Consider the following 113,605-nt stretch of genomic DNA (forward strand, 5'->3'; position numbering starts at 1 on the left):
GCCGATCGAGCGGCTTGCTGCAGTAAGGGGAAGGAAGTGAGAGTGGTCGGTTGCCGCCATAGTGGGAGGCGAATGGTGCAAGTTCCCAGTGTTGGCTTCCCCGGCGATGCGTGATCGAACGGTTGCAGGGGTGATTGCTGCGCTGGCAATGTCGGCCTGTTGCCTTGGCCTCCCCCCCCTTGCCACGAAGGCCCACGCCGCGGATCTCGCCACGGACGTGCAGCGCACCGCCCAGCAGCTGCGCCAGAGTTGGAGTGCCGATCCCGCCACTGCCTCCCTGCCTTTTCCAGGCATCGAACTGCTCCCGCCTGGTGTCGGACTCCAGACGGCCTGCGGCGGCACGGCCCAGGTGGAGGTCCCTGGTCGTGTCAGCGTCTGGTGCCAGGGAAGCAATCGTGTGGTTCTGGATCCCTCCCTGCTGGCCTTGCGGGTCAAGCCCCACGGCGACTGGGCCTTGGCCTACTGGATCGGCATGGGGCTTGCCGAAAGCGTCCTCAGCCGCCAGAACGGTGCTGTGGCCCTGTCTCCCGCCGCTGCCAATCTCCAGGCCAACTGTGTGGCGGGTGTGCTGATCGGGGCCGTTCCGGGGAGGAAGCCCCCGAGTCAGGAGCAGAAACCGCTCGGCCCCGCGCTGGTGGCCTATGGAGCCTCCCAGACGGCGCGCATGGGCACCCGACCCCAGCGGGCCTATGCGTTGCTTACCGGCTTCGGTGCCACGGGAGCCTCCTGCTCGGATAGCGACATGGCGGCGCTGGCCAACGGGACCGTTCCCGATCCCGCCACCCTGGCCCAGCTGGAGCAGCTCAGGGATGAGCGTGCCAGCAGCAGCCTGATGGCCGTGATCGGCAGCCGTTGCCGGCCCCGCGCCAACGCCCCGTGCCCCCGCAGGATCGGTGGCCTCAAAGCAGCCTCCCCAGGCATTCCGAAGCCCTCCAACCGTTCAAGATGACCTGATGCCGGGCCGTTCACAGGGATCCGATCCTGACAAATTGAACAGCGAAAGATCGTCGGGAGGACTACCCAGAGCAGGGACCAGCGGAAGATTCTTGCGGCTGCGACGCTGGATGCGTTCAGAGCAGACCCACGATTGGATTCGCTCTGGCGGCATTGTTGTGGCCTCCGTCTGGGGGATCTATACATTTTTGTGGCAGAGCGTCCTGGTTCCGTCCTGGGCCCCTGCCCACATCAATCTCGGTATCTCCTTAACGCCGGGCGAAGGTCATCGCAAGACCGACGGCAGTAGGGAGATGACCTTGAAACTCACGGCAACCAACTCCAGCAGCCGCAAGATCTATCTGCTGACAAATGCCTGGCAGCTGTTCGGAGTTGATCGAAGGCAAGGCCTACAGGATGCTTTTCTAGAAGATGCCAACGGCGTCCTGATTGGAAAGGCCCTTCTTCAATCGGAGAAGTATATCGTTGGCAGTGAATTCTCAACGCTCGCTGCTGGACGGATGTTCGATGACGATATCATCCATCCAGGCGAAACGATCGAGCGATCATTCCTTGTTCGCATTCCTGATGCCTACATGGCCGCAGAAGTAAGCTTGGTCGTGCCGGTGCTGACCCGCCCTCCCGATCGCCATCTGCTTGGTGGTAAACGCATGATGTGGCAGTTAAACAGTAACGAAGACCTTGTCCCGATCCTTTGTTCAACGGTCCAAGGGGCCAGCAAGACCGTTGTTGAATCAGAAGTTCAATGTGATGATCCAGATGTAATCACCTCTATTGAGCTGGATCGGCGATTGCGCGACTTCGACCCTTTAATGAGGGTTTTCTCCGATACTGATCAGATCAACCTTCCGGCCAAGTAAGGATCATCCTGTCGGCATGGCTGTGGCCTTGACAAGCTCTGCATTGATTCTTCATCGGCAGGCTTTGCGATTGGGGTTCATGGCTGCTTGACTTATCCCCTGCCTCTGAACCCATTCTGAGCTGGCTTTTCGCTGGAATTGATTTCCTTCTTTATCTCAGTGACATCGTTGAAGAGAATACACAAATTCTCGAGTAGCCATTTGTGCTCGCAATGGCCGCTGTGGTGGTGCCCTCACCCGGCAGCCATTGCTCCTGCAGAACTGGTCCCTCGGCACCCAGGCCACCAAAGCCACCCATCTGAGGGGAAGCGCTGCTGAGCTCTCGGGCATCAGCGCCTACACCGGGTCCACCACGGCCTTCTTTGGCGCGCATCTTCGCGTTCTCGGCTCCATGCCCGGCTTCGACGGCTGCGTGGCGGTGAGCCGGCGGCGGCGCTGGGGGTGAGGGGTCGGGGAGCACATCCTCAACGGCCTGCCGAAGGCGAGAATCCCGGCTATGCGAGGGGTTCCATGACGACGGACCTGCGGCCCGACCCGTCCGAGGGTGGTTCCCGACCCGATGAACGCCTCCTGCGTCGGGGCACCGGCCTCGCTGGAGCGCTGACCATCGGCCTGGGGTCGATCCTGGGGACCGGCGTGTTCGTCAGCCTGGCCCTGGCGGCCCAACCCGCCGGCGAGGCCCTCCCCCTGGCCATCCTGTTCGCGGCCCTGCTGGCGGGAGCCAACGGGCTCTCGGCCGCCCAGCTGGCGGCGTTGATGCCGGTGAGCGGCGGCAGCTACGAATACGGCCGCCGCCTGCTCTCGCCCATGGCCGGCTTCACCGCCGGCTGGCTGTTTCTCTGCGCCAAGACGGCGTCGGCCGCCGCCGCCGCCATCGGCCTGGCCGCCTATCTGGGGACCCTGCTGGGGGTGGATCCCCTCGCCGTGCGCTGGTGGCCGCCGCTGGCGGTGGGGCTGATCACCGCGGCCGCCCTGGCGGGACTGCGGCGCAGCCAGGCGCTCAACAGCCTGCTGGTGGGGAGCACCCTGCTGAGCCTCGTTCTGTTCGTGGCGGGGGCGGCCACCTTGCCTGCTCTGCCAGACGCCGCCATCGCCTCGGCCGCCGCACCAGCGGGCATCGCCCAGGCCACGGCGCTGGTGTTCGTCGCGTTCACGGGCTACGGCCGCATCGCGACGATGGGGGAGGAGGTGCTGCGGCCCGAGCGCACCATTCCCCGTGCTGTGCTGCTCACCCTGACGGTGGCCCTGCTGCTCTATCTGGCGGTGGCCTGGTCGGCCCTGCGCCTGGCCGGTCCGGTGGGGCTGGCCAGCAGCGTGGCGGCGGCCGGAGCCGCCTCGGCCGCCGGGCCGACACCGCCCCTGGCCCGGCTGCTGCTGGAGGCGGGCTGGCCCTGGGGCAGCTGGATCGTGGCGCTGGGGGCCAGCCTCGCCCTGGCAGGGGTGCTGCTCAACCTGATCCTGGGGCTCTCAAGGGTGTGGCTGGCGATGGGCCGACGCGGCGACATGCCGACAGGCCTGGCGGCCCTCGACGCGGCCGGCACCAGTCCCAGGACGGCTGTGCTGCTGAGCGGGGCCCTTGCTGCCCTGCTCAGCCTCAGCGGCCGGCTGGAGCTGACCTGGGGCTTCAGCGCCTTCACGGTGCTCGGCTATTACGCCATCACCAACCTCTGCGTCCTGCGGCTCGAGCCGCAGCAGCGACGCTTTCCGGTCGTTCTCGCCTGGCTGGGGCTGATCAGCTGCCTGCTGCTGGCCTTCCAGGTGCCGGCGGAGGCCTGGCGCAGCGGGCTGGCGGTGCTGGGCCTGGGTCTGCTCTGGCGCTGGGGTTACCACGGGTTCCGCCGTGGTCCAACCCCCTGAGGCCATGGCCCCTGCCAGGGGCTCCCCCGTCTTGCCGTGCTGTCACCGCAGGGGTTGTTGCCGGAACGTCGACTAGGGTGAGTCCATCGGGGCGTGGCGCAGCTTGGTAGCGCGGGTGCTTTGGGAGCACGAAATGAGCCAAGCGGATCCCTGTCACAGCAAGCCTTCCTGGCGATGGCATCGAATGTTGAGAGCTGCTGAGAGCTGACCTGATGGTCTGTCAGATGCAGCCATCCCTGGGCCGCATCCCACAAATAGCTATGGCTCATCGACAGGTGCCTGTCAGGCCCAAGTGGCAAGGCCACTCTGGGATGGATCCGATCCAGTCGTTGTGGCGATGACCACTGAGGGCTGTAGGGCGCCGTGGCCAGGGGCATCGCATCCATCAATGCCAGGGGTGCGGGGTTTTCATGGAGCGGACTCCCCGAGGCCGTTTGCCCGAAGGACGCGACCGAAGGTGGAGCCCACTGATGAAGCCTTCTTGCCGTCAATGGGCCGGCGGAAGCGTTCTCGGGGGTGTGACGTCCTTACGTTGGAACTGGAGCCTTAATCATCGTTCGCCGCATCCATTTCTCGACCCTGATCCATCCCTGTGCCTGACCATGAACAGCACCTACAACGAGCCCATCCGCCTTGACGATTGGATCGACCGGGTCGGCATCGGCGGTACCGCCGCACAGGAGCTGATGGAATGGCTCGGCATCGTTCCCGTTGCCGTCCAGCTTCCTGGCTCAGCTGATGTCGCTCACGTTCTGACGCCTGATCAGCGAGAGTCCTTGGATCGAGCCTTGGTGGAGGCCGTCAGCCAGCAGCCGCCTACCGAGGCCCAGCCCGTCGCCCCTCTCGATGGACTCACCGTCGCACGGTTTCTGATGGAGAGTTCCCGCGACGGCCTCCCTCTTCGCCATGAACTGCTGGCGGGCCTGCTGGGCGTCGACCCCGCCAATTCGGAGGCGATCCATACCGAGGCCCTGGCGTATGGCTTCCGGTTGCGGCGCCTTGGTCAGCGCGCCGGTAGGGCCAGTGACCCGGACCGCCCGACCGATCGTCGCCCATGGCTGGCAGTGATGCTACGGCCCTGAGCCGCGCACAGCCAAAGAAGGTCACCTCTGGAGGAGTCGGTCAGAAATAACGGCAAAGGTTGTAGTCATGGGCAGCCCTCTTGGGCCTGCATTCTCTGGGGATAGTCACCGCAAAACTCGTCACCAATGAGAAGGGCGCCCCGTATCGAGCGCCCTTGGGCCGGTTGCAGGGTCTGGGCTCGCGCTGCCCTGGTCGTGGCCTCTGATTCATTAATAGATCTGCCAGCCGTGGTTGTCAGTACGGCAAGCCGAAAGAGGCGTTGGGGCCTCAACTTCAAGAGAGCCAGATCACCACTGAGGGCTGCAGGGCCTCCAGCCCGCCTTGCGCTTCTCAGCCCAGAGCTTGAGGGCCTCAGCCCGGCTCAGTTCCCGGCGTGATTTCAGCAATGGGATCTCCTGATCCGGAAGCAGCTCTCCGGTAGTGATCTCCAGCCGTTGCACCTGGCGCTCCCAGCGGGTCGGGCGAAAGCGCAGGACCTGGCGGCCGTCGCTCAGCCATCCCTCCTGCGGGCTCAGGGGGACAGGCGGTGCTGGCCGGCTCATACCCTTCGGAGCCTGGCCTCGATCAACCGGCAACACTCTTCCACGTCGCTCGCACTCTCCACCCCCTTGCCGAGCGAGCAGAAGAAGTCCCGCCACACAGGCGGCACCGCCAGCAGGATCAGCGGTCTGCCCGCATTGATCGCATGGGCGGCTTCCGAGGCCGTGCCAGGGCCGCCGCCTCCGCAGATCACCACCACATCGGCGCTGAGCACGTTGATCACGTTGCGGGCCTTGCCCATGCCGGTGAATACGGCCAAATCCAGCACCGCCGTGCTCTGCCTCTCCTCTCCGTTCCCTTCATCGGGCAACACCCCCACCACCAGGTGACCTTCCACCCGGGCCGCGCCACGGCTGGCCGCCGCCATCACCCCCGCCGGGCGGCCACCGGTGAGCAGCACCCATCCCCTGGAGCTGATGCACTCCCCCAATTCCTCGGCCAGGGCCAAACCCTCAGCGGTGGCAGCTTCTCCGGCCCCCATCACCCCCACCACCGCGCGCCGTTTGCTCATGCCACTTCAGGTGCCCAGCCACGCTGTCGCGTCGTGTCTTCGGTCGAACCATGGCTGTGCCACGACAATCTGGTTGCGGGCCCGTCAACCTGATTGACACGGGACAGCCGTCTTTGAGAAGGGGCGCACGGATCTATGCGCGACATGCTCCTAGACCATAGACATATCACCAACAATGGCAATTCAGCTATGCCCTCGAAGAAGCAGATGCGAATAGCTGCAAGCTTGTGTTACTTTCTGCAGCGCGTCTGCGCCATATCTGCATCACATGCAAACAAATTGCCCATAGAATCGAACTGCAGATAATGATTTATCTGCCCCAAGCCATAGAGGTGGCTTCACGACATGCCAGAAAACGATCTTCAACTCTCGGACATTGTCCAAGTGGTTAATTTGAAAGAAGAGTCATTTGTCATTGCCAAGTTAAGTCAACAGGTACCTGACGGCACGACGATCAAGAAAATCGAAGTCGTCATCGACGGGCCAGGAGGGGGGAGTTGCGGGGTTCAGTTTAATTAGTTCTAAAAACCGCTTGAGCTGCCTAAGCGCAGCAACTTGGTGGCGCCTGCCATGACCATCATGGAGCGCCACCATTTATTAATAAAGCCTTGATCAAAAGAGGCATATTCCAATAATCGCATACTCAAGTGTAGATGCAGACAAAAGCAAAACAAATAAGTAGAGGTTATATCGCTCCTGGATAATGTCACAGGACTGCTGACTGGCAAATTGCAATTAGAGGCTTTCAAATGCTGCAACGTTCTCAGTTCAACTACTTTGTCAAACGTGAAGATGGAATATTAGGCTACAATGCGCGAACCGGTATTTTTGCATTACTTTCGGATCATATTGCAGGAACCCTACAGAGCAGTGACCCGATTAAAAGCGTCAAGAGTGAGAAAGAACTTACAAACATGGGATTTCTTCATAATGGAGACGAGATTGACCAGATTATTTCCATATTTGAGGATGAAAGACACCAAGCAAGTCGTGTCAGCTTGACAATACTGCCAACCCTTGCCTGTAACTTTTCATGTGACTACTGCTTTCAAGGAGACCATAGTCATGGCCAGTTTATGTCTCCTAACACGCAGGAAGCATCCCTTCGCTATGTTCGGAGTCTGCTCGAAGAAGAAGGCCGAAGTACGTTTGATTGTACATGGTTCGGAGGCGAGCCTCTGCTAGCAAAAGAAACTGTTATTAATATGTCTCGTCAACTAAATGCATTAGCTGAAAATCTTGGACTCCCGTGCCCAGACATGAAGATAATCACTAATGGGACGTTACTCACCCCTAGCACTTCCAAAGATCTTTCAGAAGTAGGTGTTAGCTTTGCGCAGATCTCATTCGACTCACTGGTTTTCAAGGGTAAACACAAACGAGGTGTGATGGATGTCAATGGAGATCCTTCGATAATCTTAAAAAATATCATAGACGCAAACAAGTACCTAACCATACGTGTACGCATCAACGTCTCAACTGAAAACTTAAGTGAGGTGCCTGAGATAATCAGCTATCTCGGCAAATATGGTATCGAGAATATCTACGCAGAGAGAGTATTTGCGCATGAAAATGAGTTTGCCTCGAACGATGACTCAGGCTGTACAGTCGGGTCCTGCGGAGACTGCAGATCTGAAGATGTTTCGAGAATCAAAGAGTCTTCAAGTCTAAGTCGCGCAGATTACGCAAGTTTTGAAAAAGAACACTTTCTTGAAAACATCTCAGACAATCCAGTGAAGTTCAAGGATTTAGTAAAGAAACTTGTACCAAAGAAACATTTTTGTGGTGCTACACTGGGTAACATGCATGTAATCGACCCAGCAGGCTTCATAAGCCGGTGCTGGCATAGTGCTGGTTCACCAGCAGAAGCGATGGCAAATGTGCATAAGCTACATTTGTCAGATAATGCTTCCGATATTGCACGCCGTTGGCGAGAGTTCACGCCTTTCGCCTATCCAGCTTGTCATGATTGCAAAGTGTTGCCATTATGCATGGGAGGATGCTCTCATCCGAGAGTATTTATGAACGCTGCTGAACCACCCTGCGACTCTATCAAGCATCATATCCAGTTCTGTGTTGATCAAGTTGGTAGTGCCATTGATCTTCGATTGCAGAATTCGGCAAATACATCAGAAAAAGCCACAGGCGCCAAATAACAATGAGCATAAAAGACGAGAAAGTACAGCCAATTCAATTCTTTCATCAAGAGAAGTTTAATTATTGCGGCCCCACTTGTGGGCAGATGTACATTTCATTTTTTGGACCCGTCAGTGTTGACCAGAGCACTGCATTTCAGAAGATACGCGAGCTAAACACCGAAACGAACCCAGAGGCATTCTATTCAAGTCCTGAAGGCCTTTGCGGTTTTTTAAGTACCGTTACTCCAAACCAACCGTTGATTGCCTACTCATCGGTTACATTGGATGAACATTTGAAGAACATCTATCATGCCCTTCATGTGGATGGCATTCCCTGCGTCTGCCTAGTCAACAGTGGTGCTCATTGGACAGTAATTGATGGCATTAGGTTTAACCAAGTAGCGGGAGAACCTATAGAGGTTACGGCAATTCACTATCTTGATCCATCAGACAAGAACCCCAGCGAAGGGTATAAGTTCATGGCTGCACTTAGTCAGCAATACTTTATGCCAAATACGTATGGCCTAAAATGGAAGGATAAGTTAGTAGCTTTATCTAAGCCGCAAATACCTAATTTGTTCCAGCCATTAAATGTAAACTCTAAGATTTTATCCATCCCGGGAGGTGGTGCTGGAAGTATAGTTGACTCCGCCCTTGCAAACCTAGATGTTTATGGATTCTCTGGGGCCACTAGAATTGCAGGTGGTGGCGCACCCGTAGTAGATCCTATTCTAGTTACCGGCATAGATGGCGCCCCCAGCTATACTATCGTTCCTCTTGACGGATCATTAACAAATGAGTTTCGAGACCTCGTATATGTAGCAATTGAATATGAGACGAATAATCTTCTCGAAATCGCCAGTTTTACTAACGTTTTGCAAATTTATAATGACCAAGAAGCAGAACTAGTATTGAAGGAGAAATATCCAGGACAACTTCTTGACATTATCCCCGGATGCTTTTGGAAGCCTTGCTTTGAACTAAGAAGTTTTTTCAGCGTTGCACGCCGATTCAGGTTGGAAGGTAGAGAGATGTATCTGCTACCGGGCGGCGTTACTGCAGATTCATTCTCCATTTCTACTGTAGGGGGAGCATAAGTGAATGAAGAACCATGCCAGTTTTTAACATATGAATTCAATTAATACAGCCATAGACATGATGACCAAGTTGGGTTTCAACGGAATTAAGGCTATCGACACTTCCATTAGACCGTCCATCCCCAATCATATCTTAACTCCAATTTTGGTTACGGGCTTAAATGGCGCATCCAACTTTTCTGTATATCCACTTGATGCTACATCAGCGCCTGAATTCAATGACTTGATATATGTATCAATTGAGGACGAAACCAGCAATATGCTTGAAGCCGCGTGTATATCGAAGGCTCCTCAAATATACGACGACCTTGCAATGACAATCGTCCTGAGGGACAAGTTTCCGGGACAGTCTTTCGTAATTAAGCCTGGGTACTTTTGGGAGCCTTGCCATGAACTAAGAAGTTATCTGAGCGTCGTACGGCGATTCACGCTAGAAGATAAAGAGAGATTTTTGCTTCCTAATGGCATGGTGGTCAATCAATTGTCTAAGTCGAACATAGGAGGCGCGTAAGCAGTGCATGTCGGAATGTGAAAGCGTTGATCCACTGGATGCCTGCGGCGCCTACCAAAAGTCACCAGAGTTATTCAGCATTCTGCCCGAAGTGAGGAGAAGACCTCTATGCCTCTATTTAGAAAGACTATGGGAACCTCCGTATCATTGGAGCATTAAAGATTGCTAATTAGAAAGAGCAGGGTTAAATATTAATTCTGGCCAATGTTCTGCCATATCGCACGCTCCATACACTGCATCCTCTCCGCTAGGTGTGTAGTCCCACCAGGTTGTTCAGCTGACGATTGTGTGTGAGGTCTCCAGGGTCGGGGTGTCACCGCCCGTCCCAAGACCTCACCACCCATGCATAGCCACCCACTTGCCCGTCTGACGCCGATCAGTCGGGAACGCCTCCTCCGTCGGCATCTTGATGAGGGTGTACCGCTCAAGGCATTTGCTGCGAAAGCGGGCATCAGTCTGCGCACGGCCACAAGTGGCTGGCGCTTGGCGGTGGCGGTCTTGCGGTACCTGGGCAGCACTGCTGATAACGGAAGTTGGTCGCCCTCGGGGATGGGGCAGCTCCACCTATCGACGAATGCGCTCGGCAACCCCACTGAGCTGGACCACCCGGACACCCCGGACGAGGCTCTGCCCCCCTCTCCTGATTGTCTGCTCCACAAGAGGGGGGATATCTCTCATTTATCTGATAATGGTGTGTCCGGCCTGTCCGGCCTGTCCGGCCTGTCCGGCCTGTCCGGCCTGTCCGGCCAGTCCGGAGTGAGCTGGGGACTGGGGAGAGGGTGATGCTGCTGCTCTGTCCGGACCCTGGTGACTCCCAGTCCGCCCTGTCCGGGTCAGCCGGCGATCAACGTCCCCGGCTGCTGGGTCAACGGGATTGAGTGCTCGGGGGGGATCTGAGTCACGGGCGCTGCGACCAGGTGGCCAATGAAGGCGTGGGTTCAACGTCAGTGGTTAACCACCTTCGCGTGTCCCCCGAGGACGATACGGTGTTGACTCAACTGCCTGCTTCTTCCCCTGACTCACCTGGATCGCGTTCACCGCGCGGTCGGCGGCGATCTCCTGGAGGGGAAGGACGACGCTGCTGCAAGCAATTGAGGTAACGGTGCTACGGCCTCGGGGTGAGTCCGGCACCATTGGTTAACCACTGAGGTCGGTTCAGTCCCTTCCAGATCCCCCACTCAGCACCCCCCTCCACTCCCCCGAGCACGTCTAAGGCGTACCGAGGGTGACCATCGCCATCCCTCAAACCCTCCAGCTCAACCCCGAGCGCTCGGTCCAGCCAAGTGATGCCAGGCTCTGCATGGCAAGGCACTGAGGCGTGTCACACCCCGTTGCTCTTCGTTCTCGGGGGGATGAGGCCGAATCCCCGACCAGCCGGCTGCCACTTGCTCACGCCATGACCGCCCCGGGAACGCTGGAGAGGCCCTCCGGCCTCAGCGGATGACCGGAGCTCATTCGGGCCATAGGTAACGCGTTGTATAGCCTGGGGAAACTAATGCGGTCGCCATGAAAAGACTCTCGTTATTCCTGGCTGCTTTGAGCTTGACGTTGATGCCAATTTCAGCCCTTGCGGTGCCTTCCGTGGGGACGTTCAAATTCGAGGACACAGGAATCATGGGCTGCAGTGGTGCTGCCTCCCGTCGTGGCAGCAAAGGCTGGGAAGGACCGTTGTATGCCGCTTGGGACTACAACGGCACGATGGTGCTGAAGCTGAACGGCCAGATGCGCTCGATCGCCTTCACACGCTCCGATCCGGCCAAGGGTGCGCCGGCTAGCACTCCGAGCGTCTACAGCGGCAGGGAGGGCAACTATCAGGTGGACTTGACTTTCACCAGCAAGCGAACTGGCTATGAAACCTTCGGAGGGAATGGGGCTCTCCGGATTTATTCCGGTCAGCCAGGCGATTCGGTGAGCATCCCGGTCTATGTGGCACAGGGTTGCTGATGGCACCGCTCCGAAACAGGAAACAAAAGCGCCGAGATCGATATGCCTCGGAGAATGCATTGCCGAGCGGTACTTCTTTCGTGCTCGGGGCAGTGAGCCGAAGGCGATGGGTGATCTATGAAGGCCTGGGCAGGGGTGGGGCCGGCGTAAGTGGTTAACCACCGATGCTGGTCCTCCCGAGGCCGTTACACAGCTGCCTCAATGGCATGCGACTATTTCCTCTACGCGGAAGCTCACTGCCGCACTCCAGCAGCTGCTTCTTCCACTGGCCCACCTGGATCAGGCGCTCCACATGGCCGGCGGCGATCTCCTGGAGCGTCTTGCGGCCACTGATCGCCTCCATAGCGTCCCTGGCATTGAACTCGGTGCACCGGGTGCGGCGTTTCCTCATGGGTGGGCGCACCTTCTCAGGGGTGGTGCCGAGACTCAGAGGTTAACGATGGCGGCTGTCCAGAAAACCCAGACCACCTCACACCTCACTTCAGAATCACAAGGTCAGAGCGCTCCCAATCCCGCTTTCAGTCCTTCGGTGACGGCGGCAAGAAAGGGCAGATCGAGGGTGTCGATGGTGTCGCTCATCTGGTGGTAGTGCGGGTTACGCATGAATGACGTGTCGGTCACCATCACCGCGTCGTAGCCCGCATCCCAGAAGGGGCTGTGGTCGCTCAGTCGCACATCGGGAATCGAGCGGCCGGCATCCGGCACCGGCAGCAGCTTGGTGATCACATGCTGTCCCATCCGGTGCGCCAGGCCGGGGAGCATCGCTGAGGCGCCAAGGTTGCCCACCACGGCGATGAAATCGCCCCGATCGCCGTAAAGCGCCCGCATCGCCGGATGGGGGTAGTTCTGGGTTTCACTGGTGTACGCGAGCATCTCCAGACTCACCATCAGCTTGAGCTTCTGGCCGCTGGCCTTGAGCTCCCGGGCCAGGGCGCTGCTCCCGAGCATGCCCCATTCCTCCTGATCAAAGGCCACGATCCACACCGGTCGCTTGGGCGGGTGGGACGTCCAATGCACTGCCAGCTCGATCAGGGCCGCCAGCCCGGAGGCGTTGTCGTCGGCACCGATCGAATGCAGCGGGCCGTCGTAGTGGGCCGCTACCAGCAGGGGATCGAGCTGCGGCTGCTGGCCGGGGAGCTTGAGGATCAGGTTCGTGCCCGCATCGATCCCCTCACAAAAGCGGTGCTCTTCCACGGGACCCAAGGCACCAAGCTGTTCGCCCAGATAGGCACGCACCGCCATCAGGCCGATGGGATCCCAGCGGGCGTGGCGTGGCCGGGCCAGGTGCTGCAGATGCTCCAGCAGCTGGGTGTGGTCGGGAGCGTGTTGGGCGGCGGAGTGGTCGATGGCGATTTGACAGCGATACCCACAGCCTAATCGCTTGACACCTGCACTGCAAGTGTGGATAATTGAGAGATGGTCAAGGTCTCCACCCCTGCTGATGCGCTCTACGGCCTTGAGGATCTCCTCGTTGCCGCCGGCAAGCTGCTGGGTGAGGAGATCTCGCCGCGGACCGTGCGTCTCTATGCCACCCAGGGGCTGATTGATCGCCCCGGCAAGGAGGGGCGCAGTGCGGTTTACTGCCATCGCCATCTCCTGCAGCTGGTGCTGGTGCGCGCCCTGGCCCGGCGCGGCCTCAGCCTCTCCGCGATTGCTCCTTTCTGCGTTTTGGCCGACGCCGATCTGGAGCAGCAGCTTGAGCAGCTCGATGGGGAGGGGGCGGCGGCCACCGCTCCTTCCGACTCCGCGGCCAATGAGGCCCTGCAGTACCTGCGGGATCTGCCCTCCAGGGCTGAAGACACCGAGGCTCCGGCCGAGGGGTCACTGTCTTTCGCACGAAAGGCCGCCGCGATGGGCTCCGTCCTCGGGATGCTCAACAAACCACTGTCCTCCCGCTCCCGTTCCGACCACACCCCCACCGGATCCCGCTCCAGCGACAACGGCAGCCGCTGGCTGCGTTTCACCCTCGCCCCCGGCATCGAAGTGCACGTCCGCGACTCCGTTTTTCCTCCTCCTGCCGGCCCCCGGCGCCAGCAATGGCTCCAGCACCTCCTGGACCGCCTCAACGTCCTGCTCGATGACGCCTCCCGCTGAACCGTTCCCCCCGTCCCACCACTTCCCAAGACCATGACCCAACCCAACCTGCGTTTCCGGCCCCTGCGGCCGGCGGTGGCTTCCGATCGCCCCAGCCGCCTGGAGTTGCTGCTCACGATCACCGCTCCTGAAGCTGCCCCTGAAGCTGATGGCCGCCAGCGGCCGCCCCTGAACCTGGCCCTGGTGATCGACCGCTCCGGCTCGATGGGCGGCATCAAGCTCAGCTTTGCCCGTAAAGCAGCCCGCTTCCTGGCCGGGGAGCTCACCGTCCGCGATCGCCTGGCCATCGTCACCTTTGACGACGAGGTGAGGGTGGTGGTGCCCTCGACACCCGTAGCCGATCCCCAGCCGTTCATCGCTGCGATCAACACGATCCACAGCGGCGGCAGCACGGCGCTCTTCGATGGCTGGCGGGCTGGGGCCACCCAGGTGGCGGAGCACCTCGATCCCGGGGCGATGAACCGGGTACTGCTGCTCTCCGATGGCCAAGCCAATCAGGGCCTCACCGATCAGGGGACGATCGCCACCAAGGTGGCAGGCCTCACCCATCGCGGCATCAGCACCAGCGCCTTCGGGCTGGGGGACGACTTCGATGAAGACCTGATGGGGGCGATGGCCGCAGCGGGTGACGGCACCCTGGCCCACATCGAATCCCCCAGCCAGCTGGCCGATCTCTATGCCTCCGAACTCCAGGGACTGGCCAGCACCTTCGGGCGGCGGGTGAGCCTCGGGGTGCGCGGCAAGCACGGCGGCCGGGTGGTGGAGTTGCTCAACGATCTCAAGTCCACCACGGCCGGCAACCACCAGATGCCCAACCTGCGCGCCGGCCAGGAGCTCAACGTGGGCCTGGAGCTGGAGCTGCCCGCCTGGCTCCCCAACCAGGAGATCCTCAGCGTGCGCCTGGCCTGGGAGGCCCCCGGAGGCAGCGAACGCCAGAGCCTGATTGAGCACCTTCAGCTGCCGGTGATGGCCAGCGACGAGATCAAGCAACTGGAGCCTGATGACGCGGTGGCTGAACAGCTTGCGCTGCTCAAGGCCAATCGGGAGCGCAAGCGCGTGATCGCCGAGCTCGACCGTGGTGATATCGGCAGCGCCAGCGCCAGCCTGGGGACGCTGTACAGCGAGCTGTTGGCCATGCCCTCCAGCCCGAAACTGGCGCGGGAACTGGATTTGCTAAGCGAAAAGTTGGCGCTGCTCAAGAGCGATCCCAAGCGCGGCCGCAAGCGCCTGAGCAACGAATCGCATCGCTCCAGCCTGAACGTCTGGCAGAAAGACGATGACCACACCTGATGTGGTGGCGATCGGGGATGTGCACGGCTGCGCCTCCCTGCTGGAGCAGGAACTCAGGCCGCACCTGGGGTCAGGTGCGGAGCTGATCTTCCTGGGGGATCTGATTGATCGGGCCCCCGAAGCCGATGGCGACCGGCGGGTGCTGGAGCGGGTGTGGCAGTTGCAGGAGAACCCCGGCGCCTACGGGCTGGCGGCGGTGACGGTACTGCGGGGCAACCATGAGCAGATGCTGCTGAAGGCGATGGGGCCGAGAGCGCCGGATGAGGACGTGGAGTTGTGGCTTTGCAACGGCGCCAACCCCGACCTCCTGCCCCTGGCCCGCGGGCGCCAGGCCTGGTTCGAGCAGCTGCCGTACACGGCGATCCGCGGCCGCTATCTGTTTGTCCATGCGGGCGTGCGCCCCCAAATCCGCCTTGAGCACCAAGCCACAGACGATCTGATCTGGATCCGGCGGCCGTTTCTGAGCCGGCCCCATGGGTTGCCGTACACGGTGGTGCATGGGCATACCTTTCGGCAAGACTTCAAGGTGACGCGGCTGCCGCATCGGATTGGGATTGATACGGGGGCGTATGAGAGCGGAGTCCTGACGGCACTGCGGCTGGAGATTCCATCCTTTGCAACGGTGGAGGCAGGACCATGAAACGACAAGTGATCAGCCGACAAGATCGGCTTACCTACCTCGGCCTCTTTCGTGAGGCCCTCGATCTGGCCATCGACAGCCCCTTCCATTACCTCCTGTTTGATGAGGCCCTATCGCCTGTCCTGCAGGCGCTCACCCTCGATGAGATTCTCAGCCTGCATCCCACCGATGCACCCTTTCAGCAGCGCGTCTGGATTTGCGAAGACGTGGTGAATCTGGTCGTCCGCAAACGCAACCTCTGGCAGCCGACGGGACCTCTGCCCCAGCTCTATAGGCGTACTGGGACAATGATGCTGGTGGTGCCTCCTCTCGACCAGTACAACTCGCGTGGCCCTGGATCCTGGGAGACCGTCTACAGAACCGGGAAGGAGTGATGCCTATATCTCTAGCCTGCCAGGCAGTAGTCAAATCCGGCTGGAAAGATTAGTGGACTTAAGAAGTTCGAAGAGTGGCAATCTCGCGTGGAGATCTCATCAGCACATCGAGCTTACATGCACCTTATTGCAGAAGCTGCTACCATGATCAAGCCTCTCATTACCAACAAGCACGTTTATTGATGCACAGGAAAAAGCGTCGCAACAACAAGAACGATCAGACAAGAAAACGCAACTGATGACTGACTCCTCAAGGCAAGGAAACAATCCTGAAACGGCAGACATTCTCAGAAAGTACAGCGATCTTGTCAATGATGTCGCTTTTGACAAAGTTGAACATGGACTAAAGGAGGCAAACATATTTGCCATTCTTGGTATCCAGCACTTTGAGATTCGTCATTCTAATTTCTTGGCATGGATGTTCGACCCAAAGGGAAGTCACGGCATGGGCAATGCCTTCCTTCGTCGCTTTCTTCGGGACATCAGCTTGGAAAACCAAAAACATGGAGTTAATTCCCTCAGCCCAACCGACACTTCGCCCATAACAGCCGAAATCAGAAGAGAGTGGAATAACATTGATATACTTGTTATCCTGGATAGACATGTTGTCTGCATTGAGAATAAGGTTTACAGCTCCGACCATGAGAACCAGCTATCAAGCTACAGGAATGTGGTTGAAAGTCAGTTCCCAAAACCAAGATATGATGCAGTATTTGTGTATTTAACACCTGATGGGAGGTCGCCCAATGACGAAGATCAGCGCCAGCACTATGTTAACTATTCGTACGATAAAATTGTCGTACATGCAGAAAGGCTGCTACTGCTCCACGATCGAACACTTCCCTCAAATATAAAAACATATATTAAAGACTACACTCTCAACATTCGACGCAATCTCATGCAACAGGATCACCTCAACGAGCTGGCTCAACAGCTGTATGCGAACCACAAAGAAGCTCTTGACTTTATCTTTGCAAACAAACCTGATGCAGTCAGTCAAGTGAAAGACTATCTTTTCAGCAAGATTAATATTGAGGGATATGTAGAAGGGTCAAGAAGCAAGAGATTTTTGCGGTTTACCACGAGAGAACTTGATAACTTGCTGCTTAGAAAAGGAGATGGCTTTGGTGGCTGGGACAGGAGGGAGCAGTTTTTATTTGAATTTGAATTTTCTGTTCAATCAAGCAATCAACTTATTGTGATTTTCAGGACTAGCATCCACCCTAGGGGAGATCAGGATATACGAAGAATATTGATTGAGGCCATAGGATCACTGGACATGCAAAGCAGCTCAAAATTCTCAGTCAAAACCATAAAGAGATTTGATGTAAAAGACATAACTGAAAGAATTAACGATAACTCAATGAATGATCTTTTTGACACGGAGTGGCCCGGGGTTGTAGAAAGCGTCAGCGATGTGAGTCGTACCATCTTGAACCGCAGTGAAGAAATCAAGGCCATTTATAGTGCATTCCCCCTGGCTGATATTGAGTCTGTGAATTAGAGGAATGCGCCTGATCACCCCCAGCCAGCTCTCCCTGTTCAGCCGCAGTCCGCGGATCGGAGCATGGTGGGAGGAACTCAAGGCCAGCGGGCATTTCAGCGGTGTGCAGCCGCCGCCTTCGGGCCTTGATGAACAGCTGTTCGCCGATGGCCTGCGCCTTGAGCAGGTGTTGCTCAACCAATTGGAAGCCGAGGGCTATCGCATCGCCCGCCTCTCCGGCCAGCAGCGTGAGGCCGACTACGCCGCCACCAGGGCCGCCATGGCAGATGGCTTCGACTTCATCCACCAGGCGTCACTGAACAACGGCGAGATCCGTGGTTCTGCCGACGTCTTGCGCAGGATTGACAGACCCTCAGCCCTCGGGGATTGGAGCTACATCCCGATCGAATGCAAGCTGGCCAGCAAGCCCCGCACCACCTTTCTTGTCCAGGCCTGTGCTTACTGCGAGCTGCTCAGTCCCCTGCTTTGGCAACGGCCCGATCGCTTCGAGCTGTTTCTCGGTGGTGGCCGCTTCCAGGCCTATGACACCGATCGTTTCTGGGCCTGGTACCAACAGCTCCGCAACCGCTACCGCGATTTCTGTGCTTCCTTTGATTCCGCCTCGCCGCCGGAGGATGAACCCGGTGATCACGGCAGCTGGAGCGCCTTCATTGAGGAGCGCCTTATCGTCGAGCGGGATCTGGTGTTGGTGGCCAACATGCGCCAGAACCAGCGCCTAAAGCTCAAGGCCGCCGGCATCCACACAATCGAGCAGCTGGCCGAACTGCCTCCCTGCTCCAGCATTGCTGGCCTGGCCGCCGAGGCCCTCTTTGAGCTGCGGCAGCAGGCTCAGCTACAGCTCACGCCCCATGGGGCCGATGGCAAGCCCGCCTTCCTGGTGCGCCCCCTGCAGCAAGGCAAGGGACTTGCCGCCCTGCCCGCCGCCGATGCCGGGGACATCTGGTTCGACATGGAGGGCATCCAGGATGCGGTTGCTGCCAAGAAGCTCGAATACCTCTTTGGGGCCTGCTACAGGGAGGCTCCGGCTCAGCCGGCAGCCTTCATCGCCTGGTGGGGTCATAGCCCCCTGGGAGAAAAGCGGGCCTTCGAGGGGTTTGTAGATTGGGTGGAGGAACGGCGGCGCCGTCATCCAGGCCTGCACGTCTACCACTACGCCAGCTATGAGAAGTCGGCGATGCGCCGCCTCTCCCAGCAACACCAGACCCGAGAAGCAGTGATCGACGATTGGTTGCGCAGCGATCTTCTCTGCGACCTGCTGCCGATCGTCACCCGCTCGATCGTCCTAGGTGAGGGCAGCTACTCGATCAAGAAGGTGGAGGGGCTCTACATGGGTCCCCGTGACGCCGATGTCACCAACGCCGGTGATTCCGTCGTCGCCTACCTGCACTGGCAGTCCTCCTGTGAGCCTTCCGTGCCGGGCACAGCTCCCCTTGGCAGCCCCAGGCTTCAGGCCATTGAGGACTACAACCGCGACGACTGCATCTCCACCGTGCTGCTGCACGACTGGTTGCTGGATCTGCGCTGCGCCCAGGGCCTGCCCGAGCAGCCCCTCGAACATCCGGAGGAGGAACGCCCTGAGGCGGAACCCTGGCCCCTGGAAGCCCTCAGCGCCCGATTGATCGCTGAGTTGCCCGAGCCGCTCCAGAGCGAACCAGCCGCCAATGCCCCAGAAGTTGAACGGCTCGCACAGGAGCAGCCGGGTCCGCGGGGCCTGAGCTGGCGGGTGCAGCGCCTTCTGGCCCAGCTGCTGCCGTTTCATCACCGTGAGGCCAAGGTGGCCTGGTGGGCCTACTTCGATCGCAGGGGTAAGGCTCTGCAGAGCCCGGAGGAACTCGATGCCGATGGCGAGGCGATCAACGGAGCTGTCTTGCAAGGCTCCGAGAGTGTGCAAAGTGCCCGCACCGGGGCCGATCTGCACACCTTCTGCTTCGACCCGAGCCAGACCCTCAAGCTCCATGTCGCCGAGGGAGATGGGCCCATCAGGCTGGAGATCCCCGAGACCGGCCAGAAGCTCCCGGCTGTAGTGATCGACGGCGAGAGGGGCATCCTCACGCTCAAGTACGCCTGGAGCGCCAGAGACAAGCGGCAGGCCGAAGGCCTTGACGTTGAGCTCCCCAAAGTCCCCCTGGCTCTGATCCAGGTACCCGAGGACATCAGCAAAGCCCTGCGGGAGAGCCTGCTGGCCCAGGCCGAGAGCTGGGTGGATGGTGGCAAGCCCATCCCTACCGCAATCGTTCACCTGCTGGAGCGACGTGCCATCGAGCCACTGGTCCCGCTCAATGCCGCCCTCGCGGCCGATCCGAGCGCGTTACCGATCCAGTTGGCGGCGTTTCTGGCCACTCATAGCGATCTGACCCTGGCGCTGCAGGGCCCCCCGGGCACTGGCAAGACCACCGTCACCGCTGAGGTGATCGCCGAGTTGGTGGAGCGCGGTCTGCGGGTGGCGATCAGCTCGAACAGCCACGCCGCCATCAACAACCTGTTGCTCAAGGCCCACAGCACCTGCGCCGCGCGTGGCCTTAGCCAGCAGGTGGTCAAGTGCAGCACCGCCAAGGACGACAAAGGCCTGGTCGGCCAGCCCGTGGCGCTCTGCAAACCCGATGCCCTCACAGGCTCGATGGCTGTAGTGGGCGGCACGGCCTGGATGTTCGCGCGCCCCTTGATGGAGGGGGCCTTCGACTGGCTGGTGGTGGATGAGGCGGGGCAGATGTCCCTGGCCAATCTGCTGGTGATGGCCCGCTGCGCCCGAGGGATCCTGCTGGTGGGCGACCAGCAGCAACTGGCCCAGCCCAGCCAGGCCGATCACCCGGGGGAGAGCGGCAGCTCCTGCCTGGAGTACCTGATGCAGGAGAAGGCTGTGGTGCCGGCCGATCGGGGCGTGTTCCTGGCCACCAGCTGGCGGATGGAACCCTCGCTCACCGCGATGGTGTCGGCGCTCTTCTACGACGGCCGCCTCCAGGCCAGCCCCGCCAATGCCATCAACCGTATCGGGTGGCGGGAGCCCTTCATCGGCAGTACGGGCCAGATCCTCCCCACCCAGGGGCTGGTGTTTGAAGCGGTGGAGCACGTCGGTCGCAGCGTCTGCTCGGAAGAGGAGATCGAGCGCATCGCCCTGCTGGTGGAAGCCCTGCTGGGGTCCACCTACCGCCATGCCAGCGGCGACGGCGAGCGCAGCGGGGTGCTCACCCCCGACGGCATCCTGGTGACGGCCCCTTACAACGTTCAGGTGAACCGGCTGCAGCAACGGCTAGGCAACCGGGCGCGGGTGGGAACGGTGGACCGATTCCAGGGCCAGGAAGCCCCCGTAGCCATCCACTCCCTCACGGCCAGCGATGGCGATGCCGCCCCCAGAGGTCTGGGATTCCTGCTGCAGTCCAACCGGCTCAACGTGGCCATCAGCCGTGCCCGTTGCCTCTCGATCGTGGTGGGTTCTCCTGGCCTGGCGACCGGCATCGCCAGCACGGTGGCGGAAGCGGAGCAGATCAATCGCTTGTGCCGGATCACGCAGGAAAGCCTTCGTGATAGCGGCATGTGGATTGGTAGCGAATCCGCTGATTCATCGCGTCCATTCTGATGTCAAACAGTTCAACGTCGTTGATGTCGATGAACTCCTGCTAAGCGAGCAGAAGAAGTCCCGCCACACCTGCGGCACCGCCAGCAAGATCAGCGGTCTGCCCGCATTGAGCGCATGGGCGGCCCCCGAGGCCGTGCCTGGCCCACCGCCCCCGCAGACCACCACCGCGCGCCGCTTGCTCATGCCACCTCAGGACACCAGCCCCGCTGGCGCGTCATGTCATCGGTCCAACCCTGGCAGCGGCGCGTGAGGTGCTCCCCATGGGCGAGCAGACCTTGGTGCAGCTGGCAGGTGAGCACCGGGATGCAGTTCACCCCGGCGTGGTGGCGAAACCAATGGCAGGTCATGCAGACCATGCGGCTGCGGCTGCTCTGCAGGACCTCCTGACCCAGATAAGGCCACTCCTCGATGGGCTGCTCCAGGGAGCACCGGCTCCCGAGGTGGAACGGCGCAGGTGGCACCCCATGGCAGCTCTCGGCAAGTACGCCTGTACTAGCATGGGAGTTCCATCTCTGCTGCTCCACTGGATCCCTCCGGAAGTGCTGGCTGGAGTGCCTCGATTCGGCTCGCGAGCTCCTCGTAGCGGAGGCCATCCCCATAGGTCCGAATCAGGGGCTGGAGCCCGATCGAACGACGCTCGCCATGGAGCTTGGCTGTGGGCACCACCCAGAAGAGCCACTGACTCACCTCCAGAGCGTCAACCAGGTCGGGGTCCTCCTCTGCCAGCAGACAGAAGACGTAGCCGGTGGCCACGCGCTGCTCAATCGGGAAGCTGATCGTGCTCGGGCGCGCATGCTGCCAGGACTGCACGAAGGCCGCCGACTTCACCTCCAAGGTGATGGAGCCAAACGTCACATCCACCTCGGCCCACTCGACACGGTGCTGCCCAGGATCGAGGCCAAGAGCCCGATGTACGAGCCACTCGGCATAGGCACCACGGGTGCGATTCTCCAGAAGGTGGCCAGAGTTCCAGCGGAGGAATTCGTCTAGGTCTGTCATGAGGGGTTCGAACTCAGTGCAATGGGTTCGGCGTTTGCTCAATGGTGGGAGCCCCTTTCCGGGGTGGTACCCCAGCTCGGGGGGTAACGATGGGCTCTGTCCAGAAAACCCAGACCACCACAAACTGAGCTTGTCACATTACTTCCTTATAAGATGAATAGGCGTTAGCCCACGCGTAGCAGGGGGTAGAAGTCTCCTTCATCTGTGTTGGGCGTGCCATTGCTTGAATGCTGCCAGCCAACGTTTCAGGGAAAATTGCCTTTAGATGATGTGCGTGGTGAAATGGAATGTTTTGGAATAGCCCCCACCCTGAATCATGCTTCAAGAGCGCATAGACAGAGCCTCCATTGCTGTTGTAAGCCAGCCCCATGTCTAACCCACAGTTGATTCCTAAAGATGCTTTAGTGATTTCTCGATCAAGGATCGTACCTGCGCTATGCGTGATGGTATTTGCAACAGACTGAAACTCAAATGGCGCGGAATTCAGGGAAGGCCTCAACTCAATGGATTCATTAATCAGATCATTTATTCGCCAAGCCGTCATGACGTCAGTGTCATTGGCAAGCCTGAAGATAGATGCGATCTCGACAAGGTAGTCTTTCTTTGCTATTGCTTCTGCAAATTCATCAGAATGAGGCAGAGGACCCAAAAGTTTCTCACGCAAGAACTTTCTTAACCCATGCTGTTTTCTTGCAATCGCCACCTGGGGAAGTGACGAGGAAAGGGCTTTAAACATATTTAGAAGTTGGTTTTCTGGGTTGCAGTCAATCTCCTTGGTGATTTTCAATGTCTCGCTAAAAAGAATTCTGTCGTTCCGCGTTGCAGAGTAGACTAGAATTGAATAGTCCTCAGTCTCCTTGTTCGTTATAGGGAGCTTGATTTCTAGAGTTGTTGCTCTACCGAGATACTTTTGGTTGCTCCCGCAAGACGAATCAACTCGCGCGAACGTCTCTAAAGTCCCCTCTGGAAAGTTAGAAACTCTGATGATGTCATCTGAATCTATGAACTCAACTGTAAGTTTATCGAGGTGGAATATGTTATGCATCCCGTCCTGAGCCTTGGCCTTATTGGTGCAAAAAGAAAAGCTCGTTGTCCCTTCAGGAATTCTATCTGGGGTAAGAATATGCTTGTCTTGAGCGGACTTCCATGCTTCTTGGAGCTTTGACTTCAAAAGCAATGGATCACTAAGAGATTCAATGAAGCCAATCATGCGAGAAGCTCCTCTTTCAGGCTTCGGAAGCAATCTATGCCAGCTGATTCTCTTGGAAACATCGTTAGCACACATTGTGATCCATGGGCTGCTTGCAAGTGCACCTATCTGATTGATTAAGGCTAGGTATCTTGGCGCAGTTTCTGGGATATAGTAAAGACATCTATCCTTAACACCGGACAGCTCTTCTGGCAGACAGTCTATCTTATCTTTGTTATATAGAAGAAGGTCGATAGCAATAAGATTTAGCAGGAAGTCAGGCATTGATCTATTCTCAGCAAGTCGATATCTACTAATGCACGCGTTCGCAATTTCTGCAAATGAAGCAAGTTCTTTCAGTGCTGAGAACTCTTCGCACTTTATCGCTTGAGAGACGGCCAAAACAAGTTGCATTTCATTCCACTGAATATCTTGACTAGGCGTGATACTGTGTAACGTTTTCACTAGGTTAATTGAACTATCAATGTCCGTCATTAGCCTGATGCATGCAAAGCCAAAGTTCGAAACCTCAAGGCCGCCATCATCCCCTAGAAGAACAAGACCTTCTTGAAGCAGGAAGCTTATGGTCTTTTCTATTTTATGTTCGATTTCACGGCTTTCTTGATCACAAAATGCTTGAAAAGTCTTCGAATACCAAGTCTTTGCTTCATTGCCGGACTGGATGTTTTGTAGTGCGATCTCCGCCAGTATAACTTCAACTAGCTTATTGCTCATCCCACTTTTTACTCTGCTACTCTTTTCAATGCCCTCGGACCACTTTTCCTTTTCATATTCTGGGCAAATAATGATGCCCCATCCTTCATTCCCCTCTCCCCTTCCAGCACGACCAAGCATCTGATTGGCTGTATTGATTCCTAGTGGTTCATTCCAGCCCAGCGTAGTCTCACTTATAATAACAGTTTTTGCTTTGGTATTAACACCCTGGGCAAGTCCAGTAGTTGAAAATAGAAAGTCAATTTTGGAGTCGTTAAACCTTTGTAGCGACTCAATGCTTTTGCTGTAGCCATTGAAGTGCATTCCAATTCTATTCCTTAAAAGAAGATCACTTGCTTCATTAGACGGAGGTTGTTTCGTGTCAACCCTGTCCAATAGATCTTCGACCTCGGTTAGATCTCGAAGGAGGGATATCGCCTGCTTGAAGCATTTTCTTTTCGATCTGCAGAAAACAAGCGTTGCGCCTTTCTTCTGGCTGTCATTATTGATGGATCTAAGTGTTTGAGTCAGTACTTGCTCTCTTCTTTTGTCTAATATCAAAAAGTTTTCACGTCTGTCGCCTTGGTAGCAAATGACTTCTTTGTTAAGGCTACTCGGCTTCCATGTGCTTTTTAGAACACGAGCGTTGAACCAGCCTGCAAATTCTTCTTCATTATCTAACGTAGCTGATAGGCCAATGATCCGTGGGTATGGGGCTTGATCTTTTATGCGTGCAATGATGGATTCGAGTAATGCCCCTCTCGTTCTGTCTGCCAAGAGATGTATTTCGTCGATGACTATCGTGTAAACCTGGGTCGTGATTCTGTTTGCGCTTTGCCTGCGCAATATGGATTCATACTTTTCTGTTGTGCAGATCCATAGATTGTGCTTTTCTAGGAGCTCATTATGGGCATCATCGCCTCCAAGCAGCTCTAAGGATTTGATTTTTGGGTGACTCAGGTTCTTGAGACTCTTTGTTATTTCCTTAGCTAAAGCTCTTGAAGGCACAAGCCAGACTGCCTTAGCATCTAGCCGAATCGAAGCACTGAGTAGCCCTAAAATGCCAACCAAGGTCTTACCAGCACCGGTGGGTGCGATCACTAGTAAGTTTTCTTCTCCATAAAGGGCGTGCCGTGTGCAAAGGCTTTGCAGAGGGTTGAGTCTGCTATAAGGAAGAGTCCTTTGAATAGCGATCTCTTCGACTAGATCTTTGACGTCAGTATGAAGCTCAGGTCCATCGAGTTGCTCAGAAACTGCGTGCTCTCTTTCTCGAAACTGATTGCTAAAGTCTTCGATTTTGTCTTGGTCTTTGCAGAACTCGGCAAAGTTAATGTTCCTAAGAGCATCCTTATTGAAGAAGTTGAGTGTTATATGGGCATGCTCTTGTTCGCTACATACCGCCTTACCATGTAGCTGTGGTAAGGCAGTGACGTGAACTCCACAATTTTTAAGAACCTCGATAGTACGCCTGTTCGAGTGATCTGGTCTGATTTGGACTCTCACGTCGATGCCGCGATGGGCTGTAGTTACTACTTCTTGTCTGATTCGTATACCTGTCTCATCGTCTGCCCACCAGGGCATCGCGATAAGCAGCTGTTGATTTGCCTCTTGGCAAATCCTTATAATCTCTTCAACATGATTGCTGCCTTCGTTCATGGGCTTGCTCGTTGGGCAGAGCTGTATGTCGATAATAGATTCTTTGGATGACTTCGGCCAACATGGTTTCCCTAGTGTTGTCCTCGGGCATGGTCGAGATCAAGGCCAGAGTTTACTTTGGCTATATGGACGATGGCGCCTGCCCACCTAGTTCATTCTTCGCGGGTTCTGGGAACCGCGAAACCGACCCCACTCCTTTACGAATACCATATCGGGCGTGTACAGGCTAGTGAGAGTCTGGAACCCCAAGTCGGCCCAAGCAACAGTGGAGACATGAGCACAGGTCAGGACTGGGGTGATGGCTGGCAAGCTAGTCAGCTTCACGGACTATGAGCTGACCACCTCCGAGAAAAGCACCGAAGTCGAGAAATTCCCTGCTGAGTTGGAGGCGCTAGTGCCCTGGCAGCCGCTCATTGAGTGATCGAGCTACCCAGCTCCAAAGAAGATCGCCCGGCCTCTCCGATGGCCATCATGCTGCGTATCAACCAGATGCAGCATTGGGATTCACTCACCGACCCAGCGATGGAGGTTACCCTGATCTTGGTGTCCACAATGCATTGATTCTCGGAGACCAAGGCTGGGCTTGGCATTGGAGCCAAAGGTGGCAGTAATGGGACGCTTTCGGGGATTGGATCTATCCACCTATCGGCTCAAGCCCGCTTGGGTACCTTCCCCCCTCCTGAGCCTGACACCCCGGACACGCCGGACAGGGCTCTGCCCCCTCTTCTCATTGTCTGCTCTACAAGAGGGAGGGGATCTCCTCTAATACCTGATGGTGGGGTGTCCGGCCTGTCCGGGCAGTCCGGAGTGAGGTGGGGACTGGGGAGAGGGTGGAAGAGCTGCCATGTCCGCACTCTGTCCGACCCCTATCCGAACCGGAGAGTGATTAAGTCCTCCCTGCTGTCGGGCTCTAGGGAATCTCGACAAGCCAGACCAACTAAAAATGCAGTGGGTTTCTCGCGTAGGCGGATGTATACAGCTTATGGGCGCCAATCCCATTCCAGTCAAGTGTGGAGAGACATATTGAAGATAGTACTTTGGTCAATTGTGTTGGTGCCAACAATCGCCGTTCTTGACCTAGATCTCAATATCATATAGGTTTCTGCTTGAAACCCACTTGCCAGCTTACAAGTCATGGAAGCAGAAGCTACTGGCTCTAAGGCAAAGCATGCTCTGATCTCAAAAGGGAGAGTCGTTGCCATCGTTAGACAAGCTTGTTCTAAAACAGTCTTTTGGCAGCATGAATATCTAACGCCCAGCAAGCCTAAAGAGCACCATGTTACCGCAGTCTCGGTGGCAATTGGCAAGGGAACTAATGTAACACGAAATTATGCACTTAACATCCATAGTGCGGCGCTTCAGGCCTGGCTTGACTATGATGAGATTGAGGAGTTGTTCGCTGGAATTAATGTCGTGAAAAGCTTTATGATAAACATGCAGGCTGCATCTCCTGAATCAAAGGATGTATATTTCTGCTCCCGTGATGGATTCCGCGTTGGATTTACTCAGAGGCCTAACAAGCCAGAGCAAGATTCTTATGTTCTAATCGATGGAATCACTTATGGCCTAAGCCCACGACTCCCCGACATATCTGAGACCACAGGACCCTCTGAACTGGAAGCAACGGCAAGTACGACATTAGCCCCGTTGGGCCAAGCTTCCGATTTTGACAACCTAGTCACGGCGCTAAGAGAGGGTCAGCTGCTTCTAGATGCATGGCAAAAGAAAGACGGTGCTCCTTAAGTACTCTATCATGACTATATAGATAGGGACTATCAGTATTGGGGGCTGAAGGGCATTCTAAGTGAGTAGTCACGCCATTTTTTACCAGCGGACAATTGGGTGTGAGGTGGTCAGTGGGGTACCATCCCTCGTCCCAAGGCATCACGTTATCCGTAGTAACAAAGTCGCCCTTCTAACGTCGATCAGTTGGAAAGTCCTCATCTGTCGGGATCTTAAAGAGGGCGTATCCCGAAGACTCGTGTGGAATAGCCGGGATCGTCCTGCAAAGTGCTTTACGCTAACTTACGCGCTTCCGTGATGGCTGTGTGGCGGCACTGGCAGATCGACGGAGCATTCGCCGCATCCAGTGGCGGGAACACGACCCGCACGCAGTGCCCCCAGCGTGTGGTGAATCTGTAGCAGCAGCGTTTTCACCTCTGCAAAGTCGCGCGACTGCTGACAACTCCAGTTTTAACTTCGCTCAAGCCCTCATTGCTCGACCTTGGGACGCGGCCACTTCATCAGCCAGCGTCACTTGAAGGTCGAAGAGCGCCCCCAACCCGCCTCCACTGGGCCGGCCCAGACACGCCGGACAGGGCACTCTGCTCCCTCTAAGTGTTCACTGCTCTGCAAGGAAGGGAGGGACCTTATCAAATGTCTGATGGGGGGTGTCAGTCCTGTCCGGGTAATCCGGGTTGAGCTGGGGACTGGGGAGAGGGAGGAGGTGCTGCCCTGTCCGTACCCTGTTCGAGCCCTGTTCGGGCCGAACGGTGAATGAGGCCCACCTGCCTGTCGGGGTCAATGGGATCGCGTGCTCGGGGGGGTCACTCCCTTTTTGGAAGGGAGCAGCAAGTCTGAGCGACACCTAGCTCTTCCTGTTGCCCTGCTTACGCTGTGCTCACGTTGAGTGAGCGGCATCGGCAGTGCGTAGCGCGACCTTCTCGCTGAGCAACCTGATCACCCTCTTGACCATCAAGGAAGTGCTGCACCCATGACCCTGCCAGCGCAACTGCACGCCACACCCGTGCTACGGCATCTACGCCAGCGGCACCTCCTCGCCGACTACCTCCTCGCCGGCGGGCTAGAGCCCGAGGCATTCCTTGCACAGCTGCGGAAGCTGTCGGCTTCTCCCGAGGGACTGCCATCCTCTGCCTTTTCCAGTGCTGTGTGCCGCCGTCTTGAGGAGCTGCATCTCCTCACACGGCAGTCGCCCCCTGCCTGGTGTCTCCCCCTGCCCTTCGGCTTCGTGCAGGCAGTGAACGTCGAACTCACCTATTCCTGCAACCTCGCTTGCAGCCATTGCCTGCAGGACGGCCTGCGCCCCGTCGGCCAGCCTAGTTGGCTCCCGAGCGAGCCCATCGTCCGTCTGTTGCGGGAAGCCCGCCTGCTCGGCCTTACCCGCACCGGCGTCAACGTCACCGGCGGGGAGATCTTCGCCACAGGCAGTCCGGTGCTTGAGCTGCTCGCCGCAGCCGCCGAGCAGGCCATCCCCAGCCGCGCCAACACCAATGCCTGGTGGGGCAACCGCGAGGGAATCACCATCGGGGATCACCACTTCCCCGACGATGCGGCCGTCGTCACTGCCCTGCGGCAGAGGAACCTGGGCCGTCTCGCCCTCAGCCTCGATCATCGCTACGAGCAGTACCCCGCCCTACTGGATCGCGTGATCCGTGTCGCCGTGCTCTGCGAGCAGGCCGAGCAGCCCTACGAGGTGATCGCCACAGAACCGGGCCGCAACCTGACCCAGCTGGCCAGCCGCGAGCTGCTTGACGTCCTCGGACGGAAACCTCGCCACCTCCATCTCACCCTGATGGAGACGGTGGACATCGGCGCGGCAGCCCACTCCAATCGCGACACTCTCGATCCAGGGCGAGTGGCCTCCCTTGTGCACTTGGCCCCCTGCGCCACCGCCGGCTTCCATCGCCCCTACTACCTGCATGTGGGACCCGACGGCGGCCTGCGCAGCTGCCTCTATGCCCCCGGCGCCGGCTGGCAGGGGAACGTGCTCAAGCAGCCTCTCGCCGCCTTGCTCAACGCCGCCGCCACCAATCCGATCGCGCTGCTGTTCGCCAGCGGTGGATTCGATGCTTTCATCGAGCGCGCCGTGACGCCCTGGCGCCATCTTTACGCCGATCCCCACCACGGCTGCGCCGCCTCCGCGTTGCTTGCCCGGATCGCCGAACTGGTGCACCAACTTGAATCCTCGGCCGGGCGGCCAGCCACCGCCGCTGAGCTGGAGAACCTGCACCGCCGCATCGCTAGGGAATATCGCCTCACCCCGGCAAGTCCAGCCGCACCAGTCCGGTCCTGATCGTTGCTCGCACCTACACACGCCTCTCTTTGGCCCGCCGACTTCGCCCTCACGTCCCGACAAAACACATCCCAATACGGGAACTCTCCCCAAGCCCCGATGAGTACCTCGATCTCCACCCACTCCCAATTGCAGAAGCACCTGGAGGCGGTAGCTAAGCCCCGCCATCTGCACTGGAACCGCTTCGGGCTGCTCTCCGTGCGCAACTACGTGGCTGGAGCCCTCGGGTCCCTCGGCTCGGTTGAGGAGCACAGCTTCAACGAGGGCCAAGGCAAGGGGATCAACCTGATCCTGCGGCTGGCCGGTCAGCAGCCGGATTTGCCACCCCTACTGGTGGGTGCACACTACGACGGGCCGCTGAACTCGATTGGCGCTGACGACAACGCCAGTGGTATCTCCGCCCTTCTCGTCCTGGCTGAGCGCTGGGCGGAGAACCCGCCCAGGCGTCCTGTATGGATTGTGGCCTTCGATCAGGAGGAGTGGGGCATGCTCGGCAGCACAGCTCTGGCCCGTGAGCTACGTCAGGCTGACCAGGAGATCCGGCTGATGGTGAGCCTGGAGATGCTCGCCTATACCGCTGAGAAGCAGAACTATCCCCATCCAGCGATGCGAGCCATCTATGGCGACAAGGGAGATTTCATCGCCGTTGTCGGCAACACCGGTACGGAGCCCATGCTGTCTGGCCTGGCCAGTCAAATGGGTCAGCATGTGAAAACCAAGGTGCTGCCGGTACCCAATGCCGGGCGAGATATTCCAGACGTTCGCCTCTCGGACCACAGCCCTTTCTGGGATGCGGGCTACGACGCCGTGATGGTGACTGATACCTCCTTCATGCGTAATCCGCACTATCACCGCATGACCGACACGATCGATACGCTCGATCTGCCCTTCCTGGAGGCCGTCACCGAGGGGATTTATCTAAGTTTAAGCATGGTCTGACAATACGCTTAATAGCTTCTCAATTGATTAATAGCTGCCAACATGGAAAGATGAGCATCTTGCACAAGGCTAACAACGTGCCTGAGTTGGCCAGGACATACTTGGCAACTAATAACCCGCCTGAATCATCGAATCGATTTTGGCAGATCAGCCATGGTAATCGTCCGCAGCTGGATCTCTGTCGGCAAGTCGAATGAATTGATTATTCGTACTGATTGTCGCTTGTTAATCTTATCCATCAGATTTCTGACCTCGCGCGCATTTCCGAATGAATCTGGGTTGGAGGATTTAAGATCTTGCAGAAGGACGGAACATTGATCAAGGATGTCATCGCCAGCCACCCACCCCCTCTTTTTCATGTCAATTCGCACAATCTCGGAAAGCTCCTTTTCGCTATACCCTGGAAAGTCAACAAGAGTAGTAAAGCGAGACTTGAGGCCAGGATTAGTTTTGAGAAGATTGTCAGTTTCCTTGGGGTAGCCAGCCAGAATGACGGAGATACGGCCTACATTGTCTTCGATAAACTTAATGATTTCACTTATCGCTTCTTTGCCAAAGCTGTCGGCATCATCCTTGCTTTGGCCGGCGAGTGCATAAGCCTCGTCAATGAACAGCACACCGTTCAAAGCCTCGTTGAGAACTTCTCTCGTCTTCAGAGCTGTTTGCCCAATATAGCCCGCAATAAGATCAGATGCGGTGGTTTCGGTGAAATGGCCACTTGATAGAGTTCCAATTGCCTTCATGGCTTCTCCCAGCAATCTAGCTACCGTTGTCTTGCCAGTTCCGGGTGGGCCAGTAAAAACAAAGTTCAATGATGAGTCAAGGGATGGAAGGCCCTCATTTGCTCGGAATGTGCCTGCAATCTGTACTGCAATAAGCTCGCGTACTACACTCTTGACATTGTCTAATCCAACGAGACTGCCTAAGGTGTCGTAAACCGATTGAAGACCACTAAAGCTCGAAGATAGGCGCCTATCTAGAATGGCTATTCCAAGTTCATCGCCCTGCTCAGCGGCCTTGTTAAACCACTTCAACGCTTCGGCGGAATCCTGCACCACCCTTTCACCTCTTGAATACATCGAACCAATAATGACTTGCGCTGTTGCATCGCCATTCTTGGCGGCCATTAAATATAACTCATCAGCCTTGGCTTTGTCCTGAGCCACGCCTTGGCCCTGAGAATACAACCCCCCGAGATAGAATTGCGCCGTTGCATCGCCCTGCTCCGCGGCTTCGCTTAGCCATCTAGCCGACTCGACAAAGTCCTGCGCGATACCTTGACCTTGGTAAAGCATCACGCCAAGCCTGGACTTCGCTTCTATATTTCCTTGCTCAGCAGCCTTACGACACCACTTCACCGCCTCAACATAGTCCTGTGCCACACCTAGACCTCCGCTGTACATCGCCCCGAGATTGACTTGCGCCTCTGCATGGCCTTGCTCAGCGGCCATAAGTAGCCACGTTGCCCCCTCAGCAAAATCCTGTGCCACACCCTGGCCTCCGACATACATCGCGCCAAGAATGAATCGTGCCAGTGCATCACCCTGCTCAGCGGCCTTTCGATACCACTTCACCGCAACGACATGATCCTGTGCCACCCCCTTGCCTTCGCTATACATCAAGCCGAGATTGACTTGCGCCTTTGGATGGCCCTGCTCAGCTGCCTCATTAAGCCATCTCGCCGACTCGGTGAAATCCTGCGTCACTCCTTGGCCAGAGCTAAACATCATTCCGAGGTTAACTTGTGCTTCTGATTCGCCCTGCTCAGCAGCTTTGATAAACCACTTCACTGCCTCAATAGCGTCCTGCGCTACACCTCGGCCAGAACTGAAAATAATGCCGAGGTTAGTTTGTGCCATTGCATCACCCTGCTCAGCGGCCTTTCGACACCACTTCATCGCCTCAATATCGTCCTGCGCTACTCCAGTACCGTAAGCATAATCTAAGCCGAGAAGACGCTGTCCAACTGCATCACCCTGTTCAGCCGCCTTGCGATACCATTTCGCCGCCTCGACATGGTTTTGTGCCTCACCTTGACCCCGTTCATACATCAACCCAAGATTGACTTGCGCCTCTGCATGGCCTTGCTCAGCGGCCATGCGGCACCATTTCATCGCCTCAACATCATTCTGGACAACTCCCATGCCCTGGTTGTAAAAAGCGCCGAGTCCAAACTGCGCCTCTGCGTGGCCCTGCTGAGCGGCTTTGCGAAACCACTTCACAGCCTCGGCATCATTCTGGACAACTCCCATGCCCTGGTTGTAAAAAGAGCCCAGTCTAAACTGCGCCTCTGGGTAGCCCTGCTCAGCGGCTTTGCGACACCACTTCACAGCCTCGGCATAGTCCTGTGCCACAAGCTTTCCCCCGAAATACATCATGCCGAGAAAGAGTTGAGCTTCTGCATAGCCCTGATCAGCGGCCTTGCGACACCATTTCATCGCCTCGACGTGATCCTGTTCCACACCTTGCCCCTCGCAATACATTGCGCCTAGATAAAGTTGTGCCATTGCATCACCCTGCTCAGCGCCCTTTCGATACCACTTCACTGCCTCGAATTGATCCTGTGCCACAGGTTGGCCATTGCTATACATCAACCCGAGAGTGACTTGGGCCTCTGCATGGCCCTGCTCAGCAGCCCTACGGCACCATTCCATTGCCTCAACATCATTCTGAATTACTCCAGTGCCTTGGGAATAGGCAGCGCCGAGTCTAAACTGCGCCTCTGCTTCGCCCTGTTCAGCCGCCTTGCGATACCATTTCGCCGCCTCAGCATGGTCTTGTGCCTCACCTTGACCCCGTTCATACATCAACCCAAGCTTGACTTGCGCCTTTGCATGGCCCTGTTCAGCGGCCATATGGAACCATTTCATCGCCTCAGCAATATTCTGGACAACTCCGATGCCCTTGTTGTAAAAAGCGCCAAGTCCAAACTGCGCCTCTGCGTGGCCCTGCTGAGCGGCTTTGCGAAACAACTGCACCGCCTCGGCAAAGTCCTGAGCGACACCCTGGCCTAAGGCATACATACGAGCAAGCTTTGATTGAGCCTTTGCCTCGCCTTGCTCGGCTGCCTTGCTATACCACTTGACCGCCTCAGCAAAGTCCTGCGCCACACCCTGGCCTTCGCAATACATATCGCCAAGTTCTGATTGAGCACCTGCTTCGCCCTGCTGAGCTGCTTTTCGATACCACTTGACAGCCTCAGCAAAGTCCTGTGCCAAACCCAAACCTTCGCTATATATAAACCCGAGATAGAATTGCCCCAAAGCAGCGCCCTGCTCAGCAGCCTTCTGATACCACATAGCTGCCTTGATATCGTCCTTCAACACCCCCCGGCCCATCCAATGCATCATGCCGAGACTGATTTGCGCTTCTGCATAGCCCTGATCAGCTGCTTTTCGATACCACTTAACCGCCTCAGCAAAGTCCTGTGCTACACCTTGGCCTTCAAAATACAGATCACCAAGCTTTGATTGAGCCTCGACGTCGCCCTGCTCAGCGGACTCGAGACACCGCTTTACCGTCTCGGCATCGTACTGCACTGGTCTGCTCCTCCGTTTTCATAGAGAGTAATCAGATTTCAGCATACCCCAGAACAAAGTCAGCAGATCAAAGTTCAATACGGGCTCTCGATGCAATTTAAGTAGTTAGGCTTCTCTAGCGAAACACATTCTGCTGCAGGACTTCAAGTCAGTAGAATCTAGCTGGTAAGTCTTGCGGTAAACCAGGCCACCATCCTGCACCGACTGTGTGACCCGCTGACCTCCGCCTAGCCCAAGTGTCCGCAGCAGTGTGCCAATAGCTGGAGCTGACAGCCGGATTCTTGGAAGGATCAAGGTACCGAAGCAAGTCTTCGAGAGCCCCCTCCTGCGCCGGACCACCCGGACACCCCGGACAGGGGGGCTTGGCCCACTCAAAGTTCTCTTCTATGCAAGGGAAGGAGGGATTTCATCAATTTTCTGCCTGATGGTGGGTTGTCCGCCCTGTCCGGGGAGTCCGAGGTGATGTGTGAACAAGGGAGGGGCGTGGAGGGCTCCCCTGTCCGGAGCTTGATGTCTCCCTGTCCTCCCTGTCCGGGTCAGCTGGCGATTGATGCCCCCGGCTGCTGGATCAATGGGCTCGCGTGCTCGGGGGGAAGGTACTGCGCATAGTCCTTGGCCCTGTCCACCTACGGGAACCCTGAAGGCAGCTTCCCCGAACCCCATGGCTCGATACCTCTAGCGCTTCGACCCCTACGGCTGGCCCCTCGAACGCATCGACACCCTCACCGGTGAGCACGTCCCAGTCTTCACGGGCGCCCCTGACGAGTCACTTCTCCCCCAGGACGGCGAGCGAACCATCTCGTGCTGCTACCCAAGGGTGGCGGGAGTGGCTTGGTCCATGGCGAGCTGGGCGGTGCTTGCCGCTCTGTGAAGCGCGTCAAGGGTCCGCCAGATGGCCTTCAAGGAGATAACGCGGGTAGGGACGATCAGTACGGCACCAGTAGCGAGGTGCCAGCAGTGGAGGGAGTGAATCTCATCGAGGTGAGACTGCTTGTGAAGCCGGCTAGGAATGGCAGGATAAGGTACAGGAAGGCTGGAGTAAGAGTGCATATATCCGTTTACGTTAAGATTTTGTCCTCAACCAGGTTCAGTTACTGCGGCTTCAAGTCTGGAGTCGTCACAGCTAGAACGCCAGCCAGCGAGTGGTACTCGCTGGGGGCATGCAGGGTCATTGGCGGCGGGCACAAAGGAGCTACCCTGAATGAGGGAGCCCTTGGTGCCGATTCCTCCACCTTTGCCAAAGCCGCAAGTGTGGCCCTTGCCGGCAAGGAGTGGGTCATTTCGCCCAAAGATTCCTTGATATTGGCACTCAACCGAGCGGCAGCGTCCCGCACCGGCGTAGAAGAAGCCGGTTGGGCAGCTGTTACCCATTTCGGTCTGGATACCGGGGCGGGTTATCTGATCAATGTAGGTGGTGGATTGCGATCGCACACAGCCTGCGTAGTCAGCAGCTGGCAGGCAGGCTTCGTGAGTCGCGGTGGGGACTCCGGCATTGGCAGGAGATATAATGAGCAGGACCAGGCTGGCGGCAAGCGAGGAAGGGAAAGGACGGAACATGGGAGCTGGGTGTAATGAAGTGGGAGCCACGTGGTGGGGTCGACCACCTGCTCCTCTTGACCTCTTCACCATCGCCCCAAAGCACATTGCCCCACATCCCGAGAACGGGGGATTTCTTCTTTCAACGCCCACCACCCCAATCCAATCCAGTTCAGCCAGTGACTAGCGAGTGACCCTCTAGGGCTGACTCAAGGCTGATCAGCCCTGCAGCAATGGACTTCACAACCGCTTTGGTTCGATTGTCGACACGAAGCTTCTGGTAGATGTGCTTCACATGGGTCTTGACGGTCTCAGGGCTGACGACCAACTCCTGGCTGATCTTCTGGTCGGTTAGCCCAAGCATTAGTCGACTGAGGACCGCTCGCTCGCGCTCGGTCAGCGGTTCGATTGGCGTTGGCGGCTGCTTCTGGAGCACTTCAGCGACTTGCTTGGGGTAGTAAACCCCTCCTCTTGCCACGACCCTCAGTGCCGGCATGAAGCGACCCGACTCAAAGCAGATTCCATCGCAGCCCCTTGCCAGAGCCTCTCGCACGAGGGTTTCGTTGGAGTCATCGGCGATGAGCAGCGTCTTGATGGTGGGGTGCAGAGCCTCTGTCCGTGCCACCAACGAGAGGCCAGTCCCCTCCTGCAGTTTCTGGCTGACGACCAGCAGAGATGGCTGGTGCTTTCGGACCAGTTGAAAGGCTTCTTCTTCCGTCGTGGCGGCTCCCACCAGGCTCTTGTGGACCGGCGTGATGCACATGAAGGACCCAAGCCACTTCATGTGCTCCAAGCAGGCGACGGTGGTTAGACCATCGAGGATCTCCTCCAGCTCCTCAAGCAAGACGGGGATCTCCTTTAGGACAGCCGATAAATCCAAAGCTGAATGGGCATCCGGCCCACATCATCGCTGGGTACGCGCCTGTTTTCTGCGCAGCTCAGGATGCCTGCCTCCGATCAGCTGGTGACACTGCTGGCGGTCAGCCTGACTCGGGCTGAGACCCACTGGTATGACAGGGAAGTTTCTGCAGAACTGGCTTGCTGCCTCCGGGGGATGGTTTGGTGGGCCATCAGATCACCACGTCTCCGCTGCTGTCCAGCACCGCAAGCAGTTCCGTCAGCATCTGCCGAACAGCTGGACCCTGCTCAGGGTCGTGGACCGCACCGAAGGCGCGGGCGGTCATGCGGGCTTCGATCTCCTGCAGAGCAGCTGTGGGGTCCATCAGGAGCTGGATGCCGATGTCGGCGGTAGTCAGGTCATTGACTTGAGGCAACTGTCTACAGGGTTCCCAAGGGCGCACACGCGACCATGAACATCCCGACCAGAATCGGCCCGTTGTGGTGTTGGAAGGCCTGCTGTGATGTTTAGATGTCGGGTCTCCGATGCCTGCATGATCGCCCCCCAAAGAAACGAAAGGAAGAGCCTCTGCTCCCCTGTATGTGTGCTGTAGTTCGATCGTCCAGACTCGATCAGTGGCAGGATATCCAGTTACAAACCTGCTAGCTTGAGGGCCAACTTGGAGAAAGGTTTGCCTAGCCAGGTTGGTTACCGGATACTTAGTTCAAAGGTCTTTGCTTCGTTCTGCCCCCCCCAGTGGAGTCATTTCAGAGAGTCTGCCTCCCAATAGCCTGACAGGTATTGCCTACAGAGCCAGGAAGCGCAGTCAGGACTCCGCTGGCAACTGAAGCAATGGCGGCAATCAGTGTTGGGGTGTTCCTAGTCATGATCTTGAGATGGTTTCAGTGCCTCCCCTCCCTCTCTTTTCCAATTCCTTATTCTTTAGGCGACCACTCATTGCCCATAGGAGATATTGTTGTGTTGGATGGAAACGGCCAGGGAGTTTCCAAAGCCGACTGATGCTCAAGATCCTACAGAAAAGCGGCATGCCCGTTTAGGTCTATAGTGATATTCTACCAGTATAGGCTATAGTTAGTGGAGAGAAGAGTTATCGCCGAAAAGGTGGCAGTCTTGCCATTTCTTCCAGTCATCTCCATGAAGCAGAGTAGGCCCTTGTGAGCGGGCACAGGAACACTTATGTATCCGCACTCGCCAGGGTTGCCTTTGAACTCCTTGCCGTTCAGACTTATCGCAGAAGCGACAGTACGGACGCTTTGATAAGAGGTGAGACGGGTGGAGCTGGGAATCACAAACCGCATTGCATCGCCGTTCTCCCGGACAAACATTAGTGTGAGTGTGTTGTTGTCATTGCGGTAATTGAACTCTTGGCAGGCCACCTTCCGAGTTGTGACATTCAGTTCTTCCCAGATGTGGTAGCAGCCGAGGGCAGGGCCTCCTGTCCAAGAGAGTTCAGCTAAGGCTGGAAATGGGCAGGCCACCAGTAGAGCGGCAGCAGTGGCAGCGAGGCAGGAATGATTCATCGTTTTTGATGTTGTTGGGGTCATCTTTTTCCCTGTCTTATGTTTAGAGTCTCTAGAGTCAGAGATATGTAATAGATTGCACCCATCCAGGAACGGACAGAGCGTGCTACGAGCATCAAGACACTATCCGCGGAATCTGAATTGCGCGAACGGCAGGGATATTCGCCTACTTGCAAACCTCATGTGGCTTCCTGACAGATGAGAAATTACCAAAGAAAGGGGAGAAACTGTATGGTGAAATGAAAAGTATCATTGGGCTCCTTGAATTCCTATTGCCTATGCCCTGTACGAGTGAATCTGGGTTATATCCGAGCAGCAGTCTGAGGCGAACCCTCTTTCCTGGTAGTGTAATGACCATAGACCGCCAACTTCATGACTCCACAGAATGCCCACCTAGGGGGCATGTGGAGGGCTTTTGAGGCTTTGAAGAGGGTGTTCGGACGTTGTCATGTCGGGTCTCCTATGCAGGCGAGCTACCTACCTCAGAAAACAGACGAGGCGTCCTTACTCCCCGTCAAGGGTTTTATGTTCAAGACGGCCCGACGTATGGGAGCTGGCGCTCAATTGCAGTTTCTGAACACCATGTTTCCAATGTATTGCGTAGTGCATTGAATAGATCCGCTCGGGCCCTGAATGTTGTCGAACTGAATATTCTCAAGCCGTTGGCGTTGATGTTGGATACTCTGCCCCCCGCAGCTGTAGTTGCCAAAGCCAAGACTCGGTGAAGTCTGAAGATAGTTGCCAGTGCATTGAGCCTTGGCCGGAGCAGTAAAAGCAAGGGCTGAGGCTCCAAGAAAGGAAGCAAGCAGAGCGAACTTGATCATGATTTAGAGGTGATTGTAGAGGTCGCCCCCTGGACCTCTTCACCATCGCCGAAGACGATCTGCCCACGCATCCCCCGTACAGGGGATTCGACGGTGAATCTCGCTGACCACCCCGCTTGGTTGATCTGACGGCCGATGAAGGCGGTTCTGAGGTACGCGCAACAAGCTCCTAGGTGCCGGTGGCGCACAGCGCCCCGCTCCCCTATTCTGGGGATCTTTCGGGCTATCCCCCAATCTGGGGATGCATCTGCAGGGCCACTGGGCGGATGTTGAGGAGGTCAAGGGGGGCGACCCCTACAACCATCTCAAGATCATGAAAGCGATCTTCAGTGCTATTTCATCAGCAGTAGTTTCCAGTGCAGTCCTCCTGGCACTCCCACAAGAAGCGAAGGCTGGGTGTGGCAGGGCCTATGGCACGGTCAGGGTCTGCGGCGATCCCTCTACCCAAGTCTGGACAATCGTGGATGACTCGGATGGGGCTACAATGACCGGCCAGTGTGGAAATGGTGCAAGCTGGAATGGATGGTCAGATTATTATGCAAGATCCATGTATCAGCATGTATGCGGTAGCAGTCTTGGTTTTGGTAGTTAACGTAGTTTCTGCGATCCCTTGATGTCGGGCCGGTCTGAATACAAAACCCGCCACGGGAAATAAAGACGCCGCGTTTCGTTTCTGAGGTGGCGATCTCGCCGGCATCGGAGGCCCGATAACTCTTCTCCCAACGCCCAGCCCAACACCTCAACTGCCCGCCTCCCCCAGGCGGGCATTTTCATTCCAGGGTGGGGGTCATCTAGTCGCAACAGTCTCCGAGCTGGCCGTGTCCATGGGAATCCCTAGTTGGGGGGATGTGGTGAGTGATACACACGGGGGATGGTGAAGAGGTCAGAGGTGAAAGGGACCGTTCCTCGGTACCCCCCCCCCTCGACCACACCACAACCCCTCGTTCGATGTCCTCACCCACCAAGCGCGTCAACTACTACGGAGTCGTGGGATCGGCCGTCCTCGGTGCCGTTTGCATGCCGTTCGCCGCACCGGTGTTTTTTGTTGCTGCTGGTGCCGTGGCGGCTGCCGACTGGATGGCCGCAGAAGAGAAGAGATTTTCTGAGGCTGAGGAAGACGTTGACCGGCAGGCTTCCGCCAAGGTCAAGGATCTCAAAGCCAAGGCCAAAGCCGCCAAAGCCAAGGCCGCAGCCACCAAGGCCAAGGCCAAGGCCGCCAGGGAAGAAATGGCCAGGGAGGAAGCCGCCAGGGATGCAGCAGCCAGGGCCAGGGCTCGTCAAGCCTGGGAGGCAGCCCAAGCCAGGGCCGCAGCCGAAGCCAAGAAGTACCAAGGCCCTGCATGGGCTGAAGCATTGGGGATCCCATCGGGCACCCAGCTAACTCTGGAACTCGTACAGCGCCACTACCGCCAAGCAGTCATGCGCACACACCCGGATAGAGGCGGCAGCCCCGCAGCATTCCACATGGTGCAGAGCGCTTGGGAAACCGCCAAGCAGGAGCTGGCCTGATGCACACCATCCACGCCACCCTCGATCACCCCGACGCCGCCCCCGGCAACCGGAATCTCTACTGCTTCACCGATCCCGCCACCGGCCTGGTCGGTGAGCCGCTGATGGAGGAAGCCACCAGCGTCATCCAACACCTGTTCATCTTCAACGACGAGCAACCGGGCCCCGTGACCATCCTCTTCACCGACGATGAGGCGGAGGCAGCCGCCACCGAAGTCGACTCTGGCTTCCTCTGCACCCTTTCCGACCCCCAGCCGGCCCGCGATGGCACCGACTACACCCTCGTCGTCACCTATCCCCGGCCCGTCGAGGAAGCCTTCAACTGCGGCCAAGCATTCCTCGGCGCTTACCTGACCGTCTGGCTGTGCCCGGCGCTGCTGCGGTACTTCCCCGCTGTGCCCAGCGCCCTGAACGTCTGGATCTGCCCTGAGTGACCCGCCGGCCATCACCCCCGCCCATGACCCGCCGCCTTCTCCCCGTCGTGCCCACCGCCGCGGCCCTTTTGCTGGGGGCCGCCCCCGCCATGGCCGCCCCGCCGGTGCTCACCATCGGCCGCTGCGTCTACCGCCACCAGGGCACCACCGGCACCGTCGAGACCTACCTGCACACCTGTTATCGCAGCAGCACCATGGATGAACCGATAGCGGTCGACTGCCGCACCATGAAGGTCGCCAACTACCTGGGCTCAACGTTGATGGATCTCGGGAACGATGGAAAACTCCGCCCCGGCTGGCAGCCGTGGGAGACACCCGACCCAAACGACGAGAGCCCCGACACCTGGCTGCTGGTAGAAGCCGCCTGCACCACTGGACGGTCGGCCGTTCCCACCCGCACCAAGCCATGACCATCGACCACATCGCCGCGGCTCGTATTGCGGCACTGATCCCCGAGCTTTACCGCCTTGTCGGCCAGCTTGAGGAAGCCGCACCAGGTCGCTCCTTCACACCTGACGGCCACATGGTGGGCAGCTTCGGAGAGGTGCTTGCTGCCGCCCGGTACGGGCTGACCCTCACCACAGCCAGCACCCGCGAGGTGGATGCCATCGCGCCAGATGGCCGCGAGGTGGAGATCAAGGCAACTGGCGGCAAAAGCATCGCGATGCGTGGCGAACCGAAGCACCTGCTGGTGCTCAAGCTGGAGAAGGACGGCACCGCCATCACCGTCTACAACGGGCCGGGCGCCCTGGTCTGGGCGGAGTCGAGACCGGCAAACGGTCGCAATGGGCAAAGCACCATCAGCCTGTCCAAGCTGCGACAACTGCAGGCCCAGGTGCCAGAGCATGACCGCCTGCCAGAGGTGATGGGCGGCATGACACGAGATGAACTCAAGGGCGCCCCACTGATGCTCAGCACCGGGCGGGGGTTGCCCCCAGACCCAAACGAGCCGGACATCAAGGACGACCTGGCGGCCTGGTGCGCCTACCACGGGATCAAGTACGGGAGGGGCCCCGCCGGGGAGGCCCCATGACCATCGCCGCCCTGCCCCAGCTGCCGCCCCGATAACTGCCAAATCGCCCAGGCCCGCCGCGCCGAGCTGATCGTGGCGCTGGGCGGCTGGCCGACCGCCGTGCCCCTTGCAGTCTGGGCGCAGATGGGAGCAATGTTCATTCATCACCACGCCCCCCATGAGCAGCCACACCGCATATCAAGACCTTCCCGAGCGATCGACAAACTTCGCCCACAACGAAACCGGCATCAGCGGCGAGTACTTCGTAATGCACATGCTCAGCCGCCAGGGTTACATCTGCTCGATGAGCACGGGCGCCGCCAAGGGTATCGACATCATGGTTTACGACCCTGAGACGAACAAGTTCTGCAAAGTCGAAGTTAAAACCGCTCGGGACGCCTACCGCAGCCCGAAAACTGAGCCGTTCTATGATTGGCCTGTTAGCTCGAAAGCTGAGCAACGAAGGGAATCCAACCTGGTCTATTGCTTCGTCCACCTCGGGCAATCCCTGAAGGACACCCGCTGCTTCCTTTTCCGTGCTGAAGACGTCGCCAACCTCGTCACCAAGGAACATGCCGACTGGGCAGCCACCGGCAAGGACGAAGCTACCCGAAAAAAGCGGATGGATTCCACGCTCCGGAAGTTCTGGTTCGACGAAGCCAAGAATGCCACAGCCCATGAAGATGCCTGGCATCTGATCAATGAGGCCCTGACCTGACGATCGCCCACTGGCATGCCCGCCGACCCCTTTCCTCACCACCACACCACGCCTCCATGGACTCCTGCAGCGCCCGGCGCACCCTGCCCGATCTACTCACCGCCACGACCGATGCGATCGACGGCGAAAACCTCGACATCGACCGGCTGGAGCTACTGCGCCGGGTGAACGATGGCCGGCTGCAGCCCGAGGACGAACTCAAGGCGGTCGACTACCTGCTCTCGGGGATCATCGGCCTGGCGGATCAGGTGAGGATGCACCTATGAGATCCCCTGCTTTCCTCGATCGGCTGCGGCGCCACGACTTCTATGCCGTGGCCAGGCGAGGCTCCTTCGTCTACTGCTACTTGCGTCCCGACGGCTCCCCCTACTACGTGGGCCTGGCGTCCTACGGGTTTCGCCCGGTGCACCCCAAGAGCCACGCCTGCGGCGTCCCCGCCGACCAGCGGTTGATCCGCGTCCTGCGGTCTGGGCTGACGCCCGAACAAGCAGGCGAATGGGAGCGCCGCTACATCGCCCGGTGGGGGCGCCGGCGTGACGGCGGGATCCTTGAGAACCACCTGGCCGGCGGGAACCACGGCAGCCGCCGTGCAGGGCGCCTCGATCCGCTCGACGCCCTGATCGCCGCGGTGCGGGCCTAGGTGTTCTGTCTCAGCAGGTTGTTCAGTGACAAGGGGTGTGAGGCTGCTACGGGTTGAGGTGCGACCCACCAACCCCGACCTCACGACTTCATGCATAGCCACCCCAGTGCCCGACTGACCCCAGTCAGTCGGCAACGCTTGATCAGCCGGCACCACGTTGAGGGCGTGCCGCTCATGACCTTTGCGGTAGAAGCCAGAATCAGCCTGAGCTGCGCTTGTAATTGGCTGGCGCACTTCCGTTCAGGCGGTCAAACGACCCTGACGGCTAGACATAGTGTGCGCCGCACCCAACGGCGGAGGCTCGATCCGGAGCATCTGCAGTAGGCCATGGAGCTCAGGCACCCGCGTTGAGCCGAGGGTGGCGGAGGTGAGTCGCCCTAGGGGATGGGATTCCTCCCTCAAGAGGCGAAGGCTCGCTGAGTAGCCCTCCTCACCCCCCTTCCTGCGCCGAACCACCCGGACACCCCGGACGGGGGTTTTTCGCCACCTCTCTTCGTTGGCTGCTCTGCAGAAGAAGGGGGGGTCACATCATTTGTCTTGTGACGGGGTGTCCACCCTGTCCGGGAAGTCCGCGGTGAGCTGGTGACTGGGGAAAAGGGCGAAGTGCTTCCCTGTCCGGAGCCTGTCCGGCCTTGTCCGAGACTGAGGGCGATTGATGCTTGGCTGGCGGGGCCCAATGGGATCGAGTGCTCGGGGGGAATGTGCGTCACGGGCGCTTCAACTAGGTGGCCAGAAAGGATACGCGGGTTCAACGTCAGTAGTTAACCACCTTTGCATGAGCCCCGAGCCCGTTAGATCGTTGACTCAACGGCCTGCTGCATCCACTGGATCAGGCGCTCCGCGCCGTCAGCGGCAATCTCCTGGAGCGTCTTGCGACCACTGATCGCCTCCGTGGCGACCCTGGCCTTGAGCTCGGGGCTGTTGGTGTGGGCTTTGATCATCGGTGGGAGCCCCCTCGAAGCGAGGGTATTCCGCCTTAAGGACTAGAGATGGGACACGTCAAGAAGATGCAGACCACCTCGCACACAACATTAGCGATAGAACGGTCCCAGATGACTCATAATGCCATAGCCTCCCGAAAGATAGATCCTGGAAGACACGTTCCAGGTAGAAGCCGACCTTCATGAGATTTTATTCAGTCTTGCGCAGTCAATGAGATCTGATTGGGGCGCATTGGAAGCTGACACGCCAGCCTTTATGCGGTTCCTGATCCTGCGGCTATAGGTCAATGCAGCGACGCACCCTACAAGTGGCAGAGGGGCGGGCACCGAAGCAGGAGCACGTCTACTTAGGGAAACAACACCACCAAACGGGAGCCATTGGTCTGATGGCAACCCACTTAATGTGCCAATGACCAACTCGGGGCTTACAGGGAAGGATCCGAAGAATAATGTATGTCCAGTAGAGTTCTTCCCATAGAAGTATGTCGAGTATTCCACGGGAGTGGGCGCCCCAGATCCTTGATCTGGCGGGAGGTAAGGAATGACCGTACCGCCAGAGACGCTGAAGCCGGTACCACTAATTTGAATGAATGTGCCGAGTGATTCCTCGGGTACACCAGCGCCACCAGTGACTCTCATGCTAGTTGGCTGACTTATTGAGTCATCAATGAGCCCTTCAAGAATCCCTTCAACACCCGCAAAGTAGAAGTCAAAGTCAAGAGCGGCTGACGCAGGGCTGGGAAATGACACGCCAGCAATTACCAGTCCTGGCAGGATCGCTGCAGCCGAAATAACTAGTCGTTGCCAATGGGAGATTCGCACCTTGGCTAAGAAGGGAAGTATATATAGAGTACAAGAGCATGATCTATTCGGGCTAGACTCTTTATGCAAAAGTGGTGCATTTCTGCATCGCGAGAAGAGGCTGAGGAAGAGGCTGCCCCCTCTGCCAGGAAAGATGACGCCTATCCATCCCGTCCGTTCCAACCACCAGAGGACCTGATGGAACCGATCAATGCGTAGTTACAGCGAGGCCGTCAAGACTGATGACCGCCGGCGGATAAGCCGCTGAAACCGCCAGGTCAAAGCCCTGAAAAAGAGAAGCAGTGACAGATATCCTTTTAGCCCTCCAGCTCCTCGGCCAAGGCGAGCACCCCCGCCAGCACCTCCCCGTACTGCTCCGCGAGGGAATCGTGCTCCTCTGAGCCAACAGGCGCCGCCTTGCCCCTTCGTGCCAGTTCGGCCAGTTGCTTCCGAAGCTCGGCAAGACGAATACGGCGTGGACCCGGTTCTGGCATCGTTTCAGCGCAGCGCCTCGCAGGCTTCACCGTCCCCATCGCCATCGAGATAGGTGTGCCCTTCCCTCAGCAGCTGTTGGGCCCGCTCCCATGACCCCACGTTCCGGCAGTACCAACGCCGCCCCGAGCTCGGAGCGGCTCCGCCATTGATGATCGTGAGGTTCACCGGGCGCTGGGGTCTGGCTACTGGCTGGCTCTGCCCTCCTCGCTGGGCAGCCCTCCAATCCCATGGACGCTCGATACCGCCATCGACCCGCCAGACCCCCACGCGGTAGCGCTCGGCCAGCTTCTCCCGATCGAGGTAGGCCCACTGGTCGCATTGCTTCAGGTACTGCCGGTATGCGAAGGCATGGCCTTGCTGGACCAGGGTTAGGCCGGCATTGGCTCCGTTCGAGGCGAAGACCTCGGCAACGGTCCGGCCGTAGCGGTCCCTCGTCTCCGTCTTCAGCGTGACTGTAGAGCCGACGGGGAGGAGAGCTTGGAGGGCCTGCCTTGCCTGCTGCCCGTAGGGCGACTGAGCCGTTTCCGGTGCATCGATGCAGGCCACACGAATCGTGAGCTTCTTCCCGCCGTCGAGAACGCGCAGGGTGTCGCCGTCACCGACCGAGATCACCGTGGCCGCAGCGGCTGCCAAGGGGGTGAGCAGAGGGAAGAGCAAGGCAAGGGCCACGCTCTGTATGGAGAGGAGAGGGGCGAACCGCATCAGGGCTCGGGGGGGCTGGAGTTGTTGAGATCTTGGCGGGCTGTGGCGAGGAGAAGGAGCATCGTGTGGGTCAGATGCTCAACCGATGGTGGCTGGAGAAGGTCGCCCTCGTGGATGAGGTCACTCCTCCATCGGCTAAGGCCAGCGGGGTAGCCCTCCATCCCGCGCCGGGCCACCCGGACCACCCGGACAGGGGGGTGCTTGCCCCTCTCATGTTTGTCTGCTGGAGAAGGGAGGGAGGGGCAGAACAAATATCTGATGGTGGGGTGTCCGGCCTGTCCAGGTAGTCCGGGTTGGGCTGTGGACAGGGGACTGGGGGGTTGTGCCGCTTTGTCCGGACCCTGGTGCCCCCCTGTCCGCCCTGTCCGGATCTAGCTGAGATAGACGCCCCGGGCTGCTGGGCTCAGATGGATCGCATCCTCCGTGGGGGGTGAGAGGGACCGGATCGAAACCCTGGCGCTGCCCGCCCATGGGAACCCTGTACCCAGCCGCACCACCACCATGAATCGCCATCTATGGCATCTCGACCCCGAGGGCTTGCCCCTCGAACGGATCGACACCGTCACCGGCGAGCACGTCTCTGTCTTCACTGGACAACCTGAAGAGATGCTTCTCCCTCAGCATGGTGGGCGCCAATTGGCCTGCATCCTCCCGAGGGTCATTGGGGTGCCTCCCCCCCCCAGTAGCGGCTTACTTAGCTGCGTTCATGAATATCCTGAAGGGAAAGCACACCTAGGGCGCAGCTGGGCCGGTGCTGGGCGGCTGGGCGTTGGAGTGTAGGGAGCCAGCTAGTGGTACCCCGCCATGAGGCGGAAGGGCAGGAAGGACGACCGTGTCCCGGTCGCTTCTGTAGAGGCCCGCGTAGACGAGCAGCCCAAGCACCACGAACACCCCCTGGGCCGCCACGGAGGCCATCGAGAGCCACGGGTAGGCATAGCCACCGGCCAGAAACGTCGAGATGTCCCAAAGGCCATGGGCCACCATCGCCGGCCAGAGGAGGCCCGTGTAGCGGCGGAAGACATACAGGAGGATGCCGCTCAGGGCCGCCAGGACCACCTGGATCGCACCGATCCAGCCCATCCCCATGGCCATGTTGGGCAGATGGAACAGCCCGAAGCAGACGCCGGTCCAGATCGCGGCGGTGGATTCCGAGCGGCCACCCTGGCGCAGGCAGCGCAGGAACAGGCCGCGGAACAGCAACTCCTCGGCGAAGCCCACGCCGACGCCGGCGGCGAGGATGGCCAGGAGCAGGTCCGGCGGCACCGCGCTCCACTGGATGCCCACCAGGCGGAAGGCGATCATCGCCATCCAGGCCAGCATCGACAGCTTCATCAGGCCGGTGCAGCGCAGCCGGACGGGATCCCGCCAGACATGGTCCCAACGGCACCAGCGGGTGAAGGCCAGCAGCGCCAGGCCGCCGAGGCTGAGGGGGAAAACCGCCGTGGCGAAGGCATTGCCGGCCGTCTTGAACCAGTCCGTGTAAGGAATGCCGGTGCGGAATTGCAGCACGCCGGCCAGGGCGCTGTAGGCGAGCCAGAGCGCGATCCCCAGACGGATCGTCGGACGGACGCGCGGGCCCCGGACGCCCTCCGCTGCGCCCTCCGTTGCGATCGTCTCCATCAATGCGCGACACCTCTCAGGGCACTGCTAGCGACACCAGGGGGCCGTGTCACCCCGCTCCGGGCGAAGCGGACGCCGACCGCCGCGATGGGTACATTCGGAGCAGTCCCAACCCTGCCGATGCGCCGACTCCCGATCCTTGCCGCCTCCCTGCTGGGCCTGGCCTCCGTGGTGGCGGCGACGCCGGCGCTGGCCGACACCGTGCAGGCCCGCTGCGATGTCTTCCCCGCTGGGGACGACAAGGCCACCTCCTCCGGGCTGTGCACCTTCTCGCAGCGGCAGGGATTCGTCAGCATCGAGCTCAAGGGCGGCCAGAGGATCGAGCTCAAGCCCAACGAGAGCACCCCCAACGCCTACTTCGATGGGCGCGGTGAACCGGCCAAGCGGGAGATCCTGGACGCCAACCGCGGCCAGGTGTACCGACTGGAAAACCAGTCGATCTTTGTCTTCTGGGATCCCGCCCCCTACGGCAAGGCAGCCAGCAGCACCACCCCCACCCCTCCCGCGGCGAAGCCACCCGAAATCGTCCAGCTGCTGCTGGGCATCCGCCAGGTGAAGTTCGAGGGTGCCTGCCGGGTCAACTTCAACAAGGCCGGCAAGTACTTCAGCAAGACCTCCGCCTGCACCCCGGCCCAGGTGACCCAGGCCGAGGACGCCATGCAGCGCTTCTTCCGGGAACAGGGCCTCTGAGGGGCCCTGGGGTGCGCAGACTACTGGCGCCGGATCGGGCCGGTGGTCTGCGCATCGGAATCGAACCAGCTGTTCTCATTCTTGAGACGCGGGTCGCCCTGGATCGTGTAGGTGATGAAGCCGGACTTGAACACCAGGGCGCCGTCAGAGAGTTTGCTGGCCACAGACTTGCCGTTCACCACCACCTTGTTTTTGCCATCGATACGGATGGTAGAAACGGTGCGACCGTCCACATTCCTGGCGATCCACTGGCCGGCGTAAGGCGAAACCGCCGTGTCAACAGTACCGAATCCGGCCTTGGCATTTTCAGCCTTGGTCTTGTTGATGTCACAGCCCTTGAGCTCGGTGACCTGGGTGCAGCCAGACTTCTCGAGCTTTTTGGCATAGGCCGGATCAATCGCGTGGGAGGCGAGCGGCATCGACAGGCCGATCGCGGCGGCAGCAACGGCCGTGGCCAGGATGGTTTTGCCTGGTTTCATGCTGGAGACTCCACTGGAAGGCACCAGCATCTTGCCACTCGCCGGCCGGGGCTGGGTCGCACCTCAACCATGGTGACCTCACACCCTTAGTCAGCCGGAACAACCTGGGGCAGTTCACACCTCATACGCCTCCTGGCTGAAGCGACTCCCGGACGTGATCCCCCGGGGGCTGTCGACCGGGAGGCCGGGCAGAGGTTCGCTCAGCTGCTGGGCCCGCTCCCACGACCCAACGTTCCGGCAGTACCACCGCCGCCCCGAGCTCGGGGGGGCTCCGCCGTTGATGATCGTGAGGTTCACAGGTCGCTGAGGTCTGGCTGCTGGCTTGCTCTGACCACCCCGCCTGGCTGCCCTGAAATCCCATGGACGCTGGATCCCGCCATCAACCTTCCAAACGCCAAGCCGGTAACGCTCTGCCAGCTTCTCCCGATCGAGGTAGGCCCACTCATCGCACTGCTTCAGGTACTGCCGGTAGGCGAAGGCGTTGCCCTGCTGCACAAGGGTGAGGCCAGCGTTCCGCCCGTCAGCGGTGAAGACCTCGGCGACGATCCGGCCATAACGGTCTTTGGTCTGGGTCTTCAGCGTGAGGGTTGAGCCGACGGGGAGGAGAGCCTGGAGCGCCTGCCGGGCCTGCTGGCCGTAGGGCGCCTGCGCCATCTCGGGGGCGTCGATGCAGGCGACGCGGATGGTCAGCCGCTGGCCACGGTCTAGGACACGGAGCGTGTCGCCGTCACCGATGGAAATCACCGTGGCTGCTGCTGCGGCCAGAGGCGTGAGCAGAGAGATGGCCAGTGGCAGGAAGCCCAGCAGTGGGGTGAGCCGCATCAATGCTCGGGGGAGTGTCGGGATCTTGGCAGCTCAGATACTGATTAGTGGGAATGCTGCAAGCGGTGGGCTATGTGCTCGGGGGGGGGGGCATGAGAGAGCTAGCAAGCTGGCGAGAACACAGGCTTGCCAGGAGGCGCCATCTCCCCGTCGCCCGCAGTTTGCTTGACCAGGCCCGCAGGAGGGGCGAGTTGCTCCCATTATGGTTTCAGCCCATCCAATGGCCGCCTCCACCGGTATTGAGGTGTGTGCCCTTGGTTCGATGCCCTCCCCCCTCCAACCCCTGTTTCGCAGGGCCGCCACCGGCGGACTGATCGCGGCCGGTCTGCTAGCGACAGGACTCCTGGCCACCTCCGCCGTACCCAGACTGCAGGCCGCCTCCGCGAAGGATCTCCCCGATCCGGCCGTGGCCGAGACCCCTGCTGGCAATCCGGCCACAACCGCCACGGCGGTGCTAGCTGGGGGGTGTTTCTGGGGCATGGAGGCGGTCTTCGAGCACGTCAAAGGCGTCAAGGAGGTGGTAACCGGCTACGCGGGCGGCACGGCGGACACCGCCGACTACGAACGAGTGAGCAACGGCGACACCGGTCACGCCGAAGGCATCCGCATCACCTACGACCCCGCCCGGGTGAGCTATGGCCAGCTGCTGAAGGTGTTCTTCGCGGTGGCCCACAACCCCACCGAGCTGAATCGCCAGGGGCCCGACGTGGGCAGCCAGTACCGGTCGGCGATCTTCCCCACCAACCCCGAGCAACGGCGAGTGGCTGCGGGCTACATCGACCAGTTGAACCGTTCCGGGGTCTTCAAGCAGCCGATCGCTACCACGGTGGAGACCTGGCGAGGCTTTATCCCCGCCGAGGATTACCACCAGGACTTCGTGGCACGGAATCCCACCCATCCCTACGTGGTGTTCCATGACAAGCCCAAGGTGGCCCGGCTTGCAGCAGAGTTCCCAGGGTTGTACCGATAGGGTTCTTGCTCAGAACTGGTGCAGATGGTGGTTGAAATAGCCCGCCCTCGGGGGGGGGGTGGGGGGGGGGGGACGTTCCATCCACCGGTGCCAGCGATCAGAGGTACCCGCCCACCTTTGAGCCGGACACCCGGACACCCCGGACGGGGGCTTTTGCCACCTCTCTTCGTTGACTGCTCTGGAAGGGAGGGGGGAACCTCATCAAAAGTCTGATGGGGGGTTGTCCGCCTTGTCCGGGCAGTCCGAGGTGAGGTGGGGACTGGGGAGAGGGGGACTGCCCTGCCTTGTCCGTCCCTTGTCCGGACTGTGTCCGGTCCTGTGGGTGATTGGGGAGGGCTATGGAATCGCGTGCTCGGGGGTAGGGCTTGCCGGCGCTGCCATCAGGAGGCGTAGTAAGGGGCGAGTGCGACGACAACTATTAAGCGACTGTGCGGCTCTCCCCGAGGCTGTTCCGGCGACGCCTCGATGGCCTTCTTAGGCCACTGCTTGAGTTGGGTCGAGCGATCCACGCTGTCAGCGGCGATCTCCTGGAGCGTCTTGCGGCCACTGATCGCCTCCCTGGCGACCTTGGCTTGAACTTGGGGCTATGGGTAGTGGCGTTTGCCCAACGGTGGGAGCCCCCTTTCAGGGGCGGTGCCCCGCCTCACAGGTTAGCGATGGACCCTGTCCAGAAGAAACAGACCACCTCAGCCATGGGCCACAGTTCGCCGTTATTGATCGCTAGTGGCTGGGTGGAGTTCAGCCGCCAGATACTGAGGATTTCTAAACATGAGTTCTCTGGAGCACCTGCGGTTCGCCTTTAACCAGCCAGACTTCCATCCTCACATTGCGAAAGGAGCACCCCATGAGCAGGCACTTCATTGCCTTCTGGAATCTAGAAAACCTCTTCGCCCCTCAGGATTTCGAGGACCGACCAGAGTGGTTGGCCAAGCGCATTGCTGCAGATCTCAAGGGGTGGACGACTGAGCTATTGGATCAAAAGATAACTCAGCTCGCCTCCATCATCTCTCAGATGAACAGCGGAAAGGGCCCAGATGTCCTTGGAGTCTGCGAAGTAGAGAACCGTTTCGTCCTGGATACCTTGGCTGGCAAGCTCAATGAAACGTTGCCAGGTCGGGAATACGTCCCTGCTCATGCTGATTCAAAGGAGGATCAGCGTGGTATCGATACTGCATTCCTTTATGACAAACAGGAATACGGACATGATCCTGCTACATTGTTTAATTACTTCGTGATTCGACGTACGGGTACACGGGATATCACCCAAGCCACTTTCACAACCAAAGCCAGCCAACCTTTGGTACTGCTTTGCAACCATTGGCCATCAAGGAGCGGCGGAACCTAAGAAAGCCAGGGTTACCGGATGACAGCCGGGGAAACGCTATCTTACTTCCACAGCCGAATTCGAGAAGAACTGGGGGAAAATACTCCAATCCTTGCGATGGGCGATTTCAACGACGATCCCTTCAACGATTCACTTGTTGTTCATGCCGAAGCCACAAGGGAGCGAGGGGATGTAGAGCGCACTGAGACTGTCCCCCGTTTTTACAACCTCGCTTGGCGATACCTGCAACAAGAGGGAATCGACCGCAAGGGAAATCAGAAGCTGTTGAATGGCACTCTGTACTTTAAAGGGAATGGCAACGTATTTGATCAATTGCTCGTCTCAAAAGGCCTGCTGATTGCCTCCAGCCCATTACGAGTTAAAGAAGAAACCGCTCGCATCGAGTTGTTCCCTGAAATGATCGATGACAGGTTAAGTGAAGGGCCTATCCGATTTGGGCTCCCAAAAGGGGACGTTCAGAAGAACGTAAACACGAAGGGATACAGCGACCATTTTCCAGTATCCGTCGAACTTGAGGAAGATATGGTCTAAAAAGATCCAATACAACAGGTAATTTCATTCCTCCTCGTCAGCCCCACCCACGGGCACCAGCCGGATCTGCTTCCGCCCAAGCTTGATCTCGAACTCATCCCCCGGCCTGAGATCCAACATGGCGGTGTAAGCCTTGCCAACCAGCAGGTTGCCGTTGCCCTGCACCGTGGCGACGTAACTCAGGCGGCGCCCTCCTTTGCCTTTGCCGTTGCCACCACCGTCTCCGAGGCTGACGCCTTTGGCCTCCAGCAGGGCTTCGTAGAAGGCGGTGAAGTTCAGCCGCTCGCTGCCGTCCTTCTTGATGCTGACGTAGCCGGCGGCTCGAACTAGGTCGGACTTGGAGCCATCGCCGAGCTCTTTGACTTTGGCGAGGAGATCAGGTCCTGTGAGGGCCATGCTGGTAGAGAGGACTTTTACGTAAGGTAGCGCGTGGGCTCGTAGGCGCCCGTTCGGATCGTTGCGACTCGCTGTCACTTGAGGATGATCTTGGATGGCGCTGGAGCTGCCGCTCCCCCGAGAACGATGCCCGCTGAACATGGCAGTCTTGTGCAGGATCAACCCACTCATTGGGCTGGGCACAGGGATGAAGTGCTCGGGGGTATCTGGATTGAGGTCCGTCGGTTGGTCATGGACTCCGCAGCGCCAGGAATTGCGTGCTCGGGGTAAGTGGGTGGGGCGGGTGCTGCCGACTGGATGCCCAGTAGGGGGCGGGGCCAACCTCAGTGGTGAACCAGCGGTGCCGGTCAGCCCCCGAGCTCGTTGCACCGTTGCCTCAATAGCGTGGGGCATCTTCTCCTGCGTGGATACTCGCTGACGCCGTCCAGGAGCTGCCCCATCCAATGGCTCACAGGGATCAGGGGCTCTGCGCCGTCGGCGGCGATCGTTTGGAGCGTCTTGCAGTCAGTGATCGCCTCCATGGCGACCTTGGCCATGAAACTCGGGGCTGTAGGTGAGGCGGTTGCTCCTAGGTGGGAGCCCCCTTCCAGGGGCGGGGCCCCGCCTCAGAAGTTAACGATGGGGGCTGCCCAGAAAACCAGACCGCTTCAGATGGGTAGGTCATCGATGGACAGTCCGATGGTCATGGCGTGACCCCTATCGACGTGTCCTCAAAACTGGCCCCCCGTGCAGCTCTTACGCTGCAATTATTTATTACATCAGATTCGGGCTAACATAGAAGTTGTCTAGTCCCTCCGGCGCAATGCTGTCAGTAACAACCCTGCCAGTAACAAGGATCGCAGCACAACTGGCCCTAGTCGGACTCGGCACAGTCGCAATAGTGGCAGTTACCACTATCGTAACTTCGCCGCCAGCATCTGCGTTCGTGTTAAACGTTCCTGGCGAGGGTGAATGGGATGTGGTATCAGATGAAACAACATTCAATGCAAGTGCGGCAGACATCAGATCCACGCCCTGGTGGGATGGCGATCCGCGTCCTGGCAATGATGTTATGGCCAATCTTTTCGCTACTGCCTACGTCCAACAAGGCGGTCCTGCTTGTAAGCCCGACCCATTCTTCGATTACTCATGCTTCTTCGCATTTGTCTACTTCCCCAATGCGGTGGCAGCCATTTCCGCCTTTCCCGATGGGTCTACAGCCTTTAGGGTAGCTAGACCTGAATACCCTATTGCTTATATGTTTGCCAGCCGTATTAGGACTTCGCCTGCGCCCAGCCCTCTACCTCTCCTGGGTGTTGGGGCCGCCTTCGGCTATAGCCGCAAGCTGAGAAGGCGAATCAAAGGCTCTAAGAGGCTGCTGATAAACCCAGACAGCAGGAGAGGACCGGCCCCCCTGTACTCCTACGTCTCTACCGAGGAGCGGATCCCTAAGGCTCCTCCGCTCCGGCGGGTGCGGCGGCTGGCGGATCAGACCCTCGTTCGGCTCAATCCCAACTTCCGTAGGCTCTGCCCCAAGGGTGGGCGCCCCTTGGCCTTCTCCATCCCCAAGGTCTCGGGGGTGGTGTGAGTCCTTGGTGGTAACGGCCATCCATCGGAAGGCTGAATCCTTGGAAAGATCAGATACCTTGCCGCGCGCACTGGTGACTTAGCCGGTTTTGATAGGGAGTTTATCTGGCTTGGTTAGACTCATGAATTAGATCATCACAAAAGGGTGGTCAAGCCTCATGTCTTCCCAGAACGCTTTTCCCTCAGTCCTTCCCACAGCCCAAAGCTGCCCAGCAGCAACTCCAACATCCTCCGCTGCAGGTCAGGGTTATTAAGTGCTTGAGTGCTCATGGTCTGGTGAGCATCGAGCGCATCAATGATCGCGTCCTGATGGGCCCGCGCCAGATCGGGTGAATTAGCGAACTGCTCCTTGCTGTTGCTGGCCGCCTGTTGCTGGAGAGTTTTGGACTCCAGAAGCTTGCTTCGAATCACGGTGCCCACGTAGATGACCTTGTCGTCGTCGCTCAAGTCACCAGTGAAGAGGTCATTGAGCTTGGCGATGATCTCCGAGAGCAGGGCCTTCTGCTTGTCCTGCACCGACCCCCCACCAGGCGCGATTCCAGGGATCGGCACGGCTTCCCCTTTCTCCAGATCCAGCTTCTTCTGCCCGAGGTCGCGCAGGTGGTGATGCGTGAGCACCACCTTGGAGAGATCCACCGTGTTGACCTCCCGCTCGAACTCCAGCAGCGGCAAGAGTCTCTTAAAGAACATCGCCCGCTTCTCCAAGCCAGTGTTGGCGTAGTCGAAGATCTGGGAGAGGAAGGTGTACAGGCGGACGTAGGTGCCCATGTCGCTGCGAAACAACGCCAGAGCGGCCAGCTCATCCCTGGCGGCCTTGAGGCCATCGACGTCGTTGATCTCCTCGGCCTGCCTGAAGGCCAGACGGGCCTCCTTGTAGGCGTTCATCAACCGCTGGGCCACAGGCTCCAGAGCTCCTTGCAGCTGACTCTGCTTGCTGGCGGGATCCAGGAGAACCTTCACGACCCGCTCAATCTCGAACTCGTCGTAATGGCCCTGAGCGTCGAGCTTGGTCTTGAGGTCAAGGATCAGGGCTGGATCTGTCGCTGAGGCCAGCACGGCGGTGGAGTAGTAGGTCTTGAACGCCGTCAGGATGTCGTTGTGGTCGTTGACGAAGTCGACCACGAAGGTGGTTTCCTTCTCTGGGTAGCAGCGGTTGAGGCGGGAGAGCGTCTGCACTGCCTGCAGTCCCGCCAGCCGGCGGTCGATGTACATGCCGCAGAGCAGGGGCTGATCGAAGCCGGTCTGGAACTTGTTGGCTACCAGCAGGATCTGGTAGTCCTCCCCCTTGAACGCTTCGCGGATGTCGCTCTTGAGCCCTGGGTTGAGGGCCTGGCTGCGTTCGGTGAAGCCATCGGGACCGCTCTCGGGGTCAGTGACCTCGCCGCTGAAGGCCACCAAGGTGCCGAGGGCATAGCCCTTCTCGGTGATGTACTTGTCGATGGCCAGCTTCCAGCGCACCGCCTCCTTGCGGCTGCCCACCACGACCATGGCTTTTGCCTTGCCGTCCAGCAAGGGCCAGACGAACTGGCGGAAGTGCTCCACGATGATCGCCACCTTCTGGGCGATGTTGTGGGGGTGGAGCTTGACCCAGCCCATCAGCTTCTTGAGGGCCGCACTGCGCTCCACCTCTTCATCGGAGATGGCCTGCCCTTGCTGGGCCAGCTGGAAGGCCAGCTTGTAGCTGGTGTAGTTCTGCAGCACGTCGAGGATGAAGCCCTCCTCGATCGCCTGCCGCATGGAGTAGACGTGGAAGGGCTCGGGGAGGTTGCCCTCACCAGCGGGCTCGCTGGGGTTGGGGCGTCTACCGAAGAGTTCGAGGGTCTTGGCCTTGGGGGTGGCCGTGAAGGCCACGTAGGTGATGCCGCTCTCCTTGGCCCGCGCGACCATCTGGGCGATCAGCTGATCTTCCACATCGATCCCGCCGCCGTCTTCCAGGTCGGCGACTTCGGCGGCGGAGAGCACCTCCTTGAGCTTGTTGGCAGTTTCTCCGCTCTGGGAGCTGTGGGCCTCATCGGCGATCACGGCAAAGCGCTTGCCACCGGTGGCGGCCAGATCGCGCACAGCCTGCAGGGCAAACGGGAAGGTCTGGATGGTGCAGACCACCACCTTCTTGTCGCCGCTGAGGGCTTCGGCGAGCTTGGTGCTTTTGCTGCCGTCTTCACTGGTGACGGAAGCGACGACCCCCTTCTTGCGCTGGAAGGATTCCAGGGCCTCCTGCAGCTGGGTATCGATCACGTTGCGGTCGCTCACCACCAGCACCGAATCGAAAACCTTCTTGTCGCTGGCGTCGTGCAGCTCGGAGAAGAAGTGGGCTGTCCAGGCGATCGAGTTGGTCTTGCCGGAGCCGGCGGAGTGCTGCACCAGGTACTTCTGGCCTGGGCCTTCTGCCAGCACCGCCTCCTGCAGCATGCGGGTGACGACCAATTGGTGGTAACGGGGGAAGAGGACCCGGGATATCTGCTTCTTCTTGTTGCGCTCGGCGATGCAGTAGCGGCCCAGGATCTCCAGCCAGCTCTCCCGCTGCCAGACCTCTTCCCAGAGGTAGGCGGTCCGGTGGCCATTGCTGAGGGGGTTGCCGGCACCGCAGTTCTTGCCGCCGGGTTCGCTGCCCTTGTTGAACGGCAGGAACACGGTGCCAAAGCCCGCCAGCCTGGTGGTCATGCGGACTTCGCGGTTGCTGACAGCGAAGTGGACCAGGGCGCCGCTGGGGGAGGTGAGCAAGGGCTCGGGGGTCTGACCGGGCGGCTTGGGGTTGCGGTCCTTCTTGTACTGCCAGATCGCGTCTTCTATGGACTGGGTATTGTCGGTCTTGAGTTCAACGGTTGCTACTGGGATGCCGTTGAGGAACAGCACCAGGTCGATGCTGTTCTCGTTGTGGAGCGAGTAGCGCACCTGCCTGACGACGCGCAGGCGGTTGGTCTTGTAGCGGGAAAGGATCTCGGGGTTGAGCCCCAGGGCTGGTTTGAACTCGGCCAGCTTGAGGGCCTTGCTTAGACCCAGCAGTTCGACGCCATTGCGAAGCACATCAAGCGTGCCGATCAGATCCAGTTGGCTGCGTAGCCGCTGCAGCATGGTGTCAGCGGCCTTGGAGCCATGGTTCTTTTGCAGCGTCTCCCAGGCTTTGGGCTGGGTCTCCTGGACCCAGGCGATCAGGTCTGGGGGGTAGAGGGCGAGCTTGCGGTCGTAGTGGGCGGAATCGCCCTCGGCGTAGAGCCAGCCGTGGCTGTCGAGGTGATCGCAGATCTCGGTCTCGAAGGCGCTCTCCAGATGCAAGCTCATTGGCCCATCGTGAGTGTCTTGAGAACGGGCCTAAGTGCCTGCTCCAGCTCGTTCATAGCTTCTACCATCTTTTCCTGGATGAAGGGCCACTCTTCCTCGGGCGACCGGTAGCCTCCGGGAAGGGTGATGCGGATTCGACAAGCACGGCGACTGTCGAGGCGCTGCCAACTGACAGGCGGGCTGATGGCTTGATCGATCTGAGCCTGGGAGGCTTGGAGATGGTCAAAAATACGTTTATTTTCCTCTTCGGAGTCCTTGCCTCTGTCGATGTAAAGCTCGGCGCCACATTCGTATTGATTTGCTACGTAGTTCAAGCTAAGGCCCCTAATGCCTGATGAGGTCCCGATCCAGGAGTAGGTCCCTGGGGTTATATGGGCGTGAAGCTTCGCACCTGGTAGTGCAACCAAAGCGGTCCACCACCGTTTGCGGATGTCGTATCGCTCAGCCAACTCCCCCTTGGCCCGCCCGGCTTCCTTGGCTTCTGCCGATGGTCCAACGATCATGGTGAGGAGCGGAGCTGCGGGCGAATCACCGATACGCACGGCCTCGACCTTCACCAAGTAGAAGTCGGCACTAGGAGATTCGTTGAGCCAGGCCATGGCCGCGACATGTTCGGGCCGAGGCTCCGAAACGATCCAGATCCCCCCCCGGGCACTCCTGGCCGTCAGGTAGGTGATCAACTTGCCCAGGTGGTCATGGTTGCTCTTTTCGAGCTGGTTCTCAATGACATAGGTGGTGCCATCCTCATCCTCGGCAACAAGATCAATGCTGAACGAGCCTGCTGCCTGCTCTCGCTCAGCCGTTACGAGGTTCAGGTCTAGGGAGTCGTTGAGTATGTCAATGTTCTCCTGCAGCCACTGGGTGAAGTCATAAGCCTCATGCCTCCAGACCTCACGAAGGGGAACCCGCTGGAGTTTTCCGATCGAGGAGTAGCTCATGCCGGTGCCCCCACGTTGGTGCGCTTGAGCTGATCGAGGGTGAACCCATCAGCACTCTTCCATTCCTTCCAGCCATTGGCCGTTCTACCCAAGAGAGCGATGGCAGCCATGCTCGGGGAACCGAAGAGGTGGTCTTTCTCAACGACTGCCTTACCCCCCTCCTCCCTCAGTACACCGGAATCAAACAATTTCTGGCGAAAGCGTTCGCTGCTGGATCCGACAATCGAGGGCTGGTTGCCGATCCGACCCACGGAACCCTTCAGCACGACAAAGCCTTCTGGTGTGTAGAGACCGCGAGCATCAATGCCTGCGCTTTTGCAGATGAACACCTCCTCTGGCTGGGTGGCTGTACTTGACGTCACCACCGAGTCAAAGACCGGATAGCCAAGGGTGGCCAGCAACGTCCGGCCCGTATCGAATATCTCCAGGCAGTCGGCCTGTAAAGGGGCTGGGGTATGGGGTTTGCTGCCACTGTTGCCGTTCTCATCCACGTAGCGCCCAGCTGCGCGCGCTGCTTGGAGGGAGTACCACTCCAGGAACAACGCATGGGTCTGGGTCAGGCTGTTGGTGCGTGAGATCAGTACCAGCGCCCGCTCCCAGAAGTCCTTCTTCTGGTTGTGGCACACCAGACGGGCCCGCAGATCTCCAGTCTGGCCGATGTAGACCTTGGGTTCAGATCCATCCGCCTCCACTCCGAAAAGGAAATAGAGCGCTACCTGAGCGCTCTCCTCCATCTTGATAAAGTCCTGGAGGAGGCTGCGAGGCACTTCGATCACTTGGACGATGCGGGTGGTGATTTCGGCAATGCGAATGCCCCTGGGGTCACCTCCGGGCAGGAAGATCTGAATGGTTTTGGGGGTAGGGGTCATGCAGCCACCGCCTCGGACACAAGACTCAGCACGTCGATCTGGCCGGTAACTGCGGCCGAGATCAGGGCTGATCGACGTTCTTCCAGCAATCGGATGGCATTGGACGCGTCGGTGATCAGACTTTCAAAGCATCTCTCGGATTGCTGTAAATATCCAAGAATCGCTACTTGATCTTCCTTGGGTGGAACGGGAACTCTTAGCCTTCCAAGGATGGAAGTGTTTAAATTCTCCATGGTCGACCCCACTGAGCTCAAGGAGAGAGTGGCCCTTGAGTATTCAGATTTGATAACTAGCTCGACGTAGTCGGGGCTAAAGCTTGTTGCACATCGAAGTAGAAGACATCCCGTCCCACACAACCACCCGGTCTCATTCTCGCCGACCACTGCGCATCTGCCCATCTCACCTCTTCTTGCTACCACTAGATCTCCTTTGCGCAGCTTGTGACGCTCAAGTCTAAACGCAGTCTCGTCCGCAACGCCAACCCCTTCAATGGCAACTATATTGGAGCCGATAATACTAGAAGGGTTTATGACTGGAATGCCTCCTGTTACATAGTCTTCGACACATAGCTGGCTTCCGAATGGTCCCGTCTGTAGCAAGTCTGACTGCTTCACAAGATAAGAAACATCCCAATGCTCCGGTACCTCCCCGAGCCACTCCACGCCTGAGTCCTTCATCGGCACGTCTGGGTTCAGCCCCTTGGTGACTGCACGGGAGATGACGGCCTGGCGTTTCTCCTGAAGCAGCACGATCAGCCGATGCTGCTCGTAGATCAGGGTATCGATCTTTGCGGTTTCGCGATCGAGGAAGTTGAGGATCTGGGTGGACTCAACAATCGGAGCAACGGGGACTGGAAGATCCATCAGATTTGAAGATGAGATGGATGCCAGATTTGTGCTTTGCTTGGAGCGACCAATGAAATACGAGTTGGCCTGCTTGGAGGAGGTGTAGACGTTCAACCAAGCGGAAGAAATCGAATGGGGGCGAACCGCGAAAACATGGTTCTGATGTATACAAGGTCTGATCTCGCTGTTCCAAATGCAGCCACGCCCCAGCTTGTCAAAGTCTCCTCCTTCATTCATCAGTACATCACCTGGCCGCAAAAGATATCTGTCAAGAGCCGCCTCCGGAATTTGGATTGTGTGAATGTCATTCAGATCTAAGAAGCCGTCCTGAACATTTGCCACCCTCAGAAATGGCACCTCTATGCTGCCCTCGGGTTCAACCTCTTTGCCCTTGGCTAGTCCAGTCTGAATTTCCGCAAGTCGCTTAAGCGGTTTCACATCCCAATGTTCCGGCACTTCCCCCAGCCACTCCACCCCACTGTCTTTATGCGCCGGATACCTCGGAAAGCTCACGCGGTGAGCCCCCCGATCATCGCCAGGATCCGATCCGTCACTTGCTTCAGCTCAGCGTCGATCACCTCCAGTGCCCTGGGTGGGGTGAACACATAGAAGTGCCGGTTGAATGGGATCTCGTAGCCCACCTTGGTCTTGTCGTGGTCGATCCAGGCATCGGGAACATGGGGCAGCACCTCCCGCTCGAAGTAGGTCTGCACGTCTTCAGATAGCGGCACGTTCTCATTATCCCGCAGGCTGCTGTCCGCTTGCGGTTTGCCCTTGGCCTTGCCCTTCTGTCCCACCACCACCTTCCCCGCCTCATCCCGCAGGGGACGCTCCACAGTGATGGTGCGGTAGCCGAAGGCTTCGTTGGGGAAGATCTTGCTGATCGGCTTACCATCCTTCTCCGCTTCCTCGAAGGCGCCGAACAGCTGGGTGATCGCCTCGATGTGCTCGGGGCTCAGTTCCTTTCGCTTGCTGCCTAGGCTCTTGCGCATCTTCTGCCAGTAGCTGCTGGCATCAATCAGCTGCACCTTGCCCTTGCGGGCCCCTGGCTTGCGGTTGGTCAGGATCCAGATGTAGGTGCTGATCCCCGTGTTGTAGAACATGTCTGTTGGCAGGGCGATAATCGCCTCCACCAGGTCGTTCTCCAGCACATAGCGGCGGATCTCACTTTCCCCGGATCCCGCCCCACCGGTAAACAGCGGCGAGCCGTTGAGGACGATCCCAAAGCGGCTACCGCCCTCCATGGCAGGACGCATCTTGCTGATCAGGTGCATCAGGAACAGCAGCGAGCCATCGCTCACCCTGGGCAGACCAGGGCCAAAGCGGCCGCTGAAGCCCATCAGCTCCGCTTCCCGCTGGATCTCTTTTTGGATCTTCTTCCACTCCACCCCAAACGGCGGATTGGAGAGCATGTAGTCGTACTTCGCCTCCGGCAGCTGGTCGTCAGACAACGTGTTACCGAAGCAGATGTTGTTGATATCCTGCCCCTTGATCAGCATGTCCGCCTTGCAGATGGCGTAGGACTCGGGGTTCAGCTCCTGACCGGACAGCACCAGCCGGGCTGTGGGGTTGTGGCCCGTGAGGTGCTCCTCGGCGACGCTCAGCATCCCCCCGGTGCCAGCGGCTGGGTCATAGAGGCTGCGCACGATACCGGGTTGTGTCAGCGCGTCGTCGTCTTCGATGAAGATCAGGTTCACCATCAGCCGGATCACCTCCCGTGGGGTGAAGTGCTCCCCAGCGGTCTCGTTGGAGAGTTCCGCGAACTTGCGGATCAACTCCTCGAACACCAGCCCCATTTCAGCGTTGCTGACCTTGTCAGGGTGGAGGTCGATTTGGGCAAACTTCTCGGAGACCATGTACAGGAGCCCTGCCTTCTCCAGCCGGTCCACCTGCAGGTGGAACTCAAAGCTCTCGAAGATGTCCCGCACAGCCGGGGTGAACGCTTGGATGTAGGCCCGCAGGTTCTCGCCAATGTTGTCCTGGTCCCCCATCAGGACCTTCATGTCCAGCTGGGAGGTGTTGCAGAAGTTCTGGCCTGCCTTGCGGAGCAAGAAGGGCTCGGGGTCCAGGCCCTGGCCTTCGCGCAGGGTCTTCTCATCCAGCACGGCAGCCTTGGTGGGCTCCAGCACGCAGTCCAGACGGCGCAGAACCGTGAACGGCAGGATCACCTTGCCGTAGTCGCTCTGCTTGTAGTCGCCTCGGAGCAGGTCAGCTACCGACCAGATGAAGGCCGAGAGGTTCTGCTTGCCGGTGGGCTGGGGGCCGAGGGGCGGGGCACTGACCACAGGGCGCTGCGACATTGATGGATGGCCTCCAGAAGATGCCATCTCAACCCCTGTGCCGGCCATGGAGGGGAGGGCGACTGAGCCGCCTCGGCCACGGCCAGGGACCACGCTCCCCTTGTGCACCAGCCTTGATTTGACTGCGTCGTAGACGGCTTCGTCCCAGCCGAGCAGCTCACGGAGCCTGCCATTGCCTGCTTGGCCGCCCAGGGCCTCCAGAGCCCCAATGAACTCGTCGTGCATCTCCTCGTCGAAGTCAACGTCGCTCAGTGGGTTTGCAGCGGCGTGGGTCAACGGGGAGCGCAGGTCTGAGCCTTCAGGATGCCATCTGGGTGAGGGCCCGGGGGGGCCCGTCACGGAAGCTGGCTTCCAGGTTCTCCACCGCACGATCTGGGCGGGCCAAATGCCGGAGCCATTCAGAGGGCTGTCCAGGCGCATACCTCAATCGAGGGTGGCGTCCTCGGGGGGGCCCGGGTTGCCGGCCCGGCGCTTCAGCTCAGCGGATCATCATCCCTGCAGCGTTGTCGTTTCTGGAAGCTGAAGAACTCCCTTGCCGTGGAGTCTGGATCCAGCCTGGTGGTGAAGAACGCCTTCACCACCAGTGCTCTTGTAGCGAAATGGCAGGGGTTGGATGTGGACCTAAAAGCAGGCGAGAGCTCTGTCCGCTTATTTGGAGGTCTGTGCTTCAACGCTGCTGTGGGAGGTGCCAGAATTACTGGATTTGTTCATACCCAGCAATCGCTCTGAGCTCAAGAACTGATCAGCACATTTGCCAGTATTGAAGCTTTTTGCGGTAGCACTCTAAACTGTTATGACGACTTCAAGTGCTTTTAGGCAATCGCTTTACGCATCACTGCCGCGGCAAAGCGCTCTCTTCTAAGCTTTGAAGTGGATCTATAGTTCACTTTGCACGGACTTAGATGGGGAAAGGCTGTCAGTTGCGAAACTAATCTTCAGCGTGCGACCGTCTCTGGTCTTTACCATGCAATTGCCGCTTGTATTCCTAGCAATAGGGATAAAGCTGCACCTGCCATCAACAATGCCTCCACTTTCTCTAGTGTAATAGTAGTCGGGACTTGGTGTTCTTGCGGAAGCATTAGCCTGACTTCGAATCATTACTAGATCCACTAGGGGCCTTGGGGTATTGGCATTAGAGATCATCAGTTGCCAATGCCCAAGTCCCCCAACCAAGTTAAGATTAACAGAGTTTCTGTCTGTAGACGATACCGAAATTACGCCAACCTCGCAGGAGGCTGAACCAAGCCTATCAAGTGATACGTTGCATTGTGTAGGCTTAAATTCATAAAAGTACGCTGGAACATATTGAGGTTCGGATTTGCTCGGATTGCAGCTGAAACATAAAGCTGTTGTAGTGACGACAACCAATTTTGGGAGCTTCACTCGACAAACTCATACGAAAGGGAGATTCTAGCATAGGCCTAAATCGACTACTCGAATAGCACGCATTTATAGCCAGTCTCGGATTTGACTGCACTTTTGAAGCCATCAATATCTGTTTGAAGCCGTGTCAGATCGGATGTTGTCAGCCCTTTTACATAGATGCAATTACCTTCGGCCCAAAGTTCATAACCTGTCGGTCCTGTGCCAATAAACTTCTTCCTGGCTGGCTCTTGGGCCTCACTATTACTTGTTCTTCCCGTGCTGTTGCTAGGTGGAATATCGGAAATCTGTTCTGGACGAGAACTGCTATCCATCTCTGATGAATTCTTGGTAGACGGTTGCAGCCTGTTACTGGTTCCCCAGATGAAAGCTATCCCAAAAAGTCCTAACAGCACAAGAAAAGACCATTTTGCTGTCTTTCTGGTTGCGTGAGGAAACAGCCAGATCATTCCTGATAGAGCGGCAAGAGCCAAAAGGGGTGGAAAAAGGAGACCTGCAACTGCAAAGATTACAAAGAATGGGAAAGCTGGCTTAAACCTGCCGCCCCTAATATCCCTTGTTAGGGTGCGATTGCCACTGCCGCCCTTGCTTTCGCCTTTTGTGAAAACGGTACTTGTAGTAATGACCATTTGTTCATCTGAAGCCTTTTGAAGTTGGCCTTCTGGCTTTGTCTGTTGTCCAGACACGTTCTCAGTTGTCTTGCTTCGTATGATTGGCAGCAACTCTTTCGTGACTGAGTACTCGGCTAATTTCTTGCCATTAGCACTACGCAGTATAAATCTTCCACCAGCTGATGAAAGTTGTGATTTTGCCTGGGACGGCTTGGCAAGACCTCCACCAGTTCCATAAATGGAGGACGCCGCCTGAAAGTAGTTCACTATCGATGCTCCGGCACTCTCTGGAAGCGGTGAGAATAGCACTTGCATACGTAGCTTGACTGTGTCGACGGGGTGGGACATAGGGCTGGCCCATAGTCTGTAAGTGAGCTGTTGACGGCGATGAGACTTCCTTGGCAACTTGCATCATGGTCGGTGAGCCCGTGAGTCTGTGAGCAGAAACATCGCAAGTCTCTGCTTTTTGCGGGTAAGATTGGCGGTATATCCTGGTCCCTCATTGTTCTTCCTCTGGGAAAAGCCTTGGCTGCAGCTGCCTATCTGGCCTTGGTCCAAGTGAACGTGAGCCAGAGCCAGCTCGATCGATCGCTGCAGCGGTCTGACCGATGGAATCGAGCAGCGCGCCACTGACCGGAGCCAGCTCACGACAGAAGGTGGCGATGGTGCTCCAGAAGTTGGGTTCGTAGAAGGTCATAAGAAGTTTGGGCACCATTTTGGTGCTGGAAGGTCTGGGAATGGATGGGGTGGGACTGGGTTCCGTGGATCAGATCCGCTGCTCTCGGGCTCGGGGGCCATGGGAGTCAGCCAAGCCGCCTCTGGTGGTTACCCACCCCGTGGGGGTGGCGCTGACGTGCTCGGGGGCAACAGCGGGGGTCTCTGGCTGGATCATTGGCAGCGTTGATGCAAAAGCCCCTCCTGGTGGGCCCAATGGGGTCAACCCCGAGCACTAACCCAGCGAGATCCGTCTGGACAGACCCTCCTGGAGAAGCCACGGCTGGACGGCCTTCCTCCAAGTGGTTAACCAGCCCAAGGGAGTCAGTCGTTGCGCGCTCGGGGGAATAGCGGCAGACCTGCCAGCATCAAGGGGCGCCAGCGGTCGTCACAGCGCCGCTGGTGTGGACACAGACCGGGCAGGGAGGTCAGAGCCCCTGCCCATTTCTTTGTCTGGCTTCGCCCCGCCCCTGGCCGTAGCACCCCCTCTTGGCCGTAGGCACCTCCTGGCCGCAGGCCGCCCTCAGCTGCGGGTCGCCGCCAGAGCCAGCTCATGGGCCTGGGTGAGGGTGGCGGCGGCTTTGCCGAACCACAGCCCCTCCAGCCGCTGGCGGGCGGCTTCGATGGGATCCCTGGAGCGGCCTGCATCGTGGCTCAGATGCTCCGTCACCGCTTGGTAGGCGGCCCACATTGAGCCCTGCACGCCGGGGATGTCGCTGCCGATGGCCTGGCCTTCGAACTTGGCGGACAGGCCCTCCCAGGCCGGGAGATCCTCCAGCCGCCTCGGCCGACTTGTGGAAGCATCACCCCGGCGGTCATTGATTGCCCCCCGCAGTTGATCGGCAAACAGGGTCTCGACGTAGCGGCGGAACTGCGACGCCGTGCAGGGGGCGGCGGCCATGGCGCGGAGTTCGGCCATGCCACCGGTGAACTGCTGCCGCTGCAGATCGATCAGCTCAGGGAGGCGGTCGATCAAGGCGTTGGCATTGCGGGTGTGGCGGATGCGGCAGCCCTGCTGCCTGCGGCTCCGGGCGGAGGCCAACCCGAGAGCAGCAGACAAAGTGTTTTGGCACACAACCCGGATCGGGGAGAAGAAGGCCGAAAAAGCGATCGTGCCGTCATGGCTTGTGCAGCCGACCAAGTACTGGTTAACAGGATCACCGGGGAGCACCTCCCCTTCCGACTGCCGCACTCGGGCCGTGAAGGTCACCTTTTTGCCGCCGGCCAGGACGCAGACGGCATCCATCACCGCATCGCTATGGAGGGCTTCGGCGACCCGGATCAGCTGCTCGTTCTGCACCACCTCGTAAGTGGCGTTCATCACGGACAGGGTGGCACCGGTGTCGGTCCTGGTGATGGCCTGGTAGCCATCGATGGGCTGCATGTCGGCGTCGTAGACGGGGCGGCCGGCGAGATGGAAATCGGCGCCACCGAGGCGGAACGCCTCACGGGCAGGCAGGGTGCCGTCCAGGACCAGGCCGAGGCGGTGCCAGGCGGGCTGGTTATGGAGGAAGACACCGGAGGTGAATTGATGGGACATGGGGAATCGCAGCGGCCGGCTGGCCGCCGCCAGAGAGGACAAAAAAGCCGGCCTCGGGGAGAGACCGGCAAGCGCTGGGGCGGGGCTTCCACCCGCCGGCCCGGTTGAACGGATCAGCTGGCGGAGGGTTTTGGGGTCAGCAGCTGCAAGCGATCGGCTACCAGGCGGACGCCGCAGTGGTTGCCGCAGAGGCGCCCCGAGGCCGCGAGCCGCATGCCTGGTGTGGCGTTATCGCTCAGCTCCTGGGCCTGCTTCCCCCAGACCTCAATCAGCACTGAGAAGCCGCCTGCAGACTCTTCGTCCCAGCGGGGGGTGACGCCGGGGACCAGCAGGAGAACTTCGGCTCGGATGGCACCGCAGTCGAAGAAGGTCAACTGGACAGGCAGGGGGGCTGTCCCTGTAAGCACGGTTACATTCACGGCTTGTGCGCTCCGTTGGGGCTGCAGACGGGGGAGTCCAGGCAGGAGAAGAGTTCCTCGAAGTCGTGCTTGGTGGGCACCGGCACGCTGGTGGGATCGCCGCTGACGTTCTCGGGGGTAGGGGTGACGAGCAGCTGGAGGCCGCTGATCTCCCCGTTGCGATGCCACGCCATCTGGCGGCCCATGCTTTGGAGGAACAGGATTCCAGAGAGGACGTCGTCGTCTTCGTGGAGCAGGCCGATCGGAGGGAAGAGGGATCCATCAGGCCGGCGGATGGTGATCTGGCTGTGGAAATGCATGAAAAAAGCCTGCTGAGCAGGCGGTGGATGGAGAGGGGGGATGGAGGCAGGTGGTTAACCAGCTGGAGGGGGCGGCCGGCTGGCCAGAGGCGCCGTCAGGAGGCCGGAGTCCTGGCCGAAGGCCTACGGCCCGTTCTCGGGGAAGCAGAACCGCAGGGCCTCGGCGGCTTCATCAAATGGCGGGGAGATGTCGAGCCAGGGGGAGCGGATGCGGGCGAACGCACCGGCCGGGAAGTAGCGGGAGAGGCTGGAGTACGAGGCGCCCCGCAGGCGATCAGCTGGCAGGACCAGGCCGGCGGTGGCAACGCCGCTACGAGCACAGCGGAAGCGGACTTTGCAGTAGCCGGTCATGACTGCGCCTGCGGCGCCGGAGCCCCCACGGGGAGAACCCCGGCTGGCGGAGCCAACAGCAGGAAGCGGTACATTGTGCAGTCGGTTGCCAGGCAGTAGCCGGCAGCGTCGTGATACCTGGTGAAGCCGTACTCCTCGTCTGCATCGACGCAGGTGGCGGATTTGGTGGAGAAGGTCTCCGCCCACCAGCCATCAGCCGCAGCGATCTCGTCCTCATCGAGACCGGAGGAGTCTCCGTGGATGAAGTAGCAGGCCCAGTGGGTGGGCAGGAGGTAGCTGACCAGGGAGGGGTGGCGTGCATCCCGTTCGTCTCTGGTGAGGAAGACGGGCTCGGGGGGGCACAGGGGTGGATCTGGCAGGTAGAGGCTGGAAGTAGGCATGGAATTCACAGCGTCAGAGGACATAAAAAAAGCCCCGCACAGAGGCGGGGCGAACCAATCCAGGCGGACTTGAACCGCCAAACAGCAAGGCGCCCCCTGGTAGGGACACAGGGGGGCGCTCGCTGCGCCTTGCCTGCTACGCAGAGACCTCCAAGAGATCTGGAATGCATGCAGGTGGATTGGGGATTTGGATGGATTTTGTCGGGTGTTCTTGCCCTTCTTTTCAGTCCCATCCGGAGACTGGAAGCCGGTTTTGCACCGCATCCCTGGTTAACCATCCTTGGGAAGATGGGGAAGAGGAATGGAGATCGTGCTCGATCTCGCTGCGACGACTACACCGGGCCCCAGTGGGCATAGGAAGGGCGTAGCGCGTCAGGGCCGCAAGGCCCCGCCGGAGGAAGTCTTAGCGACTATTGTTACTGTCCGGCGCATATATGAGCGCCTGTTGAGTTTTGGCGCAACGCTGGGGAGACTTAGTCACGGGAAGCCTGTTGACCCGCACAAAGGTGCGCACCGGCTCGATCCGTCCTCGGGCATCAAATACCCTCGTCCTCCCGCTAAACCCCTCCGTCGTTTGGCCGAACGAGTGTCTCTACTGGGCCGCATGCCCTGCGCTGAGCGGATTGGATACCGTCAGGCGTCTCGTTTGCACCTATCGGTTGACGTCACAGCAGCCGGTGAAGGTTGCGGATCCGTACGACCTTGGGGGAGCGTTTCTATGTTTTGGCGCAGCACAATCGGCCGCTAGCAGTCCTGCATAGGCATGGTGCGCAAGTTGCGCTGATGTAGTGAGAGAGATTAGGCTATTCGGCTGTCAGCATCAGGGCTGTAAGCCTGACCGGTGAGAGTGAGCGACTGCGGCGCAGTCCTGTCTCATCGGTTGAAAGCAACATAGGGGGTGAGAGGCAGCTAAGTCAAGCGATTGAGGAGGGCTAGGTGACTGTGGACTGTGCGTATATTGAGGCCCTGAATGATGACTAGAACGTAGTACTCGACATACATCTACTAGAGAATGTATGTCGAATGATGGTCTTTATGTCAGGCGCGATGAGGGCACTCATCATCGAGTAGGCGCGATATTGCATCCCACAGTCTCGCTTGCTCCGGCGTCTCCTTTTAAGAACAGCGGTCGATGAAAGCACAACAGGGCTCGGGGGAGAAGCATGGATGAAGCCATCCCATGCCGACGTGTGCTCCAAGAGCGACTTAACTTGAACAGGTTCCGGTTGAGCCGGCAAGAAGCACTGGTAAGCCGTCTTCTAGGCCCGCTTTGTAGCGCTGCTCGCTTCTATCGATCCTTGGGCCAGCTCCACGTCGTGTGCCGAGGGCATGAACTCAATCAGTGCCAGACGCTTCTCCAGGACCTCCATCTGCTCTGACATCTCTGCCCACCGGGCGGCTGATTCACGTCGCTCGACAACATGATTCATGGTATTGAGAATCAGCTTTGCGGCGCCTAGAGCAATCGACTCGGACTGTGAGTTCAGAAGTTCTCGGGCTTTCTTGACCGCATCGCCATACCCTTGCTGCAATTCCTTGGTTGCCTCTGACTCCAGGTGCTGCAGAGCTTCATTGACCGCGGATACATACTCAGGGTTCCGCCCCCATGAAAGAAGCGTCGTGTAACCGATGTTCAGTTCCTTCGCAATTTGGCGAAGCTGCATTCCCTCCGCCGTCATCAATACGGCCTTCCTTTGCCTAGGTTTCAGGGTTGATGAAGTCATAGAAGTTTCACTTCAGTTCGGATTACGACAATTTTGCCGCATATTCCAGTAGTAGAGATTGCTTGGAAAGTCATCTCAATCGAGCTGCTGCGGCTCACCGCTCCAGCCTCAGCCCGCTGGTCGTCCTGGCTGATGAGTCGGTAGGAAAGCCGGATGCTGAAGACATGCCGTGGCTCCGGGTACTCACCATCAGGCGGCGAACCAGAATCTGATGCCTAAATCTACCCCCGTCCTGGCCTGCCGCAAACGTTCTTTGCCGCTCGCGATCGATCATTCAATGTGCTCGGGGTTACGTCCTGTAGATCTCAGGGGATCAGAGCGAGAAATAGCTGGGGTCTTACTTTGATCAGATGGGGATCGCACCTGAGGACGGAGACCCGTGGTTTCGCCTCGTCAACGACTGGAGGATTGATCTCCCTGGTGAGTTCAACAAGATCGTGAAGGAGGTGCAGCCTTCGTTGATCGTCATCGACTCTCTGGGATCAGTTTCCGACCTAGGGGATGCGAAGGAGAACGGGGGTGCCTATGCGGCGCCGCTCTACGAGATCTCTCGGAGGAACGTGGCGGTGGATATGGAGGATGGCTTTCCGTCAGCAGCCATCATCTGGATCCACCACAACACGAAGGACGACGCCCACTTTCGGGGAACGGATCGGCTTATGGGTGCAGTTGAGGAGATGTGGGAGCTCAGGGAGCTCACTGAGGAGGAGGAGGTCGAGCACGGGGTCAACAGCAGGATCCTGACCATCGGGAAGAGCAGGTTCGACCGCTCTCGGGACAGGCTGCTGGTCACCAGGGACCACAACCTGAACTACGAGATCAGGGACCTGACCCCGACCCTCCACAGGATGGGGGTGGGCCGGAATGGGGACCTGGACCCGGCGGGGGTCGTCCTGGAGGTCCTGAGGGCCGCGCAGGGCCCGCTGAGGGAGGAGGAGGTCCGGGAGGATTTCAAGGCGTACCTCCAGGCCGAGGGGCACGACCGGATCCCCAAGAGGTCCACCGTGAAGCGGTATCTCCACGGCTGGATCGTGGACGGGATGGTGACCGTCGACAAGGCGAAGGTCTCGGGGAAAAGGGGGCAGCCTGCGAAGCTCTACAGCCTCGCGTGTGCGAGGGGAGAGTAAAAGTTGGGTTTTATTGATCTGGACAGACGAGACTCATTGCCACCACAGCTTTCTGCATTTCTGCCCAGGTGCGATGAGAATGTGGACAGAAATGCCATTTCCGCCAATTTGAACAGTATTCCCCGAGCGGTCCCCGAGGACGGGAGCAATACTGTCCAAACCTTCGACCCAGCGAATACTGTCCAAGCGGTGGACAGTATTCAGAACCGTGTCCAGGCCAGGGGTCCCGAGGACGAAATCATTTCTGCCCACGGGTCTCCCGGTCCTCACACGCGAGAGGTTGGCGGCCCGGTCAAGGAGGGGCAGACCTGGGGCGGCCCCGAGGGCGTGGAGACCTTCATCCCGGCTCCCCCCGAGAACTGATGAGGACCCCTGGGCCAAGTTCGAATGAGTCGTTGCAACCTGTTCATGAGCAGAGAGGAGTGCTGACTCAGGACGACGTGAGGGAGGGGGTCAAGGCTTACCTGCAGGCCATGGATGGCCACGATCTATTCCCGAAGAAGTCGGCTATCCAGAAATTCTTGTACGGGTGGGAGGTCGACTGCATCGTCTGGGTCGAGGAGCTCCAGCTCTCGGGGGGCAAGGGTGGACGCCTCTCCAAGACATTCAGCCCCGCGTGTGCGGGGGGAGAGGGGAATACCTCAGAAAATGATTTGGACAGACGAGACTCATTGCCAAAACTGCTTTCTCAATTTCTGTGCGACACGGTGAGAATCTCACAGAAAATCCCTTCTGAGGCCGTTTCACAGAAAATGCCAGAGGGGTCTCCCGAGGACGGCGACATTTTCTGTGAAACCGAGGGAGCAGGCATTTTCTGTGACCCTCTCACAGAAAATCCAAACCCTGTCACCGCAATGGGTCCCGAGGACGGTGGCATTTTCTGTGAACACCCCTCCGCACCCCGCGCGGGAGAGGCTGGCGGGCCGGTCGAGGAGGGGCAGACCTGGGGGGTGGCCCCGAGGGCGAGGAGATGTTCGTGGTCCAGGTCGACGGGGTGCTGCAGGGACCGAAGCTGCCCGACGAAAACGAGTGTCGGGGGAGGACGGAAGTGTGCGCAGCTCAAGCATCCATACGGCCCAAGAAGGCGGCCAGGCAGCAAGGAGGCTGGGTCTTCTGCATCAAGGGTGGTTCTGGAGGCCCTGACGGCCTCAGAACGGGCGCTGGCGCTGCAGGAGGTGTGCGCCTTGAGTGGTGTCGATTGGTTGTTACGTGCTCGGGGGAGAGCGGGGGGGCCTCCCTCACTTCCCCCTCCACCAAGCTCAATCGCCTCGCGTGTGTGAGGGGAGAGGGAGGTAAGACATTTATTGATTTGGACAACCGAGACTCATGGCCCACACAGGTTTCTCAATTTTTGTCCGTGGGTATGAGAATCGGACAGAAAACGGTTTCGGGGCCAAAAGGACAGAAAATGCCAGAGGTGTCCCCCGAGGGCGATGGCATTTTCTGTCCCGGTGAGGAGGCTGGCATTTTCTGTCAACCGGAGACAGAAATTCAGAATTCAGTCGTAGCAGCAGATCCCGAGGACGAAACCAGTTTCTGTCCCAACCCTCCCGGTCCTCACACGCGAGAGGTTGGCGGCTCGATCGAGGAGGGGGTGACCGGCGGTGGCCCCGAGGGCCTGGAGATGTGGGTCCAGGCGGACTGGATCCAGCAGGGACCTGTGCTGCCTCCCGAGAGCGATGGTCTGAGCGATACAAACGGCTCCGCACCTCAAGACTGTCGCTGACGCTGCAGGGTGGGTGCCTTGGTCTGGGGTTGATGGTGTGGTACGCACCTCGGGGAGAAGGGGTGGGTGGTCGCTCCACCAAACCCAACGGCCTCGCGTGTGGGGGGGGAGGGGGAACTAACGCATTTATTGATTTGGACAGACGAGACTCATGGCCCCCACTGGTTTCTCAATTTATGTGCGACGGAGTGAGAATCGCACATAAAACCAACCCCCGAGGCCGATGCACATTTAATCAGGGAGGTGCCCCCCGACGAGGACGACCCCATTAAATGTGGGACCGAGGTCGAAGGTATTAAATGTGCGGAGGGCACATTAAATCCGAACCTAGTCAGCGCAACGGATCCCGAGGACGAATCGGTTTTATGTGCGGACCCTCTCGCACCCCGCGCACGGGAGGACGGTGGGCCGGTCGAGGAGGGGGCGACCTGGGGTGCCCCCGAGGGCTTGGAGATGTTCGTGGTCCAGGTCGATGGGGTGATGCAAGGACCGGCTCTACCCCCCGAGAACGATTGTCGGGGCAGGACGTAAGTCTCCGCACCTCAGGCATCCATACGGCCCAGGAAGGCGGCCAGGGAGCAGGGAGGCTGGGGCTGAGGCATCAAGGGTGGTTCTGGAGGCCCTGACGGCTTCAGGACGGGCGCTGACGATGCAGGTGGTGCGGTCTCCCAGGCGAGGTGAGTGGTCGATGGGATGGCGCCGAAGAAGCTCAAGGTCTCGCGGGAACGGGTGGCCACCCCCGCCAAGCACTTCTGCCACGCGTGTGCGGGGGGAGAGGGAAACAGTGCATTTATTGATTTGGACAATGTAGACTCATGGCCTCGCAAGGCTTTTGAATTCTTTCGCGCTGGCGTGAGAATCGCGCACTTATCCGACCGCGCACTTATTCCAGGGGGGGCTGAGGGAGGCCCAAGCGCCACTTCCCCCGAGGACGATCCGAATAAGTGCGCGGAGGCGACCGAGGGGAATAAGTGCGCGGACCACGCACTTATTCAAAATCCAGTCACTGCAACGGATCCCGAGGGCGATTCCAATATGTGCGCGGACCCTCTCGCACCCCGCGCACGGGAAGACGGAGGCCAGGTCGAGGAGGGGGTGCCCGGCGGTGGCCCCGAGGACGCCTTGATTTGTGCCACGACGGGTGACCCAGGCATTTGTGCCGCGCAGTGCGGCACAAATCAGAATCCAGGCCAGGACAGGGATCCCGAGGACGAAATCATTTGTGCCACGGACACCTCCGCACCCCGCGCACGGGAGGCAATAGGCCTGGTCGAGGAGGGGCGGACTTGGGTGCCCTGAGACCGACGAAACCTGGATCTATGCCTTGTGTCCAGCAAGGATCAGACCCCCCCGAGAACGATTGTCGGCGCAGGACGGAAGACCTCGCACCTCAGTCGTCCATACGGCCCAGGAAGGCGGCCCGGCAGCCGGGCCTCTCCCTTGCACACGGGGTCCTCCTGGAGGCCCTGAGGGGCCTCAGAGCGGGCGCTGACTCTGCAGGAGATGTGCGCCTTGATTTGGGCGCGACGGGTTTCTACGTGCTCGGGAGAGAGAGAGGGGGCAGGTGTTCCCTCCACCATGCTCACGGCTCTCGCGTGTGGGGGGGGAGAGGGAAGTAAGACATTTATTGATTTGGACAACCGAGACTCATGGCCACCACTGGTTTCTCAATTTTTGTCAGTGGGCGTGAGAATCGGACATCAAATGCCTTCGGGGGCAAAAGGACATCAAATGCCGGAGGTGCCCCCCGAGGACAAGAGCATTAAATGTCCCGCCGAGGGGGAAGGCATTAAATGTCCAGGGGAGACATTAAATCCGAACCCAGTCACCGCAATGGATCCCGAGGGCGAAACCATTAAATGTCCGGGGTCTCCCGGTCCTCACACGCGAGGGGATGGCGGCTAGGTCGAGGAGGGGGTGGCCAGCGGTGGCCCCGAGGACGAGGAGGTGTGCCTCCCAGGCGGTGGAGCAGAGAAGGGACCTGAGCTTCCTCGGGAGACCTTGAAGGTTTATCCACGCCCCATGGATCAACCTCGGACCTCGATGCCGCAATGGATCCCAAGGAGGAAAACTGTGAATCCACGGACTCTCTCGCACCCCACACGCGTGAGGCGGGAGGTCTGCTTCCTCAGGAAGCGGCAGGGACTGTCCCGAGGACGATGGCCTCAGTGATGAGTCGGATGAGGATCCCTGAGCCAGTTTCTGCTGAGCCTGCGTCACAAGTTCATGAACGGGGGAGCGGCTCCTGTGGAGCCATCCCCTCCCTCCTCTGTCTCCCGCTCCGTCCCCCCCGGCTCAACCGATCCGGTTCTGCAGGAACAGCCGGGTCCCCGTCGTATCCGCCATCCGCCAGGGCACGTCAATGAACGCCTCCGCTGCAAATCCAACACGCCGCTCTCCGCTGGCGGTGGGATGTCCACCGGAGAGGGAGCGCACTCCAGCGGGTGCGCCTACGGCGATAGCGCGAGCGACCGTCCACAGCACCTGTCGGCCCTGGTGGTGCCGCTCGAAGCGATAGCCGTAGGCCTCATGCCCGCTCCGCCAGGACATCACCCCCTGGCCCAGGAGGGCCGCCAGATCGGTGGTGGTCAGCACCAGGGCGTTATCGGCAGCCTCCGCCAGCCCCCGAGCACGGAGGAGGGGATCAGAGGCTTGCGCCGTCGGCGCCTCCTTGAGGGCCATCACCAGGGCCGCCAGCTCGCTGCCTGGAGCCCTCACGATCGCCGTGGCGTCTGTTGGTGTAACAGGCGTCGCACTGCCATCACCGGCGGCTGGTTTCAGGCCAGGGAAGGTCCCCATGGGCTGTCCCGACAGGAGATGGTCGTGGAGCCTCTCCCCGAGCTCGACAAAGGCCCCCGGCCAGGTGGTGAGCGTGGAGGAGACGCGGATCAGCTCGACCCCGAGAGCGCGGGCTCTGGCCTTGAGGCCGTTTCGGCTGATCCCCCAGCGTTTCTCCAGATCGCGGATCGAGACATCGGCGGGCGCCACGTCAGAGAGTGCTGTCATGGTGTCGCGGTGCTGGCTCGACAGCAGGATGACGTGAATCCTGGCTGCTGTCGAGCTGTCGCGGTGCCATCACGACAGCAAGAGGGGGGAGAGTCGACAGGATGGAGCAGGCTGGGGAGTCTGCCCTCCATTGGGAAGTTTTGGGGGTCTGGAAGGCGAGCGAAGCATATAGATGACGCGAACGCACAATATCTAGAACGCACAGAGTTTATCTTTAACGCCAGTAACGAATCCAAAGCTATCTTCTTGTCGTTGGGCCAATGCCTGTTTGGTCTGGTGTCGTGAGTATCGAGTTGCTACTTAACTACTGTCTGGCTGGTTGAAGACTTGTCTTGTGCCAGACTCCTCAGCAATCCCATTTTCTGGTACTAAGTCACCATCTCCAAAGTAGGCCAGAGTGACCATCAAGAGCCACAGCTCTGACAACCTTTAAGTTCGCAAAGGAAGCTGCATCTAAGATTGAAGTCGAGCAGGTCGACGAGAGAAGGTAATCCTAGAGGTTAAAGAATCTGCCGCTAGAAATAGAGATTTAATCTTCAGGACATGGAGGTGTCGCTAAATTGGCAAGTGTTTGAGGCTGCCCCTAGCGACATACAGCCCACTTACCCATGCTTTGGCGTACTGCCTGGACGTTCCACAGACATGGCGAGGTGCGAGTGATCCCGGTACGCACATAGTGATGTTTAGGCTTAAGCAGACCTTGTGACTTAAGTCTTGTCAAATGACTCCGACTGATAGAAAGCTCTATAAGAGCATCAGATGTCTTCACCCACTTGACGGGTTGTTCGCTGTCGGAAGCCATAAAAAGCTGACCGGGTAGTACCGGTTGAGAGCAACGGAATGAATTTGATAGCCGAGATCGCTCGTTTGGCGATTGACCAACGGTAGGCCATTCTTGCTCATTCTGTCAACGAGCGGGCTCGAATCAGGCCCACCCAGAGGAATTGGTCCGATGTAGTCATCCTTCTGAAGACTATAACAAGTAAGTATCGCAACTACATTCAGAGATTGATTACTTCTGTACAGCGAGGCTGGAAGAAGAGAAGCACGTATGGAAAACAACGTGCCGGAAGCTCGCCTAAGACCTGCATCAACACGTTCTTATTGGTCAGATACCAGGACTACACCCCAATCCGACTTCTGTATTGCAAGCCTGCTTCAAGAGCAGAGTCGATCGCCTCATCATCAGTCCACTGGCCGTAGTGCTGGGTGTGTGTAGAGACTGAGTGACCCATAAGCGCTGCTGTAACGCGAGGACTAAGTCCGTATGTCTGGTGAGCACGTAATGCATATCCATGTCTGAAACTGTAGGGTGTGTACCGCTTCTCAGAAGTAAGCTCAATCCATGCCTTGTGTCTCAACAAGTACTTTCTCATGGCGTCTGCGGGACCTGCTGGAGACTCCAGGGGGGGTAATGTAGTTGTGGTCTTAAGCTGTTCTCGTAAACTCCAGTCAGTTTCCCACTCAGGATGAAGAGCTCTTAAGCGTCGCGGTTTCGTTGTTCCGCCTCCTGAGCGCTTTTGGTAGCTGCACCACAAGCCGGCAGTCCCTCGATCCTGCAAGTATCTAAGTTCAATAGGACGCAAACCATAAGCGGCGCAGAGCTGAATGGCATAGCGCCATCGTTTCCCTGCGGAGTCATGCGGAAGCGCTTCCAGCAAACTGAGGATTTGCGCATCTGAAAAAGGTACTGCACCCAGTGTTGCACCTTGCTTCTCTCCGATGAAGGGCCGCAAGACTTGAGGTGGGCTCCATGCAGCCTCGGCGAGTAAACCCTCGGTTACAGCCCAACGCAACATGGCAGCGAGTTGCTGTATCACCATCTGGCGGCGTCTGGATCCTGGGGGCCATGGCAGACCAGCTTCATCCAGCAGTTGCTTTGCCGTGCTCGGGGTTTTGGCTCCTGCACATGCAAGCTCTGCTAAGCGAGCCGTGGTGGGTGCATAGTCTTTCGCCCAAGTAGTTGGCTTGATCTGGCCTGTTCTATGGACCTTGTTCTCCCCAAACTTCTTCCAGCTATCGACAAGGTCTACATCAGAATACGTTCCAGCAGGTATCGCTGAAAGCGAAGCAGGGCCTCCCCCGAGCACGCGTTCTTTCGCGTCGTCAAAGCTCACGCCTGTGGCCACAAGCTGGGCTATGGCGACAGTGGTGTTCAAGATGTCACTTGTGGAGGCAGGCACCCAGGGGATCGGCAGGACAACGCTCTTCCGGGTGCCGTCGTCGAAGCGGGCAAACAGCTTGGCTTTGCCTCGCATGGGCGACACGGTCCATGCTCTGCCTGCGCTGGTCAGCAGGCTGCTTCTCAAGCCCCGTACCCAAATGGGGAGAGCATCGGCTGAAACGGGGGTGGCCATGGCAGTTGCACAGCTCTCGCGTGAGAGCTGTGTGAGAGCTGAGGGGCATCAGCATGGCGCAGATCGAGGCTGTCTGGGCCAAGCAGGGGTTTCCACCAGCACCAGTCGCAGACCCCTCTCTGGAGAAGGTTTCTTGTCACCGCAGTGGTTGTCCCCGGATCATGGACTAGGGTGTTGTGGACGGGGCGTGGCGCAGCTTGGTAGCGCGGGTGCTTTGGGAGCACTAGGTCGCAGGTTCGAATCCTGTCGCCCCGACTGACTTTTCAGGGATTGGCCAACGACCGCGGTTGGACAGTGGCAGGAAAGAACTCCCATCAGGCTGGAACAACGACCACGCCCTGATCGATGGGCAGCTGAGGGCCCTGATCCAACGGATACACGGCGGGTCGACGGGCAGAGAGTCAAGAGAAAGATGGACGGTTGTGAACCGCAGGCGGAGAGGGGCACGGGGGTCTCCAGAGTTCCGGCCCTGGTGCGGCCAGCCACCCTTGCGACGTCCTCCCAGCGAGAACGGCGGAGCTCCGGGATCCATCAGGACGGCCTCATGGCATGCGGAGCCTGGCCTCGATCAACCGGCAGCACGCGTCCACATCGCTCGCACTCTCCACCCCCTCGCCCGGTGAACAGAAGAAGTCGTGCCACAGCGGCGGCACCGCCAGCAGGATCAGCGGCCTGTTCGCCTTGAGCGCATGGGCGGCTTCTGAGGCTGTGCCGGGACCCCCGCCCCCGCAGACCACCACCACATCGGCGCTGAGCACGTTGATCACGTTGCGGGCCGAGCCCATGGCGGTGAACAGGGCCAGATCCACGTCCGCCGTGGTCGGCCTGTCGTCGCCGTTCCCTCCAGTGGGCACCACCCCCACCACCAGATGTCCCTCCACCCTTGCCGCGCCGCGGCTGGTCGCCGCCATCACACCCACCGGGCGGCCACCGCTGAGCAGCACCCAACCCCTGGCACTGCTGCACTCCCCCAGCGCCACGGCCAGGGCCACCGCCCCAGCGGAGGCGCCCTCTCCGGCCCCCATCACGCCCACCACGGCGCGCCGTCGACGCATGCCATCTCCGATCACCAGCCCGGCCGGCGCGTCATGTCGTCGGTCCAACCCTGGCAGGGGCGAGTGAGGTGCTCGCCATGGGGCAGTCGGCCCCGGGGCGGATGGCTGGTGAGAACGACCATGCTTCCGACGTTGCCGAACCACAAGGGGGAACTCCAATGGCTGGTGCGCCGGATCACGCCGGCAGCCTCAGATCAGCCGACCGTCCTCCATGGACAGGGTGCGGTCAGCGATGTCGAGGATGCGGTTGTCGTGGGTGACCAGCAGGATCGTGCAACCTTGCTCCCGGGCCAGCCGCTGCATCAGGTTGACCACGTCCCGGCCGGAACGGCTGTCGAGGGCAGCGGTGGGCTCGTCTGCAAGCACCAGGGGCGGGTTGCCCACCAGGGCACGAGCCACAGCCACCCGTTGCTTCTGGCCACCAGACAGCTGATCGGGGAAAGACTCGAGGTGGTCGCCCAGACCGACCGTGGTCAGAATCGCAGATGCTCGCTGGTCCATCTCGGGCAGATCAAGGGAGCCTCGCATCTCCAGGCCCATGCGCACGTTCTGCAAGGCCGTGAGGCTGCCGTGCAGGTTGTGGGCCTGGAAGATGTAGCCATGTTCCCGGCGGGCCACGGTGAGGGCTTGGTCCTTTGAGCCCACCAGTTCCCGATCAAGCACCCGCAGACTGCCGCTCTGGGCCGAGCGCAGTCCACCGATCAGGGTGAGCAGGGTGGTCTTGCCCGAACCTGAGTTGCCGGTGAGCAGCACGATCTCGCCCGTCTTCACCTCCAGGTCAAGGTCGAACAGCACCTGGCGGCGGAGGTCGCCCGTGCCGAAGTGGTGGTTGAGGCGCTGGATCGAGATCGCGGCGGTCATCGCAGACGGGAGTAGGGATCAGAACAGTTCGGCGGGGTTGGCCTCCTGCAGCCGTCGGGTGGCGATCGCCCCGGAGGCGATGCACATGGTCAGGGTGAGCACGAACACGATCAGGGCCCTGGAGGCCGTCATGGCGATCGGCAGGCTGGTGGCCTTCGCCGCCAGGGCATAGAGCCCCAGGGGCATCACGACGCCGGGAAGGAAACCGAGAGCAGCCAGGATCAGCGCCTGCTCGAACACCACCAGCAGCAGGTAGCGGTTGCGGAAGCCCATCGCCTTGAAGGTGGCGTACTCGCGGATGTGGGCGTTCACATCGGTGGAGAGCACCTGATAAACGATCACAACCCCGACGACGAACGCCATGGCGGTCCCCAGCCCGAAGATGAATCCCACCGGGCTGGCCACCCGCCAGTAGTTCTCCTCAAACGTGACGTAGTCGGCCTTGGTGAGCACCTTCACATCGTCAGCAAGATGACGGCGCAGCTCAGCCACCACCGAGGCGGGGTCGGCGCCGGGGGCCAGTGTGAGCAGCCCCAGGCTCACGCCACCAGGATCCCGGCGGGGGAACAGCCGAAAGAAGGTCTGGTCGCCCGCCATCAAGGTGCCGTCGGCCCCGAAGGAGGCCCCGAGGCGAAACAGGCCACCGATGGAGATGGTGCGCCGTTCAGCCTCTGCGGTCACCCTCTCGCCGCTGTCGAGGCGCTGGATCATGCGGGCGTACTGGCCGCGGGAGCCGCGATCGAACAGCACGGTGTCGGGCTCCTTGAGCTTGCCGGCCTGGGTGTTCACCTCCGGCAAATCCAGCACGGCAGCGTCGGGGTCAAATCCCAGCACCTGCACCGTCGATTGGCGCAGGGTCTGGGGATTCCGCCAGGTGAGGTTGTTGAGGTAGAGGCCCTGGGCGTCCTTCACCCCGGGCACGTCCAGGGCCTGGAGCAAGCGACGCCTGGGGAAAGTGGAGAGGTTCTGGAGGTTGAGCGCCTTGGGGCTGATCAGCACCACATCTCCGTGGAAGGCGCGACTGAGGCGGGTGTTGCTGTCGTAGAGGGCCGCCTGGAAGCCCAGCTGCATGAACATCAGCACATCCGCGAAGGCGATGCCGGCAATGGCCACCACGAAGCGGCCCCGGTCGCGGCGCAGCTGCAGCCAACCCAACGGCGTCCTCATGGTCCGATCACCGTCCGCACCTGCAGGTTGGAGAGGCCGGCGGAGCGGCCATTGCTGGCGGCGTTCAGGGGGATCCTGACTTCCACGACGCGGCTGTCGGTGTTGGCGGTGGGATCGGTGTTGATCACCGACTGGCGGCGCACGATCGCGCCCACAAGACCGACCCGGCCCTCCAGGGGGGTTGGCAGGGCCGTGCTGGTGATCCTCACCGGTTGGCCCACCCGGACACGAGGCAGATCGCTCTGATACACCTCGGCGATCACCTGCATGCGGTCGGTCTGGCCGATTTCGACGATGCCGGCGGAGCCAGGTACCTCGCCGGCCCTGCTCCCGACGCTGAGCACACGGCCTGCAATCGGTGAGCGCACCAGGCTTTGGTCGCGTTCGGCCCGGGCGGCCTGATGGGCCGCCTCCGCTTCCACCAGGGAGCGCTCGGCGGACGCCACATCCAGGCTGGTTCCCCCTTCGGCGGCCCGCTGGCGGATGAGCTGGGCCTGGGCGTCCCGCAGGGACGCGGCCACGGTGTCACGGGTCAGTTCCTTGGTATCGCGGTCGGAGGCCGAAAGGGCCCCCTTGAGGTACAGGGACTCGTAGCGCAGACGCTCGGATTCGGCCGTGCGCAGCTGGGCCTGCAGCGACTGCACCTTGGCCAGCTGGCCGGCGAGGCCGCTGCGGTGATCCGCACGGGCGATCGACAGGCGGTTGCGGGCCAGTTGCACCTGGGCATCGGCCCGATCCACGGCGGCTTGCAGGCGGGGCTGGCCGTCGAGAACCGCCAGCACCTGGCCCTGGTGCACCGCATCACCTTCCTCCACCAGGAGGCGAAGAATGGTCTGCTGGCCGGTGGTGCTGGAGGGGGCTGCGATGGTGCGCACCTCGCCGATGGGTGCCAGCCGGCCGAGCGCTGTGACCGTGGGCAGCGGAGCCTGGGCGGACGGAGGCGGCGGTGCGTCCGGCCGGTCCTGCCGTGATCGCAGCACGACCACAACGCCCGCAAGCAGCCCGGCAGCCAAAAGCAGGGAGATGGCGCTGGGGTGCAGCTTCATGGGGCGCTTGAAGAGCAGCGAGGGAACCTGCACGGAGGCGAATCCAACTAAGAACCAAACTAAACCGTCTAGTCTGGTTCTGGCCAGTAGGGTGCTTGTGGGATCAATCCAGCCTGGGGAGCCAAGGAAGGATGCGGGGAAGGACGAACCAGTGACGCCAATTCCCAGCCGTGAGCCGACTGCAGGGCCGCCAGCGCCCCGATCCATGGCCAATCAGGCCGGTGAAGCCGAAGGGCCTGCCAAGGCGGCCACCCGACAGTTGTCCGCCGAAAAAGGGGAGGCGATCCTGGCCGGCTCCCGTGCGGAGTTCCTGCGCCATGGCTACGCCGCCACCACCATGGATCGGGTGGCGGCGGCAGCGGGTGTCTCGAAGGCCACCGTCTACAGCCACTTCACCGACAAGGAGACGCTGTTCCAGTGCCTCACCCAGCAGATGGTGGGGGAACGGGTGGCTCAGTTGTTCGGGGCAGGCGCGGCAGCAGCCCTGCCGGACGAACCGCGCCAGGCGCTGGCAGAACTGGCCCAGCGCTGCCTGGAGCCATGCGAAGGCCAGAGCGACTTCCTGGCTTTCTTTCGGTTGGTGGTCGGCGAATCAGAGCGCTTTCCCCAGCTTGCCCGTACCTTCGTGAGCCAGTTGGAGCAACACGCCTTCCCCCAGGTGGTCCGATTGTTCGCCACTCGTGGCTTTCTGCCTGAGGCGGACCCGGAGGTCAGCGCCCGGGTGTTCATTGGCTCCATGGTTCACCTGATCCTGATGCAGGATCTTTTGCATGGCAGGGAAGTGGTGAGCGTCGACCGGGGCCGTTTCGCTGAAGGCTTGATCAAACTGCTCTGCCGCTGAGCCGTTCTGCCTGGAGCGAGTCTGTGGATGGGCAAGGGGCGCAGTGGTGGCGACGGAGAGAAACGGCCACACCCCTGCAGCCGATCGGTTGGCCGAGACCAACCTGGCTGGATGGAGAGCGTGGTCTGGATGGGGACTGGATCCAGGTCATTTCCGGCAGCCGCTGCCAGCGGGTGCGGCGACTCGATCGGCGAGGCCCGGCACGATCTGCCCAGCCCGGCCCGGCCATTGAGCCTTCCCTGCTGAATCTCCTGTCAGGGTTCCCCAGGATTGGTTGCCGATGGGGCTGTGGCCGCCGTGTCGAACGCTGACGCCAGGAGCCGCAGGGCTTCCGCCGCCTGGAAAACCTGTGGCGCCGAGAGGTCGGCGAAGTGGGCGGCAATGGTGTTCCCGAGCCGGTCGAAGGCCCGCTGGGCCGCGCGCTGACCCGCGGTCGTGAGCACCGCATCGCGCCGGCGTCCGTCGCTGGTGTCCACCCGCCGGATGTGCCCGGCCTGCTCCAGCCGTTGCAGCAGGGCCGTCACGGCGCCACTGGTGAGGCCCAGCGCCGCGGCGATCTGGCCGGGGCTCACCGGTCCGTGCTCCATCAGATTGATGGCGCGCACGGCGGTCCGGTCGATGGCCAGGGCGGCGGCGGTGTGGGCATCGAAGCGGTCCATCGCCCCGTAGAGCGCCCGCACCCCGTCAAGCAGGGCAACGATCGTCGGAGTGGGTGGAGCCGCCACAGGTGTCTTGACCGTAAAGATAGTTCTCTTTATCATCAAGGTAACGGCCCTCGTGTCGGGCGGCAACCCGAGGTCGGCCATCCTTCTCCAGCGACGCCATGTGGACGCACCGGTTCGAAACCACCACCGACCTCACCCCTGAAGAGCTCTGGCCCGTTCTCGCCGATGTGCCCCGCTGGCCAGAGGTCGACCATGGCATCGAACGCCTCGTGATTCGCCAGGAGCCGGGCCCCGGGGTGACCTTCACGCTCAAGCCGAAGGGCGGACCCACGCTCTCGTTTCGCATCGGCCACTTCGAGGCGCCCACGCGCTATTCCGACCTCTGCCGCCTGCCGCTGGCCACCATGGAAACCGTGCATGAGCTGGTGCCCGGACCCTCCACAACGGTGCGGGTCCGCCTCGCGATCCAGGGCCCGCTGGCGCCGCTCTGGGGACGGCTGGTCGGGAGGACCCACGCCGCTGGCCTGCCGCTGCAGACGGATCGCATGGTTGCCCGGGCGCGGGAGCTGGCCTCGCCGCGGCGCGACGGGGTTGGTGAGAGCCCCAGGGCCGCCCGGCACAGCGCACCTCCACTCCGCCGGGTCTGAGCCGGTGGATCAGGCGGCTGCCGCCAGCGATCGTCCTGGCAGCCTTTTCTGCCCGCCATGGGTGAGGTCGCTCGGGCCCAGGCTGACATCACCATGGGCAGCGATGAACAGTTCAGGCCCGTCTATGGCAAAGCCCACGGCAGAGAGCGGTTGATGGGCCTGCGGCGTCTTCAGGTGGACAACACCGCCTGCACGCCAGAACGATGGCCGGGCGAACCGAAGCAGGCGCGAGCGCAGGAGGGTCTTGAGGCGACCTTATGCCTCGACCCGCCGGGTGGGCGCAGTCATCGGGTGCCGGCGGGATCAGAATGGGGAAACTGCCCTCAGCAAGGAGCGGCCATGCCCACCACCCTCGAGAAACCCGCCACGCTGCGGTGCGCCTGTAAGGGCTGCCACTGCACGGTGACCGAGCAGACCGCCTTCCGCAGCGGCGCTTTGCTGTTCTGCAGCGACGCCTGCGCCAAAGGGCACCCCAACGGTGAGCCCTGCCATGCCGGCTGTGGCTGCGACTGCCACGGCTGATCCCAGGCCGGATCGCTTCTCTGCGGGCGCACCCGTCATGTCCGGCCCACGGCCGGTTGGCAGCTGGCCCCTCTCGAGGCCAGGCACCGTTCCATGGTGCCCTGGGGGACGGAGCGCGACTACCTCCATGTGCTCCGATCGACGGGAGCGATACCCGGCTTTGTCTTGCCCGATCCGGCAAGAAGGGCACGAGCAGGCGATGACGATGTCCTTGGGACGTGGCTCTGGGCGATCAGCTTCCTGGCCAGGTCGTTGTCGGCCTTGTGGAAGAAACGAACGGAACTGTGTGGACCGCTGCTCCTTCCGGAGGGGTTTCAGCTGTCCCGCCATGGACGGATCGTCCAGATGAATGGTGACGACGGCCAGGCTTGGTTCGCTGTGTGGATTCTTGGCATGGGCCGCTTCGAGCCGGAGTGCATTGAGCTGATTGACCACCCTGGCCTGGGCCAGTGAGCCCGCCATCAGCTTCCATGTCAGCAGCCGGAGTCTGGTCCTTGCCACCGAGCTTCAGCTTGAGACTGGAGAACTGTTCCTGGTCGTTCACGTGGCAGGCCTCGCCGGAACTCTGAACCAGGCGATGCAGCACCCTCGCCGCCTGGATCGACTCTTCTCCGGATGATCCCTCAATCAACAGAACCGAGATTCTTGCGGGCAGTAACTTGTCCCCTGGAGCCTGCTCTTTCCCTGGCTCCGTGTTGAGCATGTGCTCAATGGCCAGCAGGGAGATGTCTCTGTCAAGTTGTTTTGCGGTGAGTTTGCCAGTGAGATTGCCAACCAGGCCGGCCGTGCGTGATTGCTGCGACAGCTTGTTGACTTCGCTGGAGATGATCGTGGCGACAATCAACCCGATCGTGCCCGCGATGGCGGCGATGCCGGATACGAGATTGTTGAATGTTCTGCCCCGTTCGGACTCTGCCATTCGTGTTGTACATCTGCCATTCGTGTTGAAAATCTGACTTTCGTGTTGTACCGAGGCCATCCTTTGGAATCCAGTCTCAGCGGCACTTCAGAGTGCGCCGAATGGGTCCCATAGTCCCTATTGGTGCTGATGGCGGCTTTCCCAGGCGTCTTTCGATGTCACGATGGTTTCTGCCGCCGCTGGATTGGGGATGGGGCCATCGGTTGAACGTCGCCAACGGATCCGTTCGGTGCGGCTGAGCCGGCGGGGCGGGGTGCTGGATGCGGAGGAACTGAAGGGATGGCACCGCCACTGGCGAGAGCCCTATCGCTTCATGCTGGCCATCCCCTGGCCGGGCTTTCTGCTCAGCATCGCCGCCAGCTACCTGCTGCTCAATCTTGCTTTCACGCTGCTGTATGCGCTGGATCTCGATGGCATCGGCGGCGCCCCCGGTGGGCAGCGCCTCTCCGTGCTGGATGCCTTTTTCTTCAGTGTCCAGACCCTGGGCTCAATCGGTTACGGGGTGCTCCATCCCACCAGCCTCTGGGTGAATCTGGTGGTGACGGTGGAGGCTTTCTTCGGGCTGCTGTTCATTGCCGTCACCACCGGTCTGGCCTTTGCCCGCTTCTCCCGCAGCCGGGCCCGCCTGCGCTTCAGCCGCGTGGCCACGATCGAACCGTGGCAGGGGCATCCCACCCTCACGTTCCGGGTGGCCAACGTGCGCCAGAACAGCCTGGTGGATGGGCGGATCCGGGCCTCCCTGGCCACGAACGAGGAGAGCGGCGGCCGCCGGATGCGCCGCCTCGTGCCCCTGCCGCTGGTGCGTGACCAGTCGATCAGTTTCCAGCTGATGTGGACCGTGATGCACCGCGTCGACCAGCTCAGCCCCCTGTTCGGCCTCAGCCGGGAGGAGCTGGAGCGGCGTCAGGCCGAAATCCTGGTGGCTTTCCAGGGCCTCGACGAGATCCTGCTGGCACCGGTGCACTTTCGCTGCAGCTACGGGGCGGCGGATCTCCGGCTGGGGGAACAGTTCCGCGACATGGTGCAGATCGACGGCCCCGACAGCGTGTTCCTCGACTTCAGCTGCTTCGATGCGACCGATCCTCTGGATCCGGCGTTGCCCCCAGAGACTCCCGGCCATGGGGAAGCTGAAAGTCGATCTCCGGACCCACCGGCACCACACCGGTGGGATTGATCATGGTGTGGCTCTGATAGTAATGGCGCTTGATGTGGGCCATGTTCACCGTATCCGCCACCCCCGGCACCTGGTAGAGATCACGGGTGTAGGCAAACAGGTGGCGGTAATCCACCAGCCGTTTCCGGTTGCACTTGAAGTGCCCCACGTAGACCGGATCGAAACGCAGCAGGGTGGTGAACAGACGCCAGTCCGCCTCGGTGATGGCCGTTCCCAGCAGATAGCGTTGGCCGGCCAGGCGCCCGTCCAGCCAGTCGAGGGTGGTGAACAGGGGACCGAGCGCCTCTTCGTAGGCCTCCTGGGTGGTGGCGAAACCACAGCGGTACACCCCGTTGTTCACGGTCGTGTAGATCCGCTCATTAAGGCGGTCGATCTCCTCACGCAGCGCCGTGGGATAGATGTCCCCCTTCCGGACGCCCAGGTGATCAAAGGCGCTGTTGAACATCCTCAGGATCTCGGAGGATTCATTGCTCACGATCGTGCGCCGCTGCCGGTCCCAGAGCACCGGCACGGTGACGCGACCGCTGTAGTGGGGATCGGCCACGGTGTAGAGCTGGTGCAGGGCCTCGGCGCCTTCGTTGGGATCCGGCACCACCCCCTCCCCCGCCTGGAAGGTCCAGCCCCGCTCGCCCATGAACCAGTGCACGACGGAGAGCGGGATCATTTCCTCCAGCCCCTTGAGGGCGCGCAGGATCAGGGTGCGGTGGGCCCAGGGGCACGCCAGTGACACGTAGAGGTGGTAGCGGCCGGCCTCGGCGGCAAATCCAGCCTCCCCGCTCGGCCCGGCCGATCCGTCCGGGGTGATCCAGTTCCGAAAGGCCGCCCGCGAGCGTTCGAAGCGGCCGGCGCTGCTGCCGGTGTCGTACCACTGGTCTTGCCAGACCCCGTCCACGAGCAGGCCCATCACGGTTGCCATGACGCCCGCGGACCCTAACGGGCCCGTGGCGCCACCTGATCGCCCGGCGGAGCCCAGCCGCTGCGGGGAGGAACCGGTCCCATGGTGGAGGGCACGGAAGCGTCGTTCCCTGGATGTCATGGCCGGCTTGAACCGACACGGCCCCCTTCGCTGGGTCGCCCTGGTCCTCTGCGGCGGCCTGCTGGCCGGGATGCTGTCGGGTGTGCTGGCGGGCCAGCCTCTGCTGTCGCCGCCCGCGAAAGCCCAGGAGCTGCCAGCGGCGATGGCCCAGGACCAGCCCGAGGAACTGCGGGGGGTGTGGCTCACCGCCAACGACATGCCGGTGCTGCGCGACCGCGGCCGCATGCAGGCCGCCGTGGACCAGCTGGCGGAGCTGGGCTTCAACCGGCTCTATCCGGTGGTCTGGAACGGCGGCTTCGCCTACTACCCCAGCCGGGTGAGCGAGGCGCGCCAGCTGCAGGACTTCACCTTCCGCGGCCTGCAGGGCCAGGACATCCTGGCCGAGCTGATCAGCGCCGGCCGCAACCGCGGGCTCAAGGTGATCCCCTGGTTCGAGTTCGGCTTCATGGCGCCCCCGGAGTCGCCGCTGGCGCAGCGGCATCGCAACTGGCTCACCCAGACCCGCGACGGCGGGCTTACCTCCAGCAGCGCCGCTGGCCGGGTGGTGTGGCTCAATCCCTTCCGGCCGGAGGTGCAGCAGCTGATCACCGACCTGGTGCTGGAGGTGGTGAACGACTGGGGCGCCGATGGCATCCAGTTCGACGACCACATGAGCCTGCCACGGGAGTTCGGCTACGACCCCTTCACCACGGCGCTCTACCGCAAGGACACCGGCAAGGATCCACCGGCCAACCCCGAGGACCCCGCCTGGGTGAAGTGGCGCGCCGACCGCATCACCGTCTTCCTCGACCAGCTGGCCGGAGCGGTGCGCGCCGCCCGCCCCGGGGCCCTGATCTCGATCTCCCCCAACTACTACGACTTCGCCTACAAGCTGCAGCTGCAGGACTGGCGGGAGTGGGTGCGGCGCGGCATCGCCGATGAACTGCTGGTGCAGATCTACCGGCCCGATCTGGACAGCTACTGGCCCCACCTCAGCCGCCCGGAGGTGCAGGAGGCCCGCCAGCGCATCCCCACCGCCATCGCCGTGTTGAGCGGCCAGCGCAACCGCCCTACCCCCCTGGCGTTGATGGCCCGGAAGCTGGCCGCCAACCGCGCCCAGGGCCTGGGGGTGGCGTTCTTCTACTTCGAGAGCCTGTGGAGCCTGGGCCCCGAGCCGCCCGAGGAGCGCATCGCCGGGCTGGCTCAGATGCTGGGGGGGCCGGCGGTCCTGCGCACCTCCGGGCCCAGGCTGCCGCCACCTCCGCTTTAGCGGCCGCGGACATCAGGGGTCTTGGGTTGTGGGTTCGGGGTTGCTCCCGTTGCTCGCGACCTTCCACTCTGCCAAGCCAAGCGGTTGGGCAAGATCTGTCGGCAGAGGCGCCCTTGCCAGGACTGGGCACACCTCACCTAACCCGGCTGCGGCGTGCTCAATTTGTAGCCGCTGTCGATGATGGCGTCGGCCATGGGCTGGCTCTCCGCGTTGGGGATCATCACTTCAATGTAAGCGGCGCCATCATGGGCATCGATCTGCTCAAGCACCTGATCGAGTTCCGCAACGGTGCTGACCCGAGCGCTCAGCCAGTTCTTGCAGCCAAAGGCGTGCGGCAGGAGGTGGTAATTCACCGGCGCGAGGTCGTCGTAGTCGTGACCACGTTCACTGATCACATCCTCAATGCCGAACAGGCCGTTGTTAAGCACAAAGATCCGCGGATTGATGCCGTAGCGGCCCATCACCGCCAGTTCATTGAGGGTGAGTTGGTGGGAGCCATCGCCGGTCACCATCCAGGTGCGGCCGCTGGTTTTGGCCATGGCGACCCCCAGGCAGGCAGGGGTGGCCCAGCCGATCGAGCCCCACAGTCCCTGTCCTTCTGCGCTGACGCCGGCCGGCAACAGCATCTTGTTGAGATGGGTCATGCAGGTGCCCGTTTCGATCACCACGGTGTCGTCGGACCGCAGAGGCCGTTGCAGCCGTGGATAGAAGCTTGCCGAACTGCTTGGGTCCTCAGGATGGCCAGTCAGAGCCGAAGGCTCCAGTTTCATCCCATGGTCGGCACAACGGGTGGTGGTGCGCTCGTGCAGCGCATGGAGAACATCATCAATCGCCACATTGACAAAGACTTTCTCTCCAGCGCGTACCCAGTTGTCGTTGATCGATACGGTCTTGGATGCGTCATAGTGACCTGTCCAGAAACCCGTGTTCAGTTCGGTGGTCACGATGCCGCCGATGTCGAGCACCAGATCGGCGTTGTTCACCAGATTCCGCACCGCTTCAGAAGAGGACAGATTGCCGGCATTGAGACCAACATATTGAGCCATCCCCTCATCCATGGTGCCCTTGTCATTGGGGGTGATCGCCGTGGGCAGGTTGGTCTTCCCGATGAAGGCGAGCGCTTGGTCCCGGCAGCCATAGCGACTGACCAGATGGGTGAGCAATGCCACCGGGTTGGTTGCCGCTTCCAGCCGGGAGAGGATCGTCCGCACGGCGGCCTCCAGTTCCTGCGGCACGCTCTGCTGGCGTTTCACGGCGCCCAGGGGGGTCCCGCTGATGGGGGTGCCAAGCACAGGCTGGCCCCCATTGAGTTCGGAGATCACCAGGTAGGCCGGCATGCTCTGGCGCAGGGCCTCACGGATCACGCGCTCCAGTTCATCCACGCAGTTATCGGGGGTGAGCACGGCGCTGACGCAGGCCGCTGCAGCCGAGAGCGGCTGGAAGCGGTCGTAGACGGTGTCGCCGAGGTTGTGGTGGGTGATCAGCCCGAGCCGCTGGATGCGCTCACTGGGCTTTCCCACCAGGTGAAACACCGGCAGACGGTGCGCCTTGCTGCCCATCACACCGTTGATCGCGGAGAGTTCTCCCACGCCATAGGTGGTGGACAGCATGGCGGCCCCTCGGATGCGGGCATAGCCATCGGCTGCGTAGGCAGCATTCAGTTCATTGGAGCAGGCCACCCACGACAGTCCCGGCACCAACTCGGCCGCATCGTCGATGGAGAAGGCGTAATCCCCAGGAACACCAAAGATCCGATCAAGACCGAGTTCCGATAATCGACGCAGGGTGTATTGAGCAACGGTTGGAGCGCTCATGGTTGGGAAGACAGGGATCAAGTGAATCAATGCCGAGCAGCCATTGACAAGCTGACAACAATTCGAGCCACGCTCGGCCCAGGCGTGTCACCACAAAATGCACCGATGGCGGCCCGGCGCGCCGGCTGCCTGCTGCAAGGCGGTCCCGTCCATCGCTGGAATCTCCGAATCCCGTTGCTACCACGATGGATCTGGTGGCCTTGGGGCGTCTGTCGGGCAGTGGGTTCGACACCGTTCGACACCAATCGCACCATCCCGGGAGGACCTTGGCTTCCTCCGCGAGGGCGAACCGGCGGTTGCAGGCGATGTCCGGCTGGCCATGGGGCCACACGCCAAGGCCGGCCCGGGTCGCCAGCGGTGTAACGGAACAGGCGATGCACTCCCTCTTCGGGATGGAGTGCCCTGCGGCACGGGAGGTCTTCGGCCACGCTCAGGGGGCGATTCGGGTCCCATCGACCGCCTCAGCGGCAAGGCGACCAGTCAATCGGTGGGCCGGGTGTCGTCGGCTTCCATCCTGCGCCGCGCGATCCGCACCGCCAACGGTTCGACATCACCATCCATGGTGTGGCGGCCGTCGCCGTCACGGTCGTAGCAGCGGAACAGCCGGCGGTAGCGCCGCATCAGTTCGGCCGGCAGGGAGACGCTCGACATCCGCCGGGCGGCGGGGGAGCCCGATCGCATCGGCGCCGCCGCGGGACGCCATCGCGCCACGACTTGACGTGAACCTTAACAAGCTGTTACAATTCACGAAACAAACTGAAACACCCATGACCGACTCCTCCTCCTCCCGCTTCGGTTTCGTCGCCTTCGCGGAGACCTGGAACGGCCGTCTCGCCATGCTCGGCTTCGTGATCGGCCTCGGCACCGAGCTGCTCACCGGCCAGGGGATCCTCACCCAGATCGGCCTGGGCTGATCCAGCCACGGCCCCGCCTTTTTTCTCCCCCTCCCCCTGCTCAACCAGCCATGACCAACACCCCCGCCAACGCCCCCTTCCTCCAGGGCGACGCTGAACGTTCCATCCACATGGAGCAGCTCAAGCGCGTGGAACTCTTCAACGGCCGTGCTGCCATGCTCGGCCTGGTGATCGGCGTGCTCACCGAAGCCCTCACCGGCTCCGGCATCGCCCACCAGATCGGCCTCGGCGCCCTGACCGACGGCTACGCCGCCTGCCGCACCCAGTTCCTGCCCTTCTGCTTCTGATCGGGTCTCCCTGATGCTGCTTCCCCTCTGCCCCTTCACGGCCGCCCGGATTGCCGGTCTGCAGGCCACGGTGCTGCTGTTGCTCACCCTGCTGATCAAGGCCAGGGTGCAGATCAAGGCGGCCTCCGCTCTGGGCCTGGCCCTGTTGGCCCTGCAGACCCTGGTGTTCCTGGCCGCCGCCGGAGCCCTGGGCCTGGTGGCCATCGGTGGAGCGGCCCTGGCCCTGAACCGTCCGCGGCCGGCCGCCGCCTGAGATCACCCCTGCCATGACCGCCGTGCTGCAGCCACCCCTGGGGGAAGATGCGCTCCGGGCCCTGTTCACCAAGCCCTACGGAGCTCCGGGGCCCACGCCGGAACAGTGGCGGGCGCTCTACGACGAAGCGGTCCACTTCACCGACCCCACCCAGGAGCGTCAGGGGCTTGAGGCCTACATCGTGGCCCAGAAGTGGTTGCTGCAGCGCTGCGATGACGTCTTCCTCGAAGCCGACGCCGTGGCCCTCAGCGGTGATGTGGCCTTCGTGGAATGGACGATGGGCCTGAAGATCAAGGGCATCGAATTCCTCTATCCCGGCACCAGCCGTCTCCGCCTGGGCGCCGACGGCCGGATCGTCGACCATCGCGACTACTTCGACTTCGTCGGACCCACCTTCACCCCGGTGCCGCTGGTGGGAGGTTTCGTTCGCTGGCTCTACGGCCGGTTCGTGGCCTGAAGCATCCGATCAGCGGGGCCTGCGCATCACGTAGCCGGTGCAGACGGCCCGATGCAGCGTGGTCACGCCGAACTGGAACCCCTCCTCGGCGGCGATGGCCACCACCTGGTAGGCATCCAACCCACCCAACCGGACCCGCAGCGTCTCTGAGGCTGCCGCGTGGGCCAGAAAGCTCTCCAGCTGCTCCTGTTCCGCTGCTTCGCCGCTGTCCATGGGCCGGCACTCTCAGCGGCCGGAGCCGGCGGAGCTGACCTGGCCTGATTCCGCCGATCGGTGCGGCTGGGACGTCCGTGCCGGTCGACGCCCGGTGAGGCGTGCGAGCCGGGCCAGGGGATTGCCGGCGCGGCGCAGGGCCTCCTGCTGCCGCTCGCGCCAGGGGCGATCCACCGCTTCCATCGCCGCCACGTCGTCGTGGTCGTGGACGCCGTAGAGCAGCCCGGTGATCCGCTCGGCGTCCATGGCCTCGGCAGCGGCTTCCCGCCAGAGGCGCTCGCTGCGGGAACCGTCGGCACGCCGGAACTGGGCGTCGGCCAGCTGCCGGGTGAGCGCGAACACCAGCTGCCGCTCCTTGAAGGCGGAGAAGCTGCCTTCGAACTGATGGGGAAAGCAACCACTGGCCATGGGAGGTGTCCTGCCGCTGGGGTTCTGCCCTCAACTGTATCTCCTGCTACAGATTTTGGACCCCCTGGCCCCCGTTTGGCCTCGCTTGTCGGAATACCCGCGCCACCAAGGTGGGAGCTGCCCCTGCGTTGAGGCCATGTCCCCCTTCCCGTTGCTGGTGATCGTGCACGCCCTGGCCGCGACGGTGTGGACCGGTGGCCATCTGGTGCTGGATCTGGGTGTGCTGCCGAGGGCCCTGCGGGAGCAGAGCGCTGAACGCATCCGCGCTTTCGAGGCGGTCTTCGAGCCCCTCGGCCTCACGGCCCTCGCCATCCAGGTGGTCACGGGCCTGTGGATGGGCTGGATCCTGCTGCCTGGTTTCCATGGACTCTTCGACCCAGCGAGCCCGATCGGTGTGCTGGTGGGCACCAAGCTGGTGCTGCTGGGCGCCACCGCCGCCCTGGCGGTGCAGGCCAGGCTGCGGCTGATTCCCAACCTCACCGACGCCAATCTCAGCGGCCTGGCCTGGCACATCCGAGCCATCACCGCCCTGGCGATCGCCTTCGTGGTGGTGGGTGCCCTGATCCGTCTGGGTGGGGTGCTGGGCTGAGCGGGCCGATTCCTTCTTCGCAGGAGAATGGACCCCTACTCCCCATGCCCGGTGGAAGGTGGCTGCAGAACGACGTCATGTCCTTGCCGCCCATGTCCATCCCCATGATCGATCTCCCCTTTCTGGCGCAACTGCTGGTGGCCCTGTTCGTGGTCGCCACCCTGGATGGCCCGCCGCCGGTGGAACCCGCCCAGGAACTGCCTCCCAGGGAGCCGGAGCCGCCTGAGCCGCTGCCGGGTGGCTGGTCGGCAGAGACCGACCTCCACGCCCAGCGCCTCCTGCGGCTCGAGAAACGCCGTGACACCGTCGCTTCCCAGCCGTGACCGGCCAGGCGGATCAGGTTCCTAAAGTCTTTCAGCGATCGGCCACGCACCAGGGAGTGGGCGCCATGCTCGAAGCTGTTGATCAGAAGGCCCTGTTTGATTACTGGCACGATCGTGTCCGGCTGAAGAACCTGCCGCGCATCGGCGCCCAGGAGCATGTGCCGACCCAGGTGCTGCGACATGCGTGCACCAACTACGACGATCTCAGACGCCTCAAGGCCGTTCAGGACCTCGATGAGCTGGAGCGCTGCCGCGTCATCGCCATCATCAAGTACGAGTGCACCGCCAAGGTGCTGCAGCGGCGCACGGGACTGCTGAGGGACTACGCCCGGCAGTGCGAGGAGAACACCCGCACCCAGCAGAAGGACCGTTCCCGACTGCGTGCGCTGCTGCACCAGCTCAAAGAGGTGTTGCGGGGCAAACAGGTGATGATCGATCGCCTCGAAGCCCGCCTCCAGGCCCTGGAGGCGGAAAATGCCGCGCTTCGCTCCGAGCAGCAGCAGTCGAAGGCCGAGCTGCAGCTGCAGAAGGAGCTGGTTGCCCTGCAGCGGGCCCTCGATGCCGAGGTGGAACGCCGCCGGCAACTCGCCAGGAACAACCAGAGCCTCGGCGGCCGGGTCGCCCACACCGATCGCTATCGGCGCCAGCGCGACGAACTGCAGGAGGCTCTCAGGGCCGAACGTCAGACCAACCGGCAGCTGCGCGGGGAGCTCGAAAAGCTCCAGGCCGGGGAGCAGCTGGGCCTCGGCCTGGCCGAGTAGGGCCATGGCCAGACCCCCATCCCCCCGCTCCGCGCCGGCCCGACCGAAGCCGCCCACCATCACGGAGCTCAAGCGTGAGGTCCTGGCCCTGGCCGGGGTCTCCAGCACCAGGGAGCTCAAGCGAACCCACCAGGACCTGCGCCATCTCGATTTCCGTCTCAAGGCGAGTTGGCTGAAAGCCCTGGAGGTGCTGCAGCAGGCGGCGGCCGCCTATCCCGACTGGGACACCCATCCCCCCGAGGAGTTCAAGGAGCTGTTCGCGGCCATCGATCAGGCCAGTGAGGCCTATGGCCAGTCGATCGATGAGGGCCTGCGACTCAGCGCCCAGCTCCTGCAGGCGGCCGATGATCTGGAGTCCCTCTCCGGGGAGCTGCTGGAAGAGGCCGGCGAGCTCAGGACGGTCCAGGCCGCCTCCCGCCGTCAGGCTCGCCAGCGCCGACTCAACTGAGTGCGTCGCGCCGCGTTTCGGTTCCGGTCCAGGCGGTTGAGGAGGTGATAACTGGCGAAGCCGATCACGACCATGGCGAGCATGAAAGCTGGATAGGAGACAGGCCAGTTGCCGGGGCCAGTGATCATCGTCCACTCCGACATGCCGCCGATGCCCGCCAGCAGGGTCAGCGGCATGAAGATCGTCGTGATCAGCGTCAGGCGCCGGACGGTGGCGTTGGTGTCGTTGGCGGCTTTGGCCATCTGATTGTTGAGCATCGAAAGATACATCTCCATCAGGCTGGTGACGATGTCCCGATACGACTCGGTGACCTCATAGAAACGCACCAGATGGTCGTAGATGTCGCGATAGTGGTAGATCGCCTGCACGGAAACCAACTGGAAATCCCCCCGGCAGATCTTGCTGAGGATCTCCCGTTCGTGAAACAGGCTCTTGCGCAGCCGCAGCAGGTAGCGCCGGAACCGGATCAGTTCGGCCGGCTGGAAACTCGCCGGATCCGCCATCAGGGCTTCTTCCACGCCGTTCAGCTCATCCTCAAGCGCCTCGATGGCCACAAACTTCTGATCGACGACCTGGTCGAGCATCAGATGCATCAGGTGGGAAGGACCTTGCCGGGCCTCCTCGATGCCCCTCTCCACCATCCTCTCGACCCCATCGAGGCAGGAGCGCTGCCTGGAATCCAGATGGCTGATGCTGACCAGAAACCGCTGCCCAAGGAACAGGTTGATCTCCCCCACCTCCAGGACGCCGCGGTCGTACTGAAACGTGTTGAAGAGAATGAAGAGGTTGTCGGGATAATCGTCGATCTTGGGAATCTGATGATCATCGAAGCAATCCTCGATCGACAGGGCGTGCAGGCCCAGCAGGCCCACGAGCTGGTCGAGTTCGTCCCTGCTGGCCTCGCGGTAATGCAACCAGGCGAAACCGTCCCCGTCGCTTGTGCTCACCGCCTCGCTCGCCGACGCCACGCGCTGCGCCGGGCCCGTGCGGCCGATCCGATAAAAGCTGGCGTCAGACATCAGCCCCATCGTGTCACGGGAGCGGGCTCGGTTTTGGCAGGCTGGCTTCTCCGCTGCGTGGCCTGATGCCCCACCACGTCGATCGCCCCACCAAGAGCTGCCCGGTCTGCGGAAGGCCCTTCCAATGGCGCAGGAAGTGGAAGCAGGTCTGGGAGGAGGTGCGCTACTGCTCCGAGCGCTGCCGCCGCAACCGCAACCGCGCCCGGCCGGATTCCGCCGAAAGCCCTCAGATCTCAAAGGCCGTCAACAGCGCCGCATGATCCGAGCCCCGATCGTCGAACCGATGTCCTCGGGGAGGAAGAGGGTCTTCACGTTCCAGCAGATCAGGGTGAACGTGGCCATGGGCTGCCCCGCCAGGGGTCTTCACGGGATGGACGTCAGCCAGCGGGCGCTGCGCTGCAGTCCTTCGTCGCAGTCGCCCTGCATCAGCAGGCCCGCCCCACCCCACAGCAGCCGCGGGGGCAGATCCAGCGGGCCGCCGCCCAGCTCCCGCAGCGGCCTGAAGCCGAGCCGCCGGAAGTAACGCACCAGCCGCCGGTGCTGCCGTTCCCCGTCGCGGATCGCCAGCAGGCGGGCCGAGCGGCAGGGCGTCTCCTCCAGGGCCCAGGCGAAGGTGGCCGCCCAGATCAGCGGTCCCACGGCGGCGGTGCGCTCCCCCTGCACCCGCATCGTGTCGAGCCGCAGGCCATCGGCCAGGGGCAGGCACCAGCCCTTGAGCTCCCCCAGCAGCAGCAGCGGCTGCTCCGTCCGGGGCCGCGCCAGAGCCACCCGCAGCCCCCGCACCCCCGCCACCCCCTGCACCTGCAGCCGAAGCAGCAGGCCGCGCTCCCGGGCCTGCCGCTCCAGGGACTCCAGGGTCAGCATGGCGCGCTGGCCTGCGGCGGTGGGAAGGGCTCCACGGCCAGCACCGCCTCCAGCGGCAGCGGTCCGTGGATGTGGGGGAAGCCTTCGCCGCTCTCCGGGGCGGGCTCCCAGAGCAGGGGCGCGCTCAGGCGCCGGGGGTCGATGGTCAGCAGCAGCACCTCCGGCGCATTGGCGTAGAAGCGCCCGTAGGTGGCCTCCACCTGGGCGGCCCCGCTGGCATGGATGAAGCCCACCTCCTGCAGCGACTGGCCGCGGGTCGAGCGCTCGTACACCCCGCGGGCTTTGGCCTCCCGCCATTCGTTGGCCAGGGCCAGGTGATAGATCCACTGCTCGGAGCGCCAGGGCCGCCGGGGCGCCCAGGGCCCGGCCATCACCGCGGCCAGCTCGGGCCCCTCAAGAAAGCGATGCAGCCAGCGTTGCAGCGGCGCCAGATCCTCCTGCCGGTCGAACCCCTCCGGATCGGCGAGCCGGAACTGGCGCACGAAGGGCAGCAGGGCCACATCGGCCAGGGACGGCTGCCCCCCCACCAGCCAGCCGCTGGCTTCCAGGGCGGCACTCCAGCCCCGCAGGATCGCCAGCTCGGCCCCGCGATGCTGCTCCCGGTCGTCGCCGGGATGGCGGTGGGCGTACTTGAAGCGATCGAGATGGTGCTTGAAGGCCCCATCGTTCTGCTCGATCAGGGCGGCGATGCGGGCCCGCTCGCCAGCGTCATCGCGTCGCCGCAGGTCGCCGGGGTCGTGGCGCTCCAGGGCCCAGGCCATCACCGCCAGGCTGTCCGGCAGCACCAGCCCCCCCCCGTGGGGATCCGGGCTCGCATCCGGCGGCAGCACCAGGGCCGGCACGGTGGCGGCGGCGGAGGCCTCCAGCAGCTCGGGGGGCTTGCGGCCCAGGTGCACCTCCCGCAGCTCAAGGTCCATCCCCGGTCCCAGTCCGGCCGCCGCCAGGGCCAGCCGCGCCCGGATCGCATAGGGGCAGCGGCGGAAGCTGTAGAGGACCGGCAGCGGAGGCGCCATCGCCTCAACCCCCGCTGGGCGGCATCACCCGGCCGATGTGGGCCTCACCGGAGGCCTCGGCGCGCCGCATCTGGCGCTGGCGCTCAGCGAATCGCTCCCGATCGGCGTCGGTGAACCGATCGATGCAGTGGCGGCAGCTCACCCCGTCCACGTAGCTCTCCAGGGCCAGGTCGGCGGAGGCCAGGGGCAGGCCGCAGGCATGGCATACGTGGTAAGTGCCCGGCTGCAGCCGGTGGTCGAGGGCCACCCGCTGGTCGAACACGTAGCACTCGCCGTGCCAGCGGCTCTCGGTCTCCGGCACCTGCTCCAGGTAGTTGAGGATCCCCCCTTGCAGCTGCAGCACCTGCTCGAACCCCTGGTTCAGCAGGTGGGCAGTGGCTTTCTCGCAGCGGATGCCGCCGGTGCAGAACAGGGCCAGCCGCTGCGGCCGCCGCTGGGCCACCAGGGGCCGCAGATGCTGATCCACCCAGGCGGGAAAGTCGCGGAAGTGCTCGGTGCCGGGATCGATGGCCCCCGCGAAGCTGCCCAGGGCCACCTCGTAATGGTTGCGGGTGTCGATGGTCAGGGTGCCGGGATCGTCCAGCAGGGCGTTCCATTGTTCCGGGGGCACCGGCACCCCCGTCCCCCGGAACGGCTGGGCCGAGGGCTCGGCCATCGTCACGATCTCTGCCTTGCGGCGCACCTTGAAGCGGTGGAACACCCGCCCCTCGGCCTCACTGCGCTTTACCTCCAGGTCCGCCAGGCGTGGGTCGGCCTGCAGCAGCTCCAGCAGGGCGGCCACAGCGGAGGCCGATCCGGCGACCGTGCCGTTGATGCCCTCGGTGGCCAGCAGGATGGTGCCCAGCAGACCGGTCGTGCTGCCCAGCGCCAGCAGCCTGGTTTGCCAGTGGGCCAATTCCTCGCTGGCCAGGGGGACGAACCTGTAGAAGGCGGCGACCTGCACCCTCAGCGGCCGGCGGCGGCCGTCAGAGGCTGCTCCTCCACCTGCACCCGCACCCCGGCGGCCTGCAGCAGCTCCTGGTCGCTGACCACCGCCGGGTTGGAGGTGGTCAGGAGGGTGTCGCCGTAGAAAATCGAATCGGCGCCCGCCAGCAGGCAGAGGATCTGGGCCTCCCGCCCCAGCTGCTCGCGCCCGGCGCTGAGGCGCACCCGGCTGTGGGGCATGAGGATGCGGGCGGTGGCCACCATCCGCACCAGCTCCAGGGGGTCGACCGCCGGGCGTCCCTCCAGCGGGGTGCCCTCCACCGCCACCAGGGCGTTGATCGGCACACTCTCGGGGTGGGGATCCATGCTGGCCAGCACCTGGAGCAGCCCGGCCCGGTCGTCCGGGGTTTCGCCCATGCCGATGATGCCGCCGCAGCAGAGGTCGATACCGGCGTCCCTCACCCGCTGCAGGGTGTCGAGCCGCTCCTGGTAGGTGCGGGTGGTGATGATCCGGTCGTAGTGCTCGGGGCTGGTGTCCAGGTTGTGGTTGTAGGCGGTGAGCCCCGCCTCCGCCAGCCGGGCCGCCTGGCCGCCTGTGAGCATGCCGGCGGTGACGCAGGCCTCCAGGCCGAGCTCCCGCACCCCCCGCACCATGGCGAGCATGGCCTCGAACGGCGCGCCGTCGCGGATCTCCCGCCAGGCCCAGCCCATGCAGAAGCGGTGGGCGCCGGCGTCCCGGGCCTGCCGGGCGCGCTCCAGCACCGGCTCCACCGCCAGCTCCGGACGGCCAGCCACGTCGCTGGGGTGGTGCATCGACTGGGGGCAGTAGGCGCAGTCCTCCTCGCAGCCGCCGGTCTTGACGCTCAGCAGCGAGGCCAGCTGCACGTGGTAGCCGGGGTTGGCGTTGCGGTGCACCCCCTGGGCCTGCCACAGCAGATCCACCAGGGGCAGGTCGAGCAGGTCCTGGATCTCCTGGCGGGACCAGTTGTGGCGCGGGCTCATGGGGTGGTCTCCACACCGTTCTGGACGCCACTCTGCACGCCGCCGAAGCGACGCTGGCGCCCCTGATAATCCAGCAGGGCGGCCAGCAGGGCCTCGGTGTCGAAGTCCGGCCAGAGCACCTCGGTGATGTGCAGTTCGGCGTAGGCCAGCTGCCAGAGCAGGAAGTTGCTGATGCGCTGTTCGCCGCTGGTGCGGATCAGCAGGTCGGGGTCGGCATCGCCGGCGGTGAACAGCTGGGCGGCGAACAGCTCCTCGTCAATGCTGGCCGGGTCGAGCTCACCGCGGGCTGCCCGGTCGGCCAGGCGTCGGGCCGCCCGCACCAGCTCGCTGCGGCCGCCGTAGTTGGTGCAGACGTTGAAATGGATGCCAGCGTTGCCGGCCGTGCGCTCGGTGGCATCGGTGATCAGGACCTTCAGGCCCTCCGGCAGGGGTTCCAGGTCGCCGAGGAAGCGGATGCGCACCTGCTGGCGTTCGAGTGCCTCCAGCTCCTTGGCGAGCACCCGCTCGAACAGGGCCATCAGGAAGGCCACCTCCTCGCCGGGCCGCGTCCAGTTCTCGGTGGAGAAGGCGTAGGCGGTGAGGGCGCCGATGCCCCAGTCGCTGCAGTGGCGCAGGGTGCGCTTGAGCACCTCCACCCCGGCCCGATGGCCCATGGCCCTGGGCAGCCCCCGCTGGCGGGCCCAGCGCCCGTTGCCGTCCATGATCACGGCGACGTGGCGTGGCAGCCGAGCCGGATCCAGCTGGGCGGGCAGCTGGTCGGGATCGGACGATGGAGTGGTCGCCAGGGCGCGACTCATCCGCGATGTTCCGGCGGGTCCGCAGCCACGCTACGCCCCGTGGGAGCGGAGGCCAGGGCGTCGGTGAGCAGGTCGTGAAGCCGGCTGCTGGTGATCGGCCGCTCCAGCCGGCCCTGGGAGGCGAGCGAAAGGGTGCCCGTCTCCTCGGAGATCACGATGCAGAAACAGCCGTCGTGGCGCTCGGTCAGCCCCATGGCGGCCAGGTGGCGGGTGCCGTAGCGGTTCAGGCCCTGACGGGAGAGGGGCAGGATCACGCCCGCTGCCACGATGCGGTTCTTCTGAACCAGCACGGCGCCGTCGTGCAGGGGCGTGTCGACCGCGAAGAGATTGAGCAGCAGGTCGACGGAAAGCTGGGCATCGATGCGGATGCCGGGGTTGAGGAAATCCTCGGGGCGCAGATCGCTGCCCAGGTCGAGCACGATCAGCGCCCCGCAGCGCGCCTGGGAAAGGCGGCCGGCGGCCTCGGTGAGCAGGCTCACCGACCCGGACGCCAGCTGGTCACGGCTGCGGTCGGCGAACAACACACCGAGGCGTCCGGTGCCCAGCAGTTCCATCAGGCGCCGCAGTTCCCCCTGCCACAGGATCGCCAGGGCGAGGCTGCAGGCCAGCACCAGCGCATCCACCAGGCTGCTGGTGAGTGGCAGGTTGGCGTAGCGCTGCACGAACCAGGCCAGCGCCACCAGAAACAGATAGCCCCGCAGCAGCCAAAGGGTGCGCGCTTCGGTGACCCTGCCGAGCAGCAACAGCCCGAGCAGGGAAGCGAACAGGAGATCCAGCAGCAGGCGGAAGTCGATGAGCCGCAGCCAGATCACAAGAGAAAGGAGGGGCAGGCCGGTTCAACGGGTGGCCGCCTGACGCCGTCAGGATACCGGCAGGAGTCGGTGGGGCAGGACGTCGTAGCGCAGTAGGTCTTCCGGCTGCTCGCGCCGTTGCACCACGTCGGCCACGCCGTCGTGGACGAGCACCGCCGCCGGCCTGGGGATGCGGTTGTAGTTGGAGCCCATGGCGGCGTTGTAGGCGCCGGTGGCGAACACCGCCAGCACGTCGCCGGGGCTGGTGAGCGGCAGGCGGACGTCGTGGAGCAGCACGTCGCCGGACTCGCAGTGCTTGCCGGCCACGGTCACCGCCTCGGTGGCCTCCGCCAGAGGACGATCCGCCAGAACGGCGGTGTACAGCGACTGATAAGTGATCGGCCGCGGGTTGTCGCTCATGCCGCCATCCACCGACAGGTAGGTGCGCAGGCCGGGGATCTCCTTGCGGCTGCCCAGCGTGTAGAGCGTCATCCCCGCCGTCGCCACCAGAGACCGGCCGGGTTCGCACAGCAGCCGCGGCAGCGCCAGCTGGCGCTGGCCGCAGGCCTCGGCCACCGCTGTGGCCACCACCCGCACCCACTCCTGGATGCTCGGCGGATCATCGGAGCCCACGTAGCGGATGCCGAGGCCGCCGCCGACGTTGAGGTCGCCGCAGGGGTGCCCCAGGGAACGGGCCAGGCCCAGGGCCTCGGCCATCACCCCGGCCAGGTCACGGTGGGGCTCCAGTTCGAAGATCTGGGAGCCGATGTGGGCGTGCAGGCCATCCACCCGGGCCCAGGGGCAGCCAGCCAGGTGGCGCAGCACCGCCTCCAGCTGGTCGGGGTCGAAGCCGAACTTGCTGTCGAGGTGCCCGGTGCGGATGTACTCATGGGTGTGGCACTCGATGCCCGGGGTGAACCGCACCAGCACCCGCACCGGCGCGGGCCGCCCGGCCGCCAGGGTGGCGAGCAGGGTGATGTCGTTCCAGTTGTCGAGGATCACCGTCACGCCCCGGTCGACGGCGAGCAGGAGCTCCTCGGCGGATTTGTTGTTGCCGTGGAAGACGATCCGCTCCGCGGGCATGCCGCCCTGCAGGGCCGTGAGCAGCTCCCCGGCCGAGACGGCGTCCAGACCGAGACCCTCGGAGGCCACCAGGGCCGTGATCGCCAGGGAACTGTTGGCCTTGGAGGCGTAGAGGGCCAGGGCCTCGCCGGGGTAGTGGGCGGCCAGCGCCTCCCGGTAGGCCCGACAGGTGGCCCGCAGGGTGGCCTCATCGAGCACGTAGAGCGGCGTGCCATAGGTGCGGGCCAGATCGCTCAGCAGGCAGCCCCCCACCTCCAGGCGGCCCAGGGCGTCGAGGCGGGCGGTGAGCGGGGCCAGGTTGCGGTTGGGGCTGAGCGGATCGCCGCTGTGCTCGAAAGCCCCCACGGGGGGGATCGGGGCCGCAGGGAGGGGAGCGACCGGATCGGTCGCCGGGGAGGCGCTGGTCACCATGGCGGCCTGTGCGGGGAGGGGGTCAGGATGTCTGATCGTAAGGATGTTCGTGTCCAACGGCCTTGCCGGCACCTCCTCCGCCACAGCTGCCCGCCCCGACCCTGTGCCCGCTGGTTCCAGCCGACGCCCCGGCCTGCCTGGCCCTCGACCGGGCCGCCCTCGGCGGGCTCTGGAGCCTGGAGCAGTGGCAGCGGGAACTGGAGGAGGAGGGCCGGCCGGGCCTGGGGCTGCTCCGGGGGTCCGACCTGCTGGCCATGGCCAGCGGCTGGCTTGTGGTCGATGAACTCCACATCACCCTGGTGGCGGTGGCACCGGACCAGCGCCGGCGGGGGCTGGGGCGTCGCGTGCTGCAGGCCCTGATGGCCTTCGCTCGCGAGCGCGGCGCCAGCCGCGCCACCCTGGAAGTGGCGGCCGGGAACGGCCCGGGGATCGCGCTGTACGGGGCCCTCGGGTTCCGCACCGCCGGCATCCGTCATGGTTACTACCGCAATGGAGAGGACGCCCTGATCCAATGGGTCAGCCTGTAGAGGTGACAGGGTGTGGATAACCGTAGATTCCTATACCTATTTCTCGTGATTCCTGGCGCTTCGTTTGTGTTCTGCTTCTCCTGAGCGCTTGCGGCACATGGCTTGCACCTGAGAGTGCCCCCCACCTCCCACACGGCCCTTCAATCCTGATAGGTTGGTCGCACTTGCATCAGGTCCCGCCCCATGTTCGAGCGGTTTACCGAGAAGGCCATCAAGGTGATCATGCTGGCCCAGGAAGAGGCCCGCCGCCTCGGCCATAACTTCGTCGGCACCGAGCAGATCCTGCTGGGCCTGATCGGCGAGGGCACCGGTGTCGCCGCCAAGGTCCTCAAGTCGATGGGGGTCAACCTGAAGGACGCCCGTGTCGAGGTCGAGAAGATCATCGGTCGCGGCTCCGGCTTCGTTGCCGTCGAGATCCCCTTCACCCCCCGGGCCAAGCGGGTGCTGGAGCTCTCCCTGGAGGAGGCCCGCCAGCTGGGACACAACTACATCGGCACCGAGCACCTGCTGCTGGGGCTGATCCGCGAGGGCGAGGGCGTGGCCGCCCGGGTGCTCGAGAACCTCGGCGTCGACCTGGCCAAGGTCCGCACCCAGGTGATCCGCATGCTGGGCGAGACGGCCGAAGTGGCCTCCGGCAGCTCGGGCAAGGGCTCCACCAAGACCCCTACGCTCGATGAGTTCGGCAGCAACCTCACCCAGCTGGCGGCCGAGTCCAAGCTCGACCCCGTCGTGGGCCGCCAGAACGAGATCGACCGGGTCATCCAGATCCTCGGGCGCCGCACCAAGAACAACCCGGTGCTGATCGGTGAGCCGGGCGTCGGCAAGACCGCCATCGCCGAGGGCCTGGCCCAGCGGATCACCCAGGGCGAGATCCCCGACATCCTTGAGGACAAGCGCGTCCTCACCCTTGACATCGGCCTGCTCGTGGCCGGCACCAAGTACCGGGGTGAGTTCGAGGAACGGCTCAAGAAGATCATGGAGGAGATCCGTTCCGCCGGGAACGTGATCCTCGTGATCGACGAGGTGCACACCCTGATCGGCGCCGGTGCCGCCGAGGGGGCCATCGACGCCGCCAACATCCTCAAGCCGGCCCTGGCCCGGGGCGAGCTGCAGTGCATCGGCGCCACCACCCTCGATGAGTACCGCAAGCACATTGAGCGCGACGCCGCCCTGGAGCGCCGCTTCCAGCCGGTGATGGTGGGCGAGCCCTCCGTCGTCGACACGATCGAGATCCTCAAGGGGCTCCGTGAGCGCTACGAGCAGCACCACCGCCTCAAGATCAGCGATGAGGCCCTCGTCGCCGCCGCCACCCTGGGCGATCGCTACATCAGCGACCGCTTCCTGCCGGACAAGGCCATCGACCTGATCGATGAGGCCGGCAGTCGGGTGCGCCTGCTCAACTCCAAGCTGCCACCGGCGGCCAAGGAGGTCGATAAGCAACTGCGCGGCGTCCAGAAGGAGAAGGAGGATGCGGTCCGCCAGCAGGACTTCACCAAGGCCGGTGAACTGCGCGACAAGGAAGTCGAACTGCGCGATCAGATCCGCACGATCCTCCAGGCCCGTCGCGATGACGAACCCGCCGGCAGCTCCGGCGAGACCGACACCCCGGCCCTGCTGGGCGGCCCCGTGGCCGACGACGCCAGCGAGGAAAGCCGCTCGCCTCTGGTCACCGAGGAGGACATCGCCCAGATCGTCGCCTCCTGGACCGGCGTTCCCGTCCAGAAGCTGACCGAGAGCGAGTCGGTGAAGCTGCTCAACATGGAGGAGACCCTCCACCAGCGCCTGATCGGCCAGGACGAGGCCGTCAAGGCCGTGTCCCGGGCTATCCGCCGGGCGCGTGTGGGCCTCAAGAACCCCAACCGCCCCATCGCCAGCTTCATCTTCTCCGGCCCCACCGGCGTCGGCAAGACGGAACTCACCAAGGCTCTCGCCGCCTATTTCTTCGGCAGCGAGGACGCCATGATCCGGCTCGACATGAGCGAGTTCATGGAGCGCCACACCGTCAGCAAGCTGATCGGTTCGCCTCCGGGCTACGTGGGCTTCAACGAGGGCGGCCAGCTCACCGAGGCCGTGCGCCGTCGTCCCTACACCGTGGTGCTGTTCGACGAGATCGAGAAGGCCCACCCCGATGTCTTCAACCTGCTGCTGCAGCTGCTCGAAGACGGTCGGCTCACCGATTCCAAAGGCCGCACGGTCGACTTCAAGAACACCCTGATCATCATGACCTCGAACATCGGTTCGAAGGTGATCGAGAAGGGCGGCGGCGGCCTTGGTTTCGAGTTCGGCGGCGGCGACGTGGAGGAAACCCAGTACAACCGCATCCGCTCCCTGGTCAACGAGGAGCTCAAGCAGTACTTCCGCCCGGAATTCCTCAACCGTCTCGACGAGATCATCGTCTTCCGTCAGCTCACCCGCGACGAGGTGAAGCTGATCGCCGAGATCATGCTGCGGGAGGTGTTCGCCCGCATGCAGGACAAGGGCATCGGCATGTCCGTCACCGAGGCCTTCAAGGAGCGCCTCGTGGAGGAGGGCTACAACCCCAGCTACGGCGCCCGTCCCCTGCGCCGTGCCGTGATGCGCCTGCTCGAGGATTCCCTGGCGGAGGAATTCCTCTCTGGCCGGATCGGCGAGGGCGATGCCTGCCTGGTGGATGTCGACGACGACAAGCAGGTGGTGATCCGCAAGCAGTCGGTCACCCCACCCCTGCCGGAGCTGGCCAGCGCCAGCGCCTGATCGATCGCGCCCCGGATCGGCCGACTTCTACATTTCATCGATGAGATGGCGGCCATGACGGATCCTCTGCAGACCCAGGCCATCGCCCCGGCGCTGGTCTTCCGTGGGGAGGGCGCCTGGCCGCAGGCCCTGCCCCGCATCGTCGCCCTGGGCCGGACCCCCCTGCTCCTTGGCCGCAGCGCCTCCACCTTCGGGCTGCGTCAGCAGCTGGCGGTGGATCTGGAGCAGGCCGGAGCCCGCCCCGTGGCCAGCCAGGCCCTGCGCGACTGCTGCGAGGAGGACCTCGGCCCCCTGGCCCGTGAGGCCGTGGCCGCCGGCTGTGATGCGGTCATCGCCACCGGCGGCGGCAAGGTGCTGGATGCGGGCAAGCTGCTGGCCCACCGCCTTGGCCTGGCCTGCATCACGGTGCCCACCAGCGCCGCCACCTGCGCCGGCTGGACGGCCCTGGCCAACCTCTACACCCCCGATGGCGCCTTCCTGGGCGATGTCGCCCTCGACCGCTGCCCGGACCTGCTCGTCTTCGACCACGCGCTGGTGCGGCAGGCGCCGTCCCGCACCCTGGCCAGCGGCATCGCCGATGCGGTGGCCAAGTGGTATGAGGCTTCGGTGAGCAGCGGCTCCAGCGGCGATGGTCTTGTGCAGCAGGCGGTTCAGATGGCCAGGCTGCTGCGCGATCTGTTGCTGCTGGAGGGGGAAGCCGCCCTGGCGGACCCCCACGGGGAGGCCTGGGTGCGGGTGGCCGAGGGCTGTGCCCTCACCGCCGGTCTGATCGGTGGCATCGGTGGCGCCCGCTGCCGCACCGTGGCCGCCCATGCCGTCCACAACGGACTCACCCAGCTCGCCGCCACCCATGGCTGCCTGCATGGCGAGAAGGTGGGCTTCGGGGTGCTTGTGCAGCTGTGGCTGGAGGAGCAGCTGGCGGGCAACCGCCTGGCGGCCCAGGCCCGCCGCCAGCTGCTGCCGTTCTTCCGCCGGCTGGGGCTGCCCACCGATCTCGAGGCGCTGGGGCTGGCCGGCGCCAGCCTCGATCAGCTCCGCCAGGTCTGCCGCTTTGCCTGCCGGGAGGGCTCCGACCTGCACCGGCTGCCCTTCGCGGTCGCCCCGGAGGATCTGCTCGCTGCCATGGTGGGCGCCACCGCCGAGCGGCAGCAGGCGTGACGGACGGCCCCTCCAGCGGCCGCGACCTGGTCTCGGCCGCCGCCGCATCGCTGCTCGATCCGCTGGGCCGCGACCTGGCTGCCCGGGTGCAGTGGTGGGAGCTGCCGGAGCATCCAGGGCAGTGGCCCGTGGCCGTGCTGGGGGAGGGTCCGCCCCTGCTGCTCCTGCATGGCTTCGACAGCTCCTTCCTGGAGTTCCGCCGGCTGGTCCCCCTGCTGGCGGACCATCACCGGCTGCTGATCCCGGATCTGCACGGCTTCGGCTTCTGCCCCAGGCCCGCCGAGCGGGAGTACACCCCCCGCACCGTGCTGGCCCACCTCGATGCGTTGCTGGAGGCGCTCGAGCACCGGGAGCCCGCCGGCGGCCGCAGGCTCGGCCTGATCGGCGCCTCGATGGGGGGCGCGGTGGCGGTGGAGCTGGCCCGGCGCCATCCCGATCGCTTCGAGCGCCTGCTGCTGCTGGCCCCGGCCGGTCTCACCGGCCGGCCCATGCCCCTGCCGCCCCTGCTGGACGGTCTGGGGGTGCGGTTCCTGGCCCTGCCCTCGGTGCGCCAGGGCCTCTGCCGCAGCGCCTTCGCCGACCCCGACCGGGATGTGGGTCCGGCGGAGCTGGAGATCGCTTCGCTGCACCTGCAGACGCCGGGCTGGGCAGGCGCCCTTGGCCGTTTCGCCCGCAGCGGTGGCTTCGCCGGTTGCGGCGACCCCCTGCCCCCCCAGCCCCTGGCGGTGCTCTGGGGCGCCGACGACCGGATCCTGTGGGCCCCCCAGAAGCGCGCCGCCCAGGCCCTGCTGGGCCCCCGCATCGCCGAACTGGCGGCCTGCGGCCATCTGCCCCACATCGACCAGCCCGAACAGGTCGCCGCCGCCTGGCTGGGTGTTCCCTCTGCCCCCATCCCCACCCACCCATGACCCCCGCCTCCCGCCTCTTCGTTCCGCGTCTCCTCGCCGTCCTGCTGCTCGTGCTGCTGCTCGGGGTCCCCGCCCTCGCCCTCCCTGGCCGGGCCGAGGCCTCGCTGCTGCACCTGGAGGGACCGGTGCCGGAAGATCTCGGTGTGCACGATGGCTCCCTCTCCCCCTGCGGGGCGCCGGCCCACTGCGCCCGGGCCGACTGGCCGCTCACCGATCCGGAGGCGGCCTTGAGCGCGCTGGTGCCGATCCTGGAGACCACCGAGGGGGTGCGGATCCTCGAGCGGGACGGCCGCTACCTGCACGCCACCGCCACCAGCCGCCTGTTCGGCTTCGTCGACGACCTTGAGCTGAACGTCCAGCCGGCCGCCGGCGTGCTGCAGGCCCGCTCCAGCTCCCGGCTGGGGGATTCGGACCTGGGCGTCAACGGCCGCCGGCTGGCGGCCCTGCGGCAGGAACTGCCTGGCAGCTGAAGCTCTCGATGGCGTCGCGGCGGTGCAGGAAGCGGGGCTGGGCCGGATCCTCCAGGCTCCACCACCAGATCCCGTCGGTGTAGCTGGGGGGGCCGGCGTTGTTGGTGCGCGGCAGCTGCAGGCGCAGACCGCGCCACTCCAGCAGCACGGTGGCGCCGGGCACCGTGCCGGCGACGGTGTTGGGGATCCCCGGGGCATCCACGGCCCCGTTGTCGGCGGTCGCCAGCAACAGGTCGCCGTCGCAGCGGTAGGGGACGGAGGTGCCCGCCGCCGTTGCCGCCGCCGGGCTGCCCAGGGCAAGGCAGAGCAGCAGCACCAGGGCCAGCAGCCGGCCCGCCAGGGTCTGGGCGCTGCGCAGGGCCCCCTCGATGCGGCCGAACCCCGGCCCCGTCAGGAAGTCGCCGCAGAAGGCCACCCGGCTCTGGGAGCAGACCATGGCATCGGCGGGCAGGCCGCCGGTCGTGGGGAAGGCGGCCCCCCAGCGCATCAGCTGACGCCGCTCCACCCCCGCCAGCGTCCCGCCATCGCCGAGCCAGGGGGCCAGGGCCGCGGCGACGGCCCGCTCCAGCGCGGTGATCGCCGCGGCGTCTTCGGGCTCCGCCAGAACCCCATGGGCCACGACGGCGCAGCGGCCATCGGCCAGGGGCTGGATCGACAGGCGCCGCAGCCCCCAGCGCCGCTGGGCGGGGCCGTCAAAGCCGAGCAGCCGGAAGGGCAGGGCCAGCCAGCGGGCCGCGGCGGCGGTCTCGATCGTCAGCATCAGGTTGGTGCGCTCTTCCATCTCCATGCTGGCGATGGACGCCAGGGCGGCCTCCAGCCCGGCGTCCCCCAGGCCCTGCGACGCCTGCTGCAGCGGCACCTGCGGCCAGCCGAAGCGCTGCCGGGCCCGGGGATGGGCCAGCAGGGTGCCGGTGAGCACCAGCCAGTCGGCCTCCCCCTGCACCGTGCCAGCGGCATCGGCCAGGCGCCAGCCCCCGCCGGGCCGGGCCTCAAGGTGGCGAACCAGGGTGCCGTAGCGGCCATCGAGGTACCCCGCCGGTGCCTGGGCCGCCAGGGCCAGCAGCCCCCGGCCGAGGTCGTCCATGCCCTTGCGGCCCCGGTAGAGTCGCCCGCGCAGCAGGGGATCTCCATCGGCCGGCCCCAGGCCCCCGTCGCCGTCGAGGAGCGCCGCCGGCTCCCGCCAGGGCTCGATCCAGCCCCCCGCGAGCAGGGGTGCCACCAGCTCCGGTTCGGGGCCCTCGAGCAGGTTGAACAGCGGTGCCCCGTGGTCGATCTGCCAGCCGGGGTCGTGGCGGGAGCGGCGGGTGGCGGCCCGTCCGCCGGGACCTCGGCCCGCCTCCCAGAGGACGATCGAGCCCGCCCAGCCGCCGCGCCGCAGCCCCGCCGCCAGGGCGCAGCCGGCCACCCCGGCGCCGACCACCGCCAGCGAGGGCGCAGGTCGACCCTGTGGCTGGCCAGACTCGGCGCTGGATCCAGCCATGGAGCGACCCCGATGACGCCTGACGACAAAGCCATCCTGGCGGCGTCCGCCCCCTGGCTGGGGGCCCTGCTCAACGTCGTGCCCGGCCTGGGCAGCGGCTACATCTACCAGCGCCGCTGGCGCGCCTACTGGATCACCACGGCCGTGGCCACGGGCTGGTTCCTGCTCGGAGCGGTGCTGGGAGGCGCCGGCACCGCGGCGGACCCGTCGGCCGTCGATCCCACCGACCAGCTGATCGGCCTGGGGGGGCTGCTGTTGCTGGCGGCGATCACGGCCGGCGAGGCCTTCCGAGCCGCCCGCCGGGCCCGGGCGGAAGGAGCCGGGACGGAATGAGAATCTGGGGAGTCCTGTCCCCTGGTGGTGGATGAGCGAGACCCCGGACAGCGAACGACCCAGCGAAGGGATGGCGGCCGAAGTGCCGGAGACCGCCGGCGGTCCGGTGATGGGCCTGCTCGCCCGGGGGCTGGAGCTGTGGCTGCGCCAGCAGTGCGAAGCGATCGAGCGGCTGGAGATCCGCCTGGAGGGCTCGGGGCTGCGGCTGCTGCGCGGCCGCCTCGATGGCGTGCGGCTGCGGGCCCGGCGGGTCGTGTATCAGGCGATGGAGATCGAGGAGGTGGAGCTGCGCTGCGACGGCATCCAGGTGCGCATGGGCTCCCTGGTGCGCAACCAGGCGGTGAAGCTGGAGTCGCCCTTCCGCATCCAGGGGCAGGTGAGCTTCAGCGGCGATGGGCTGAGCCGCTCCCTGAGCACGCCGGCCTGGCGCGGCCTCGGCGACGGCCTGGCCGACGACCTTCTGGGCCTCACCCCCCTGGCGGGGCTGCGCATCCGGGAGGACCGGCTGGTGCTGCGGGCCTTCGCCAGCGGCGACCGGGAGCCGGTGGAGCGGGAGGTGGCGGTGCGGGCCGACGGCGGCACCGTGGAACTGCGCTGCGCCGAGGGGACCCCCCACGCCCGGCTGCCGATGGACCCCAACATCCGCATCGAGCGGGCCGAGCTTGGTGCCGGCCTGCTGCACCTGGAGGGGGAGGCCCGGGTCTCCCCCTGAGGGGTCCTCAGCTCCGCTGCAGCAGGGGCAGCACCAGGGTCACCGCGGAATAGACCACCGCCGGCACGAACAGGTAGCTGTCGATTCGGTCGAGGATGCCGCCGTGGCCGGGGATCGCATCGCCGGAATCCTTCAGGCCCGCATCCCGCTTCATCATCGATTCGGTCAGGTCCCCCACAAGGGCGAACAGGGAGACCACCGCCCCCAGCACCGCCCCGATCAGCCAGCCCCAGCGCCAGCCCAGCAGCACCCCGCCCAGGCCCCCCACCAGCAGGGCGCAGAGCACCCCGCCCAGGGCCCCCTCCACCGTCTTGCCGGGGGAGATCGGCGAGAGGGCGTGACGCCCCAGGCGCCGGCCGATCACGTAGGAGCCGATGTCGGTGGCGACGATCATCAGGCAGGCCAGCAGGGTCAGGGCCATGCCCGGACTCCAGGGCCAGCCCAGGCCGTCGAGGGCGGGGGCCAGGGCGGGATCGGTGAGATCGCGCAGCTTGATCCAGTGGCTGGGCAGGAAGCCCAGATAGAACAGACCGAACACCGAGGCGGCGATGTCGGCGATGGTGCCGGTGACGGGCTGCAGCAGCAGCCAGCCGCAGATCACCGCCCCGGAGGCGGGCAGCACGGCCGCCGCCACGTCGCCTGCCATGCCGCTCCCCCCCCAGAGGCTGCCGGCGGCCACCTGGGTGGAGACCAGCAGCAGCTGCACCGCCACCAGGGTGGTCTTCACGGCCGGCCGGATGCCCTTGAACTGGGCCATGCGGAAGAACTCCAGCAGGCCCAGGTGCACGATCACGCCCACGGCGACGGTGAACCACCAGCCACCCAGACCCACTACCACCAGCCCGAAGCCACCCGCCAGCCAGCCGCTCAGCAGGCGGGGGACGGAGGTGGCGGTGCGGGGGGCGGGAAGCAAGGGTTCGGACTCAGCGCTCGGCGGCGATCACGAACAGCGGTTCGGCGGCCGCCAGCTTGGCCTGGCTGCCGCGGCGCTGCATGCGGTGCACAGTGGCCTGCACCACCTGCACATCGTGGGCGCCCAGCTGGGCGAGGGTGTCGGTGGCCTTCACCAGTCCCTCCAGGTTGACGGTGCTGATCACCAGCCGTCCGGAGGGCTGCAGCGCTTCCCAGACGGCCCGCAGCACATCCTCCAGGGGCCGGCCCACCTCCAGCAGCACCCGGTCGGGTCGGGGCGGCAGCAGGGCCAGGTCCTCCGGGGCCTCGCCGGCATGGATGTGCAGGTTGTGGATGTCGAAGCGCTGCCGGTTGAGCTCCAGCAGTTCGATCGCCTCCGGATCCCGCTCCAGGGTGTGCACCGCGCCGCCGGGCATCAGCCGGGCGATTTCCAGGGCCAGGGCGCCGGTGCCGCCGCCCACGTCCCAGACCAGCGAATCGGCCCGGGGTCGCAGATGGGCC

Annotated in this window: 101 protein-coding genes, 1 tRNA gene and 1 pseudogene (1 of these 103 cut by a window edge); 51 read left to right on the plus strand and 52 right to left on the minus strand. The window is 61.9% G+C overall.

Features of this window, described 5'->3' with window-relative positions; all coding sequences use genetic code 11:
* Positions 1-217 precede the first annotated feature (217 nt).
* The 5 genes from VB738_RS12580 to VB738_RS12600 all read left to right on the plus strand — a co-directional run bounded on the left by VB738_RS12580 (position 218) and on the right by VB738_RS12600 (position 4,753).
* A complete protein-coding gene (locus tag VB738_RS12580; protein ID WP_323306061.1) occupies positions 218-949 on the plus strand; it encodes a hypothetical protein in 732 nt (243 codons plus the stop codon).
* 97 nt (positions 950-1,046) lie between these two features.
* Positions 1,047-1,814, plus strand: coding sequence for a hypothetical protein (locus tag VB738_RS12585; protein ID WP_323306062.1), 768 nt, complete (start codon positions 1,047-1,049; stop codon positions 1,812-1,814).
* A 247-nt stretch (positions 1,815-2,061) separates the two neighbouring features.
* The gene (locus VB738_RS12590; RefSeq protein ID WP_323306063.1) at positions 2,062-2,259 is read left to right on the plus strand and encodes a hypothetical protein; all 198 of its coding nucleotides are present in this window, start codon (positions 2,062-2,064) and stop codon (positions 2,257-2,259) included.
* A gap of 65 nt (positions 2,260-2,324) precedes the next feature.
* On the plus strand, positions 2,325-3,671 hold the full coding sequence (locus VB738_RS12595; RefSeq protein WP_323306064.1) for an APC family permease: 1,347 nt from the start codon (positions 2,325-2,327) through the stop codon (positions 3,669-3,671).
* Between the two features lie 602 nt (positions 3,672-4,273).
* Complete coding sequence (locus tag VB738_RS12600) at positions 4,274-4,753, plus strand: hypothetical protein (protein ID WP_323306065.1); 480 nt, start codon at positions 4,274-4,276, stop codon at positions 4,751-4,753.
* 288 nt (positions 4,754-5,041) lie between these two features.
* Here the strand turns inward: VB738_RS12600 and VB738_RS12605 are convergent, their stop codons facing one another.
* Together VB738_RS12605 and VB738_RS12610 are read right to left on the minus strand one after the other, a co-directional pair.
* Entirely contained in the window at positions 5,042-5,296 is a 255-nt protein-coding gene (locus VB738_RS12605) for a DUF1651 domain-containing protein (protein WP_323306066.1), read from the minus strand.
* A complete protein-coding gene (locus VB738_RS12610; RefSeq protein ID WP_323306067.1) occupies positions 5,293-5,805 on the minus strand; it encodes a hypothetical protein in 513 nt (170 codons plus the stop codon). The genes VB738_RS12605 and VB738_RS12610 overlap by 4 nt, the downstream gene beginning before the upstream one ends.
* Before the next feature lie 749 nt (positions 5,806-6,554).
* Here VB738_RS12610 and VB738_RS12615 point away from each other — a divergent pair.
* The 3 genes from VB738_RS12615 (at position 6,555) to VB738_RS12625 (ending at position 11,495) form a co-directional block, all read left to right on the plus strand.
* Positions 6,555-7,961: a radical SAM/SPASM domain-containing protein gene (locus VB738_RS12615; protein ID WP_323306068.1), complete on the plus strand. Its 1,407-nt coding sequence runs from the start codon at positions 6,555-6,557 to the stop codon at positions 7,959-7,961.
* Positions 7,962-7,963: 2 nt separating this feature from the next.
* A complete protein-coding gene (locus VB738_RS12620; protein WP_323306069.1) occupies positions 7,964-9,040 on the plus strand; it encodes a papain-like cysteine protease family protein in 1,077 nt (358 codons plus the stop codon).
* Positions 9,041-11,057: 2,017 nt separating this feature from the next.
* Complete coding sequence (locus VB738_RS12625) at positions 11,058-11,495, plus strand: hypothetical protein (protein ID WP_323306070.1); 438 nt, start codon at positions 11,058-11,060, stop codon at positions 11,493-11,495.
* Positions 11,496-11,649: 154 nt separating this feature from the next.
* On the opposite strand, the gene VB738_RS12630 is transcribed toward VB738_RS12625, so the two are convergent.
* Together VB738_RS12630 and VB738_RS12635 are read right to left on the minus strand one after the other, a co-directional pair.
* Positions 11,650-11,886, minus strand: coding sequence for a hypothetical protein (locus tag VB738_RS12630; protein WP_323306071.1), 237 nt, complete (start codon positions 11,884-11,886; stop codon positions 11,650-11,652).
* Positions 11,887-11,990: 104 nt separating this feature from the next.
* A complete protein-coding gene (locus tag VB738_RS12635; RefSeq protein WP_323306072.1) occupies positions 11,991-12,737 on the minus strand; it encodes a M20/M25/M40 family metallo-hydrolase in 747 nt (248 codons plus the stop codon).
* A 174-nt stretch (positions 12,738-12,911) separates the two neighbouring features.
* Between VB738_RS12635 and VB738_RS12640 the strand changes: the two genes are divergently transcribed.
* The 6 genes from VB738_RS12640 (at position 12,912) to VB738_RS12665 (ending at position 20,971) form a co-directional block, all read left to right on the plus strand.
* The gene (locus VB738_RS12640; protein ID WP_323306073.1) at positions 12,912-13,589 is read left to right on the plus strand and encodes a MerR family transcriptional regulator; all 678 of its coding nucleotides are present in this window, start codon (positions 12,912-12,914) and stop codon (positions 13,587-13,589) included.
* Positions 13,590-13,622: 33 nt separating this feature from the next.
* On the plus strand, positions 13,623-14,879 hold the full coding sequence (locus tag VB738_RS12645) for a vWA domain-containing protein (RefSeq protein ID WP_323306074.1): 1,257 nt from the start codon (positions 13,623-13,625) through the stop codon (positions 14,877-14,879).
* Positions 14,866-15,519 (plus strand): metallophosphoesterase family protein, encoded by a 654-nt coding sequence (locus tag VB738_RS12650; RefSeq protein WP_323306075.1) that lies wholly within the window; start codon positions 14,866-14,868, stop codon positions 15,517-15,519. The genes VB738_RS12645 and VB738_RS12650 overlap by 14 nt, the downstream gene beginning before the upstream one ends.
* Positions 15,516-15,893, plus strand: coding sequence for a hypothetical protein (locus VB738_RS12655; protein WP_323306076.1), 378 nt, complete (start codon positions 15,516-15,518; stop codon positions 15,891-15,893). Before VB738_RS12650 ends, VB738_RS12655 begins: the two co-directional genes overlap by 4 nt.
* A 238-nt stretch (positions 15,894-16,131) precedes the next feature.
* A complete protein-coding gene (locus VB738_RS12660) occupies positions 16,132-17,397 on the plus strand; it encodes a PD-(D/E)XK nuclease family protein (RefSeq protein WP_323306077.1) in 1,266 nt (421 codons plus the stop codon).
* A gap of 4 nt (positions 17,398-17,401) precedes the next feature.
* Positions 17,402-20,971 (plus strand): TM0106 family RecB-like putative nuclease, encoded by a 3,570-nt coding sequence (locus VB738_RS12665; RefSeq protein ID WP_323306078.1) that lies wholly within the window; start codon positions 17,402-17,404, stop codon positions 20,969-20,971.
* A gap of 179 nt (positions 20,972-21,150) precedes the next feature.
* Here VB738_RS12665 and VB738_RS12670 read toward each other — a convergent pair whose 3' ends face one another.
* The 3 genes from VB738_RS12670 to VB738_RS12680 all read right to left on the minus strand — a co-directional run bounded on the left by VB738_RS12670 (position 21,151) and on the right by VB738_RS12680 (position 25,529).
* Complete coding sequence (locus VB738_RS12670; RefSeq protein WP_323306079.1) at positions 21,151-21,432, minus strand: galactose oxidase; 282 nt, start codon at positions 21,430-21,432, stop codon at positions 21,151-21,153.
* A 31-nt stretch (positions 21,433-21,463) separates the two neighbouring features.
* Positions 21,464-21,970, minus strand: coding sequence for a hypothetical protein (locus VB738_RS12675; RefSeq protein ID WP_323306080.1), 507 nt, complete (start codon positions 21,968-21,970; stop codon positions 21,464-21,466).
* A gap of 133 nt (positions 21,971-22,103) precedes the next feature.
* Positions 22,104-25,529, minus strand: coding sequence for a DEAD/DEAH box helicase (locus tag VB738_RS12680; protein WP_323306081.1), 3,426 nt, complete (start codon positions 25,527-25,529; stop codon positions 22,104-22,106).
* 1,134 nt (positions 25,530-26,663) lie between these two features.
* Between VB738_RS12680 and VB738_RS12685 the strand changes: the two genes are divergently transcribed.
* The 3 genes from VB738_RS12685 (at position 26,664) to VB738_RS12695 (ending at position 30,501) form a co-directional block, all read left to right on the plus strand.
* Positions 26,664-27,272 (plus strand): hypothetical protein, encoded by a 609-nt coding sequence (locus tag VB738_RS12685; RefSeq protein ID WP_323306082.1) that lies wholly within the window; start codon positions 26,664-26,666, stop codon positions 27,270-27,272.
* Between the two features lie 1,225 nt (positions 27,273-28,497).
* Positions 28,498-29,562, plus strand: coding sequence for a hypothetical protein (locus VB738_RS12690; protein ID WP_323306083.1), 1,065 nt, complete (start codon positions 28,498-28,500; stop codon positions 29,560-29,562).
* A gap of 99 nt (positions 29,563-29,661) precedes the next feature.
* A complete protein-coding gene (locus tag VB738_RS12695) occupies positions 29,662-30,501 on the plus strand; it encodes a M28 family peptidase (RefSeq protein ID WP_323306084.1) in 840 nt (279 codons plus the stop codon).
* A gap of 125 nt (positions 30,502-30,626) precedes the next feature.
* On the opposite strand, the gene VB738_RS12700 is transcribed toward VB738_RS12695, so the two are convergent.
* From VB738_RS12700 to VB738_RS12710, 3 genes are all read right to left on the minus strand, one after another.
* Positions 30,627-34,040, minus strand: a complete 3,414-nt coding sequence (locus VB738_RS12700) for an AAA family ATPase (RefSeq protein ID WP_323306085.1) — start codon at positions 34,038-34,040, stop codon at positions 30,627-30,629.
* A gap of 1,708 nt (positions 34,041-35,748) precedes the next feature.
* Positions 35,749-36,420 (minus strand): response regulator transcription factor, encoded by a 672-nt coding sequence (locus VB738_RS12705; protein ID WP_323306086.1) that lies wholly within the window; start codon positions 36,418-36,420, stop codon positions 35,749-35,751.
* Between the two features lie 226 nt (positions 36,421-36,646).
* Positions 36,647-36,850, minus strand: a complete 204-nt coding sequence (locus VB738_RS12710) for a hypothetical protein (protein WP_323306087.1) — start codon at positions 36,848-36,850, stop codon at positions 36,647-36,649.
* A 2,946-nt stretch (positions 36,851-39,796) separates the two neighbouring features.
* On the opposite strand from VB738_RS12710, the gene VB738_RS12715 reads away from it, so the two are divergent.
* The 8 genes from VB738_RS12715 to VB738_RS12750 all read left to right on the plus strand — a co-directional run bounded on the left by VB738_RS12715 (position 39,797) and on the right by VB738_RS12750 (position 43,416).
* Entirely contained in the window at positions 39,797-40,288 is a 492-nt protein-coding gene (locus VB738_RS12715; protein ID WP_323306088.1) for a J domain-containing protein, read from the plus strand.
* Complete coding sequence (locus VB738_RS12720) at positions 40,288-40,722, plus strand: hypothetical protein (RefSeq protein ID WP_323306089.1); 435 nt, start codon at positions 40,288-40,290, stop codon at positions 40,720-40,722. Before VB738_RS12715 ends, VB738_RS12720 begins: the two co-directional genes overlap by 1 nt.
* A gap of 23 nt (positions 40,723-40,745) precedes the next feature.
* Entirely contained in the window at positions 40,746-41,132 is a 387-nt protein-coding gene (locus VB738_RS12725) for a hypothetical protein (protein WP_323306090.1), read from the plus strand.
* A complete protein-coding gene (locus VB738_RS12730; protein ID WP_323306091.1) occupies positions 41,129-41,755 on the plus strand; it encodes a DUF6998 domain-containing protein in 627 nt (208 codons plus the stop codon). Before VB738_RS12725 ends, VB738_RS12730 begins: the two co-directional genes overlap by 4 nt.
* A 157-nt stretch (positions 41,756-41,912) precedes the next feature.
* Positions 41,913-42,452 carry a hypothetical protein gene (locus VB738_RS12735; RefSeq protein ID WP_323306092.1) on the plus strand — a complete coding sequence of 180 codons (540 nt, stop codon included), beginning with the start codon at positions 41,913-41,915 and terminating at the stop codon, positions 42,450-42,452.
* 56 nt (positions 42,453-42,508) lie between these two features.
* On the plus strand, positions 42,509-42,718 hold the full coding sequence (locus VB738_RS12740; protein WP_323306093.1) for a hypothetical protein: 210 nt from the start codon (positions 42,509-42,511) through the stop codon (positions 42,716-42,718).
* Positions 42,715-43,092, plus strand: a complete 378-nt coding sequence (locus VB738_RS12745) for a hypothetical protein (RefSeq protein ID WP_323306094.1) — start codon at positions 42,715-42,717, stop codon at positions 43,090-43,092. The genes VB738_RS12740 and VB738_RS12745 overlap by 4 nt, the downstream gene beginning before the upstream one ends.
* A 90-nt stretch (positions 43,093-43,182) precedes the next feature.
* Positions 43,183-43,416, plus strand: a complete 234-nt coding sequence (locus tag VB738_RS12750) for a leucine zipper domain-containing protein (RefSeq protein WP_323306095.1) — start codon at positions 43,183-43,185, stop codon at positions 43,414-43,416.
* A 467-nt stretch (positions 43,417-43,883) separates the two neighbouring features.
* Here VB738_RS12750 and VB738_RS12755 read toward each other — a convergent pair whose 3' ends face one another.
* From VB738_RS12755 to VB738_RS12770, 4 genes are all read right to left on the minus strand, one after another.
* Entirely contained in the window at positions 43,884-44,033 is a 150-nt protein-coding gene (locus VB738_RS12755; RefSeq protein WP_323306096.1) for a hypothetical protein, read from the minus strand.
* Positions 44,034-45,151: 1,118 nt separating this feature from the next.
* Complete coding sequence (locus tag VB738_RS12760; protein ID WP_323306097.1) at positions 45,152-45,328, minus strand: hypothetical protein; 177 nt, start codon at positions 45,326-45,328, stop codon at positions 45,152-45,154.
* Between the two features lie 4 nt (positions 45,329-45,332).
* The gene (locus VB738_RS12765; RefSeq protein ID WP_323306098.1) at positions 45,333-46,031 is read right to left on the minus strand and encodes a thermonuclease family protein; all 699 of its coding nucleotides are present in this window, start codon (positions 46,029-46,031) and stop codon (positions 45,333-45,335) included.
* A gap of 732 nt (positions 46,032-46,763) precedes the next feature.
* Complete coding sequence (locus tag VB738_RS12770; protein WP_323306099.1) at positions 46,764-47,651, minus strand: CPBP family intramembrane glutamic endopeptidase; 888 nt, start codon at positions 47,649-47,651, stop codon at positions 46,764-46,766.
* A 120-nt stretch (positions 47,652-47,771) separates the two neighbouring features.
* Between VB738_RS12770 and VB738_RS12775 the strand changes: the two genes are divergently transcribed.
* On the plus strand, positions 47,772-48,341 hold the full coding sequence (locus tag VB738_RS12775; RefSeq protein WP_323306100.1) for a hypothetical protein: 570 nt from the start codon (positions 47,772-47,774) through the stop codon (positions 48,339-48,341).
* A gap of 20 nt (positions 48,342-48,361) precedes the next feature.
* Here VB738_RS12775 and VB738_RS12780 read toward each other — a convergent pair whose 3' ends face one another.
* On the minus strand, positions 48,362-48,820 hold the full coding sequence (locus VB738_RS12780; RefSeq protein ID WP_323306101.1) for a hypothetical protein: 459 nt from the start codon (positions 48,818-48,820) through the stop codon (positions 48,362-48,364).
* A 114-nt stretch (positions 48,821-48,934) separates the two neighbouring features.
* A complete protein-coding gene (locus tag VB738_RS12785) occupies positions 48,935-49,642 on the minus strand; it encodes a thermonuclease family protein (RefSeq protein WP_323306163.1) in 708 nt (235 codons plus the stop codon).
* Between the two features lie 220 nt (positions 49,643-49,862).
* Here VB738_RS12785 and msrA point away from each other — a divergent pair, with 220 nt between their 5' ends.
* Positions 49,863-50,612, plus strand: a complete 750-nt coding sequence (msrA, locus tag VB738_RS12790; protein ID WP_323306102.1) for a peptide-methionine (S)-S-oxide reductase MsrA — start codon at positions 49,863-49,865, stop codon at positions 50,610-50,612.
* 844 nt (positions 50,613-51,456) lie between these two features.
* A pseudogene (locus VB738_RS12795) lies at positions 51,457-52,488 on the plus strand (endonuclease/exonuclease/phosphatase family protein).
* A 24-nt stretch (positions 52,489-52,512) separates the two neighbouring features.
* On the opposite strand, the gene VB738_RS12800 reads toward VB738_RS12795, so the two are convergent.
* From VB738_RS12800 to VB738_RS12860, 13 genes are all read right to left on the minus strand, one after another.
* The gene (locus tag VB738_RS12800; protein ID WP_323306164.1) at positions 52,513-52,884 is read right to left on the minus strand and encodes an AbrB family transcriptional regulator; all 372 of its coding nucleotides are present in this window, start codon (positions 52,882-52,884) and stop codon (positions 52,513-52,515) included.
* A 1,722-nt stretch (positions 52,885-54,606) separates the two neighbouring features.
* Positions 54,607-57,729, minus strand: a complete 3,123-nt coding sequence (locus VB738_RS12805; RefSeq protein WP_323306103.1) for a type I restriction endonuclease subunit R — start codon at positions 57,727-57,729, stop codon at positions 54,607-54,609.
* Complete coding sequence (locus tag VB738_RS12810; RefSeq protein ID WP_323306104.1) at positions 57,726-58,667, minus strand: DUF4268 domain-containing protein; 942 nt, start codon at positions 58,665-58,667, stop codon at positions 57,726-57,728. The genes VB738_RS12805 and VB738_RS12810 overlap by 4 nt, the downstream gene beginning before the upstream one ends.
* Entirely contained in the window at positions 58,664-59,536 is an 873-nt protein-coding gene (locus VB738_RS12815; RefSeq protein WP_323306105.1) for a GIY-YIG nuclease family protein, read from the minus strand. The genes VB738_RS12810 and VB738_RS12815 overlap by 4 nt, the downstream gene beginning before the upstream one ends.
* Positions 59,533-60,894 carry a restriction endonuclease subunit S gene (locus VB738_RS12820; protein WP_323306106.1) on the minus strand — a complete coding sequence of 454 codons (1,362 nt, stop codon included), beginning with the start codon at positions 60,892-60,894 and terminating at the stop codon, positions 59,533-59,535. Before VB738_RS12820 ends, VB738_RS12815 begins: the two co-directional genes overlap by 4 nt.
* Positions 60,891-62,957 carry a class I SAM-dependent DNA methyltransferase gene (locus VB738_RS12825; RefSeq protein ID WP_323306107.1) on the minus strand — a complete coding sequence of 689 codons (2,067 nt, stop codon included), beginning with the start codon at positions 62,955-62,957 and terminating at the stop codon, positions 60,891-60,893. The genes VB738_RS12820 and VB738_RS12825 overlap by 4 nt, the downstream gene beginning before the upstream one ends.
* Before the next feature lie 1,154 nt (positions 62,958-64,111).
* A complete protein-coding gene (locus VB738_RS12830) occupies positions 64,112-64,942 on the minus strand; it encodes a hypothetical protein (RefSeq protein ID WP_323306108.1) in 831 nt (276 codons plus the stop codon).
* A 970-nt stretch (positions 64,943-65,912) separates the two neighbouring features.
* Positions 65,913-66,929 carry a DUF932 domain-containing protein gene (locus VB738_RS12835; protein ID WP_323306109.1) on the minus strand — a complete coding sequence of 339 codons (1,017 nt, stop codon included), beginning with the start codon at positions 66,927-66,929 and terminating at the stop codon, positions 65,913-65,915.
* A gap of 113 nt (positions 66,930-67,042) precedes the next feature.
* Complete coding sequence (locus tag VB738_RS12840; RefSeq protein WP_323306110.1) at positions 67,043-67,303, minus strand: hypothetical protein; 261 nt, start codon at positions 67,301-67,303, stop codon at positions 67,043-67,045.
* Between the two features lie 41 nt (positions 67,304-67,344).
* Entirely contained in the window at positions 67,345-67,647 is a 303-nt protein-coding gene (locus VB738_RS12845; RefSeq protein ID WP_323306111.1) for a hypothetical protein, read from the minus strand.
* Positions 67,648-67,770: 123 nt separating this feature from the next.
* Positions 67,771-67,998, minus strand: a complete 228-nt coding sequence (locus VB738_RS12850) for a hypothetical protein (RefSeq protein ID WP_323306112.1) — start codon at positions 67,996-67,998, stop codon at positions 67,771-67,773.
* Positions 67,995-68,378, minus strand: coding sequence for a DUF6926 domain-containing protein (locus tag VB738_RS12855; protein ID WP_323306113.1), 384 nt, complete (start codon positions 68,376-68,378; stop codon positions 67,995-67,997). Before VB738_RS12855 ends, VB738_RS12850 begins: the two co-directional genes overlap by 4 nt.
* Before the next feature lie 1,259 nt (positions 68,379-69,637).
* The gene (locus VB738_RS12860) at positions 69,638-70,042 is read right to left on the minus strand and encodes an RNA polymerase subunit sigma-70 (RefSeq protein WP_323306114.1); all 405 of its coding nucleotides are present in this window, start codon (positions 70,040-70,042) and stop codon (positions 69,638-69,640) included.
* A 410-nt stretch (positions 70,043-70,452) separates the two neighbouring features.
* Here VB738_RS12860 and VB738_RS12865 point away from each other — a divergent pair, with 410 nt between their 5' ends.
* Positions 70,453-71,229: a hypothetical protein gene (locus VB738_RS12865; protein ID WP_323306115.1), complete on the plus strand. Its 777-nt coding sequence runs from the start codon at positions 70,453-70,455 to the stop codon at positions 71,227-71,229.
* A 4,021-nt stretch (positions 71,230-75,250) separates the two neighbouring features.
* On the opposite strand, the gene VB738_RS12870 is transcribed toward VB738_RS12865, so the two are convergent.
* On the minus strand, positions 75,251-75,961 hold the full coding sequence (locus VB738_RS12870) for a hypothetical protein (RefSeq protein ID WP_323306116.1): 711 nt from the start codon (positions 75,959-75,961) through the stop codon (positions 75,251-75,253).
* 2,538 nt (positions 75,962-78,499) lie between these two features.
* Here VB738_RS12870 and VB738_RS12875 point away from each other — a divergent pair.
* Positions 78,500-78,573: transfer RNA gene (locus tag VB738_RS12875), tRNA-Pro, on the plus strand.
* Positions 78,574-78,860: 287 nt separating this feature from the next.
* Here VB738_RS12875 and VB738_RS12880 read toward each other — a convergent pair.
* From VB738_RS12880 to VB738_RS12895, 4 genes are all read right to left on the minus strand, one after another.
* A complete protein-coding gene (locus tag VB738_RS12880) occupies positions 78,861-79,373 on the minus strand; it encodes a hypothetical protein (protein WP_323306117.1) in 513 nt (170 codons plus the stop codon).
* Positions 79,374-79,562: 189 nt separating this feature from the next.
* Entirely contained in the window at positions 79,563-80,234 is a 672-nt protein-coding gene (locus VB738_RS12885; protein ID WP_323306118.1) for an ATP-binding cassette domain-containing protein, read from the minus strand.
* Positions 80,235-80,252: 18 nt separating this feature from the next.
* Complete coding sequence (devC, locus tag VB738_RS12890) at positions 80,253-81,401, minus strand: ABC transporter permease DevC (protein ID WP_323306119.1); 1,149 nt, start codon at positions 81,399-81,401, stop codon at positions 80,253-80,255.
* Positions 81,398-82,447, minus strand: coding sequence for an HlyD family efflux transporter periplasmic adaptor subunit (locus VB738_RS12895; protein WP_323306120.1), 1,050 nt, complete (start codon positions 82,445-82,447; stop codon positions 81,398-81,400). Before VB738_RS12895 ends, devC begins: the two co-directional genes overlap by 4 nt.
* Positions 82,448-82,652: 205 nt before the next feature.
* Here VB738_RS12895 and VB738_RS12900 point away from each other — a divergent pair, with 205 nt between their 5' ends.
* Positions 82,653-83,288, plus strand: coding sequence for a TetR/AcrR family transcriptional regulator (locus VB738_RS12900; RefSeq protein WP_323306121.1), 636 nt, complete (start codon positions 82,653-82,655; stop codon positions 83,286-83,288).
* A 254-nt stretch (positions 83,289-83,542) separates the two neighbouring features.
* On the opposite strand, the gene VB738_RS12905 is transcribed toward VB738_RS12900, so the two are convergent.
* Positions 83,543-84,013 carry a MarR family winged helix-turn-helix transcriptional regulator gene (locus VB738_RS12905; protein WP_323306122.1) on the minus strand — a complete coding sequence of 157 codons (471 nt, stop codon included), beginning with the start codon at positions 84,011-84,013 and terminating at the stop codon, positions 83,543-83,545.
* A gap of 98 nt (positions 84,014-84,111) precedes the next feature.
* Here VB738_RS12905 and VB738_RS12910 point away from each other — a divergent pair, with 98 nt between their 5' ends.
* Together VB738_RS12910 and VB738_RS12915 are read left to right on the plus strand one after the other, a co-directional pair.
* Entirely contained in the window at positions 84,112-84,600 is a 489-nt protein-coding gene (locus VB738_RS12910) for an SRPBCC family protein (protein ID WP_323306123.1), read from the plus strand.
* Positions 84,601-84,939: 339 nt separating this feature from the next.
* Positions 84,940-85,122, plus strand: a complete 183-nt coding sequence (locus tag VB738_RS12915; protein ID WP_323306124.1) for a conjugal transfer protein TrbI — start codon at positions 84,940-84,942, stop codon at positions 85,120-85,122.
* Positions 85,123-85,354: 232 nt separating this feature from the next.
* Here VB738_RS12915 and VB738_RS12920 read toward each other — a convergent pair whose 3' ends face one another.
* Positions 85,355-86,041: a hypothetical protein gene (locus VB738_RS12920; protein ID WP_323306125.1), complete on the minus strand. Its 687-nt coding sequence runs from the start codon at positions 86,039-86,041 to the stop codon at positions 85,355-85,357.
* 190 nt (positions 86,042-86,231) lie between these two features.
* Here VB738_RS12920 and VB738_RS12925 point away from each other — a divergent pair, with 190 nt between their 5' ends.
* Complete coding sequence (locus tag VB738_RS12925; protein ID WP_323306126.1) at positions 86,232-87,215, plus strand: ion channel; 984 nt, start codon at positions 86,232-86,234, stop codon at positions 87,213-87,215.
* On the opposite strand, the gene VB738_RS12930 is transcribed toward VB738_RS12925, so the two are convergent.
* Entirely contained in the window at positions 87,100-88,119 is a 1,020-nt protein-coding gene (locus tag VB738_RS12930) for a glutathione S-transferase family protein (protein ID WP_323306127.1), read from the minus strand. The two genes, VB738_RS12925 and VB738_RS12930, sit on opposite strands and share 116 nt — an antisense overlap.
* 130 nt (positions 88,120-88,249) lie before the next feature.
* Between VB738_RS12930 and VB738_RS12935 the strand changes: the two genes are divergently transcribed.
* Positions 88,250-89,500, plus strand: coding sequence for a glycoside hydrolase family 10 protein (locus tag VB738_RS12935; RefSeq protein ID WP_323306128.1), 1,251 nt, complete (start codon positions 88,250-88,252; stop codon positions 89,498-89,500).
* Between the two features lie 137 nt (positions 89,501-89,637).
* On the opposite strand, the gene VB738_RS12940 is transcribed toward VB738_RS12935, so the two are convergent.
* Together VB738_RS12940 and VB738_RS12945 are read right to left on the minus strand one after the other, a co-directional pair.
* Positions 89,638-91,314, minus strand: coding sequence for an alpha-keto acid decarboxylase family protein (locus VB738_RS12940; protein ID WP_323306129.1), 1,677 nt, complete (start codon positions 91,312-91,314; stop codon positions 89,638-89,640).
* 480 nt (positions 91,315-91,794) lie between these two features.
* A complete protein-coding gene (locus VB738_RS12945) occupies positions 91,795-91,965 on the minus strand; it encodes a hypothetical protein (RefSeq protein ID WP_323306130.1) in 171 nt (56 codons plus the stop codon).
* A gap of 116 nt (positions 91,966-92,081) precedes the next feature.
* Between VB738_RS12945 and VB738_RS12950 the strand changes: the two genes are divergently transcribed.
* Genes VB738_RS12950 through VB738_RS12965 form a run of 4 tightly spaced genes read left to right on the plus strand, consistent with a single transcriptional unit; the run spans position 92,082 to position 93,225 of the window.
* A complete protein-coding gene (locus VB738_RS12950) occupies positions 92,082-92,228 on the plus strand; it encodes a chlorophyll a/b-binding protein (RefSeq protein ID WP_323306131.1) in 147 nt (48 codons plus the stop codon).
* A gap of 50 nt (positions 92,229-92,278) precedes the next feature.
* Positions 92,279-92,515: a chlorophyll a/b-binding protein gene (locus VB738_RS12955; RefSeq protein WP_323306132.1), complete on the plus strand. Its 237-nt coding sequence runs from the start codon at positions 92,279-92,281 to the stop codon at positions 92,513-92,515.
* A 13-nt stretch (positions 92,516-92,528) separates the two neighbouring features.
* Positions 92,529-92,768, plus strand: coding sequence for a hypothetical protein (locus VB738_RS12960; RefSeq protein ID WP_323306133.1), 240 nt, complete (start codon positions 92,529-92,531; stop codon positions 92,766-92,768).
* A 13-nt stretch (positions 92,769-92,781) separates the two neighbouring features.
* Positions 92,782-93,225, plus strand: coding sequence for a nuclear transport factor 2 family protein (locus VB738_RS12965; protein WP_323306134.1), 444 nt, complete (start codon positions 92,782-92,784; stop codon positions 93,223-93,225).
* A gap of 9 nt (positions 93,226-93,234) precedes the next feature.
* Here the strand turns inward: VB738_RS12965 and VB738_RS12970 are convergent, their stop codons facing one another.
* The gene (locus VB738_RS12970) at positions 93,235-93,438 is read right to left on the minus strand and encodes a Nif11-like leader peptide family natural product precursor (RefSeq protein WP_323306135.1); all 204 of its coding nucleotides are present in this window, start codon (positions 93,436-93,438) and stop codon (positions 93,235-93,237) included.
* A gap of 12 nt (positions 93,439-93,450) precedes the next feature.
* Positions 93,451-93,846, minus strand: a complete 396-nt coding sequence (locus VB738_RS12975; RefSeq protein WP_323306136.1) for a hypothetical protein — start codon at positions 93,844-93,846, stop codon at positions 93,451-93,453.
* 136 nt (positions 93,847-93,982) lie between these two features.
* Here VB738_RS12975 and VB738_RS12980 point away from each other — a divergent pair, with 136 nt between their 5' ends.
* The 4 genes from VB738_RS12980 to VB738_RS12995 all read left to right on the plus strand — a co-directional run bounded on the left by VB738_RS12980 (position 93,983) and on the right by VB738_RS12995 (position 95,967).
* A complete protein-coding gene (locus tag VB738_RS12980) occupies positions 93,983-94,435 on the plus strand; it encodes a CopD family protein (protein WP_323306137.1) in 453 nt (150 codons plus the stop codon).
* Between the two features lie 92 nt (positions 94,436-94,527).
* Positions 94,528-94,758 (plus strand): hypothetical protein, encoded by a 231-nt coding sequence (locus VB738_RS12985; protein WP_323306138.1) that lies wholly within the window; start codon positions 94,528-94,530, stop codon positions 94,756-94,758.
* A gap of 65 nt (positions 94,759-94,823) precedes the next feature.
* Positions 94,824-95,519, plus strand: coding sequence for a hypothetical protein (locus VB738_RS12990; protein WP_323306139.1), 696 nt, complete (start codon positions 94,824-94,826; stop codon positions 95,517-95,519).
* A gap of 4 nt (positions 95,520-95,523) precedes the next feature.
* Positions 95,524-95,967 carry a hypothetical protein gene (locus tag VB738_RS12995; protein ID WP_323306140.1) on the plus strand — a complete coding sequence of 148 codons (444 nt, stop codon included), beginning with the start codon at positions 95,524-95,526 and terminating at the stop codon, positions 95,965-95,967.
* Here VB738_RS12995 and VB738_RS13000 read toward each other — a convergent pair.
* On the minus strand, positions 95,940-96,986 hold the full coding sequence (locus tag VB738_RS13000) for a magnesium transporter CorA family protein (RefSeq protein WP_323306141.1): 1,047 nt from the start codon (positions 96,984-96,986) through the stop codon (positions 95,940-95,942). The genes VB738_RS12995 and VB738_RS13000 overlap by 28 nt on opposite strands.
* 65 nt (positions 96,987-97,051) lie before the next feature.
* Between VB738_RS13000 and VB738_RS13005 the strand changes: the two genes are divergently transcribed.
* The gene (locus tag VB738_RS13005) at positions 97,052-97,246 is read left to right on the plus strand and encodes a DUF2256 domain-containing protein (protein WP_323306142.1); all 195 of its coding nucleotides are present in this window, start codon (positions 97,052-97,054) and stop codon (positions 97,244-97,246) included.
* A 103-nt stretch (positions 97,247-97,349) separates the two neighbouring features.
* Here the strand turns inward: VB738_RS13005 and VB738_RS13010 are convergent, their stop codons facing one another.
* Genes VB738_RS13010 through lysA form a run of 7 tightly spaced genes read right to left on the minus strand, consistent with a single transcriptional unit; the run spans position 97,350 to position 103,871 of the window.
* Complete coding sequence (locus VB738_RS13010; RefSeq protein ID WP_323306143.1) at positions 97,350-97,850, minus strand: hypothetical protein; 501 nt, start codon at positions 97,848-97,850, stop codon at positions 97,350-97,352.
* Positions 97,844-98,863, minus strand: coding sequence for a DUF952 domain-containing protein (locus VB738_RS13015; RefSeq protein ID WP_323306144.1), 1,020 nt, complete (start codon positions 98,861-98,863; stop codon positions 97,844-97,846). Before VB738_RS13015 ends, VB738_RS13010 begins: the two co-directional genes overlap by 7 nt.
* 4 nt (positions 98,864-98,867) lie before the next feature.
* Positions 98,868-99,812 (minus strand): rhodanese-related sulfurtransferase, encoded by a 945-nt coding sequence (locus VB738_RS13020; RefSeq protein WP_323306165.1) that lies wholly within the window; start codon positions 99,810-99,812, stop codon positions 98,868-98,870.
* On the minus strand, positions 99,809-100,789 hold the full coding sequence (gene bioB, locus VB738_RS13025) for a biotin synthase BioB (RefSeq protein WP_323306145.1): 981 nt from the start codon (positions 100,787-100,789) through the stop codon (positions 99,809-99,811). Before bioB ends, VB738_RS13020 begins: the two co-directional genes overlap by 4 nt.
* Positions 100,786-101,586: an isoprenyl transferase gene (locus tag VB738_RS13030; protein WP_323306146.1), complete on the minus strand. Its 801-nt coding sequence runs from the start codon at positions 101,584-101,586 to the stop codon at positions 100,786-100,788. Before VB738_RS13030 ends, bioB begins: the two co-directional genes overlap by 4 nt.
* Positions 101,583-102,398, minus strand: a complete 816-nt coding sequence (gene cdaA / locus VB738_RS13035) for a diadenylate cyclase CdaA (protein ID WP_190545055.1) — start codon at positions 102,396-102,398, stop codon at positions 101,583-101,585. The genes VB738_RS13030 and cdaA overlap by 4 nt, the downstream gene beginning before the upstream one ends.
* Positions 102,399-102,446: 48 nt before the next feature.
* The gene (gene lysA, locus VB738_RS13040) at positions 102,447-103,871 is read right to left on the minus strand and encodes a diaminopimelate decarboxylase (protein WP_323306147.1); all 1,425 of its coding nucleotides are present in this window, start codon (positions 103,869-103,871) and stop codon (positions 102,447-102,449) included.
* 62 nt (positions 103,872-103,933) lie between these two features.
* On the opposite strand from lysA, the gene VB738_RS13045 reads away from it, so the two are divergent.
* The 5 genes from VB738_RS13045 to VB738_RS13065 all read left to right on the plus strand — a co-directional run bounded on the left by VB738_RS13045 (position 103,934) and on the right by VB738_RS13065 (position 109,667).
* Complete coding sequence (locus tag VB738_RS13045) at positions 103,934-104,398, plus strand: GNAT family N-acetyltransferase (protein ID WP_323306148.1); 465 nt, start codon at positions 103,934-103,936, stop codon at positions 104,396-104,398.
* Between the two features lie 183 nt (positions 104,399-104,581).
* Positions 104,582-107,131, plus strand: coding sequence for an ATP-dependent Clp protease ATP-binding subunit (locus VB738_RS13050; protein ID WP_323306149.1), 2,550 nt, complete (start codon positions 104,582-104,584; stop codon positions 107,129-107,131).
* A 54-nt stretch (positions 107,132-107,185) separates the two neighbouring features.
* The gene (locus VB738_RS13055; protein WP_323306150.1) at positions 107,186-108,289 is read left to right on the plus strand and encodes an iron-containing alcohol dehydrogenase; all 1,104 of its coding nucleotides are present in this window, start codon (positions 107,186-107,188) and stop codon (positions 108,287-108,289) included.
* Positions 108,286-109,197, plus strand: a complete 912-nt coding sequence (locus VB738_RS13060; RefSeq protein WP_323306151.1) for an alpha/beta fold hydrolase — start codon at positions 108,286-108,288, stop codon at positions 109,195-109,197. Before VB738_RS13055 ends, VB738_RS13060 begins: the two co-directional genes overlap by 4 nt.
* Positions 109,194-109,667 carry a DUF1499 domain-containing protein gene (locus VB738_RS13065; RefSeq protein WP_323306152.1) on the plus strand — a complete coding sequence of 158 codons (474 nt, stop codon included), beginning with the start codon at positions 109,194-109,196 and terminating at the stop codon, positions 109,665-109,667. Before VB738_RS13060 ends, VB738_RS13065 begins: the two co-directional genes overlap by 4 nt.
* Here the strand turns inward: VB738_RS13065 and VB738_RS13070 are convergent.
* Positions 109,618-111,087: an NAD(P)-binding protein gene (locus tag VB738_RS13070; RefSeq protein ID WP_323306153.1), complete on the minus strand. Its 1,470-nt coding sequence runs from the start codon at positions 111,085-111,087 to the stop codon at positions 109,618-109,620. The genes VB738_RS13065 and VB738_RS13070 overlap by 50 nt on opposite strands.
* Before the next feature lie 72 nt (positions 111,088-111,159).
* Here VB738_RS13070 and VB738_RS13075 point away from each other — a divergent pair, with 72 nt between their 5' ends.
* Positions 111,160-111,480 carry a hypothetical protein gene (locus tag VB738_RS13075; RefSeq protein WP_323306154.1) on the plus strand — a complete coding sequence of 107 codons (321 nt, stop codon included), beginning with the start codon at positions 111,160-111,162 and terminating at the stop codon, positions 111,478-111,480.
* Positions 111,481-111,511: 31 nt separating this feature from the next.
* Entirely contained in the window at positions 111,512-112,192 is a 681-nt protein-coding gene (locus VB738_RS13080) for a DUF2993 domain-containing protein (RefSeq protein ID WP_323306155.1), read from the plus strand.
* A gap of 7 nt (positions 112,193-112,199) precedes the next feature.
* Here the strand turns inward: VB738_RS13080 and VB738_RS13085 are convergent, their stop codons facing one another.
* Both VB738_RS13085 and cbiT read right to left on the minus strand, forming a co-directional pair.
* A complete protein-coding gene (locus VB738_RS13085; protein ID WP_323306156.1) occupies positions 112,200-113,105 on the minus strand; it encodes a phosphatidate cytidylyltransferase in 906 nt (301 codons plus the stop codon).
* A gap of 10 nt (positions 113,106-113,115) precedes the next feature.
* On the minus strand, positions 113,116-113,605 hold the 3' portion of the coding sequence (gene cbiT, locus VB738_RS13090) for a precorrin-6Y C5,15-methyltransferase subunit CbiT (protein WP_323306166.1). The gene runs 110 nt beyond the window's last position; the window shows 490 of its 600 coding nt (coding positions 111-600); the start codon falls outside the window, past its right edge; the stop codon is at positions 113,116-113,118.

It is taken from the genome of Cyanobium gracile UHCC 0139 (assembly GCF_034931325.1).
GTDB classification, from domain to species: domain Bacteria; phylum Cyanobacteriota; class Cyanobacteriia; order PCC-6307; family Cyanobiaceae; genus Cyanobium; species Cyanobium gracile_B.

What these genes read in the sequence shown, in the direction of transcription:
- VB738_RS12940 (WP_323306129.1), bottom strand. Translation starts at nt 91,314, where the DNA reads ATGAGCGCTCCAACCGTTGCTCAATACACCCTGCGTCGATTATCGGAA.
- VB738_RS13000 (WP_323306141.1), bottom strand. Translation starts at nt 96,986, where the DNA reads ATGTCTGACGCCAGCTTTTATCGGATCGGCCGCACGGGCCCGGCGCAG.
- VB738_RS13050 (WP_323306149.1), top strand. Translation starts at nt 104,582, where the DNA reads ATGTTCGAGCGGTTTACCGAGAAGGCCATCAAGGTGATCATGCTGGCC.
- VB738_RS12640 (WP_323306073.1), top strand. Translation starts at nt 12,912, where the DNA reads ATGGTCAAGGTCTCCACCCCTGCTGATGCGCTCTACGGCCTTGAGGAT.
- VB738_RS12995 (WP_323306140.1), top strand. Translation starts at nt 95,524, where the DNA reads ATGGCCAGACCCCCATCCCCCCGCTCCGCGCCGGCCCGACCGAAGCCG.
- VB738_RS12625 (WP_323306070.1), top strand. Translation starts at nt 11,058, where the DNA reads ATGAAAAGACTCTCGTTATTCCTGGCTGCTTTGAGCTTGACGTTGATG.
- VB738_RS12895 (WP_323306120.1), bottom strand. Translation starts at nt 82,447, where the DNA reads ATGAAGCTGCACCCCAGCGCCATCTCCCTGCTTTTGGCTGCCGGGCTG.
- VB738_RS12775 (WP_323306100.1), top strand. Translation starts at nt 47,772, where the DNA reads ATGCGCCGACTCCCGATCCTTGCCGCCTCCCTGCTGGGCCTGGCCTCC.
- VB738_RS12735 (WP_323306092.1), top strand. Translation starts at nt 41,913, where the DNA reads ATGAGCAGCCACACCGCATATCAAGACCTTCCCGAGCGATCGACAAAC.
- VB738_RS12855 (WP_323306113.1), bottom strand. Translation starts at nt 68,378, where the DNA reads ATGCCTACTTCCAGCCTCTACCTGCCAGATCCACCCCTGTGCCCCCCC.
- VB738_RS12985 (WP_323306138.1), top strand. Translation starts at nt 94,528, where the DNA reads ATGTCCATCCCCATGATCGATCTCCCCTTTCTGGCGCAACTGCTGGTG.
- VB738_RS12930 (WP_323306127.1), bottom strand. Translation starts at nt 88,119, where the DNA reads ATGGGCCTGCTCGTGGACGGGGTCTGGCAAGACCAGTGGTACGACACC.
- VB738_RS12880 (WP_323306117.1), bottom strand. Translation starts at nt 79,373, where the DNA reads ATGCGTCGACGGCGCGCCGTGGTGGGCGTGATGGGGGCCGGAGAGGGC.
- VB738_RS12665 (WP_323306078.1), top strand. Translation starts at nt 17,402, where the DNA reads ATGCGCCTGATCACCCCCAGCCAGCTCTCCCTGTTCAGCCGCAGTCCG.
- VB738_RS13015 (WP_323306144.1), bottom strand. Translation starts at nt 98,863, where the DNA reads ATGGCGCCTCCGCTGCCGGTCCTCTACAGCTTCCGCCGCTGCCCCTAT.
- VB738_RS12965 (WP_323306134.1), top strand. Translation starts at nt 92,782, where the DNA reads ATGACCGCCGTGCTGCAGCCACCCCTGGGGGAAGATGCGCTCCGGGCC.
- VB738_RS12925 (WP_323306126.1), top strand. Translation starts at nt 86,232, where the DNA reads ATGGGGCCATCGGTTGAACGTCGCCAACGGATCCGTTCGGTGCGGCTG.
- VB738_RS12860 (WP_323306114.1), bottom strand. Translation starts at nt 70,042, where the DNA reads ATGCAGCTTCGCCAAATTGCGAAGGAACTGAACATCGGTTACACGACG.
- VB738_RS13075 (WP_323306154.1), top strand. Translation starts at nt 111,160, where the DNA reads ATGACGCCTGACGACAAAGCCATCCTGGCGGCGTCCGCCCCCTGGCTG.
- VB738_RS12750 (WP_323306095.1), top strand. Translation starts at nt 43,183, where the DNA reads ATGCATAGCCACCCCAGTGCCCGACTGACCCCAGTCAGTCGGCAACGC.
- VB738_RS12915 (WP_323306124.1), top strand. Translation starts at nt 84,940, where the DNA reads ATGCCCACCACCCTCGAGAAACCCGCCACGCTGCGGTGCGCCTGTAAG.
- lysA (WP_323306147.1), bottom strand. Translation starts at nt 103,871, where the DNA reads ATGGTGACCAGCGCCTCCCCGGCGACCGATCCGGTCGCTCCCCTCCCT.
- VB738_RS12800 (WP_323306164.1), bottom strand. Translation starts at nt 52,884, where the DNA reads ATGGCCCTCACAGGACCTGATCTCCTCGCCAAAGTCAAAGAGCTCGGC.
- VB738_RS12810 (WP_323306104.1), bottom strand. Translation starts at nt 58,667, where the DNA reads ATGAGCTACTCCTCGATCGGAAAACTCCAGCGGGTTCCCCTTCGTGAG.
- VB738_RS12660 (WP_323306077.1), top strand. Translation starts at nt 16,132, where the DNA reads ATGACTGACTCCTCAAGGCAAGGAAACAATCCTGAAACGGCAGACATT.
- VB738_RS12600 (WP_323306065.1), top strand. Translation starts at nt 4,274, where the DNA reads ATGAACAGCACCTACAACGAGCCCATCCGCCTTGACGATTGGATCGAC.
- VB738_RS12765 (WP_323306098.1), bottom strand. Translation starts at nt 46,031, where the DNA reads ATGCGGTTCGCCCCTCTCCTCTCCATACAGAGCGTGGCCCTTGCCTTG.
- VB738_RS12945 (WP_323306130.1), bottom strand. Translation starts at nt 91,965, where the DNA reads ATGTCGAGCGTCTCCCTGCCGGCCGAACTGATGCGGCGCTACCGCCGG.
- VB738_RS12870 (WP_323306116.1), bottom strand. Translation starts at nt 75,961, where the DNA reads ATGACAGCACTCTCTGACGTGGCGCCCGCCGATGTCTCGATCCGCGAT.
- VB738_RS12675 (WP_323306080.1), bottom strand. Translation starts at nt 21,970, where the DNA reads ATGACAGACCTAGACGAATTCCTCCGCTGGAACTCTGGCCACCTTCTG.
- VB738_RS12755 (WP_323306096.1), bottom strand. Translation starts at nt 44,033, where the DNA reads ATGATCAAAGCCCACACCAACAGCCCCGAGCTCAAGGCCAGGGTCGCC.
- VB738_RS12785 (WP_323306163.1), bottom strand. Translation starts at nt 49,642, where the DNA reads ATGCGGCTCACCCCACTGCTGGGCTTCCTGCCACTGGCCATCTCTCTG.
- VB738_RS12610 (WP_323306067.1), bottom strand. Translation starts at nt 5,805, where the DNA reads ATGAGCAAACGGCGCGCGGTGGTGGGGGTGATGGGGGCCGGAGAAGCT.
- VB738_RS12850 (WP_323306112.1), bottom strand. Translation starts at nt 67,998, where the DNA reads ATGACCGGCTACTGCAAAGTCCGCTTCCGCTGTGCTCGTAGCGGCGTT.
- VB738_RS12885 (WP_323306118.1), bottom strand. Translation starts at nt 80,234, where the DNA reads ATGACCGCCGCGATCTCGATCCAGCGCCTCAACCACCACTTCGGCACG.
- VB738_RS12680 (WP_323306081.1), bottom strand. Translation starts at nt 25,529, where the DNA reads ATGAACGAAGGCAGCAATCATGTTGAAGAGATTATAAGGATTTGCCAA.
- VB738_RS12975 (WP_323306136.1), bottom strand. Translation starts at nt 93,846, where the DNA reads ATGGCCAGTGGTTGCTTTCCCCATCAGTTCGAAGGCAGCTTCTCCGCC.
- VB738_RS12745 (WP_323306094.1), top strand. Translation starts at nt 42,715, where the DNA reads ATGAGATCCCCTGCTTTCCTCGATCGGCTGCGGCGCCACGACTTCTAT.
- msrA (WP_323306102.1), top strand. Translation starts at nt 49,863, where the DNA reads ATGGCCGCCTCCACCGGTATTGAGGTGTGTGCCCTTGGTTCGATGCCC.
- VB738_RS12770 (WP_323306099.1), bottom strand. Translation starts at nt 47,651, where the DNA reads ATGGAGACGATCGCAACGGAGGGCGCAGCGGAGGGCGTCCGGGGCCCG.
- bioB (WP_323306145.1), bottom strand. Translation starts at nt 100,789, where the DNA reads ATGAGCCCGCGCCACAACTGGTCCCGCCAGGAGATCCAGGACCTGCTC.
- VB738_RS12910 (WP_323306123.1), top strand. Translation starts at nt 84,112, where the DNA reads ATGTGGACGCACCGGTTCGAAACCACCACCGACCTCACCCCTGAAGAG.
- VB738_RS13030 (WP_323306146.1), bottom strand. Translation starts at nt 101,586, where the DNA reads ATGAGTCGCGCCCTGGCGACCACTCCATCGTCCGATCCCGACCAGCTG.
- VB738_RS12730 (WP_323306091.1), top strand. Translation starts at nt 41,129, where the DNA reads ATGACCATCGACCACATCGCCGCGGCTCGTATTGCGGCACTGATCCCC.
- devC (WP_323306119.1), bottom strand. Translation starts at nt 81,401, where the DNA reads ATGAGGACGCCGTTGGGTTGGCTGCAGCTGCGCCGCGACCGGGGCCGC.
- VB738_RS13005 (WP_323306142.1), top strand. Translation starts at nt 97,052, where the DNA reads ATGCCCCACCACGTCGATCGCCCCACCAAGAGCTGCCCGGTCTGCGGA.
- VB738_RS12615 (WP_323306068.1), top strand. Translation starts at nt 6,555, where the DNA reads ATGCTGCAACGTTCTCAGTTCAACTACTTTGTCAAACGTGAAGATGGA.
- VB738_RS12805 (WP_323306103.1), bottom strand. Translation starts at nt 57,729, where the DNA reads ATGAGCTTGCATCTGGAGAGCGCCTTCGAGACCGAGATCTGCGATCAC.
- VB738_RS13010 (WP_323306143.1), bottom strand. Translation starts at nt 97,850, where the DNA reads ATGCTGACCCTGGAGTCCCTGGAGCGGCAGGCCCGGGAGCGCGGCCTG.
- VB738_RS12990 (WP_323306139.1), top strand. Translation starts at nt 94,824, where the DNA reads ATGCTCGAAGCTGTTGATCAGAAGGCCCTGTTTGATTACTGGCACGAT.
- VB738_RS12845 (WP_323306111.1), bottom strand. Translation starts at nt 67,647, where the DNA reads ATGCATTTCCACAGCCAGATCACCATCCGCCGGCCTGATGGATCCCTC.
- VB738_RS12720 (WP_323306089.1), top strand. Translation starts at nt 40,288, where the DNA reads ATGCACACCATCCACGCCACCCTCGATCACCCCGACGCCGCCCCCGGC.
- VB738_RS12955 (WP_323306132.1), top strand. Translation starts at nt 92,279, where the DNA reads ATGACCAACACCCCCGCCAACGCCCCCTTCCTCCAGGGCGACGCTGAA.
- VB738_RS12780 (WP_323306101.1), bottom strand. Translation starts at nt 48,820, where the DNA reads ATGAAACCAGGCAAAACCATCCTGGCCACGGCCGTTGCTGCCGCCGCG.
- VB738_RS12685 (WP_323306082.1), top strand. Translation starts at nt 26,664, where the DNA reads ATGGAAGCAGAAGCTACTGGCTCTAAGGCAAAGCATGCTCTGATCTCA.
- VB738_RS12650 (WP_323306075.1), top strand. Translation starts at nt 14,866, where the DNA reads ATGACCACACCTGATGTGGTGGCGATCGGGGATGTGCACGGCTGCGCC.
- VB738_RS12620 (WP_323306069.1), top strand. Translation starts at nt 7,964, where the DNA reads ATGAGCATAAAAGACGAGAAAGTACAGCCAATTCAATTCTTTCATCAA.
- VB738_RS13055 (WP_323306150.1), top strand. Translation starts at nt 107,186, where the DNA reads ATGACGGATCCTCTGCAGACCCAGGCCATCGCCCCGGCGCTGGTCTTC.
- VB738_RS12630 (WP_323306071.1), bottom strand. Translation starts at nt 11,886, where the DNA reads ATGAGGAAACGCCGCACCCGGTGCACCGAGTTCAATGCCAGGGACGCT.
- VB738_RS12645 (WP_323306074.1), top strand. Translation starts at nt 13,623, where the DNA reads ATGACCCAACCCAACCTGCGTTTCCGGCCCCTGCGGCCGGCGGTGGCT.
- VB738_RS12740 (WP_323306093.1), top strand. Translation starts at nt 42,509, where the DNA reads ATGGACTCCTGCAGCGCCCGGCGCACCCTGCCCGATCTACTCACCGCC.
- VB738_RS12835 (WP_323306109.1), bottom strand. Translation starts at nt 66,929, where the DNA reads ATGTCCCATCAATTCACCTCCGGTGTCTTCCTCCATAACCAGCCCGCC.
- VB738_RS12980 (WP_323306137.1), top strand. Translation starts at nt 93,983, where the DNA reads ATGTCCCCCTTCCCGTTGCTGGTGATCGTGCACGCCCTGGCCGCGACG.
- VB738_RS12970 (WP_323306135.1), bottom strand. Translation starts at nt 93,438, where the DNA reads ATGGACAGCGGCGAAGCAGCGGAACAGGAGCAGCTGGAGAGCTTTCTG.
- VB738_RS12655 (WP_323306076.1), top strand. Translation starts at nt 15,516, where the DNA reads ATGAAACGACAAGTGATCAGCCGACAAGATCGGCTTACCTACCTCGGC.
- VB738_RS12725 (WP_323306090.1), top strand. Translation starts at nt 40,746, where the DNA reads ATGACCCGCCGCCTTCTCCCCGTCGTGCCCACCGCCGCGGCCCTTTTG.
- VB738_RS12695 (WP_323306084.1), top strand. Translation starts at nt 29,662, where the DNA reads ATGAGTACCTCGATCTCCACCCACTCCCAATTGCAGAAGCACCTGGAG.
- VB738_RS12865 (WP_323306115.1), top strand. Translation starts at nt 70,453, where the DNA reads ATGGGGATCGCACCTGAGGACGGAGACCCGTGGTTTCGCCTCGTCAAC.
- VB738_RS12815 (WP_323306105.1), bottom strand. Translation starts at nt 59,536, where the DNA reads ATGACCCCTACCCCCAAAACCATTCAGATCTTCCTGCCCGGAGGTGAC.
- VB738_RS12935 (WP_323306128.1), top strand. Translation starts at nt 88,250, where the DNA reads ATGGCCGGCTTGAACCGACACGGCCCCCTTCGCTGGGTCGCCCTGGTC.
- VB738_RS12920 (WP_323306125.1), bottom strand. Translation starts at nt 86,041, where the DNA reads ATGGCAGAGTCCGAACGGGGCAGAACATTCAACAATCTCGTATCCGGC.
- VB738_RS12900 (WP_323306121.1), top strand. Translation starts at nt 82,653, where the DNA reads ATGGCCAATCAGGCCGGTGAAGCCGAAGGGCCTGCCAAGGCGGCCACC.
- VB738_RS12950 (WP_323306131.1), top strand. Translation starts at nt 92,082, where the DNA reads ATGACCGACTCCTCCTCCTCCCGCTTCGGTTTCGTCGCCTTCGCGGAG.
- VB738_RS12715 (WP_323306088.1), top strand. Translation starts at nt 39,797, where the DNA reads ATGCCGTTCGCCGCACCGGTGTTTTTTGTTGCTGCTGGTGCCGTGGCG.
- VB738_RS12760 (WP_323306097.1), bottom strand. Translation starts at nt 45,328, where the DNA reads ATGCCAGAACCGGGTCCACGCCGTATTCGTCTTGCCGAGCTTCGGAAG.
- VB738_RS13065 (WP_323306152.1), top strand. Translation starts at nt 109,194, where the DNA reads ATGACCCCCGCCTCCCGCCTCTTCGTTCCGCGTCTCCTCGCCGTCCTG.
- VB738_RS12605 (WP_323306066.1), bottom strand. Translation starts at nt 5,296, where the DNA reads ATGAGCCGGCCAGCACCGCCTGTCCCCCTGAGCCCGCAGGAGGGATGG.
- VB738_RS12635 (WP_323306072.1), bottom strand. Translation starts at nt 12,737, where the DNA reads ATGGCGGTGCGTGCCTATCTGGGCGAACAGCTTGGTGCCTTGGGTCCC.
- VB738_RS13080 (WP_323306155.1), top strand. Translation starts at nt 111,512, where the DNA reads ATGAGCGAGACCCCGGACAGCGAACGACCCAGCGAAGGGATGGCGGCC.
- VB738_RS12595 (WP_323306064.1), top strand. Translation starts at nt 2,325, where the DNA reads ATGACGACGGACCTGCGGCCCGACCCGTCCGAGGGTGGTTCCCGACCC.
- VB738_RS12960 (WP_323306133.1), top strand. Translation starts at nt 92,529, where the DNA reads ATGCTGCTTCCCCTCTGCCCCTTCACGGCCGCCCGGATTGCCGGTCTG.